At 60.5% G+C, this 109,532-nt stretch carries 116 protein-coding genes, 1 tRNA gene and 1 pseudogene (1 of these 118 only partly in view); 61 read left to right on the top strand and 57 right to left on the bottom strand.

The window, feature by feature from the left end:
* Positions 1 to 305: the final stretch of a transcriptional regulator NanR gene (gene nanR / locus ACS5RD_RS19660; protein ID WP_489928789.1), read on the top strand. The gene continues 400 nt to the left of window position 1, outside the view; 305 of the gene's 705 nt are visible here — the last part of the coding sequence; its start codon lies beyond the left edge, outside the window; its stop codon occupies positions 303 to 305.
* A 127-nt stretch (positions 306 to 432) separates the two neighbouring features.
* Here nanR and dhaL read toward each other — a convergent pair whose 3' ends face one another.
* From dhaL to ACS5RD_RS19685, 5 genes are all read right to left on the bottom strand, one after another.
* On the bottom strand, positions 433 to 1,032 hold the full coding sequence (gene dhaL / locus ACS5RD_RS19665) for a dihydroxyacetone kinase subunit DhaL (RefSeq protein WP_489928790.1): 600 nt from the start codon (positions 1,030 to 1,032) through the stop codon (positions 433 to 435).
* Between the two features lie 3 nt (positions 1,033 to 1,035).
* Complete coding sequence (locus ACS5RD_RS19670) at positions 1,036 to 2,034, bottom strand: dihydroxyacetone kinase subunit DhaK (RefSeq protein WP_489928791.1); 999 nt, start codon at positions 2,032 to 2,034, stop codon at positions 1,036 to 1,038.
* Positions 2,035 to 2,139: 105 nt separating this feature from the next.
* Positions 2,140 to 2,589: a D-erythrulose-4-phosphate isomerase gene (gene derI, locus ACS5RD_RS19675; protein WP_054007111.1), complete on the bottom strand. Its 450-nt coding sequence runs from the start codon at positions 2,587 to 2,589 to the stop codon at positions 2,140 to 2,142.
* An 11-nt stretch (positions 2,590 to 2,600) separates the two neighbouring features.
* Positions 2,601 to 3,356 (bottom strand): triose-phosphate isomerase, encoded by a 756-nt coding sequence (locus ACS5RD_RS19680; RefSeq protein WP_054007110.1) that lies wholly within the window; start codon positions 3,354 to 3,356, stop codon positions 2,601 to 2,603.
* A complete protein-coding gene (locus ACS5RD_RS19685; RefSeq protein ID WP_054007192.1) occupies positions 3,353 to 4,123 on the bottom strand; it encodes a DeoR/GlpR family DNA-binding transcription regulator in 771 nt (256 codons plus the stop codon). The genes ACS5RD_RS19680 and ACS5RD_RS19685 overlap by 4 nt, the downstream gene beginning before the upstream one ends.
* A gap of 152 nt (positions 4,124 to 4,275) precedes the next feature.
* Here ACS5RD_RS19685 and fsa point away from each other — a divergent pair, with 152 nt between their 5' ends.
* Positions 4,276 to 4,929 carry a fructose-6-phosphate aldolase gene (fsa, locus tag ACS5RD_RS19690; protein ID WP_489928792.1) on the top strand — a complete coding sequence of 218 codons (654 nt, stop codon included), beginning with the start codon at positions 4,276 to 4,278 and terminating at the stop codon, positions 4,927 to 4,929.
* 68 nt (positions 4,930 to 4,997) lie between these two features.
* Here fsa and ACS5RD_RS19695 read toward each other — a convergent pair whose 3' ends face one another.
* From ACS5RD_RS19695 to ACS5RD_RS19715, 5 genes are read right to left on the bottom strand one after another with little or no spacing between them, the layout of a single operon-like run.
* Positions 4,998 to 5,945 carry a sugar-binding transcriptional regulator gene (locus ACS5RD_RS19695; RefSeq protein WP_489928793.1) on the bottom strand — a complete coding sequence of 316 codons (948 nt, stop codon included), beginning with the start codon at positions 5,943 to 5,945 and terminating at the stop codon, positions 4,998 to 5,000.
* On the bottom strand, positions 5,942 to 7,063 hold the full coding sequence (locus ACS5RD_RS19700; RefSeq protein ID WP_489928794.1) for an iron-containing alcohol dehydrogenase: 1,122 nt from the start codon (positions 7,061 to 7,063) through the stop codon (positions 5,942 to 5,944). The genes ACS5RD_RS19695 and ACS5RD_RS19700 overlap by 4 nt, the downstream gene beginning before the upstream one ends.
* Before the next feature lie 10 nt (positions 7,064 to 7,073).
* On the bottom strand, positions 7,074 to 8,003 hold the full coding sequence (locus tag ACS5RD_RS19705) for a TIM barrel protein (RefSeq protein WP_489928795.1): 930 nt from the start codon (positions 8,001 to 8,003) through the stop codon (positions 7,074 to 7,076).
* 1 nt (position 8,004) lies between these two features.
* The gene (locus ACS5RD_RS19710) at positions 8,005 to 9,543 is read right to left on the bottom strand and encodes a glycerol-3-phosphate dehydrogenase (protein ID WP_489928796.1); all 1,539 of its coding nucleotides are present in this window, start codon (positions 9,541 to 9,543) and stop codon (positions 8,005 to 8,007) included.
* Entirely contained in the window at positions 9,540 to 11,108 is a 1,569-nt protein-coding gene (locus tag ACS5RD_RS19715) for an FGGY-family carbohydrate kinase (protein ID WP_489928797.1), read from the bottom strand. Before ACS5RD_RS19715 ends, ACS5RD_RS19710 begins: the two co-directional genes overlap by 4 nt.
* A 672-nt stretch (positions 11,109 to 11,780) precedes the next feature.
* Between ACS5RD_RS19715 and ACS5RD_RS19720 the strand changes: the two genes are divergently transcribed.
* From ACS5RD_RS19720 to ACS5RD_RS19780, 13 genes are all read left to right on the top strand, one after another.
* On the top strand, positions 11,781 to 12,428 hold the full coding sequence (locus tag ACS5RD_RS19720) for a DUF2291 family protein (RefSeq protein ID WP_489928798.1): 648 nt from the start codon (positions 11,781 to 11,783) through the stop codon (positions 12,426 to 12,428).
* Entirely contained in the window at positions 12,425 to 13,969 is a 1,545-nt protein-coding gene (locus ACS5RD_RS19725) for a sugar ABC transporter ATP-binding protein (RefSeq protein WP_489928799.1), read from the top strand. Before ACS5RD_RS19720 ends, ACS5RD_RS19725 begins: the two co-directional genes overlap by 4 nt.
* A 9-nt stretch (positions 13,970 to 13,978) precedes the next feature.
* Positions 13,979 to 15,028 carry an ABC transporter permease gene (locus ACS5RD_RS19730; protein ID WP_489928800.1) on the top strand — a complete coding sequence of 350 codons (1,050 nt, stop codon included), beginning with the start codon at positions 13,979 to 13,981 and terminating at the stop codon, positions 15,026 to 15,028.
* An 89-nt stretch (positions 15,029 to 15,117) separates the two neighbouring features.
* The gene (locus ACS5RD_RS19735; RefSeq protein WP_489928801.1) at positions 15,118 to 16,065 is read left to right on the top strand and encodes a D-ribose ABC transporter substrate-binding protein; all 948 of its coding nucleotides are present in this window, start codon (positions 15,118 to 15,120) and stop codon (positions 16,063 to 16,065) included.
* 84 nt (positions 16,066 to 16,149) lie between these two features.
* Positions 16,150 to 17,019: a DeoR/GlpR family DNA-binding transcription regulator gene (locus ACS5RD_RS19740; RefSeq protein ID WP_489928802.1), complete on the top strand. Its 870-nt coding sequence runs from the start codon at positions 16,150 to 16,152 to the stop codon at positions 17,017 to 17,019.
* A gap of 71 nt (positions 17,020 to 17,090) precedes the next feature.
* The gene (locus ACS5RD_RS19745) at positions 17,091 to 18,599 is read left to right on the top strand and encodes an FGGY-family carbohydrate kinase (protein ID WP_489928803.1); all 1,509 of its coding nucleotides are present in this window, start codon (positions 17,091 to 17,093) and stop codon (positions 18,597 to 18,599) included.
* On the top strand, positions 18,596 to 19,369 hold the full coding sequence (locus ACS5RD_RS19750; RefSeq protein WP_489928804.1) for a DeoR/GlpR family DNA-binding transcription regulator: 774 nt from the start codon (positions 18,596 to 18,598) through the stop codon (positions 19,367 to 19,369). The genes ACS5RD_RS19745 and ACS5RD_RS19750 overlap by 4 nt, the downstream gene beginning before the upstream one ends.
* Positions 19,366 to 21,057: a glycerol-3-phosphate dehydrogenase/oxidase gene (locus ACS5RD_RS19755; protein ID WP_489928805.1), complete on the top strand. Its 1,692-nt coding sequence runs from the start codon at positions 19,366 to 19,368 to the stop codon at positions 21,055 to 21,057. Before ACS5RD_RS19750 ends, ACS5RD_RS19755 begins: the two co-directional genes overlap by 4 nt.
* Before the next feature lie 39 nt (positions 21,058 to 21,096).
* A complete protein-coding gene (locus tag ACS5RD_RS19760; protein WP_489928806.1) occupies positions 21,097 to 21,456 on the top strand; it encodes a winged helix-turn-helix domain-containing protein in 360 nt (119 codons plus the stop codon).
* A 57-nt stretch (positions 21,457 to 21,513) separates the two neighbouring features.
* Positions 21,514 to 22,296 (top strand): molybdate ABC transporter substrate-binding protein, encoded by a 783-nt coding sequence (modA, locus tag ACS5RD_RS19765; RefSeq protein ID WP_489928807.1) that lies wholly within the window; start codon positions 21,514 to 21,516, stop codon positions 22,294 to 22,296.
* A gap of 6 nt (positions 22,297 to 22,302) precedes the next feature.
* Complete coding sequence (gene modB, locus ACS5RD_RS19770) at positions 22,303 to 23,019, top strand: molybdate ABC transporter permease subunit (protein ID WP_489928808.1); 717 nt, start codon at positions 22,303 to 22,305, stop codon at positions 23,017 to 23,019.
* Positions 23,016 to 24,113 (top strand): molybdenum ABC transporter ATP-binding protein, encoded by a 1,098-nt coding sequence (modC, locus tag ACS5RD_RS19775; RefSeq protein WP_489928809.1) that lies wholly within the window; start codon positions 23,016 to 23,018, stop codon positions 24,111 to 24,113. Before modB ends, modC begins: the two co-directional genes overlap by 4 nt.
* A gap of 12 nt (positions 24,114 to 24,125) precedes the next feature.
* Positions 24,126 to 25,016: a bestrophin family protein gene (locus tag ACS5RD_RS19780; RefSeq protein ID WP_054007093.1), complete on the top strand. Its 891-nt coding sequence runs from the start codon at positions 24,126 to 24,128 to the stop codon at positions 25,014 to 25,016.
* A 56-nt stretch (positions 25,017 to 25,072) separates the two neighbouring features.
* Here ACS5RD_RS19780 and ACS5RD_RS19785 read toward each other — a convergent pair whose 3' ends face one another.
* The 9 genes from ACS5RD_RS19785 to ACS5RD_RS19825 all read right to left on the bottom strand — a co-directional run bounded on the left by ACS5RD_RS19785 (position 25,073) and on the right by ACS5RD_RS19825 (position 33,470).
* Positions 25,073 to 25,765 carry a ribulose-phosphate 3-epimerase gene (locus ACS5RD_RS19785; RefSeq protein ID WP_489928810.1) on the bottom strand — a complete coding sequence of 231 codons (693 nt, stop codon included), beginning with the start codon at positions 25,763 to 25,765 and terminating at the stop codon, positions 25,073 to 25,075.
* Positions 25,746 to 26,564: an alpha/beta fold hydrolase gene (locus ACS5RD_RS19790; RefSeq protein ID WP_489928811.1), complete on the bottom strand. Its 819-nt coding sequence runs from the start codon at positions 26,562 to 26,564 to the stop codon at positions 25,746 to 25,748. Before ACS5RD_RS19790 ends, ACS5RD_RS19785 begins: the two co-directional genes overlap by 20 nt.
* A complete protein-coding gene (locus tag ACS5RD_RS19795) occupies positions 26,564 to 27,391 on the bottom strand; it encodes a sugar phosphate isomerase/epimerase family protein (protein WP_489928812.1) in 828 nt (275 codons plus the stop codon). The genes ACS5RD_RS19790 and ACS5RD_RS19795 overlap by 1 nt, the downstream gene beginning before the upstream one ends.
* Positions 27,391 to 28,467, bottom strand: a complete 1,077-nt coding sequence (locus tag ACS5RD_RS19800) for a Gfo/Idh/MocA family protein (RefSeq protein ID WP_489928813.1) — start codon at positions 28,465 to 28,467, stop codon at positions 27,391 to 27,393. Before ACS5RD_RS19800 ends, ACS5RD_RS19795 begins: the two co-directional genes overlap by 1 nt.
* 3 nt (positions 28,468 to 28,470) lie before the next feature.
* Positions 28,471 to 29,436 (bottom strand): sugar kinase, encoded by a 966-nt coding sequence (locus ACS5RD_RS19805; protein ID WP_489928814.1) that lies wholly within the window; start codon positions 29,434 to 29,436, stop codon positions 28,471 to 28,473.
* Between the two features lie 3 nt (positions 29,437 to 29,439).
* Positions 29,440 to 30,204, bottom strand: a complete 765-nt coding sequence (locus ACS5RD_RS19810) for an ATP-binding cassette domain-containing protein (RefSeq protein WP_489928815.1) — start codon at positions 30,202 to 30,204, stop codon at positions 29,440 to 29,442.
* A 1-nt stretch (position 30,205) separates the two neighbouring features.
* On the bottom strand, positions 30,206 to 31,258 hold the full coding sequence (locus ACS5RD_RS19815) for an ABC transporter permease subunit (RefSeq protein WP_489928816.1): 1,053 nt from the start codon (positions 31,256 to 31,258) through the stop codon (positions 30,206 to 30,208).
* A gap of 132 nt (positions 31,259 to 31,390) precedes the next feature.
* Positions 31,391 to 32,374, bottom strand: a complete 984-nt coding sequence (locus ACS5RD_RS19820) for an ABC transporter substrate-binding protein (protein ID WP_489928817.1) — start codon at positions 32,372 to 32,374, stop codon at positions 31,391 to 31,393.
* A 187-nt stretch (positions 32,375 to 32,561) separates the two neighbouring features.
* The gene (locus ACS5RD_RS19825) at positions 32,562 to 33,470 is read right to left on the bottom strand and encodes a sugar-binding transcriptional regulator (RefSeq protein WP_489928818.1); all 909 of its coding nucleotides are present in this window, start codon (positions 33,468 to 33,470) and stop codon (positions 32,562 to 32,564) included.
* A 165-nt stretch (positions 33,471 to 33,635) separates the two neighbouring features.
* On the opposite strand from ACS5RD_RS19825, the gene ACS5RD_RS19830 reads away from it, so the two are divergent.
* Both ACS5RD_RS19830 and ACS5RD_RS19835 read left to right on the top strand, forming a co-directional pair.
* Positions 33,636 to 34,547, top strand: a complete 912-nt coding sequence (locus tag ACS5RD_RS19830; protein ID WP_489928819.1) for a tagatose-bisphosphate aldolase — start codon at positions 33,636 to 33,638, stop codon at positions 34,545 to 34,547.
* Positions 34,548 to 34,549: 2 nt separating this feature from the next.
* Positions 34,550 to 35,941 carry an ROK family protein gene (locus ACS5RD_RS19835; RefSeq protein ID WP_489928820.1) on the top strand — a complete coding sequence of 464 codons (1,392 nt, stop codon included), beginning with the start codon at positions 34,550 to 34,552 and terminating at the stop codon, positions 35,939 to 35,941.
* A gap of 222 nt (positions 35,942 to 36,163) precedes the next feature.
* Here ACS5RD_RS19835 and ACS5RD_RS19840 read toward each other — a convergent pair whose 3' ends face one another.
* The 3 genes from ACS5RD_RS19840 to ACS5RD_RS19850 all read right to left on the bottom strand — a co-directional run bounded on the left by ACS5RD_RS19840 (position 36,164) and on the right by ACS5RD_RS19850 (position 40,430).
* Positions 36,164 to 38,665 carry a M10 family metallopeptidase C-terminal domain-containing protein gene (locus ACS5RD_RS19840; RefSeq protein WP_489928821.1) on the bottom strand — a complete coding sequence of 834 codons (2,502 nt, stop codon included), beginning with the start codon at positions 38,663 to 38,665 and terminating at the stop codon, positions 36,164 to 36,166.
* A 211-nt stretch (positions 38,666 to 38,876) separates the two neighbouring features.
* Entirely contained in the window at positions 38,877 to 39,347 is a 471-nt protein-coding gene (locus tag ACS5RD_RS19845; protein ID WP_489928822.1) for a hypothetical protein, read from the bottom strand.
* Between the two features lie 66 nt (positions 39,348 to 39,413).
* Positions 39,414 to 40,430 (bottom strand): LacI family DNA-binding transcriptional regulator, encoded by a 1,017-nt coding sequence (locus ACS5RD_RS19850; RefSeq protein WP_489928823.1) that lies wholly within the window; start codon positions 40,428 to 40,430, stop codon positions 39,414 to 39,416.
* Positions 40,431 to 40,601: 171 nt separating this feature from the next.
* Between ACS5RD_RS19850 and ACS5RD_RS19855 the strand changes: the two genes are divergently transcribed.
* From ACS5RD_RS19855 to ACS5RD_RS19915, 13 genes are all read left to right on the top strand, one after another.
* Positions 40,602 to 41,918 carry an ABC transporter substrate-binding protein gene (locus tag ACS5RD_RS19855; protein WP_489928824.1) on the top strand — a complete coding sequence of 439 codons (1,317 nt, stop codon included), beginning with the start codon at positions 40,602 to 40,604 and terminating at the stop codon, positions 41,916 to 41,918.
* Between the two features lie 96 nt (positions 41,919 to 42,014).
* Positions 42,015 to 42,959: a carbohydrate ABC transporter permease gene (locus tag ACS5RD_RS19860; protein WP_489928825.1), complete on the top strand. Its 945-nt coding sequence runs from the start codon at positions 42,015 to 42,017 to the stop codon at positions 42,957 to 42,959.
* A complete protein-coding gene (locus ACS5RD_RS19865) occupies positions 42,956 to 43,894 on the top strand; it encodes a carbohydrate ABC transporter permease (RefSeq protein ID WP_489928826.1) in 939 nt (312 codons plus the stop codon). Before ACS5RD_RS19860 ends, ACS5RD_RS19865 begins: the two co-directional genes overlap by 4 nt.
* A complete protein-coding gene (locus ACS5RD_RS19870; RefSeq protein ID WP_489928827.1) occupies positions 43,891 to 44,079 on the top strand; it encodes a hypothetical protein in 189 nt (62 codons plus the stop codon). The genes ACS5RD_RS19865 and ACS5RD_RS19870 overlap by 4 nt, the downstream gene beginning before the upstream one ends.
* Positions 44,080 to 44,082: 3 nt before the next feature.
* Positions 44,083 to 45,177: an ABC transporter ATP-binding protein gene (locus tag ACS5RD_RS19875; protein ID WP_489928828.1), complete on the top strand. Its 1,095-nt coding sequence runs from the start codon at positions 44,083 to 44,085 to the stop codon at positions 45,175 to 45,177.
* Complete coding sequence (locus tag ACS5RD_RS19880) at positions 45,170 to 46,162, top strand: ABC transporter ATP-binding protein (protein WP_489928829.1); 993 nt, start codon at positions 45,170 to 45,172, stop codon at positions 46,160 to 46,162. Before ACS5RD_RS19875 ends, ACS5RD_RS19880 begins: the two co-directional genes overlap by 8 nt.
* 10 nt (positions 46,163 to 46,172) lie before the next feature.
* Positions 46,173 to 47,795 carry a dihydroxyacetone kinase subunit DhaK gene (locus ACS5RD_RS19885; RefSeq protein ID WP_489928830.1) on the top strand — a complete coding sequence of 541 codons (1,623 nt, stop codon included), beginning with the start codon at positions 46,173 to 46,175 and terminating at the stop codon, positions 47,793 to 47,795.
* A gap of 87 nt (positions 47,796 to 47,882) precedes the next feature.
* A complete protein-coding gene (locus ACS5RD_RS19890; protein WP_489928831.1) occupies positions 47,883 to 48,302 on the top strand; it encodes a c-type cytochrome in 420 nt (139 codons plus the stop codon).
* A gap of 221 nt (positions 48,303 to 48,523) precedes the next feature.
* Positions 48,524 to 50,188, top strand: coding sequence for a 30S ribosomal protein S1 (gene rpsA / locus ACS5RD_RS19895; RefSeq protein WP_054007071.1), 1,665 nt, complete (start codon positions 48,524 to 48,526; stop codon positions 50,186 to 50,188).
* A 179-nt stretch (positions 50,189 to 50,367) separates the two neighbouring features.
* Entirely contained in the window at positions 50,368 to 50,649 is a 282-nt protein-coding gene (gene ihfB, locus ACS5RD_RS19900; RefSeq protein WP_054007070.1) for an integration host factor subunit beta, read from the top strand.
* Positions 50,650 to 50,712: 63 nt separating this feature from the next.
* Positions 50,713 to 51,072, top strand: coding sequence for a LapA family protein (locus tag ACS5RD_RS19905; RefSeq protein ID WP_054007069.1), 360 nt, complete (start codon positions 50,713 to 50,715; stop codon positions 51,070 to 51,072).
* Positions 51,073 to 51,088: 16 nt separating this feature from the next.
* Complete coding sequence (locus ACS5RD_RS19910) at positions 51,089 to 51,751, top strand: phosphoribosylanthranilate isomerase (RefSeq protein ID WP_489928832.1); 663 nt, start codon at positions 51,089 to 51,091, stop codon at positions 51,749 to 51,751.
* A gap of 204 nt (positions 51,752 to 51,955) precedes the next feature.
* A complete protein-coding gene (locus ACS5RD_RS19915) occupies positions 51,956 to 52,342 on the top strand; it encodes a VOC family protein (protein ID WP_489928833.1) in 387 nt (128 codons plus the stop codon).
* 81 nt (positions 52,343 to 52,423) lie between these two features.
* Here ACS5RD_RS19915 and ACS5RD_RS19920 read toward each other — a convergent pair whose 3' ends face one another.
* The 5 genes from ACS5RD_RS19920 to ACS5RD_RS19940 form a co-directional block, all read right to left on the bottom strand.
* Positions 52,424 to 52,660 (bottom strand): Lrp/AsnC family transcriptional regulator, encoded by a 237-nt coding sequence (locus ACS5RD_RS19920; protein ID WP_054007065.1) that lies wholly within the window; start codon positions 52,658 to 52,660, stop codon positions 52,424 to 52,426.
* Between the two features lie 47 nt (positions 52,661 to 52,707).
* A complete protein-coding gene (locus ACS5RD_RS19925; protein WP_489928834.1) occupies positions 52,708 to 54,246 on the bottom strand; it encodes an ATP-dependent DNA helicase in 1,539 nt (512 codons plus the stop codon).
* 244 nt (positions 54,247 to 54,490) lie between these two features.
* The gene (ccrA, locus tag ACS5RD_RS19930; RefSeq protein WP_054007063.1) at positions 54,491 to 55,783 is read right to left on the bottom strand and encodes a crotonyl-CoA carboxylase/reductase; all 1,293 of its coding nucleotides are present in this window, start codon (positions 55,781 to 55,783) and stop codon (positions 54,491 to 54,493) included.
* 135 nt (positions 55,784 to 55,918) lie between these two features.
* Positions 55,919 to 57,268, bottom strand: coding sequence for a 1-acyl-sn-glycerol-3-phosphate acyltransferase (locus ACS5RD_RS19935; RefSeq protein ID WP_489928835.1), 1,350 nt, complete (start codon positions 57,266 to 57,268; stop codon positions 55,919 to 55,921).
* 87 nt (positions 57,269 to 57,355) lie between these two features.
* Complete coding sequence (locus ACS5RD_RS19940; RefSeq protein WP_489928836.1) at positions 57,356 to 57,688, bottom strand: hypothetical protein; 333 nt, start codon at positions 57,686 to 57,688, stop codon at positions 57,356 to 57,358.
* A gap of 199 nt (positions 57,689 to 57,887) precedes the next feature.
* Here ACS5RD_RS19940 and ACS5RD_RS19945 point away from each other — a divergent pair, with 199 nt between their 5' ends.
* The 3 genes from ACS5RD_RS19945 (at position 57,888) to deoD (ending at position 61,047) form a co-directional block, all read left to right on the top strand.
* Positions 57,888 to 59,849 carry a methylmalonyl-CoA mutase family protein gene (locus ACS5RD_RS19945; protein WP_489928837.1) on the top strand — a complete coding sequence of 654 codons (1,962 nt, stop codon included), beginning with the start codon at positions 57,888 to 57,890 and terminating at the stop codon, positions 59,847 to 59,849.
* Between the two features lie 90 nt (positions 59,850 to 59,939).
* Positions 59,940 to 60,290, top strand: a complete 351-nt coding sequence (locus ACS5RD_RS19950; RefSeq protein ID WP_489928838.1) for a DUF6455 family protein — start codon at positions 59,940 to 59,942, stop codon at positions 60,288 to 60,290.
* A 52-nt stretch (positions 60,291 to 60,342) separates the two neighbouring features.
* On the top strand, positions 60,343 to 61,047 hold the full coding sequence (gene deoD / locus ACS5RD_RS19955; protein ID WP_489928839.1) for a purine-nucleoside phosphorylase: 705 nt from the start codon (positions 60,343 to 60,345) through the stop codon (positions 61,045 to 61,047).
* On the opposite strand, the gene ACS5RD_RS19960 is transcribed toward deoD, so the two are convergent.
* The gene (locus ACS5RD_RS19960) at positions 61,044 to 61,922 is read right to left on the bottom strand and encodes a LysR family transcriptional regulator (RefSeq protein ID WP_489928840.1); all 879 of its coding nucleotides are present in this window, start codon (positions 61,920 to 61,922) and stop codon (positions 61,044 to 61,046) included. The genes deoD and ACS5RD_RS19960 overlap by 4 nt on opposite strands.
* A gap of 120 nt (positions 61,923 to 62,042) precedes the next feature.
* Here ACS5RD_RS19960 and glyA point away from each other — a divergent pair, with 120 nt between their 5' ends.
* Both glyA and ACS5RD_RS19970 read left to right on the top strand, forming a co-directional pair.
* Positions 62,043 to 63,362 carry a serine hydroxymethyltransferase gene (gene glyA, locus ACS5RD_RS19965; protein ID WP_489928841.1) on the top strand — a complete coding sequence of 440 codons (1,320 nt, stop codon included), beginning with the start codon at positions 62,043 to 62,045 and terminating at the stop codon, positions 63,360 to 63,362.
* A 50-nt stretch (positions 63,363 to 63,412) separates the two neighbouring features.
* Positions 63,413 to 64,387 (top strand): aldo/keto reductase, encoded by a 975-nt coding sequence (locus ACS5RD_RS19970; RefSeq protein ID WP_489928842.1) that lies wholly within the window; start codon positions 63,413 to 63,415, stop codon positions 64,385 to 64,387.
* A gap of 35 nt (positions 64,388 to 64,422) precedes the next feature.
* Here the strand turns inward: ACS5RD_RS19970 and ACS5RD_RS19975 are convergent, their stop codons facing one another.
* The 4 genes from ACS5RD_RS19975 to ACS5RD_RS19990 form a co-directional block, all read right to left on the bottom strand.
* Positions 64,423 to 65,283 carry an urea carboxylase-associated family protein gene (locus ACS5RD_RS19975; RefSeq protein ID WP_489928843.1) on the bottom strand — a complete coding sequence of 287 codons (861 nt, stop codon included), beginning with the start codon at positions 65,281 to 65,283 and terminating at the stop codon, positions 64,423 to 64,425.
* A gap of 42 nt (positions 65,284 to 65,325) precedes the next feature.
* Positions 65,326 to 65,526, bottom strand: a complete 201-nt coding sequence (locus ACS5RD_RS19980) for a hypothetical protein (protein ID WP_489928844.1) — start codon at positions 65,524 to 65,526, stop codon at positions 65,326 to 65,328.
* 31 nt (positions 65,527 to 65,557) lie between these two features.
* Complete coding sequence (locus ACS5RD_RS19985) at positions 65,558 to 66,232, bottom strand: acyl-homoserine-lactone synthase (protein ID WP_054007052.1); 675 nt, start codon at positions 66,230 to 66,232, stop codon at positions 65,558 to 65,560.
* A 129-nt stretch (positions 66,233 to 66,361) separates the two neighbouring features.
* The gene (locus tag ACS5RD_RS19990; RefSeq protein WP_489928845.1) at positions 66,362 to 66,874 is read right to left on the bottom strand and encodes a helix-turn-helix transcriptional regulator; all 513 of its coding nucleotides are present in this window, start codon (positions 66,872 to 66,874) and stop codon (positions 66,362 to 66,364) included.
* Positions 66,875 to 67,090: 216 nt separating this feature from the next.
* Between ACS5RD_RS19990 and ACS5RD_RS19995 the strand changes: the two genes are divergently transcribed.
* Entirely contained in the window at positions 67,091 to 67,564 is a 474-nt protein-coding gene (locus ACS5RD_RS19995) for an autoinducer binding domain-containing protein (protein ID WP_489931410.1), read from the top strand.
* A 6-nt stretch (positions 67,565 to 67,570) separates the two neighbouring features.
* On the opposite strand, the gene ACS5RD_RS20000 is transcribed toward ACS5RD_RS19995, so the two are convergent.
* The 14 genes from ACS5RD_RS20000 to ACS5RD_RS20065 form a co-directional block, all read right to left on the bottom strand.
* Positions 67,571 to 68,122 (bottom strand): hypothetical protein, encoded by a 552-nt coding sequence (locus tag ACS5RD_RS20000; protein ID WP_054007050.1) that lies wholly within the window; start codon positions 68,120 to 68,122, stop codon positions 67,571 to 67,573.
* A gap of 41 nt (positions 68,123 to 68,163) precedes the next feature.
* The gene (locus ACS5RD_RS20005; RefSeq protein WP_054007049.1) at positions 68,164 to 68,940 is read right to left on the bottom strand and encodes a succinate dehydrogenase iron-sulfur subunit; all 777 of its coding nucleotides are present in this window, start codon (positions 68,938 to 68,940) and stop codon (positions 68,164 to 68,166) included.
* Between the two features lie 27 nt (positions 68,941 to 68,967).
* Positions 68,968 to 69,264, bottom strand: a complete 297-nt coding sequence (locus ACS5RD_RS20010) for a hypothetical protein (protein ID WP_054007048.1) — start codon at positions 69,262 to 69,264, stop codon at positions 68,968 to 68,970.
* 3 nt (positions 69,265 to 69,267) lie between these two features.
* Positions 69,268 to 69,600 (bottom strand): hypothetical protein, encoded by a 333-nt coding sequence (locus tag ACS5RD_RS20015; protein WP_054007047.1) that lies wholly within the window; start codon positions 69,598 to 69,600, stop codon positions 69,268 to 69,270.
* Positions 69,581 to 69,985 (bottom strand): hypothetical protein, encoded by a 405-nt coding sequence (locus ACS5RD_RS20020; RefSeq protein WP_489928846.1) that lies wholly within the window; start codon positions 69,983 to 69,985, stop codon positions 69,581 to 69,583. Before ACS5RD_RS20020 ends, ACS5RD_RS20015 begins: the two co-directional genes overlap by 20 nt.
* Positions 69,985 to 71,787 (bottom strand): succinate dehydrogenase flavoprotein subunit, encoded by a 1,803-nt coding sequence (sdhA, locus tag ACS5RD_RS20025; RefSeq protein WP_054007045.1) that lies wholly within the window; start codon positions 71,785 to 71,787, stop codon positions 69,985 to 69,987. Before sdhA ends, ACS5RD_RS20020 begins: the two co-directional genes overlap by 1 nt.
* 9 nt (positions 71,788 to 71,796) lie before the next feature.
* Positions 71,797 to 72,168: a succinate dehydrogenase, hydrophobic membrane anchor protein gene (sdhD, locus tag ACS5RD_RS20030; RefSeq protein WP_489928847.1), complete on the bottom strand. Its 372-nt coding sequence runs from the start codon at positions 72,166 to 72,168 to the stop codon at positions 71,797 to 71,799.
* Between the two features lie 10 nt (positions 72,169 to 72,178).
* Positions 72,179 to 72,571 (bottom strand): succinate dehydrogenase, cytochrome b556 subunit, encoded by a 393-nt coding sequence (sdhC, locus tag ACS5RD_RS20035; RefSeq protein ID WP_489928848.1) that lies wholly within the window; start codon positions 72,569 to 72,571, stop codon positions 72,179 to 72,181.
* A gap of 209 nt (positions 72,572 to 72,780) precedes the next feature.
* Complete coding sequence (locus tag ACS5RD_RS20040) at positions 72,781 to 73,542, bottom strand: DUF4344 domain-containing metallopeptidase (protein ID WP_489928849.1); 762 nt, start codon at positions 73,540 to 73,542, stop codon at positions 72,781 to 72,783.
* 66 nt (positions 73,543 to 73,608) lie between these two features.
* Positions 73,609 to 74,643, bottom strand: coding sequence for a MaoC family dehydratase (locus ACS5RD_RS20045; RefSeq protein WP_489928850.1), 1,035 nt, complete (start codon positions 74,641 to 74,643; stop codon positions 73,609 to 73,611).
* 35 nt (positions 74,644 to 74,678) lie between these two features.
* The gene (locus ACS5RD_RS20050) at positions 74,679 to 74,882 is read right to left on the bottom strand and encodes a DUF1737 domain-containing protein (RefSeq protein ID WP_054007040.1); all 204 of its coding nucleotides are present in this window, start codon (positions 74,880 to 74,882) and stop codon (positions 74,679 to 74,681) included.
* Positions 74,882 to 75,439 carry an NnrU family protein gene (locus tag ACS5RD_RS20055; RefSeq protein ID WP_489928851.1) on the bottom strand — a complete coding sequence of 186 codons (558 nt, stop codon included), beginning with the start codon at positions 75,437 to 75,439 and terminating at the stop codon, positions 74,882 to 74,884. The genes ACS5RD_RS20050 and ACS5RD_RS20055 overlap by 1 nt, the downstream gene beginning before the upstream one ends.
* Positions 75,440 to 75,448: 9 nt before the next feature.
* Positions 75,449 to 76,309 carry an HpcH/HpaI aldolase/citrate lyase family protein gene (locus tag ACS5RD_RS20060; RefSeq protein ID WP_489928852.1) on the bottom strand — a complete coding sequence of 287 codons (861 nt, stop codon included), beginning with the start codon at positions 76,307 to 76,309 and terminating at the stop codon, positions 75,449 to 75,451.
* 234 nt (positions 76,310 to 76,543) lie between these two features.
* Positions 76,544 to 77,296, bottom strand: coding sequence for a sulfite exporter TauE/SafE family protein (locus ACS5RD_RS20065; protein WP_489931411.1), 753 nt, complete (start codon positions 77,294 to 77,296; stop codon positions 76,544 to 76,546).
* Between the two features lie 224 nt (positions 77,297 to 77,520).
* Between ACS5RD_RS20065 and mdh the strand changes: the two genes are divergently transcribed.
* Entirely contained in the window at positions 77,521 to 78,483 is a 963-nt protein-coding gene (gene mdh / locus ACS5RD_RS20070; RefSeq protein ID WP_489928853.1) for a malate dehydrogenase, read from the top strand.
* Between the two features lie 168 nt (positions 78,484 to 78,651).
* Here mdh and ACS5RD_RS20075 read toward each other — a convergent pair whose 3' ends face one another.
* On the bottom strand, positions 78,652 to 79,104 hold the full coding sequence (locus tag ACS5RD_RS20075) for a hypothetical protein (RefSeq protein ID WP_489928854.1): 453 nt from the start codon (positions 79,102 to 79,104) through the stop codon (positions 78,652 to 78,654).
* Between the two features lie 127 nt (positions 79,105 to 79,231).
* Between ACS5RD_RS20075 and ACS5RD_RS20080 the strand changes: the two genes are divergently transcribed.
* Positions 79,232 to 79,989, top strand: a protein-coding gene (locus ACS5RD_RS20080) for an IS5 family transposase (protein WP_489927796.1) whose coding sequence is annotated in 2 segments (ribosomal slippage) — positions 79,232 to 79,550 and positions 79,550 to 79,989 — 759 coding nt in all. Because the reading frame shifts where the segments join, the coding sequence is not laid out codon by codon here.
* Positions 79,990 to 80,250: 261 nt separating this feature from the next.
* Entirely contained in the window at positions 80,251 to 81,369 is a 1,119-nt protein-coding gene (locus tag ACS5RD_RS20085) for an IS110 family RNA-guided transposase (protein ID WP_489928855.1), read from the top strand.
* 632 nt (positions 81,370 to 82,001) lie between these two features.
* On the opposite strand, the gene ACS5RD_RS20090 is transcribed toward ACS5RD_RS20085, so the two are convergent.
* Complete coding sequence (locus ACS5RD_RS20090) at positions 82,002 to 83,039, bottom strand: glycosyltransferase family protein (protein ID WP_489928856.1); 1,038 nt, start codon at positions 83,037 to 83,039, stop codon at positions 82,002 to 82,004.
* A 242-nt stretch (positions 83,040 to 83,281) separates the two neighbouring features.
* On the opposite strand from ACS5RD_RS20090, the gene pepT reads away from it, so the two are divergent.
* From pepT to ACS5RD_RS20105, 3 genes are all read left to right on the top strand, one after another.
* Complete coding sequence (gene pepT, locus ACS5RD_RS20095; RefSeq protein WP_489928857.1) at positions 83,282 to 84,523, top strand: peptidase T; 1,242 nt, start codon at positions 83,282 to 83,284, stop codon at positions 84,521 to 84,523.
* Positions 84,524 to 84,605: 82 nt separating this feature from the next.
* Positions 84,606 to 85,277, top strand: a complete 672-nt coding sequence (locus ACS5RD_RS20100) for a class I SAM-dependent methyltransferase (protein ID WP_489928858.1) — start codon at positions 84,606 to 84,608, stop codon at positions 85,275 to 85,277.
* A gap of 71 nt (positions 85,278 to 85,348) precedes the next feature.
* Positions 85,349 to 86,551: a hypothetical protein gene (locus tag ACS5RD_RS20105; RefSeq protein WP_489928859.1), complete on the top strand. Its 1,203-nt coding sequence runs from the start codon at positions 85,349 to 85,351 to the stop codon at positions 86,549 to 86,551.
* 1 nt (position 86,552) lies between these two features.
* Here ACS5RD_RS20105 and ACS5RD_RS20110 read toward each other — a convergent pair whose 3' ends face one another.
* Positions 86,553 to 87,548 carry a glycosyltransferase family protein gene (locus ACS5RD_RS20110; RefSeq protein WP_489928860.1) on the bottom strand — a complete coding sequence of 332 codons (996 nt, stop codon included), beginning with the start codon at positions 87,546 to 87,548 and terminating at the stop codon, positions 86,553 to 86,555.
* Between the two features lie 220 nt (positions 87,549 to 87,768).
* On the opposite strand from ACS5RD_RS20110, the gene sucC reads away from it, so the two are divergent.
* The 9 genes from sucC to lpdA all read left to right on the top strand — a co-directional run bounded on the left by sucC (position 87,769) and on the right by lpdA (position 97,761).
* Positions 87,769 to 88,962, top strand: coding sequence for an ADP-forming succinate--CoA ligase subunit beta (gene sucC, locus ACS5RD_RS20115; protein WP_054007030.1), 1,194 nt, complete (start codon positions 87,769 to 87,771; stop codon positions 88,960 to 88,962).
* 4 nt (positions 88,963 to 88,966) lie between these two features.
* Positions 88,967 to 89,851, top strand: a complete 885-nt coding sequence (sucD, locus tag ACS5RD_RS20120; protein ID WP_489928861.1) for a succinate--CoA ligase subunit alpha — start codon at positions 88,967 to 88,969, stop codon at positions 89,849 to 89,851.
* Between the two features lie 2 nt (positions 89,852 to 89,853).
* A complete protein-coding gene (locus tag ACS5RD_RS20125; RefSeq protein WP_489928862.1) occupies positions 89,854 to 90,360 on the top strand; it encodes a DUF805 domain-containing protein in 507 nt (168 codons plus the stop codon).
* Positions 90,357 to 93,308 carry a 2-oxoglutarate dehydrogenase E1 component gene (locus ACS5RD_RS20130; protein ID WP_489928863.1) on the top strand — a complete coding sequence of 984 codons (2,952 nt, stop codon included), beginning with the start codon at positions 90,357 to 90,359 and terminating at the stop codon, positions 93,306 to 93,308. The genes ACS5RD_RS20125 and ACS5RD_RS20130 overlap by 4 nt, the downstream gene beginning before the upstream one ends.
* A gap of 34 nt (positions 93,309 to 93,342) precedes the next feature.
* On the top strand, positions 93,343 to 94,584 hold the full coding sequence (odhB, locus tag ACS5RD_RS20135; RefSeq protein ID WP_489928864.1) for a 2-oxoglutarate dehydrogenase complex dihydrolipoyllysine-residue succinyltransferase: 1,242 nt from the start codon (positions 93,343 to 93,345) through the stop codon (positions 94,582 to 94,584).
* Between the two features lie 72 nt (positions 94,585 to 94,656).
* Positions 94,657 to 94,884, top strand: a complete 228-nt coding sequence (locus tag ACS5RD_RS20140; RefSeq protein WP_489928865.1) for an HTH-like domain-containing protein — start codon at positions 94,657 to 94,659, stop codon at positions 94,882 to 94,884.
* Positions 94,881 to 95,921 carry a glycosyltransferase family 2 protein gene (locus ACS5RD_RS20145; protein ID WP_489928866.1) on the top strand — a complete coding sequence of 347 codons (1,041 nt, stop codon included), beginning with the start codon at positions 94,881 to 94,883 and terminating at the stop codon, positions 95,919 to 95,921. Before ACS5RD_RS20140 ends, ACS5RD_RS20145 begins: the two co-directional genes overlap by 4 nt.
* A complete protein-coding gene (locus tag ACS5RD_RS20150; protein ID WP_489928867.1) occupies positions 95,918 to 96,313 on the top strand; it encodes an MAPEG family protein in 396 nt (131 codons plus the stop codon). The genes ACS5RD_RS20145 and ACS5RD_RS20150 overlap by 4 nt, the downstream gene beginning before the upstream one ends.
* A gap of 59 nt (positions 96,314 to 96,372) precedes the next feature.
* Positions 96,373 to 97,761, top strand: a complete 1,389-nt coding sequence (gene lpdA, locus ACS5RD_RS20155) for a dihydrolipoyl dehydrogenase (protein WP_489928868.1) — start codon at positions 96,373 to 96,375, stop codon at positions 97,759 to 97,761.
* Positions 97,762 to 97,833: 72 nt separating this feature from the next.
* Here lpdA and ACS5RD_RS20160 read toward each other — a convergent pair whose 3' ends face one another.
* From ACS5RD_RS20160 to ACS5RD_RS20170, 3 genes are read right to left on the bottom strand one after another with little or no spacing between them, the layout of a single operon-like run.
* On the bottom strand, positions 97,834 to 98,571 hold the full coding sequence (locus tag ACS5RD_RS20160; RefSeq protein ID WP_489928869.1) for an intradiol ring-cleavage dioxygenase: 738 nt from the start codon (positions 98,569 to 98,571) through the stop codon (positions 97,834 to 97,836).
* A gap of 54 nt (positions 98,572 to 98,625) precedes the next feature.
* Positions 98,626 to 99,288: a GntR family transcriptional regulator gene (locus ACS5RD_RS20165; protein WP_054007020.1), complete on the bottom strand. Its 663-nt coding sequence runs from the start codon at positions 99,286 to 99,288 to the stop codon at positions 98,626 to 98,628.
* 31 nt (positions 99,289 to 99,319) lie between these two features.
* Entirely contained in the window at positions 99,320 to 100,039 is a 720-nt protein-coding gene (locus tag ACS5RD_RS20170; RefSeq protein ID WP_407638439.1) for a M48 family metallopeptidase, read from the bottom strand.
* A 142-nt stretch (positions 100,040 to 100,181) separates the two neighbouring features.
* Here ACS5RD_RS20170 and ACS5RD_RS20175 point away from each other — a divergent pair, with 142 nt between their 5' ends.
* The 4 genes from ACS5RD_RS20175 (at position 100,182) to ACS5RD_RS20190 (ending at position 101,393) form a co-directional block, all read left to right on the top strand.
* Positions 100,182 to 100,520 carry a TIGR02300 family protein gene (locus tag ACS5RD_RS20175; protein ID WP_054007019.1) on the top strand — a complete coding sequence of 113 codons (339 nt, stop codon included), beginning with the start codon at positions 100,182 to 100,184 and terminating at the stop codon, positions 100,518 to 100,520.
* Between the two features lie 114 nt (positions 100,521 to 100,634).
* Positions 100,635 to 100,710, top strand: a tRNA-Ala gene (locus ACS5RD_RS20180).
* Between the two features lie 181 nt (positions 100,711 to 100,891).
* Positions 100,892 to 101,107 (top strand): hypothetical protein, encoded by a 216-nt coding sequence (locus ACS5RD_RS20185; RefSeq protein WP_489928870.1) that lies wholly within the window; start codon positions 100,892 to 100,894, stop codon positions 101,105 to 101,107.
* Positions 101,097 to 101,393 carry a type II toxin-antitoxin system RelE family toxin gene (locus tag ACS5RD_RS20190; RefSeq protein ID WP_489928871.1) on the top strand — a complete coding sequence of 99 codons (297 nt, stop codon included), beginning with the start codon at positions 101,097 to 101,099 and terminating at the stop codon, positions 101,391 to 101,393. Before ACS5RD_RS20185 ends, ACS5RD_RS20190 begins: the two co-directional genes overlap by 11 nt.
* A 192-nt stretch (positions 101,394 to 101,585) precedes the next feature.
* Here the strand turns inward: ACS5RD_RS20190 and ACS5RD_RS20195 are convergent, their stop codons facing one another.
* Positions 101,586 to 101,786: a hypothetical protein gene (locus ACS5RD_RS20195; RefSeq protein WP_489928872.1), complete on the bottom strand. Its 201-nt coding sequence runs from the start codon at positions 101,784 to 101,786 to the stop codon at positions 101,586 to 101,588.
* Between the two features lie 174 nt (positions 101,787 to 101,960).
* Positions 101,961 to 103,048, bottom strand: a protein-coding gene (locus tag ACS5RD_RS20200; RefSeq protein ID WP_489928006.1) for an IS3 family transposase whose coding sequence is annotated in 2 segments (ribosomal slippage) — positions 101,961 to 102,793 and positions 102,793 to 103,048 — 1,089 coding nt in all. Because the reading frame shifts where the segments join, the coding sequence is not laid out codon by codon here.
* Positions 103,049 to 103,051: 3 nt separating this feature from the next.
* On the opposite strand from ACS5RD_RS20200, the pseudogene ACS5RD_RS20205 reads away from it, so the two are divergent.
* Together ACS5RD_RS20205 and ACS5RD_RS20210 are read left to right on the top strand one after the other, a co-directional pair.
* Positions 103,052 to 103,621, top strand: a pseudogene (locus ACS5RD_RS20205) (IS3 family transposase); the annotation flags it as partial.
* Positions 103,622 to 103,697: 76 nt separating this feature from the next.
* Positions 103,698 to 104,333: a hypothetical protein gene (locus tag ACS5RD_RS20210; RefSeq protein WP_489928873.1), complete on the top strand. Its 636-nt coding sequence runs from the start codon at positions 103,698 to 103,700 to the stop codon at positions 104,331 to 104,333.
* A gap of 71 nt (positions 104,334 to 104,404) precedes the next feature.
* On the opposite strand, the gene ACS5RD_RS20215 is transcribed toward ACS5RD_RS20210, so the two are convergent.
* The 3 genes from ACS5RD_RS20215 to ACS5RD_RS20225 all read right to left on the bottom strand — a co-directional run bounded on the left by ACS5RD_RS20215 (position 104,405) and on the right by ACS5RD_RS20225 (position 106,298).
* Positions 104,405 to 105,162, bottom strand: a protein-coding gene (locus tag ACS5RD_RS20215; protein ID WP_489928874.1) for an IS5 family transposase whose coding sequence is annotated in 2 segments (ribosomal slippage) — positions 104,405 to 104,820 and positions 104,820 to 105,162 — 759 coding nt in all. Because the reading frame shifts where the segments join, the coding sequence is not laid out codon by codon here.
* Between the two features lie 52 nt (positions 105,163 to 105,214).
* Positions 105,215 to 105,715, bottom strand: coding sequence for a hypothetical protein (locus ACS5RD_RS20220; RefSeq protein WP_489928875.1), 501 nt, complete (start codon positions 105,713 to 105,715; stop codon positions 105,215 to 105,217).
* Positions 105,716 to 106,052: 337 nt separating this feature from the next.
* Positions 106,053 to 106,298, bottom strand: a complete 246-nt coding sequence (locus ACS5RD_RS20225; RefSeq protein WP_489928876.1) for an accessory factor UbiK family protein — start codon at positions 106,296 to 106,298, stop codon at positions 106,053 to 106,055.
* Positions 106,299 to 106,430: 132 nt separating this feature from the next.
* On the opposite strand from ACS5RD_RS20225, the gene lgt reads away from it, so the two are divergent.
* The 4 genes from lgt (at position 106,431) to ACS5RD_RS20245 (ending at position 109,411) form a co-directional block, all read left to right on the top strand.
* Positions 106,431 to 107,321, top strand: coding sequence for a prolipoprotein diacylglyceryl transferase (gene lgt, locus ACS5RD_RS20230; protein ID WP_489928877.1), 891 nt, complete (start codon positions 106,431 to 106,433; stop codon positions 107,319 to 107,321).
* Positions 107,318 to 108,367: a class I SAM-dependent methyltransferase gene (locus tag ACS5RD_RS20235; protein WP_489928878.1), complete on the top strand. Its 1,050-nt coding sequence runs from the start codon at positions 107,318 to 107,320 to the stop codon at positions 108,365 to 108,367. The genes lgt and ACS5RD_RS20235 overlap by 4 nt, the downstream gene beginning before the upstream one ends.
* Positions 108,367 to 109,116, top strand: a complete 750-nt coding sequence (gene pgeF / locus ACS5RD_RS20240) for a peptidoglycan editing factor PgeF (protein ID WP_489928879.1) — start codon at positions 108,367 to 108,369, stop codon at positions 109,114 to 109,116. The genes ACS5RD_RS20235 and pgeF overlap by 1 nt, the downstream gene beginning before the upstream one ends.
* Before the next feature lie 136 nt (positions 109,117 to 109,252).
* Positions 109,253 to 109,411: a hypothetical protein gene (locus ACS5RD_RS20245; protein ID WP_156317534.1), complete on the top strand. Its 159-nt coding sequence runs from the start codon at positions 109,253 to 109,255 to the stop codon at positions 109,409 to 109,411.
* The last annotated feature ends 121 nt before the right edge of the window (positions 109,412 to 109,532 follow it).

Genomic DNA, 109,532 nt, shown 5'->3' on the forward strand with positions numbered 1-109,532 from the left:
TTCTGGCGCATCAGCGCGACTGTCTCGGCGATGCGCAGGCGTTTGTCGCCGCCGATGTCGCCTTCCACACCCGGATTGCGGCGATGACCGGCAATCCGATCATGCTGGCGGTGTCCGAAGCGATGTTGAAATGGCTGTTCCATTATCATTCCGCCCTGCTGCATTGGTCGGGCAAAGAGGACGTGACCTTGCAAGAACATGCGCTGATCATCGCGCGCATCGCCGCCAATGATGTGCCGGGGGCGGTGGCGGCGATGCAGGCGCATATTGCGCGCTCGGCAGATGTGATTGGGCATCACGGCTAAGAGGGGCGCGACTCTCGTAATTGCTCTTTTTGAAATACTCCCGCCGGAGGCTGCTTTGGCCAATGTCGGATGCCTCCGGCGGGGATATTTTCGCCAAGATGAAAAATTTTAGATAAGTTTTAGCGAATTATCCTAGGGTCTTGGCGAATTCCTCAATGATCATGCCGGCGCTGACGGCTCCGGGATCTTTGTGGCCCAAGCTACGTGCGCCAAGCCGGGCGGCGCGGCCCAGAGTGGCTTGCATTTGCGCTGTGGCGTCTGCTCCGGCTTGGGCAGCAGCCACGATTTCGGGCCAAGTTGCACCAGATTTGGCGGCTTCGGCGGCAGGGTGCCAGGCGTCGATCATGGTCTTTTGACCGGGTTCAGCTTTCCCGCGATGGGCGATGCCTTCGGCCATGGCGGCGATCAGGCTGGGGGTTTCCGCGACGGGCATGGCGGCGCGGGAGCCAGCGGTTTTGGCGGCGCGCATCAAAGCGGTGGCGTAGAGCGGGCCAGAGGAGGCACCGACGGCGTTCAGGAAGGCTTTGGCTGCGGCGTTGAATTGGTCTTGTAGGGTGGACAAGTCGGGGACGGCTGCGGCTGCAGCCTGCATCCCCTGCTCCATCGCTATACCGTGATCGGCATCTCCGATCAGACCGTCGAGCGCGCAGAGGGCGTCACGCTCGGCAGTCATGCGGGCGGCAAGGGCTTGGAACAGTGCGGTGCAGGTTTCGGTTGTGAAATCCATCACTTAGCCCACCCGGAACATGGCGCAGTCGCAGGGGTGGTCGAGCATTTCGGTCAGTTCATCGTCAAGGTGCATGAGCGTGATCGACGCGCCGGCCATTTCCATTGAGGTGCAATAGGGGCCGACAAGGGCGGTGTGGACGCTGAGTTTGGCGAGACTAAGGCGTTCGGCGACGCGGGCGTAGAGGATGTAGAGCTCCATCAGCGGGGTGGAGCCGAGCGAATTGACCAGAACCGCAACTTTCGCGCCCGCAGGTACGGCCATCTCAGTGAGGATCGCGTCCATAATCTCATCTGCGACCTCATTGGCTGGCTTCAGAGGCCCGCGCCGGATACCGGGTTCGCCGTGGATGCCCATGCCGATTTCCATCTCACCCGCTGGCAGCTCGAAATTCAGACGGCGGGTTTGTGGCAGCGAGCAGGCGCTGAGGGCCACGCCCATCGTATAGGTGCGGGCGTTGGCGTGGCGGGCGATGCGTTCCACCTGATCCAAGGGCAGCATTAGATCGGCGGCAGCCCCGGCGCATTTGAAGATAAAGACGTTTCCGGCGACGCCCCGACGTTTCGAGCGGTCGGGTGACGACGCGATGTCATCGGTGGTCAGCACGGTGCGGGCCTCGATGCCCTCCATCTCCAGCAACTCGCTGGCCATGTCGAAATTCATCACATCACCGGCGTAGTTGCCATACATGAACAGCACCCCTGCCCCGCCGTGGGTGGCCATTGCGGCATCAACGGCGGGCTGCGGCGGCGGTGAGGCGAAGACATTACCGACCGCCGCGGCATCGGCCAAGCCCTTGCCGACAAATCCTAAAAACGTCGGCTCATGCCCCGAGCCGCCGCCGATCACCAGCGCGACTTTGCCGGGGCGTGGGCCATGTTTGGCCGTAATAGCACGGGGGGCGGCGAGGGTCAGATGGTTGGGATGGGCGGCGAGAACGCCCACCAGCATCTCATCCACCGCGCGGTTGCCATCGTTGATCAGTTTTTGTGTGGGTGCCATCTGCGCCTCCGGTTTGCGCCAGAATGGCGGCTCTGCGGGATTGAGACAAGCCCAGCTGAGGAGGTAGCCGGGCTTGTCAACCTGCGGCTAAAGCGCCGCCACAGGTTAGGAGTATTTCTGATCCAAAGCGTTGATCGCATCGACATTCGTGGCCGAGCGGCCTTGCGGATCGAAGGTTTCTTTCAGGAAAGCATCGGCAATCGCCTTCGCCAGTTCCGATCCGATCACCCGCGCGCCCATCGTGATGATTTGCGCGTTGTTCGACAGGGCCGCGCGCTCGGCGGAATAGGTGTCATGCGTCAAGGCCGCGCGGATGCCCGGCACTTTGTTGGCGGAAATGCAGACGCCAATGCCGGTGCCGCAGACCAGAATGGCGCGGTCGTATTTGCCAGCCAGCACTTCATTCGCCACCCGCTCGGACAGGTTGGCATAGAAGGCATCCGGCCCTGCCTCGGTGCGCGAAATCTCGGACACCTCATGCGTGGCTTTCAGATGGTCGGCGAGGATTTTGGCAAGGCCTTCGCCTGCACTGTCGCCAGCGATTGCAAGTTTCATCCTATTCTCCTTCACAAAGTTGCGGCGACGCGGGCGAGGATGTCGAGGTAGCCTGCGACATTCCAGGCCGAGCGGCCAATGAACAGCCCGTCAATATGCGGGCACGCGATGAGTTCGGCGGCATTGCCTGGGTTGACCGATCCGCCGTAAAGGCAGGGGATGCGGCGGTTCAGGATAGCTTCGGCGGTGGCGATGATTTCGGCTTGGCGGGCGTCGGCATAGTCCGAAGTCGCGGGGATGCCATTGGCGCCTATGGCCCAGACCGGTTCATAAGCCAGCAGGATCTGCGCCGATTTCTGGCTTTCCGACAACTTGCCCAAAGCGCCGGTGACTTGGGCGGCAAGGGTTTCGGTGGCGCGACCGGCCTCGCGTTCGGCGAGGGTTTCACCGATGCAAATCAATGGGATAAGGCCATGACGCACGGCGGCTTCGACCTTCAAACCTACGGTTTCGTCGGTTTCATGGAAGAATTCGCGGCGCTCGGAATGGCCCAGTTCGACGATATCCAGCCCGCAATCCTTCAGCATCAGCGGCGAGATTTCGCCCGTCCACGCGCCGTCATCCGCCCAGTGCATATTCTGCGCGCCGACCTTCACCGAGGTATTGGCGAGCATCGCCTTGACCTCTCGCACGGCGGTAAAGGGCGGGATCACGAAGCGCTGGATGCGCGGATCGCCCTCGGGCGGCAGGCCCTTGGCGAAGGCCTGCGCCTCGGCCAAAGTTTTGTTCATCTTCCAACTGGTGCCGACCCAGACGTGTTTGCTCATGCGCGGTCTCCTGCGATGCTTAGGCTGATCCCGGCCCGGTCCAGAGCCGCCCGGGCTTCGGGTTCTGGCTGGGCATCGGTGATGATTGTGTCGAATTCGGACAGATCGGCCAGCACATGCAAAGCTTGGCGGCCAAAGCGTTGGTGGTTGACCAGAAGACAGGTCTTTTCGGCGCTGGCGATCATCGCCCGCTTGGCGCGCACCGCGTTGTCATCCATGTGAAACGCGCGCGTGCCCTGCACGGCGGGGGCGGAAATAAAGGCCACATCGGCGTGCAGACGGGTGAGGGTTTCTTCAGTGACGACACCAAAGAAGCCATTGAATTTATAGGAGTAAACCCCACCCAGGGCGATCAGGGCGATGCCATGCTCGGCCCTAAGCGCATCCATGATCGCGGCATTGTTGGTGATCACCGTCAGCGGGCGTTTTTCCGGCAGCATCGCACCTAAGACCGCCGCCATCGAGCCGTCATTGATCATCAGCGTCATGCCGGGTTCGATCAGCTCCAGTGCTCCGCGGGCCATGCGGGCCTTGGCCGCACCCTCTTGGCGGGCGCGAAAGCGGAAGTCGGATTCGAACTGGGTGCCGGATTCAATCGTCGCCCCGCCGCGCATTTTGCGCAACAGACCCTCGGACTCCAGATCATCGAGATCGCGGTGGATGGTCATTTTAGACACCGCAAAGCGTTCGGCCAGATCATCCAGATCGACCGCGCGCTGCTCCACCAGCAAATCCATAATCGCCTGCTTGCGATCTTCGCGTTTCACCAGATTCCCCCCTGCTTTGGCAATTTTTAACATCAGGGGCCACCAATGGAAAGCGATTTATGTGATTTTGTGATTTTTACTTGTGATAATTGACGACTTCCTGTATCTGTTAGCGCAAGCATGTCCCATCGATTCCCGCAGAGGAGAGCGTGATGAAATTCTTCGTCGATACCGCCGAAATCAAAGATATTACCGAGCTGAACGATTATGGCTTGTTGGATGGCGTCACCACCAACCCCAGCCTGATCGCGAAATCTGGCCGTAATTTCAAAGAGGTGATCGCAGAAATCTGCGCTTTGGTCGAAGGCCCTGTCTCGGCCGAAGTCGCCTCGATGGACTACGATGGCATGGTGGCCGAGGGCGAGCATCTGGCGAAGATCGCGAAAAATGTGGTGATCAAGCTGCCGCTGACCCTGCCCGGTTTGAAGGCCTGCCGCTATTTTTCGCAAAAAGGTATCAAAACCAATGTGACATTGTGCTTCAGTGCCAATCAGGCGCTGTTGGCGGCGAAAGCCGGGGCGAGTTACATCTCGCCGTTCCTTGGCCGCTTGGACGATATCAACATCGACGGCATGGATCTGATCCGCGACATCCGCGAGATTTACGACAACTACGGCTTTGAGACGCAGATCTTGGCGGCCTCGATCCGCAGCGCCAACCATGTCAAGGAAGCAGCGCTTGCGGGCGCGGATGTGGCGACGATTCCGCCCAATGTTATCAAGAGCTTGGCCAATCATGTGCTGACCGACAAAGGCCTTGAGCAATTCGCCAAGGATTGGGCGGCCACTGGCCAAACGATCCTGTAGGGCGCCTTGAGGTAGCACCTCAAAGCGCTTGGCGATAGGCCGGGCGACCGTGGTGGGCCAGCCCGGCCTCATTTCCCCAAAACCAGCGCGCGCGCGGTGGCCTCATCGGTGATCAGGCCCTTCAGGCGGCGGCTAGACAACACCGCACGGATCGCCTGCACCTTGTCCGGCCCGCCCGCGATGGCGATGATTTGATCGCCCGCTTCGGCAAAACTGACCGCCAAAGTCCGCGCCGTCAGCTGGGTTTGCAGGATGCGTCCATCGGCGTTAAAGAAATGGCCCAGCAACTCGCCGACCCCGCCTGCCGCCTGTATCGCTTTGATTTCCTTCGGTTCGATCATGCCAGAGGCCACCAGCTGCGCGTCAGCCTCGACCGTGCCAATGCCGACCAGCTTCAGCCCCGCGCCTTGCGCCATCGCGAACACTTCGGCCACACCACGCTGTGCCAGCAAAACCTCACGATCTTCGGCGGTGTTGGCGAAAAACGGAACCGGCATGACGTAGGCGCGCGCGCCGGTTTTCTCGGCAATGCGGTGCATCACGTCATGCGGATTGGCCGCGTAATTTCGGGTAAGCCCGCCTAACAGCGAGACAAAATTCAGATCGGGGGCCTCGATGCGCGGCAAATGCTGCACCATCGCGGCCAAAGTGCGCCCATGGCCCAGCCCGATTACCGGGGTGGTGCCAAGCTCGATCTGGCGGCGCAGAAAGCCCGCCCCGGCCACACCTAAGGTGCGGATCGGCAGGCCAACCTCATCCAAATCTGGCGCAACTTCACAAAAGTCCAAGCCGTAGCGGGCGGCGAGTTCGGTCTCCAGCTCAACACATTCGACGATATCACCGTCGATGGTGACTTTCACAGCACCCTCGGCCACCGCGCGGGCGATCAAACGGTGGGCTTTGACGGAAGCGATCCCCAGCCGTTTCGCCACAGCGGCTTGGGTGAGACCGCCGACGTAGTGCAGCCACGCGGCGCGGATCGCCAACGATTGTTCGGGGTCAAGCGCGCGGCTCATGCGGTGGCCATCAGCATCGCCAGATCAGAGGCGGAAAGCCGCGCCGGGTTGGCCTGCATCGAAGAAGATGCGGCAGCGGCTTCGGCGGCCTGGTGCAAATGCTGCGGCGTAAAGCCCATCTGCGCAAGGCTCGACAGACCGTTTTGGCGCGACCATTTGGTGAGGGTTGGCAGGGCGTTTTCATAAGGGGTTTCAAAGGCTTCTGCGATCCAACCGATCACCTGTCGGATGCGCGTCGGATCTGCCGCGCGCGCCGCGTTCAGCGCCAACCCGTATGGTAACAGCGTGCCACAGATCGCGCCATGCGGCGCTGGCAGCAGCCCACCCAACGGCCCCGCAAGACCATGGATCACCCCAAGCCCCGCATTGGCGAGCGCGAGACCACCGCAGAGACTGACCCAAGCCATGTCATCGCGGGCTTGCGCATCCTCATTCACCATTAACCGCCGCAACGCGCGCAGCCCCTGCGGGATCGCATCGCGGCAAAGCGCATCGGTCAGGCGGTTGGCGCGGGTGCAGATATAGGGCTCGATCACTTGGGTGATGGCGTCGAGGCCCGAGGCGAGGGTGATGCTTTTCGGCGTATTATCCGTAAGCGCGGGGTCGATGAGGGCCAGCGCAGGCAGCATCCGCTTGTCGCGCAAGCTGACTTTGCGCTGATGTTCCGGCGCGCCGATCACCGCGTTGCGAGTGACTTCCGCGCCCGTGCCTGCGGTGGTGGGAATGGCGACGAAGGACAAAGGCGCGTGATCCAGCGGTAGGGATTTTCCAATGACTTCAAGGTGATCCATCAAAGGGCGCGTCGCGGAGACCATCGCAGCCACGGCTTTGCCCGCATCAATCACAGCGCCACCGCCAAGGCTGACGACCACCTGCGCGTCCTTCGCGGCTTGGGTCGCAGCCTCGATCATTGCGATGTCAGGCTCGCCCTTCACCACGAAACGCGTGATATCGCAGCCCTGCCCTGCCAGCGCTTCCGCCAGCCAATCGGCGCGCGCGGGGGTGCCGTGCAGCAGGAAAACCCTTGTGCCGAGGGCTTTGATCCGGCTCGCCGCTTGCCACCTCTGCCCACGTCCGAACAGAATTTCTGTGGCGGTCAGGAACGCGAATGCAGACATGGCAGCCTCCTCAGATGTGAAGATCGTTAACGCCGCTGTTAATATGTGGTGCCCAAAACGCAATGCTTTCAGCGATTTGGCCGATCACCTCGCGGTCGTTCGGGTCACGCTCTTTGAACGACAGTTCCAGACAGATTTCATTGTCCTCTGCGCCGCCTTCGGCAAAGGCTTTGAGCAACGGTTCAGGGTGTATCCGGCCTTTGGCATTGAAGGCGGCGGTGAAAGGACGATGGCCGCCCTTGTCCATAAGGCTTTGCTTGATATGGATAATTGGCGACACTTTTGGGGTCGCACGCGCCCAAGCGTAGGGGTCAACATCATTCGGGTTCGGGCTGGTCAGATCGCCGTGGTCAATGTCAGCCATCATCCACATCGGCACCGCCATATTGGCATTGGTGAGGCGTTTTTGTAAGGCAAGAGCACCCGAGATGGTTTCGCCAAACTCGCGACCGACGCTCATCGGTTCCCAGAACACGTATTTCAGGCCCGCGGATTTGGCGTGTTCGGCGACCTCGGCCCAACAGTCGATCGCGGTCTGGATCAGGGCTTCGCGGCGCTTGGGGTCGTCGAAATCCTGATAGGTGAAGATGGCAAACTGGGTTCCGACGCTCGTGCCACCCAGATCGGCGGTGATCTCGGCGAAGGTTTTGAACCAGTCGATATAATAGCGCCGCACGTCGCGGTCGGGGTGGCCGAAGTGGTTGAGACGGCCGTAGGGCCCGGTCATGCCCGAGGTGACGCGGACCCCGGTGCGTTGCATCGCGGCGTGCATTTGGCGAGTCAGGCGGCGGATCACCGGGGCGGGCCAGCTTGGGTTGATGAACTCATGCGTCAGTTGCAGATCGCGGATGCGCAGATCGCGGGCGACGGTATTTATCAGGTCATCCGGGTCGGCGAAGCGGTTGACGAGCGGGTTGGTGTTGAGTGAAAGCGTTAACATTTCAGGCCCCTTTCGCCATCCAAGTGGTGAAGGCCGCCTGCTGTTCCGAGGTCAAATGCAGGTTATGCTTAGTACGCCGGGTCAGAATATCTTCCGCGGTTTGCGCCCATTCGCGGGCAATCAGATAGCGCGCTTCGGCCTCATAAAGATCGCCACCGAAGTGCTGGCCCAAGCCGTCCAAACTGGTTGCCGTGCCTGCCAAATCACGGGTGCGCGCGCCGTAATGGCGGCCATAGTGGCGGATCAAGCTGCGCGGCATCCACGGATAGGCCATGCGCAAGTCATTGGCAAAGCTTTCATAATCGGCATTCGGCATCTCACCACCCGGCAGTTTGGCGGTAGCGGTCCAATCCGGCCCCATCTGCGGAAAGACTGCTTTCAAACGATGCAAGCCACGCTCGGCCAGTTCGCGGAAGGTAGTGATCTTGCCGCCAAACACGTTCAGCAAAGGCACACCGCCGGTCTCATCCAGATCAAACACATAGTCGCGAGTCACCGCAGAGGGGTTGCCTTTGCCATCGTCAAACAGCGGGCGCACGCCTGAAAAATGGTGCACCACATCCGAGCGCCGCAGCTTTTCCTTGAAATACCGGTTAACGGCGGCAATCAGATAGTCGATCTCGGCCTCGGTCGCCTGCACCTCCTCGGCACGCCCCTCATAGGCGACATCGGTGGTGCCAATCAGCGCCTTATCGCCCTCGTAGGGGTTGATGAAAATCACCCGTTTGTCGTGGTTTTGCACGAGGTAAGCATGATCGCCGGCCCAGAATTTCGGCACGATGATATGGCTGCCTTTGACCAGCCGCACATTGCGCGCCGAGTTCGACCCCGCCACCCGTGTGACGATATCCGTCACCCATGGCCCCGCCGCATTGACGATACAGCGCGCGCGAAACGCCCTCGTTTCGCCATTTTGATCGGTGGTCTCAACCGTCCAAGCGCCGTTCTCGCGCCGCGCCGAGGTGCAGGCGGTGCGGGTCAACACCAATGCGCCCTTTTCCGCCGCATCCAACGCGTTCAGCACCACCAGCCGCGCATCATCCACCCAGCAATCCGAATATTCAAAGCCGCGTTTATATTGGTCCATAATCGGCGCGCCCTGCGGATCGCGCATTAGATCCAGCGTGCGGGTGCCGGGGAGTTTCTTGCGCCCGCCAAGGTGGTCGTACAGGAACAGACCCAGCCGCACCAGCCAAGCAGGCCGATCGGTGGGCGAATGTGGCAGCACAAACCGCATCGGCCAGATGATATGCGGGGCTGCGTTTAGCAGCACCTCGCGTTCGATAAGTGCCTCACGCACAAGGCGAAATTCGTAATATTCCAGATAGCGCAGGCCGCCATGCACCAGCTTACCCGAACGCGACGAGGTGCCCTGCGCCAGATCGTCCTTCTCACAGAGCACCACCGAAAGCCCCCGCCCCGCCGCATCGCGTGCGATACCCGCGCCGTTGATGCCACCGCCAATGACGAACAGATCAACCAAATTTGGCTCAGAAAAACTATGGTTAGTTTTGCTATGGTCAGAATTACTAAGGCTCATTCGGCTGTCCTGTCTTTGGCTTGGCGGCTGTCCGCAAGATGCGACCATGCGGTGGTCAGCCCCTCGCGGGCGGATTTATAGGCGGGATAGATTTGGGCATAGGTGGCGGTCAGCGCCGGATCGGGGGCCTCTGTCGCGCCCAGCAAAGGCGTTACCCATTCGGAAATGCAGGCGTCCATCGAAGAATATGCGCCAATCGCCACCGCTGACATCATCGCGGCAGCAGCAGCGCCGGCCTCTTCACGCGCGGACACCCGCACCGGCGCACCCGTCGTCGCCGACAACACCCCGCGCAGGCCTTTTGATCGCGCGGCCCCGCCCGTCAGCCGCAATTCCAACGGCATAGCGCCCATTGCGGCATAGCAATCGCGGGTTGCCATGCCCAAACCTTCGACCACAGCGCGCAGCAAATCGGCGAAACGGTGGGTGAAATTCAGGCCGACAAAGCCCGCGCGGGCGTCGGCGTTGACAAAAGGCCCGCGCTCTCCGGCTTCCGAGATATAGGGGTGATAGAGCAACGCACCGGGTTTGCTGGCGGCCAACCAGCTTTCGATCAGCGGCACCAGATCGGCGTGTTTGGTGGGCCGCCCGAAATCTGACATCAAATCCGCCGCCATCCGCAGCAGCCAGTCGATGTTCAGCGTCGCCGCCATATTGGTTTGCACCTGCGTCACCATCCCCGGCACCGGCAGGCAGATCACATAGCCGGTGCCCTCGGCGTTCAGATGCACGCCGCCCACCGGGGTCGAGCGCATATGCACGCCCGTCGACCCAACCGTGGAGCACGCCGCCCCCGCCGCGCCGGTATGCACGCCCGCACCAAGCGCCGTCATCACCATATCGACGAAGCCAAGGCTCACCGGCGTGCCCGCACGCAGGCCAGTTTGGGCGGCAGCCTCGGGCGTAAGGGGATGCGTGATTTGGCTGCCGTCGATGATCTCGGGCATGAGGTTGCGACGATCACTCAGGCCCAAAGCCTCAATCACTTGATCGTCATAGCGCCGCGTGCGAAAGTTGCCGAAGGTAAAGCTGGCCTCAGACGGATCGGTCGCCCGCACGCCGGTGAGATTCAGATAAATCCAGTCTTTACAATGCAATACCACCTCAGCCGCATCCAGCAGTTCGGGGTGGAACCGATCCATATGCGCCATTTGCGTGCCTTGCTGGCAGGTGTTCAGCCCAGTGCCCGTCGCCTCAAACCGGGCGCGATTGGCGGGGCTTTCGGCGAGACGTTCGACGGTAGATGCCGCGCGGGCATCCAGCCACAGCCACGCGTCGCCGATGGGTGTGTTGCCCGGACCCGCCAGCCAAGTGCCATCTCCCTGCGCCGTAACCGACACCGCCGCCGTGCGCGCGGCCAAGTTCGGCACCTTTTCGGCAAGGCCACGCAAGGCTGTCGCACAATCGGCCCAGGTCTGCGCAAGGCTTTGCGTCGCCGCGCCATCGGTGCCCGTCATATAGGCGTTGGGCACCGCAAAGGCCGCGATTTGCGCGCCATTCAGGGTAAACGCCACCGCTTTGACCACCGAAGTGCCCGAATCAATGCCGATCAAAAGCTCTGCCATACCGCCTCCCCCTGAGCCCGCACATATTCCCAGCCCCTCCGACTGGCCTTGCCGCATTATCACAGAGAGATAACACAGTGAGTGAATTATTTTACGGACACCGCAATTTCTTTCAGATAAACTGCTCTGTGTCAACCAAAGTCCAAGGCAGATCGGCGCGATCGCAGCCCGCTTGAGGTGGGTGCCGCCGAGGGACCTCGCCCTTTGAGCGCCCGAAGCATTGAGAATTTCATATTATCTATATATTATAGTAACTTACGCTTAGTTTCTGCCAGACCTTTCACACGCTTTTGCCGCATCGCAGCACTTTTCGCAGATGCAGAAATCGCCTGCGACTCGGTCCACGCAGGCGAAAACCACGGGCAGAATGTTGAGAATACAGGCAGCACGCCCGAAAAAGACTCGATTGACAGATGCGATAACTTATAACATTGTACCAAGAGTTGATACCATAACTCTATCACGGTTATCGATGTGCGACAGGCCAGATCGGCGCGGCGGGAGGAAATCGCCCTGCGGATCGGCAGAAAGGGGGGGAGTCATGCTAAATTTGCAGCCGCATCACGGCTGGGCGGGCCGTTTGTGCTGGTCACGGGGTGCGTTTTTCCCATCCGCCCCGCGCAGCACATACGCCGATACATCTTCCGCCGTCACATCCAAGGTCGCAGCACTATGAGCCAACAGCCTGACACCGCGCCACATTCCGATCAGCCCCGCGCCAATCGATCGTTGCTGATCACCGCCGCCGTGGTCGTGGCGGTGCTGGGCGCGATGGCGCTGGATACCACGGTGGTGCGGATCGGCTCGGATGCCGACGTGCGCGCGGCGGTGTTTTCGCCCGAGGCGTTTGGGGCGGAAACCTTCCCGAAAGTGCAGGCCAATGTCACGGCGCGCGCGGTGGATGCGGTGGAGTTGGCCACCGCGATTGCGGTAGACCCAAAGGCGGCAGAGGCGAAATATTCTGTCGGTGGCGTCTATTCGGTGAAGCTGCAAGGCGTGGTGGGTGAGGGAAAATCCGGTATCTATTACATTGATGTTACGGGGCTTCCGGCGCCGTTGCGGTTGCGCGTCCAGACCGGCCCCGCGATCAACGGCACCGAATTGCGGGACGCCACAGGCGAGATCAGCTTCAGCCAGTTCACCAATCAGATCGAATATCAGGATGCTGGCTCGGCGCTGAACAAAGAGATGAAAAAGCTGGTGCTGGACGGCATAGATAACACGGCTTTGACGGGCAAGACCGTGGCTGTGGTGGGGGCGTTCAAACTGGTGAATCCGAAAAGCTGGATGATCACCCCGGTGTCTTTGGAGGTAAAATGAGCCTCGACACCTCCGCCAATCTTACACAAACAGAACCGGTGCTTTCGGCACGCAATATCGCCAAGACTTACGGCAATATTCACGCCCTGAAAGGGGTGAATTTCGACATTCATCGCGGGCAGGTCACCACGTTGTTCGGCGAGAATGGCGCGGGCAAATCGACACTGATGAAAATCTTATCGGGGGTGGTGAAGCCGACCTCAGGGCAGATCGTGCTCGATGGCGCACCTGTGACCTTTGCCAATTCTACCGATGCGCGCAATCGCGGGATTTCGATTATCCACCAAGAGCTTAGCCTCGCCACCAATATGAACGTGCGCGATAATATCTTCATGGGCCGCGAGATTATGACCCGCTCTGGCGTCGATTATGCCGAGGAAGAACGCCAGACCCGCGCCTTGATGGCAGAGCTCGAGGAAGATATCGACCCGCTGACCCCGGTGGAAGAGCTACGGTTAGGTCAGCAGCAAATCGTTGAAATCGCACGGGCTTTGTCGGTGAACAGCCGCATCCTGATCATGGATGAACCAACTTCGGCGCTGAGTGCCACCGAGGTTGAGGTTTTGTTCAAGGTGATCCGCGATCTGACCGCGCGCGGGGTGTCGATTGTCTATATCTCGCACCATCTTGAGGAAGCCTTGCAGATCACCAACCATGCCGTCGTGCTGCGCGATGGCGCGATGACCGCCTATGCCGAGCGGGCGCAGATTGATCTCGAATGGATCGTACGCAACATGGTTGGCGAGAATTTCGACCTTGGCGCGCCGCCCGAAGGCTATGTGATGGGTGACACCGCGCTCAGCATTGAAAACCTGTCGGTGCCGGATGCGGCAGGGGTGGGATTTTCGGTGGTGGACAGGCTTTCGCTTTCCGTCCGCGCCGGTGAAATCGTTTGTATCTATGGGCTTATGGGCGCGGGCCGCACAGAACTGTTGGAATGTGTGGCGGGGCGTCTGGCGCCTTCGGGGGGGCGTGTGATGCTGCAAGGCCGGGATGTATCGGGCCTGAGCATCGCGCAACGCATCACGCGTGGGCTGGTTTTGGTGCCGGAAGATCGCCAACGCGACGGCTTGGTGCAAACCATGTCTGTCGGTCAAAACCTATCGCTCGCCAGCATTGGCGCGTTTACCAAAGGGCTGTTTACCTCTCGGAAAGCCGAGGCGGCGGTGGTCAGCGATGCCATTCGCAAAGTGACGGTGAAGACCGATGCTTCGGGGACAGCGCCGATTGGATCATTGTCAGGCGGTAATCAGCAAAAGGTGGTGATCGGCAAGATGCTGGCGACCAATCCGAAGGTGATCGTGCTGGATGAACCCTCACGCGGCATCGACATTGGCGCCAAGGCCGAGGTGTTTCGGCTGCTGGCGGAAGGCGCGAAACAGGGGCTTGCCGTGGTTTATTCCACTTCGGAAGTCGGCGAATGTCTGTCAATCGCGCACCGGATCATCGTGATGCACCGGGGCCGGATTTCGGCCGAATTTGATCACAGAGTCAGTAAAGAAAAGATCATGGCCGCCTCTGGCGAAGCCGTGGTTCACTAGGAGCAAGCGATGTCATCCACCCCAAAACCTGCCGCGAAACAAGGGTTTGACCCGATTGCTTTGCTGCTGGAAGGCCGTGCCTTCTTCGCGCTGATTGCGATTATCGTGGTGTTCTCGCTGCTAAGCCCCCACTATTTCTCACTGGCGAATTTCCTGATCATGGCGAGCCATGTCGCGATCTATGGCATCCTTGCGATTGGGATGTTGCTGGTGATCCTGAACGGCGGCATTGACCTTTCAGTGGGCTCAACCCTTGGTCTTGCGGGCTGCGTCGCGGGCTTTCTGATGCAGGGCGTGCAGATCGACAGCTTTGGCGTGATTCTCTATCCCCCGGTCTGGGCTGTGGCGCTGTTGACCTGCGTTTTGGGCGCGTTTGTAGGGCTGGTGAACGGTGTTTTGATCGCTTGGTTCAAGGTTCCGGCCTTCGTCGCCTCGCTGGGGGTGCTCTATGTGGCGCGCGGCGTCGCCTTGCTGATGACAAATGGTTTAACGTTCAACAATCTCGGCGGAAAGCCGGAACTCGGCAACACCGGCTTCAACTGGCTGGGCTTCAACCGCCTCGGCTTTACCCGCGAATGGAGCGTGCCGATTGGCGTCGTGGTGCTGGCCACTCTCGCCATTCTCGCGGGCCTGATGCTGTCACGCACCGCTTTTGGCCGCTGGCTTTATGCCTCGGGCGGCAATGAGCGGGCGGCGGAGCTTTCCGGCGTGCCAGTGAAGCGGGTGCAGATCACGGTCTATGTGCTGTCGGGCATCTGCGCCGCCATCGCGGGTTTGGTGCTGTCATCGCAGTTAACCAGCGCTGGCCCGACCGCAGGCACCACCTATGAGCTGACCGCCATCGCCGCCGTCGTGATCGGCGGGGCGGCGCTGACGGGCGGCAGAGGCACCATTCGCGGCACCATGCTGGGCGCTTTCGTCATTGGCTTTCTGTCCGATGGCCTCGTGATCATCGGCGTGTCGTCCTACTGGCAGACCGTATTCACCGGAGCGGTGATCGTTCTGGCGGTGCTGCTGAACTCGATCCAATACAAGCCAAAGGCGAAAGCCAAGGCGTAACCAACTTCGCCGCAACGGCGCTATCCGTTGCGGAAAGACCCGCCAAACCATTGGCAACCAAAGACTAAATCAACCAAGGGAGAGAGACTATGTTCACCATGACCAAGCGCGCGCTGCTCGCCGCTGTTGCGATCAACGCCCTGCTCGCAGGCGCATCCTTCGCCGATGGCCTGATCACCATCATCGTTAACGACCCGGCGAACCCCTATTGGAAAACCGAAGGCGATGTTGCAGCTGCCACCGCTGAAAGCCTCGGCTACACCGCCAGCGTTTCGGCGCATAAAGGCGACACCAATGCGGAATCGACGATGATCGACACCGCGATCACCAACAAATCCGTCGCCATCATCCTTGACCCGGCAAATGCTGACGGCTCGGTTGGCGCTGTGCAAAAGGCGGTTGATGCTGGCATTCCGGTGTTCTTGGTGAATGCCGAGATCAACAAAGAAGGCCTCGCCAAAGCGCAGTTGGTGTCCAACAACGCGCAAGGTGCGGCTTTGGGCGCGCAACAGTGGGTGACCGCTGTGGGCGAGACCGGCAAATACGCCGAACTGTTCGGCAACCCGGCAGACAACAACGCCGCCACCCGCTCGAACGGCTATGAAACCGTGCTGACCCAATATCCCGATCTGGTGAAAGCTGCCAAGGAAGTCGCCGATTGGGATCGCACCAAGGGCCACGACAAGATGCAGTCGATCCTGCAAGCCAACCCCGACATCATCGGCGTGATCGCTGGCAATGACGAGATGGCTTTGGGCGCGATTGCGGCTTTGAAAGAAGCGGGCAAGCTCGATGGCGTGAAAGTCGGCGGCTTTGACGGCTCGCCGGATGCGGTCGCTGCGATCACCGCAGGCGAGATGCAATACACCGTGTTGCAGCCCGTCGCCGTGTTCTCGGCAGAGGCTGTGAAGCAAGCGGATAGCTTCATCAAAACCGGCGCTACCGGGGCTGCGACCGAAAAGCAACTGTTCGATTGCCTGCTGATCACCAAAGACAACGTGGACAAATACACCGGCCCGTTCACCCTGTCGCAATAATCTGACCTTGGGGGGCGCTGGCAACGGCGCCCCTTGCTTTTCAACATCGGCGCGGGCATCGCTACACGGGAGAGGGAGGCGAGAATGACCGATATGAAACCGCCCTCTGGCCTCACACCCGCGCAACTGCCCTCGGACAGCCGCCACGCCCGCCAACTCGCCCGCCGTCAGTTGATCACCGAGGCGGTGATGGCCGAAGGCTCAATGCGGATCGAGGATCTGACCGAGCGGTTCGGCATCTCGCTGATGACCGCCCACCGCGATCTGGATGAATTGGTCGCGCGCGGTCTTTTGCGCAAAGCCCGTGGGATTGTATCAGCCGCCCCGACCAGTCTGATTGAAGCCTCCGACGTTTACCGTTTCACCCGCCAATCGGCTGAGAAAAAGGCGATTGCCAGCGCTGCGATGCAGTTTGTCGAACCCGGTCAGGCGATCTTTTTCGACGATTCCACCACCGTGTTGCAGATGGTCACCCACCTGCCCGCCAAGGTGCCGCTGACCGCGATCACCAATTCGCTGATCCTGATGAACGAGCTGAACGGCATCCGCGATCTGACCCTGCTGGGCCTCGGCGGCCAGTTGCACAACTGGTGCAACGCGTTCATGGGTCGGATGACGATCAATGAAATCAAACGTTTGCGGGCGGATACGCTGTTCATGTCGATGTCGGCAATCACCGATGACATGGTGTTTCACCAATCCCCCGATATGGTCGAAACCAAGCGCGCGATGTTTGATAGCGCCCAGCGCCGCATCCTGCTGGCCGATCACACCAAGTTTGGCCGCCGCGCTTTGCACGCCTTTGCCGACCTCACCGAATTTGATGTGGTGATCGTCGATCAGGCCACCGATGCCGCCCATATCACCCGGATGCGCGCCAAAGGCATTAACGTTGTTGTCGCCGCTGAGGCTGCGCAGAGGGTCGAAGCTGACTCCGAGGTCGAAGCGTTGTAACGCATATTGCCGTTACAATCCCATCATGTCATGTTCAGTTCATCGGAGCAGCTCAAGCGATGGAGAGCCATATGACCAGCCTGTTGGGCATCGACAACGGATTGACCGTCACCAAAGCGGTGATCTTTGACGCTTCGGGCCAGCAACTCGCCGTCGCCCGCCGCCGCATTCCGCAGCTTTTGCCCCAGCCGCATCATGTCGAGCGCGATATGGAAGGCCTGTGGCACGCCACGGCCGAGGCGATTGCCGAAGCGATCCAGCTTTCGGGCCGCCCAGCCTCGGATATCGTCGCCGTCGCCGCAACCGCGCATGGCGACGGGTTGTATCTGCTCGACCGTGACAAGCGCCCGCTCGGCAACGGAATTTTGTCGCTGGATGGCCGCGCAGGCGCAATCTGCGAAAGCTGGGCCGACCGCGCCGATGCCGCCTTGAAACTGACAGGCCAAATTCCCCCCGCCTGCTCCCCCGCAGCTCTGCTCGCTTGGGTGCGGGATAATGAACCCGAGCGTTTCGCCCAAATTGGCACATTCCTCGCCTGCAAAGACTGGTTGCGGTTTTGTCTGACGGGCAGCCTTGGCACCGACCGCACCGAAGCGTCCACCGCCTTCACCGATGTGCAAACCCAAGACTATTCCCTTGATGCGCTTCAGCTTTTTGATCTGGAAAACGTCGCTCACGCCCTGCCTGACATCGCCGAATCCGCCGAGATTATCGGCCATATCACCGCCGAAGCTGCCCTCTTGACCGGACTTGTCGCAGGCACGCCGGTTGCCGCTGGCCTGCATGACGTGACGGCTTCTGCCTTGGGCATCGGCGGCCATGCCGAGGGCGTGGTGGCCATCGTCGCGGGCACTTATTCGATCAATGAAGTGGTCTCAAGCGCCCCGAACACCGACGCGCGCTGGCTCTGCCGCAACGCCATTCTGCCCGGCCAATGGAACAACATGGCGCTGTCGCCCGCCTCTGCGGCGAATTATGACTGGTTCATCGAGACCTTGTGTGAAGCGGAACTGGTAGAAGCTGATGTGTCGGGCGAGTCGATTCACGCGACACTTGCGCGCGAGATTGATGCCACACTTACTAAACCCAACACCTTGATATTCCACCCCTATCTCTACGGATCGCCCTTCGGCCCGCAGGCCAGCGCCAGCTTTATCGGCTTGCGCGGCTGGCATGTTCGCGGCGATATGCTGCGCGCGGTGCTGGAAGGCATCATCTTCAATCACCGCACCCACGTTGATGCCCTGCGCGCAAGCTTTCCGGTACGCGAGGCCCGCCTGACCGGCGGCGTCGCCCGCAACCCCACCTTCGCGCAGATGTTCGCCGATATTCTGGGGATGCCCGTCACCACCAGCCAAACCGAAGAAGCCGCCGCTTGGGGCGCGGCCCTCTGCGCAGGGGCTGCCGTCGGCCTCTACGCCTCGCCTCTTTCTGACCCGCGCGATATGTCGCTGTTGGGACAGACCTACACGCCAGATCCCACCCGCGCCGCCGCGTATGAAAAACGCTTTCAGCTTTACACTAAAATCACCGACGCCATCGCCCCGCTCTGGCCCGAAATCGAAGCCCTCGTGCCATGACCCCCGAAACCCGCCGCGAAGAAATCGCCGCTTACGTCCTGCAACAGGGTGAGGCCCGAATCGACGATCTGGTGCAGCGTTTTGGCGTCTCGCGCATGACCATCCACCGCCATATCGACCAACTCGCGCAAGCGGGCCTGCTGCGCAAACTGCATGGCGCTGTCAGCGCGCTGCCCTCTGGCGTCTATGAAAGCCTGTTCCGCTACCGTCAAACCGTGGCCAGCGCCGAGAAATCTGCCCTCGCCCGTGCCGCCCTGCGTTATATTGCGCCCGGCCAAGTGGTCATGCTGGACGACTCCAGCACCAGCCACGCCCTCGCCCCGTTGCTACCGCAAATCGCCCCGCTGACGATAATCACCAACAGCCTCGCCTCGATCCAGACCCTGACCGGGGCTGACGACATCACCCTGATCTGCCTTGGCGGCCAGTATCATGCCACCTACAACGCCTTCATCGGCCATCTTTGCGAAACCGCTTTGCCCAACTTGCGCGCCAATGTGCTGATCTGCTCGGCCTCGGCCGCGCAGAACGGCACGGCTTACATCCAAGACGCCCAAGTCACCCGCGCAAAGCAAGCGATGATGGCCGCCGCCAACGCCCGTATCCTGTTGTTGAACCACGAGAAATTCGGCCGCTCCGCCCTACACGCCTTGGCCCCCCTCACCGCCTTTGACGCCGTGCTGACGGGCGCCGCCCTGCCTGCCGCTGAAGCCTGCGCCCTGAAAGCCGCCGGCGTGCGGCTGCATCTGATCGAAACGGACACCCCATGACATACGACACCCGCCTGCAAGACCTGTCGGAAAACGGCACCGATGTGCTGATCCTCGGCGCAGGTATCAATGGGGCGGGCCTGTTTCGCGACCTCGCCGAACAAAGCCTGCGCGTGCTGGTCGTCGAGAAGGGTGATTTCGGCGGCGGCACCTCTGCGGCGCCTTCAAGGATGATCCACGGTGGTTTGAAATATCTGGAAACTGGAGAGTTCCGCCTCGTCGCGCAATCCACCCTAGAGCGCAATCTGCTGCTCAAAAACGCCCCCCACGCCGTCACCCCGCTGCCGACGCTGATCCCGATTTTCTCTTGGACCAAGGGGGTTTGGGCCGCCCTGCGCACCCTGTTCGGATCGACCACCGCCGCCCGCAGCCGGGGCGCGCTGCTGCTGAAAGTCGGCCTCACGATCTACGATTACTACGGCAGCCGCGCCAATGTCATGCCGCGCCACAAGATGAAATCCCGTGCCAAAACCCTCGCCGAATTTCCGCAAATGACCCCGCGCATCGTCGCCTCGGGTCTATATTACGACGCCAAAATCGCAGGTCCCGAGCGGCTGGTTTGGGAGCTTCTCGCCGATGGCATGCAAGCCAACCAAACTGCTTTAGCCCTGAACTATACCCAGATCAGCGCCCACAACGGCTCCGCGCTCACCTTCACCCGCGAGGATGGCGCCGCCTTCACCATCCGCCCGAAACTGGTGATCAATGCCGCAGGCCCGTGGATTGACCGCGTTAACGCCGCTTTGGGCGCGCAGACCAAGCTGATCGGCGGCACCAAAGGTTCGCATATCCTGCTCGACCACCCGCAGCTTCTGAAAATGCTGAACGGCCAGATGATCTATTTTGAGGCCGACGATGGCCGCATCCTTTTGGTCTATGATTACCTCGGCCGCGCGCTGGTGGGATCGACCGATATCAAAGCCGCCGACCCCGAAAACGTCCGCTGTGAGGATGACGAGATCGCCTATTTCCTCACCGCTCTGCGCGCTTTGCTGCCCGGTCTGCCGTTTGATCATGAGCATATCATCTACGCCTATTCCGGTATCCGGCCGCTGCCCGCCTCAGATGCAGCCACCCCCGGCTTGATCAGCCGCGACCATTCCGCACCGGCGCTGGAAGCTACCGCCGAGCGCCTCTACCCGATCATCTCGCTGGTCGGTGGCAAATGGACCACCTTCCGGGGCTTTGCCGAGGAGGTCGCCGACACCTGCCTGAACCGCCTGAACCACCCTCGCCGCATTTCCACCCGGGCGCTTGGCATCGGCGGCGGCAAAGCCTATCCCGCTGACAACGCAGCCAAATCCCGCCTGATCGCCAGCGCTGCCGCCACCGGGGGCCTTACCCTTGCCCGCGCCACAGAGCTATTCGCCCGCTACGGCACCAGCCTGACCAGCCTTGTCGCCCATAAATCGCCCTACGCCGACGCCACCCGACTGCCCCACGCAACCGCCTACAGCGCGGTCGAAATCGACTGGATCGCCCGCACTGAGTCCGTCGAGCACCTGTCAGATCTCGTGCTGCGCCGCACCACACTCGCCGTCACCGGCGCGCTGAACGCCGCCGACCTCGCCCACATCGCCGACATCATCGCCACCGCCAAAGCTTGGTCGCCGGAGCGGCGCAGCACGGAGATCGCCCAACTCACCGCCCAGCTTGCCCACGCCAACCGCCAGACCCTCACGCCATAGCCCCTTGCATTGCGCGCGGTTTGGCGGGAGTCTTCGCTGATGAAACCCACGCCCCACACCCTGCTGCGCTTCTACTTCGGCGGCACCAAACTCGGTCCCGGCAAGATTACGCTGCTGGAGCATATCCGCGACACCGGCTCCATCTCCGCCGCAGGCCGCGCGATGGAGATGAGCTACAAACGCGCTTGGATGCTGGTTGAGGAGATGAACGCCGCCTTCAGCGATCCACTGGTGACAAGCGCGCGGGGCGGGGCAAAGGGCGGCGGCGCGCAGGTCACAGCGACGGGGCTGGCGGTGATCAGCCATTACCGTGCGGCTGAGGCCGCCACAGCACTGGCCACCGCGCCGCACCTGCAAGACCTGCAGGGCCTGCTTCGCGATATTCCCGAGCAGAAATAACGCTTGCGCCTCCGCACCCCAGCGATATGTTCGTCGAAACATATCAGCGGAGGCTTCATGACCCTTTTCACTCGCCGCAGCGCCCTCACCGCCGCCCTCCTCGCCAGCCTTGCGTGGCCCGTCAGCGCCTCTGCCGAAGAAATCACCGTCTTTGCCGCAGCATCCCTGAAGAACGCCCTCGATACCATCGCCGCCGATTGGCAAAAACAAACCGGCAATACCGTGGTGATTTCCTATGAAAGCACCGCCAAGCTGGCGAAGCAGATTGAGCAAGGGGCGCCCGCTGATCTGTTCATCTCCGCCTCGAAAAAGTGGATGGATGCCCTGTCCGACGAAAACCTGATCAACAAAGACAGCCGCAAAGACATCTTTGGCAACACCCTCGTGCTGGTCGCCGCTGGCAAAGCCGCCCCGGTCGAAATCTCCAAAGACCTTGATCTGAAAGCACTTCTGGGCGACGGCAAGCTGTCGATGGCCACCGTCGCCTCCGTCCCCGCAGGCCAATACGGCAAGGAAGCCTTGCAAAGCCTTGGCCTGTGGTCCGCCGTCGAGGCCAATGTCGCACAATCCGACAACGTCCGCGCCGCCCTCGCACTGGTCGCCGCAGGCGAAGCCCCCTACGGCATCGTCTACGCCTCAGATGCCATCGCCGACGACGAATCCGGCGATAAGGTGACAGTTGTGGGCACCTTCCCTAGCGACAGCCACAAACCAATCGTCTACCCTGCCGCTACTCTCGCCTCTAGCACAAAGCCCGCAGCGCAAAGCTTTCTGGAGGCGTTATCCAGCGATGCAAGCGCCGCCGTGTTCACTGCCGAAGGCTTCACCGTTCTGAAATAAGGCCCGATGCCCGACTGGTTTACCCCCGCCGACTGGTTCACCCCCGATGAATGGCGCGCAGTGGCTTTGTCCCTGCGCGTTTCGGTATGGGCAACCGTGCTCAGCCTGCCGCTTGGCATCTTCACCGCCCACCTGCTGGCGCGGCGCCAATTTTGGGGCAAGCACATCCTGAACGGCCTCGTGCATCTGCCGTTGATCCTGCCCCCGGTCGTCACTGGCTACCTGCTGCTGCTGGCCTTCGGGCGCAAAGGCTTTATCGGCCAATACCTTGACCAATGGTTCGGCCTCGTGCTCGCCTTCAAATGGACAGGCGCGGTGCTGGCCGCTGCCGTCATGGCCTTCCCCCTGATGGTCCGCGCCATCCGTCTGGCGTTTGAGGCGGTGGACCCGAAACTGGAACAAGCCGCAGGCACGCTGGGCGCATCGCCGCTCTGGATTTTCCTGACCGTCACTTTGCCGCTGATCCTGCCCGGCATCATCGCAGGCGCGGTGCTGGCCTTCGCCAAAGCGATGGGAGAGTTCGGGGCCACCATCACCTTCGTGTCGAACATCCCCGGCCAGACCCAAACCCTGCCCTCAGCGATCTACACCTTCCTGCAAGTCCCAGGCGGCGACAGCCAAGCTTTTCGATTGGTGTTAATTTCCATCGCCGTCGCCATGCTCGCGCTGATCCTGTCCGAATTCCTCAGCCGCGCCGTCGCCCGCCGGATCAAAGGCACATGAGCCTCTCCGTCGCCCTCAGCCACCAGTTTCCCGGCTTTACGCTGGAGGTGAATTTCACCGCCCCGCCCGGCCTCACCGCTTTGTTCGGCAAGTCCGGCTCTGGAAAAACCAGCGTGATCAATGCGGTGGCAGGCCTCTTGCACCCCGATCAAGGCCGCATCACCGCCGATAACACCACCCTGCTCGACACCCGCGCGGCCATAAACCTGCCCCCCCACCGCCGCCGCCTCGGCTATGTCTTCCAAGACGCCCGCCTGTTCCCGCACCTGACTGTCCGGCAAAACCTTGCCTACGGTCGCTGGTTCGCCGGCAAAACCCGCAATCTGAAAAACGGCGGCCCCAATTTCGACGACATCATCGACCTCTTGGGCCTGAACGCCCTGCTCAACCGCCGCCCCACAGCCCTCTCTGGCGGTGAGAAATCTCGCGTGGCGATCGGGCGCGCGTTGCTGTCGAACCCCGCCCTGCTGTTGATGGACGAACCCTTCGCCGCCTTGGATGAGACCCGCAAAGCCGAACTGCTGCCCTATATCGAAGCCCTGCGCGACCACACCCAGATCCCGATCCTCTACGTCAGCCACGCCCTCGCCGAGGTCGCCCGCCTCGCCACCACCATTGTCGTGCTTGACAAAGGCCGCACCCTGCGTGCAGGCCCCGCCACCGATCTGCTGGCTGACCCCGACCTCGCCCCCAGCTTGGGCATCCGCGACGCTGGTGCCGTCCTCACCGCCACCATCACCGCGCAAAACCCCGACGGCCTGACACAATTGCACACCCATGGCGGGCCGATCTGGCTGCCCAAAATCGCCGCCGCCCCCGGCACCAAACTGCGCATCCGTATCGCCGCCCAAGACGTGATCCTGTCGCGCCAGCGCCCTGAGGGTCTCTCCGCCCTCAACATCCTGCAAGCCACGATCACCGAAATCCGCCTCTCCGACGACGGCGCGCTGATCCAACTTGGCCTTGGCCCCGAGCATCTGCTCACCCGCATCACCCGCCGCTCTGCCGAGGCGCTTGCGCTCTCCCCCGGCCAAACCGTGTTTGCGATTGTGAAATCCGTCGCGGCGGCTCAAACAGATGTGGGCACTCGATAAGGAAGGCTGCAAATGATCATCCGCGACAAACCCCGCGCTTGGGAGCTGGCCTTTGCGATGCGCGGCTCCGTGCTGCCGCATATCGCCCTACCTCTGCTCGGCGTGATCGCCCTCGCCGCCGTTATGGTGGTGCTCGACCACCAATTCGGCGTGCTGCCACATATCGAGGGCATCCCCTTCACCGTCTTCGGCATCGCGTTGTCGCTGTTCCTCAGCTTTCGCAACAACGCCGCCTATGATCGCTGGTGGGAGGCCCGTAAGCTCTGGGGTGGCCTTCTGGCTGATCTGCGCAGCCTTGCGCGTGAGTTGGAAGTCTTCCTGCCCGAGCAAACCCTGCGCCACCGTATCCTGCGGCAATCCTTGGCCTTTTTGCACCTGCACCGCGCGCAACTGCGCCGGTTGACGCATGATGCCGAAACCCAAGCCCGCTCGCCCGAATTGCTGGCCGACCCACATCCGCCCTGCTCGGCGCTGAACCTGATCAATGCCGATCTCGCGGCAGCCTATGCGAACAACCAAATCGACGGCTTCGGCGCGCGCACTCTGACCGCCCGTTTGGGCAGCATCGCGCTGCAACAAGCCGGCTGCGAGCGCATCGCCGGAACCCCACTGCCCTTCGTCTATTCGCTGCTGATCTACCGCACCACCTACCTGTTTTGCCTGCTGCTGCCGATGGCCCTCATCGGCACCTCCGGCTGGCTGACACCGTTGTTCGTCGGCATCGTCGCCTATGTTTTCCTAGGGCTGGCGGAAGTGACCGAGGAACTCAGCCATCCCTTCGGCACCACCCTCAACGCCCTGCCGCTGGATGCAATCTGCCGCGCTGCCGAGATCAGCCTCGCCCCGCATCTGGGCGAGCCTGCCCCGAAACCGCTACAGCCAACCGATTTCCATCTCAGCTAACGCATATCCAATTCCCCAAGCCGCCCCGGCCCTGCGCCGGGGCTTCGTGGTTTTCGTCACAGCCCATGCAGCCAGCGCATCCGCTCGGCCAAATCCGGCGCGCCAAACGCCAGCGAGCCCATCACCACCGTCTCCGCGCCCGCGCCGCGCAACAGCGGCACCGTGGTGTCCCTGATCCCGCCATCCGCCGCCAAAATCACCCGGCGACCCGCACCCGCAATCAATGCCGCAGCCTCCCCCAACCGCGCCCCCGCCGTCGGATCAAGCCCCTGCCCCTTCACTCCAATCGCAGTGCCCAAAAGCGTCAGCATATCCAAGCGGCTGATCCATTCCGCCGCTTTTGCCACCGGAGTTTCCACCCGCAAAACCATCCCCGCCTTCAGTCCATGCGCCGCGATCCGCTGCAAGCCGTCGCCCGCATTGGCATTTTCGACATGCACCGAGATCAGATCGGCCCCGGCTTCGGCAAACTGGTCAATCTGCGAAAGCAGCACCGCAGCATCCACCATCAGATGCACATGGATCGGGATCGCCGTGAGCGCGCGCAGCCCCGCCACAAGATCAGGAAAGAACAGCAAAGCCGGGGCAAAATGCCCATCCGCCACGTCGATATGCAAAATATCGGCGTGCGGCGTGATCCGCTCCAGATCATCCGCCAGCCGGATCAAATTGGCCGACCACATCGAATATTCCGCGAGCAATCGGCTACGTGGCAGCGCCGAAATCCAGTCAGGGTGCGGGCGGGGCATCATCAATCTCCTTCAAAAATTCTGTCATCGCATCGGCAAGCGCCGCCAGATGCGCTACTTTATCGCGTGCCTTCGCAGGCAGTTTCACCAGCCGCGCCTGCGGGATCAGATCAGCCAAAGCCTGCGCATGGGCCATCGGATGAATAGCGTCCTCGCTGCAGCCACAGACCAGAACCGGAATACGAAGGCCGCGCAGATCATCCGCCGTAATCCCCGGCCCATCGGCGGAAATCGTGGTCAACAGTCGCGCAGTTTCCACCTGCGGCCTACGACTGAAAAAGCCTTTCAACGACGCAAGGTTATCCGGTGCCTCGATCTCCAGCCGTCGCGCCGTCTCACCTTCGGCGAAAAACGCCCGCGCCTGATCCAGCGGCAACACCTCCAACAACATCCCGACCTCGGCGTTCGGCGCCATGTTTTCCGGCGCGTCCTCCACCACCCAAGCGGGTCGCACCAGCACCAAGGCCCGCACCAGATCAGGCCGCGTCACCGCCAACCGTGTGGCAATCGCCGCCCCCATTGAGATGCCACCCAAGACCACCGGACCCGACATGGATTCAATCATCGCCGCCACGTCATCGGCGAAACAGGCGATGGAAACCTCATCCCCCAGCGGCGACATCCCGTGCCCGCGACACTCCAACCCCTGCCAACGCTGCAAGCCAAGCCCCTGCATCGCCTCAGCAATCTGCCCGGACCCACCGCAGAGCCCATGCTGAAACACCAGCGCCGGGCCCGTCTCACCACCGCGATAAACTGCCAGTTCCAAGCCATCGCGCTGCAGTGCCGAAATCTGCATCACAGCCCCGCCAACACGCCGGAAAGATAGCGCGCCACGCCCGCCGCCTCATTCGCCGCCAAGCCATGCGTCACCAGATCGCCATTAAAACCCGCCGCTTTCAGCGCCCCAAGGAAATGCGGAAAATCCACCACGCCCTTGCCTGCCGTGGCAAAGCCGCCCGAAGCATCGCGGTCCTTGGCATGCGCCATCGCAATCCGATCCGCCAGCAAATCCACCGAACGGCTCAGCAGATCGCGTTGCTCGGCCAGCGTCGCCACCTCAAACAGGTTTGCCGGGTCCAGCACAATCGCCAAAGCCGGGCTTTGCAACGTATCCAACAACCCCCGTGCGCGCGGCGCGGTATCGACCACATTCGCCAGTTCCGGCTCGATGCCCAGCTTGATCCCCAAAGGTTCCGCCAAAGCACAAGCCTTGCCCATCTCCGCCACTAAATCCCGCCACGCCTCTGCCGAGCCATTGTCAGGATGATGCCGCCACTGATCCTCTGCATCGCGCGTGCCCGTACACAGCGTCACCATCCCGGTCCCCATCGCCGCCGCATGGCGCAACAAAACCTCCAACCGCGCCAAACCCTTAGCCCGTACAGCCGGATCAGGATGGATCATGTTATAGGTGCCAGAAACCGCCGCAATCGCCACGCCCGAGGCCTTACCCGCCGCAGAAACTGCCGCCACATCCTGCGCGCTCAACGCATCCGGCATCGCCGCCAAGCCCGAGCAGGCCATATTATACTGCACGCAAGCAAAGCCCGCTGTCTTTGAAGCGCCCAGCACCGTGCCCGGATCACTGCCCGCAAAGGTCTTGGCGAAAATCCCCAACCGCATCAAAGCGCTCCCGCCACATCCGCCAGTTTCACCGGACGCCGCGCGCGCGCCGATTGCGCAATCGCCACCATTGCGCGCACCGAGGCGATGCCGTCCTCAATATCCGCCCCCGATTGCGGCACCCCATTCAGGATCGTATCGGCAAACCCCTCCAACTGGCGGCGATAGAAATGCCCATCCGCGCCCAAAACCCTATGCGTCGCACCATCGGATTCCTTGAAAATATCCACCTCGGACGATTTATAATACCACGGGTTATAGGTCTTCCCCAGCACCGAGCCCTGCTCGCCGTAAATCTGAAACCCCTCGTGCCAATCCATCCGCACCGCCACCGTCAGATCCAGATGCCCCAGCACCCCGCTGGCGAATTCCACATCGACAAACCAGCAACGTATCCCCGCCCGGTTCAACAACCGCGCATCGACCGCAACGATCTCGCCCGCGAAATAGCGCGCCGTATCAACCAGATGGCTGCCATGCGCCAGCATGTAATAGCGGTCAAGATCGGCCTTCGGGTTCTCAGCAGGCTTGCGGGCGTTCTTCGAGGTCACCATCAACGGCTGCACCGCATCCGTCATCGCATAGCGGTGCGTGTTGTCGCAATACCACGCCTTCAACGCCACCAACTGCCCCATTTCACCGTCAATGAAGCCCTTCGCCGCCTGCAAACCGGCGTCGTAGCGCTTCATATGCCCGACCTGTAACGTAAGCCCCGAAGCCGCCACCGCAGAACGCAAACTCTCGGCTTCCTCAATGCTCACCGCCAAGGGCTTTTCGCATAAAACATGCTTGCCCGCCTGCAACGCCATCAAGGCCGCTGGCACATGGAACGCGTCCGAGGTCGCAATCACCACCGCCTCCAACGCGGGATCGGCCAGCATTGCCGCATAATCATTATAGCTGCGGGTCGGCGCATGGGTCGCCGCCATTCGATCTCGCAAATCATCCGCCACATCGCAAATCGCATAAAGCTCGGCATTGCGCGCCTTGGTGCAGCTCTCAAAATGCGCGGCTTGGGCAATCGGCCCACAGCCCAGCACACCCACCCGCAGCAACCGATCCTGTTTCGTGGGCATCGCTTATCCTTTCACAGCATCAATTTCAGCGAGGGAAGAATTCCCCTCCATCGGCCCCAGTTTCTGCACAGCCAGCGCCCCAGCCGCATTGGCACGCGTCAAAGCCCCCGGCAAATCCTGCCCAGCGGCCAGCAGAGTCACCAAGGTCGCACAAAAGCAATCACCTGCCCCGGTCGGATCGACCACCGTCACGGGGTGCGCAGGCAACGCAAAACTGCCCGCCGCATCGCGCCCAATACAGCCCTGATCGCCGCGTTTCAGCACCACGACCTTCGCAGCCCCGGCCAACAACCGCCCCGACCAGGTGTCAAAATCTTGCCCCGGATACAAAACCTCGGCATCGGCGTCCGAGGGCAACACATATTCCGCCATCGCAATGATCCGCTGCAAAGCCCCGATATATCCCGCATCCGAGATCAGTTCCGCCCGGATATTCGGATCAATCGAGATCGCAACCCCTTGATCCTCAAGCCTTTCACACAACGAAAGCCCCACCGCCCGCATCGCAGCATCCCCAAGCATCGAGCCCGAGATATGCAGCACCGAAATGCCTGCCGCCAAAAATCCCGCCGCAATCTCCTCCAACCCCGGCAAATGTGAAGCCGCCGAATGCGCGATGTTGAACACGAAATCCCGGCTGCCATCGGAGTTATAGCTGACAAAGGCCGAACCCGTCGGCACCCCCGGCACAACCCGGATCAGCCCCGGATCAACGCCATCCGCCATCAGCCGATCCAAGATCACCCACCCAAAGGCATCATCCCCCACCGCCCCGGCAAACACCGCCCGCCCGCCGAAAGCCGCCGCCACCTGCGCCGCTTGGTCAATGAAAATCCCCGGCGCCCCCGACGGAAACGGCCCGACATAGGGGGCGGCCACAAGGTTGCGGCCGTCCTTCTGCGTACACACAAATTCCACCAGCAACTCGCCGATGGACCCAATCACCACGGGCCGTCGCTGGGCAGCCATACCTCAGCCGCCAACCATCAGTTTGACGACCTCATCATGCGTGGTCTCGGAAATCTTGCGCTCCCCGGCCTGCACGCCACGGCGCAACACCACGATCCGATCCGCCACCGCGAAGATGTCTTGCAGGTTATGCGAGATGAAAATCACGCCCCTACCCTGCGCCTTCAGCTGGTGGATCAACTGGATCACCTTGCGCTGCTCTGGCACGCCCAAAGCCGCCGTCGGCTCGTCCATGATCAGGATTTGCGCGTTCCAATACACCGCGCGGCCAATCGCAACTGCCTGCCGCTGCCCGCCCGAGAAATTCGACACCGGGGCATCCAGACGGCTGACATGAAAGTCCAGCACAGCCATGGTGGACTTCGCCGCCTCGGCCATTTTCGCGCGGTCCAGCACTGGCAAGAAGCCAAACGCCTTGCGCATCGGCTCGCGGCCCAGAAAGATATTCGCGCCGATGGTCAGGTTATCAGCCAAAGCCAAATCCTGATAAATCGTCTCAATCCCGATATCGCGCGCCTCTTGCGGTGAGGCAAAACTGACAGGCTTGCCCTTCAGCAAAATCTCCCCAGACGAAGGCTGATACACCCCCGAAATCGCCTTGATCAACGTGGTTTTGCCCGCGCCATTGTCGCCAGCCAGCGCCACAACTTCGCCCGCCCGCACCATCATCGTCAGATCATTCAGCGCCTGCACCGGGCCGAAATTCTTCGACAGGTTGCGCACTTCCAGCAGCGGTTCGCCAATTTTGGTTTGCCCGATTGGGGTCATCTCACTCACTTTGCCGCCCTCCCGAGAACCGCCGTTGCGCTTGGTCAATCAGCACCGAAATGATGATCACCACGCCCACCGAAATAAACTGCCAGAACGGCGCCACATTGATGAACACCAGCCCATATTGAATAACCGCAATCACGAAGGCCCCGGCAACCGTGCCCAAAATCGTGCCCGATCCACCAAACAGGCTCGCCCCGCCGATCACCACGGCCGCCACCGAATCCAGCAACAGAGGCTCACCCGCTTGCGCAGCCCCAGCGCTGAACCGCGCCGCATACAAAACCCCAGCCAAGCCCGCGCACATTCCCGACAGGATATAGAGCCGCAGCAAGTGCCATTTGATGTTAATCCCCGCCCGCCGTGCGGCCTGCGCATTGGCCCCAATCGCATAGTTATGCTGGCCAAAACGCGTCTGCCCCAGCAAGTAATGCATCACCAGCACGAACACCGCTGTCACCAGAATGATATAGGGCACGCCGTAAATCTTGCCGTTGCCAAGCGCCGCGAACACCTCGTTCTTCACCGGAACCGTGGTGCCGCCCGCCAGCAAAAACGCCACGCCGCGCGCCACGCCGAACATCCCCAACGTGCCGATAAACGGCGGCACTTTCAGCAAGGCCACCAGCAAGCCATTGATAAACCCCGGAATAGCCGAGATCGCCACCGCCACCAAAGACCCCAGCAGCACCGCAGGCCAAAACCCCAAACTCGGCGTCAGCCAGTTGATCACATGCGCCGCGACCACCGCCGCCAGCCCCATGATAAAGCCCATCGACAGATCAATCCCGCCCGAGATGATCACAAACGTCTGCCCGGTCGCCAGCAACAACGGTGCCACCGCGAACACCGCAATCGACTGGATGTTAAACGGGTTGAACAGGAAGGTGCCGCCAAAATCCAGCCGCGACCACAGCTCAAAGCCCAAAATCAGAAAGGCCAGAAACAGCCAAGCCCGCAGATCGGCGACGCGCTGCAACACAGTGCGCGCCTTATCGGCATGGTCGGCTTGCGGGGCGACATGCGGTGCCGCAACAGGGGGGGATGTCATGTGAAATTCCTAAACTTGGGCAGGCCTATGGCGGCCCGCGCAACACCAAGGCACCCAGCTTGATGGGCCGTCTTGGGTCTGTAAACTTGGGCAGGTAAAATGGGGGAGGACGCTGCCCTCCCCCAAAATCGCTCACTCAGAGTAGATGTATTTCGCAACTTCCGGGTCGTCGATGTTCGACTTGTCCATGATGGTGAAACCAGTGCCAATCGACACCGGGATCGAATGGCCGGTCAGATGGGCATAGGCCGAAACCACGCCGTAATAGCCGATCTCTGCCGGATGCTGCGCAATCGCCACATCGACCAGACCCGACTTGATGTTGTCGACAATCGAGCCGGGTGCGTCGAACGCCACAACCTTAATAACGCCGGTCTGGCCCGCTTGCTGCACGCCAGTGCCTGCGCCCAAAGCCGAGAACAGGTTGGCGCCAAACACGCCCTTCAGATCCGGATCGCGCGCGAACACGCCTTGCAGCTGCGAAGCGGCTTTGTTGGCGTCATCCTCGTTAAACTGGGTTTCCAGCACGGTGACTTTTGGGAAATTCTCAGCCATTTCGGCCTTGAAGCCTTCTTCACGCTGATCGGTGGTGGAAATCCCCGGCTTGACGTTCGACACGAACACCTTGCCCTCGCCGCCGATTGCATTGGCCAAGGCTCGCGCCGCCATCCGGCCACCCAGCACGTTATCCGAAGCAATGTAAGACAGCGGGAAATCGCCATCGCCCGCCCCGGTCTGATAGATGCCGGTGCCGATGAACGTATCGACCGTGATCACCGGAATGCCCGCGTCATTGGCCTTTTTCAGCGGCTCAATCAGCTGCACCTTGTCGGTCGGCGCGATCAGAATCGCATCAGGGCCACGCGCAATCACCGCGTCCAGAACCGGAACCTGTGTGACCGGGTTGAAGTCTGGAGCACCCTGGAACACCAGCTCGACGCCCAAAGCATCCGCCGCCGCCTGCGCACCCTTTTGCATGGTGATATAGAACGCATCGGTGGTCAGACCCGGAACCAGCGCGATGGTGTATTTCTTATCTTCCGCAACCGCCGAGCTGGCGATCGAAAATGTCAGCGCCAATGCCGAAGCCGCGCCCAGAAAACTACGCCGTTTCATTCATATTCCTCCCTGAATACCCGCCGGGCCACCTCCTCAAGTGGCAGAGCAGTTGGCTGTTTCACGCAACACGAGCGCCGCCAATGCCCCGAATAACACGTCGTTCATCCGCCTTCGTCAAGAGAAATATTTTGCTGCAAGTATTTTCTTTGCTTTGCCGACTCCAGCCAAACCCAGAATCGCGGCCCTAATCTCGTCGCGCCAAAGCATCCAGAACCGCCTCCGCTGTCCGGGTATCGGTCAGCAAGCCCGAGATCAGCCCCGCCCGTGCCGCCCCAATGATAGAAGGCACTTTCGCCTCGCCCACAGCCACGCCAATCACCAAAGGCGCACGGCGCAACTGCGCACAAGACACCGCGATCATCGCACCCTCGCCGCGCCACTGAATGACATTGCCCTGCGCATCAAAATAATGCCGCACCACATCGCCCGCCGCCTCGGCCAGATCCGGGTCGCCCACATCGGTCGCCCCTTGCGTCGGTCGATCCAAGCCGTAAGGCAGACCAACCCCCACCACTGCCACGTCAATCCGGTCCCACAGCGCCACCGCAGTCTGCACAGCAGGCTCGGCGAGGAAAAAATCCAACGCCTCAGGCGCAGGCAAATACGGCGCATGGATGAAATGCGGCACGCCACCCGTCACTTCGGCAGCCCGGCGCGAAAACTCATTGCTCTGGAAATGCTGGGCGTGCTGGCTCATCCCCCCGGTCGACGGCACCACCGCCACCCCCGGCAAACTGGGCAACCCGCCGTCGATGAGCGCCGAGACCGTCCGCCCCCAGCCCACCATCAGGACAGATCCCTGCCCCAGCCCCTGCGCTCCCACCATCCGCGACAGCGGCCCCGCCAATGCCTGCACCCCTGCCGCAACTGGCGCATCCACCGCCACCACCGCCTTCAACCCCAACCGTTCCGAAAGCAGCCCGCCCAAAGCATCCGGCGCGTGAATATCGCGCACTTCAATGCGCACGATTCCCTCGGCCCGTGCCCGTTGCAATAGGCGCGAGATCGTGGCCGTCGACAGCCCCAACTGCTTGGCGATCTGCACTTGGCTCAGATCCCCCTCGTAATGCAGCTTGGCGACGGTGTGCAGCATGGCTCGGTTTTCACCGATGACGGCTCCGCTGGAAATTGACAGGTTGCAATTCCTTTCTGCAAGGTGTTACACGTTTCGCAGATCAAGCTTATCCCGCAATATCCGCGTTCAGGCAACTGGCATCTTCGTCACCGCCGCGCCGCGCCACATATCTGGAGACTCCCGATGGCTGCCCCGATGTCTAGCATGACAACCGCCGAACGCCGCGGCTATCAACAAATCTGCGGCGAGGATGGCGCGATGATGGTGATCGCCTGCGATCAACGCGGCGGCATGCGCACGCTTTTGGCGAAAACCGCCGAGGAACAGGCCGCGATTTCCAACGCTACCTTGGGTGAAACCAAGATGGACATCACCGCCTATCTTGCCCGCCAAGCTGGCTGCGTGCTGGTCGATCCGCTTTGCGCGGTGCCCGCAATGGTCGATGAAGGCGCCATCCACCGTTCGACAGGCCTCTTGATCGGCCTAGACGCGTCGGGGTTTGATCTCACCCCCGAGGGCTACCGGATCTCCAACATGGTCGAAGGCATCAATGCCCGCCGGGTCCGCGAATTCGGCGGCACCGGGGCGAAAATCATGATCTACCTGCGCTCGGATACCCCTGCGGCCAACACCGCGAACATGGCAACCCTGCGCGACTCCATCGCCGATTTCGCCGCCGAAGACCTGCTGTTGGTGGTCGAATTCCTGACCTATGCTTTGCCCGGCGAATCGCCCGAGGCTTACGCCGCCAAGATCCCCGAACTGATCGAAGGCGGCTCAAAGCTCTGCCTAGATGCAGGCTCGAAAGTGCTGAAAATCCCCTATCCGGGCACCCCCGAAGCCTGCGCCAAAATCACCAAAATGTGCGGCACTGTGCCGTGGGCCGTGCTGTCCGCAGGCGTCGATCACGCCACCTTCCTCGGCCAAGTCGAGATTTCGATGGCGAACGGAGCCTCTGGCGTGATCGCTGGCCGCTCGCTGTGGAAAGACTGCATTTCGCTGGACCGCGCCGTCACCAAGACCCGGTTGGAAACCATCGCCGTCCCCCGCCTGCGCGAAATCCAAGCGGTTATCGCGAAACATTTCAAGGCCTAAACATGACAACGGGAACCGCCATTGGCATCGACATTGGCGGCACCCGCCTCCGCGCCGCCCGTGTGACGGGCGGCGTGATCGAGGCCCGCGCCAGTGCCGACAGCGCCCGCGACCCGGCTGAAGTCACCGCCCGCGTACTCGAGTTGGTGGCCAAGGTGCGCAACGAGGCCGTCACCGCCATCGGCATCGGCGTCCCCGGTCAAGTCCACGCCGCCACTGGCCGCGTGCTGTCCGGCGGCTATGTCGACCTTTCGGGTTTCGACTTCGTGGGCCACATCGAATCCGCCACTGCCCTGCCCGTCGCGCTGGAAAACGATGCCACAATGGCCCTGCTCGGTGAGGCCGCCTATGGCGCGGCGCAAGGCCAGCAAAACGTCGTGATGCTGACCATCGGCACCGGCATCGGCGGTGCTATTCTCGACCAAGGCCAAGTTCTGCGCGGACGCGGCGCTGCGGGCCAACTCGGCCATATCGGCATTGATCCCCAAGGGCGCAAATGCGTCTGCGGCAAGATCGGCTGCGTGGAAACCACCAGTTCCGGAACCGCCTTCGGCGTGCATCTGGCCGAAGCAGGCTTGCCACCCGACACCCGCGCCGAAGATCTGCTCACCCGCTCCGACCCCAACGCCCGCGCCGTGATCCACGCTTGGGCCGCACCGCTGCGCGCCGCCATCGACACGCTCATCGCCACCCTCAACCCCGATTGCGTGTTGATCGGCGGCGGTGCCGGGACCCCCGCCCACGCCGCCCTCGCGCAATTCCCGGCGCGCGACTCATGGTTCAAAGCCGCCGTCCTCGCCGCCACCTTAGGCGACGATGCAGGCGTGATCGGCGCGGCCACCACCGCGCTCAAAAACCGCCCCCACAAACGCGCGGTCTTCGTCAACGGCGTTCCAGCTTCCGGTAAATCCGGCGTTGCCCGCGCTTTATCCGATGCCACAGGCTGGCCAATCCTGGCGCTAGACACCGTCAAGAACCCGTTCCTCACCATCCTGCCGCTCGGCGATCGCCTGTTCAACCGCACCCTGGGCCGTGCCTCTTACGCCGCCATCTTCGATCTGATCGCCGACGCCCCCGCCAACACCACCGTAATCATCGACGCGTGGTTCGGCTTCCAACCCATCGAGACTCTGCAAGCCCATATCCAACGCGCAGGCCTCACCGAGATCGCCGAGATCTGGTGCCACGCCCCGCCCGAGACCATCGGTGCGCGCTACGCCGCCCGTCTGGGCAGCCGCCCCGCAGGTCATCCCGGCGGCGATTATGTCCCCGAACTGGTCACACTCGCCCAAGGCGCCAAACCCACAGGCCTCGCCACCCGCATCGAGGTCGACACGACAAAGCCCATCGACGCCAAACCGCTCACGGACTGGCTCGGCAATCTCTGGCGTTGACCCAAAAGCCAGCGCGAGCCGACCGCGACATCTCTCCCAAATTGCTCTTTTCAAAATACTCCCTGCGGAGCATCCAGCAGCCGCCACCCGCGCCGCGCCAAAACATTAAGAAATCCTTAAACCCGCCTTCCAACCCACTGACAAAATTCAATAAAAAAATAGTCCCGCGTTGGGACCACCTAAAAAGGGCCGACCCCAAAGGCCAGCCCCTTCAAACCCCGATCAAATAATCGAAAACTCGCCCACCCCAAAGCCCAGCACATTCGCACCGACATTGGCAAACACCAACCCCACAGCGCCGCCAAATCCATCGGCATCATAAAACACATTCCCTGTATCGGTCTCATAAATGATCCGATCCGAAGCCCGCACTGCCAGCCCCGTCAGGTTCGCCGCGAAATTCACCGCCGCCAGCGCCCCCACCGACAGCACCCCAAACACCACATCATCCAACTCAATCCGATCCTGCGCCGAAACATAGCCGCTGATCGTATCCGAATTCGCAACCCCCGCGGCGGCACTAAAGATGAACGTGTCAAAATCCGCCCCGCCAATCAACAGATCCTTGCCCAACCCGCCGTTCAGCACATCATTGCCGGTGCCGCCGTTCAGCGTATCGGCCCCCTCCATCCCGTTCAGCGTGTCCTTGCCGCCCAGCCCGATCAGCTGGTTCGCCGCCTTATTGCCGATAATGGTCTGCGCCAAACCATTGCCGGTCAGATGGATCACCGTGGAAAGCGCCGCGTTGACCGTGCTGAGGATCTCGATGTCATCATCCGCTGCCAAGGCAAAGCTGGCCGAGGCCCAGACCCGGTCCGCCGTGCCCTGCCCTGCGACCTCAACGATGCTGTCTTGCTGGGTGTTGACAAAATACCAGTCGTTTCCGGCCCCCCCGCTCAGCGTATCATTGCCCGCACCACCGTCGAGATGATCGGCCCCATCAAGCCCGTTCAGATGATCATTTCCGCCCAAACCCGCCAGATTGTTGCCCCCCGCATTGCCGGTGATCGACTGCGCCAGATTATTGCCCGTCAGATGCAGCGCCTGCGTCCCCGCAGCGCTGGTGGTGCTGAGAAACTCGATATCATCGTCCAAAGCGAGGCTGAAACTGACCGAGGCCGTCACCCGATCGCCGGTGCCGCCACCGCCAATCTCGGTGATCTGGTCCAAAGCATTGTCGACAACATAGGTGTCGTTGGCGGCGCCACCCGTCATCGCATCCCGGCCCAGTCCACCGTTCAGCGTATCCGCCCCCGCACAGCCGTCCAACGTGTCATTGCCGCTGCCGCCGATCAGTATATCGCTGCCATTATTGCCGCGCAGCAGGTTGTTGCTGGCATTGCCCACAATCGCATCATTGCCGCTGCCACCAAACGCCCGCTCCACCACCGTGCCATAGGCGATGCCCATATTCAGCCGCCCGCCTAGCACATCTGACGAAGCGCCCTGCCGCAGATCAATCACCTGCGCGCCGGCGAATCCCGACATATCGACGGTATCGGTGCCACCATTGTCCAAGATGGTGAAGGCGACATAATTGTCATTCGCCGGATCATTCAAACTCACCGCCGCATCCAGCGCCGCATTGCCGGTGTTGGAATTATAGCCATAGGTGGTGTTGCCGGTGCGGGTGGTGGTGGACAGCCCATAAAGATTGCCGATCGCCAGAATATCCGCGATCATCGGCGTCAGCACCCAGCGGAACTGCGCGTTGACGAAGGTGTTGTAATCCACCGAATCGCGGGCAAACTCGTCATGGTCAGACTGCATGTAGGACATGATCGACAGATGTTGCGAGTCGTTCAGATAGTAATTGGAGGTGCCAAAGGTGGCCGAGCCATTGTAATTGCCGCCATGCCCCAAGCCCAGCGCGTGGCCCAATTCGTGAATGGTGGTCTCAAAGGCGTAACTGTCCAGCGTGGTGCCAAACTCGGTCAGCCAGCCGTTGGTGATCATCAAGGACGAGCTTGTTATCGTGCCATCCGCCAAGGTGATGTTGTTGTTGTAAGCGTTGATGCCTGCATCGCTGTCATCAAAGCTGATCTGCGCCGCACCGGCCGTCGCGGTAAAGGTGATGCCGCTGACATCCGACCACATTTGCAGCGCCTGCACCGCCATTGACGCACCGGCCGCCGTCACCTGAGTGACGTTATAGGTAATGGTGCGCCCGCCCGACAGATCATAGGCGGTGGCAGTGACGTTCTGTGACGCCCCCGCGCTGAAAAAGCGCTCGAAATTATTGGTCAGTTGCCACGCCACTTCATCCGCCGTCAGCACCATGCCTGCTGCCTCATGACGGACCGCAGAAATCAGGAAATCACCCGAATTGGTGCCAAAACCGCCGACATCAAGGTAATACGTCCCGGTCGTTGTCGCCGTAAAAGTCACCTGCGAGTTCAGCGACAAATCGCCCCCCGCATCGTCATTCGAAGCCAGCGATGTGCCCGACGCATTGCGCAGCGTCAAAAGCGTATCCGGCAGCGGCGTGCGCCCCACCCCGAACAGGCGGAAATCATAGCTTTGCCCGGCGACCAGCGTGACCGCAAACCAGTCATGGTCCCCCGAGGCATCCACGGTGCCATAGGTGCTGGTGCCAAGGGTGAGTCGCGCGGTTGTCGCACTGCTGCCCGCGATATCCACCAGCGGCAGAGGCAGCGCTTGGATTGACACATCTTCGGTCGTTAGATCTCTGATTGAAAAGTTTTGGGGGGCGGAGGCAGGCATATAAATCTCCTTTATTTCAACACAAAAATTGCCGCAAAATCTGCGGCCTTGAATAAAATTCAAGGTCAATCAGATTGGGTTGCAAGCAGCAGCATGGTCCCCAAACGGGATTTTCTTGGGCGTTCTCAAAATTTTAACATTCGGCAAACAGTCTGTCTATGCCGCCATCCGGCACAAACTCAGCCCAATGTTTCCTCAGCGCAGTGTTTCCTCAGCGCAGTGTTTCCAGCAGGCTGACCAGCGGATATACCAAAGCCGCCGCCGAGCTGGCCTGCAGCGGCGCATCCACGCTGCCCAACCGCATTTGCTGCGTCGCAAAGGCCACGAACTGCCCCTGCACCTGCCGCCCGACCGCCAGCGTCACCATGGCACGATGCGCATCGCGTGGCGCAACGGTGACAACCAGCACCTGCGCGCCCTCTGGGGCTGCGGCCTCGGGGCTGAGCGCCCGGCCAGACTGCCGGGCAAAATCCTCCCGCAGCCGCGCGCAAAACCCCGGCACTTCGAGGCGTTGAGCAGCCTCAAACTGACACTGCAGCCAGACGGGGACCTGTTGCTTCACCATGATAACCCCCTGCTCTCCACACTCCGGCACAGGTTCCGCTGTCGCCGCTCCAAACGCCAAGCCCCAAGCGACACTCAGCGCCAGCATCCCCCCGATCTGCAATACATGCTTAAGCATCAGACCCTCCACCCCGGACTCGGCTCCAGACAAAGCGCTCTTTAACGCCGCCTGCCAAGCCCCAGCTTACAGGTTCTCCTTAATGAAAATCTCAATCCTGATCTTTTCCTGCGAGGCTAAAATCTCGCGCCGATCACAGCGCGCCCGCAAAATCCGCATCGCCGAGCGCACCAGATGGCCGGGGTCTTGCGTGATCAGCGCATCGATTTCACCCGACAGCAGGGCAGCCTCGGTGAACGGCGTGCGCTCATGCGCGATAATGGTGGCGCGGGTTGGCTGCGCCGTCACAATCTCCAACGGCACCCGCGCTTCCGGCCCCAGCACATAGACCCCGGCAATCCCGGGATGGCTGACAAAACTGGCGCGGATGATCCGGGCCGAACGCTCGGGGTCGCCGTAGGTTTCCAACGACGGCAGCACGGTCAGATGCGGATAATCAGCATGGATCACCTCATCAAAGCCCAAGCGCCGCTCTAGGCTATCCCGCGCATGCATGGTTTCGGCCACCACCAGAATTTTTCCGGGAGCGCCGGGCGCAAACCGCCCCATCAGCCGCCCCGCAGTCGCCCCCGCCGCCCGGTTGTCGATGCCGACGAAATCTTCCGGTGCAGAACTGATCTGGCCCGAGATAAAACTGACCGTGGCAATGCCGCGCTCGGCCAGACGCGCCATCGCGTCGCGCACCTGCGGAAACTCGGGCGCCATGATCGCCACGCCATCGACTTGGTCGCCGTCGAGGCCGCCCAGCAGATTGGCAATCTGATGCGGATCGCTGTCATGGATGTGGCGGACCTCGGCCCGCATCATCTCGGGTGCGAAGGCCAGATTGGCCTCCTCGATTCGCGCCAAGACCTCGGACAAAAATTGATCCCCACCGCGCGGCAGCAGAAACAAAAACCGATAATCCTTGCCCCGCGCCAGATTGGCCGCAACCAGATTTCGAATAAACCCCAGTTTTTCAATGGCTTGATTGACACGCTCGACAGTATCTCTGCGCACGCCGGATCGGTCGTTCAGCACACGATCCACCGTGGCCAAACTGACCCCCGCGGCAATCGCCAGATCCTTCGTCGTCGGTCGCATCAGTTTAGCACCCCTCTCCTGCAATTCTTTTGTTCGATATTTCCGCAGCTTGCAATCAAATTGAGGTACGCACCTCAAAATTCACTTGCCATGAGGTACGCACCTCATCTAGCCTTCCCTCAGCAAAGAGTCGTGGCGAGGAGGCCGTGGCCTGCAACCGGGAGGAATAAAATGAACGCGAAGCTGCTGCTTTCCACGGCCACCGTCGCCATGATGGCGATGAGTGCCGCCAAAGCCGAAGACCTGACCTTATGCTGGGCCGCATGGGACCCCGCCAACGCCCTGATTGAGCTTTCCAAGGAATATGAGGCGCAATCCGGCAACACCATGCATTTCGAATTCGTGCCATGGACCAGCTTTGCCGATCGCATGCTGAACGAGCTCAACTCAGGCGGCAAACTCTGCGATCTGATGATCGGCGACAGCCAATGGATCGGCGGCGCGGCTGAAAACGGCCAATACATCAAGCTGAACGATTTCTTCGACGCCAATGGCATCAAAATGTCCGACTTCATCCCCGCCACGGTCACCGGCTACGCCGAATGGCCAAAAGGCACGCCGAATTACTGGGCTTTGCCCGCCTTCGGTGATGTCGTCGGCTGGACCTATCGCAAGGATTGGTTCGCCAAGCCCGAACTTCAGGCCGAATTTAAAGAGAAATACGGCCACGACCTCGCCCCGCCCGCCACCTTTGACGAGTTGAAGCAGATCGCCGAATTCTTCCAGAACCGCGAAGTTGACGGCAAAAAGGTTTACGGCGCCTCAATCTACACCGAGCGCGGGTCCGAAGGCATCACCATGGGCGTGATGGATGTGCTGTATTCCTTCGGCTTCAAATATGACAACCCGGAAAAACCCTATGATATGGAAGGCTTTGTGAATTCCGAAAGCGCTGTCAAAGGCCTTGAATTCTACAAATCGCTCTACGATTGCTGTGTGCCTCCGGGATCGTCCAACGGCTATATGGGCGAAGGCGTCGATGCCTATAAATCCGGCCAAGTCGCCCTGCAAATGAACTTCGCCTTCACGTGGCCCGGCTTTAACACCGATGCCAATGTCGGCGGCGACAAAACCGGCTATTTCGCCAACCCGGCTGGCCCGAACGGCGATAAATTCGCCCAACTTGGCGGCCAAGGCATCTCGGTGGTAGCGGCATCGGACAAACAAGACGCGGCGCTGACCTACATCAAATGGTTCGCCCAGCCCGAAGTTCAGGCGAAATGGTGGAAACTCGGCGGCTATTCAGCCCTGCGCGCCGTGGTCGAAGACCCCGGTTTCGCCACCAGCCAGCCCTATGCGCAGACCTTCCTTGATAGCATGGCGATCGTGAAGGATTTCTGGGCCGAACCCAGCTACGCCACCCTGATGCAATCGTCGCAAAAGTGGTTCCACGACTATGTGGTGGCAGGCAATGGCACCGCGAAAGAAGCGCTTGATGGTCTCGTCGCCGATTGGCACGCGACCTTCGAGGAAGAAGGCAAATACTAAGCCAACCCTGCTGAAAGGCAGGTCCGCGCGAGGCTCTTGAGGGCCAACAGAGCCTCGCGCATGATGCTTAAAGCGGTCCTCAGGAAAGCCAATCCCATGCCCGATCCCTTCCAGCGCGTCGCAGCCGCCACGCCGCAGAAACTTGCACACCAAATTCGCGGGCTATCCGACCGCACTATCGCGTGGCTGTTCGTAGCGCCGACGATTTTCCTGCTGCTCGCCGTCAACATCTTCCCTCTGATCTGGACCATCCGCCTCAGCCTCACCAACTTCCGCACCAACCGCCCGAACAACGCGGTGGAATGGGTCGGGATTGAGAACTACCGCAAAATCCTGACCAACCCCGACACCTGGGCCTCGCTGCAAGCCACCGCCCATTTCCTCGTGTGGACCATCACCCTGCAAGTCTTGATCGGCTTCACCCTAGCCTACCTGATCAACAAAAAGTTCCGCAGCAATGATCTGTGGACCACCCTGATCGTGCTGCCAATGATGCTCTCCCCCGCCGTGGTCGGCAATTTCTGGACCTTTCTCTATCAGCCGCAAATCGGATTGTTCAACTATTTCATCGCCTTCCTGACCGGAGCCGACCCCGCCAGCTTTTCCATGATCGGTGAAGTCGCCCTCGCCCCTTGGGCCATCATCATCGTCGATACTTGGATGTGGACCCCCTTCGTCATGCTGATCTGCCTCGCTGGCCTCCGCTCGATCCCACCGTCGATCTACGAGGCCGCCGAATGTGACCGCGCCAGCAAATGGCGGCAATTCTGGACCATCACCTTGCCGATGGCCCTGCCCTTCCTGATGCTCGCCGTCCTCTTTCGCGGTATTGAGAACTTCAAAATGTTCGACCTCGTCGTGCAACTGACAGGCGGCGGGCCGGGGGCGACAACCCAGCTAACCTCCATCGACCTCAAACGCGAAGCCTTTGAGAAATGGCGCACCGGATACGCCTCGGCCTATGCCGTGATCCTGTTTGTCACCGTCTTCGGCCTCGCCTCGATCTACGTCAAAGCGCTGAATAAGGTGAAAGACAGATGAGCTATTCCATAACCGAGCCTTCATCCCGCCAAAAGTGGATCGCCGGTGGCTTAGTCATAGCCTACGCCATCCTCACCCTGCTGCCCCTCGCATGGATCATCGCCACCGGCTTCAAAAACCCCGCCGACGCCATCGCCTACCCGCCCAAAGTCCTCTTTAGCCCCTCGCTGGAAGGCTACGTGAACCTGTTCACCTCGCGCTCGCGCGTCACCCCAGAAGACCTTGCCGCCCTCGGCCCACCGACCACATGGTATGACACAATCGTCCGCCAATATGGCATGGTGATCACCGGGGCCTCGCGCTACGGCGAGCGGTTCCTGAACTCGGTGATCATCGGGTTCGGATCGACCTTCCTGTCGGTTTTCCTAGGCACCATCGCGGCTTACGCGTTCAGCCGTTTCAAAGTGCCGCTGAAAGACGACCTGCTGTTCTTCATCCTCTCCACAAGAATGATGCCCCCCATCGCCGTCGCCATCCCGATTTTCCTGATGTATCGCCAGCTTGGCCTGTCTGACACCCACCTTGGCATGATCCTGCTGTATACGGCTGTGAACCTGTCGCTCTCAGTCTGGCTGCTGAAAGGTTTCATCGACGAAATCCCCATCGAATACGAAGAAGCCGCCCTCATCGACGGTTACACCCGCTTCCAGGCCTTCTACAAAGTGGTGCTGCCGCAAGCCGCGACTGGCATCGCCTCGACAGCGATTTTCTGCCTGATTTTCGCGTGGAACGAATACGCCTTCGCGGTCTTGCTCACCTCTGGCACTGCCCAAACCGCGCCGCCCTTCATCCCCACCATCATCGGCGCTGGCGGCAAAGATTGGCCCGCCGTCGCCGCAGGCGCGACCCTGTTCCTGCTGCCGATCATGGTCTTCACCATCCTTCTGCGCAAACACCTGCTGCGCGGCATCACCTTCGGAGCGGTGCGCAAATGAAAAACTTTCTCAACGGCATCCTGCACTTCCGCCGTGGCCCATGGGAGATGCTCGCCACCATCCTGATCGCCCTCGGCGTGTTCATGCTGATGCAGCCCTTCGCCCTGATTTTGTTCACCTATTCTTTCGTGGTGACGCTTGTCGGCACGGTGATGTTCATCATCACCAGCCATTTCCCGGAGTAACCGATGGCCCAGATCGTCATCAAAAGCCTGCGCAAAGAATTCGGCGCGTTCACGGCGGTGCAGTCCTCTAGTTTCACCATCGAGGACGGCGAGTTCTTCATGCTGCTGGGGCCGTCGGGCTGCGGCAAAACCACCACCCTGCGGATGATCGCCGGGTTAGAATTGCCGACCGCAGGCGAAATTTTCATCGACGGTGCCGAGGTTTCCCAAAAGCCCGCCAGCCGGCGCGACATCGCCTTCGTGTTCCAGATGTTCGCGCTCTATCCGCATATGAACGTGCGCAAAAACATCTCTTACCCCCTCGTCAGCCAAGGCATGAAGCGCGATCAAGTGCGGGCCAAGGTCAACGAGGTCGCTGAAATCCTCGGTATCACCGCAATCCTTGAAAAGCCCGTCGGTGGCCTTTCCGGCGGCGACCGCCAACGCGTCGCCCTTGGCCGCGCCATCGTCCGCGACCCGGCTTGCTTCCTGATGGACGAACCCTTGGGTGCCTTGGACGCCGAATTCCGCGAGCATATGGCCCTTGAACTCCGCGCCCTGCACGACCGCATGCGCGCCACCACCGTCTATGTCACCCATGACCAGTTGGAAGCCATGCAAATGGGCGACAAAATCGTGGTGATGAACCACGGCGTTGTCGAGCAATTCGGTCGCCCGCAAGAGATCTACGACTGGCCCGCCACCACCTTCGTCGCCCGCTTCATCGGCTCGCCCGCGATGAACCTGCTGAATTTCGACGGCATGGTCGGCAACGGCAGCGCGCAAGTCACGCTCTCCGACGCCGCCATAAAAATCCCGCCGATGATCAGCGGCGCCAGCGGCCCCCTCACCCTCGGCGTGCGCCCAGAACATATCCGCCTCGATGATGCCGCCCCATTCCGCGCCCGCATCATCGCCAGCGAATATCTTGGCACCACCCAGATCGTGACACTGGATACCGCCCACGGCCCGATCAAGGCCCGCACCCCCTCCAACCAAGCCGCCAGCATCGGCGCGACCACCGGCCTCGCCTTCGATCCGCGATCCATCACCCTGTTCGACCCCACAGGCCACGCGCTGATCTCTGAGGCTAATCAAAAGGTTCTGTCCCATGGCTGAGGTGATCCTGAACAACGTCTCAAAATCCTACGGCCCCCAGCCCGCCCTCAGCGGTGTCAGCATGACCATCCCCGACGGCGCATTCGTCGTCCTCCTCGGCCCAACCGGGGCAGGCAAAACCACCACCCTGCGCCTCGTCTCCGGCCTAGACACCCCGACCTCTGGCGACATCCTCATCAACGGCCAGACCATCAAAGGCCTCACCCCCGCCCAGCGCAATGTGGCGATGGTGTTCCAGCAATACTCGCTGTACCCGCACCTGACCGTGCGCGAAAACATGGAATTTCCGTTGAAATCCCCCCTGCTGCGCACCCCGCGCAGCGAGATCACCCGCAAAGTCGCCGAAGTCGCGGAGATCCTGCAAATCTCCCACAAACTTGACAATAAGGCGACAGCCCTGTCGGGCGGCGAAATGCAGCGCGTCTCGATCGGTCGCGCCTTGGTCCGCAACCCCGCCGTCTATCTGATGGATGAACCGCTCTCCTCCCTCGACGCCAAACTCCGCGCCGATCTGCGGGTCGAGCTCAAGAACATCCAAGCCAACCTCGGTGCCACCTTCCTCTATGTCACCCATGATCAGATCGAGGCGATGACCATGGCCACCCATGTTGGCGTGCTCGACCACGGAAAACTCGTGCAATTCGGCACCCCGCGCGAAATCTACGAACAACCCGTCAGCATCTACGCCGCAGGTCGCCTCGGCCAACCCCATATCAACATCCTGCCCGCCGATATCTTCGGCCCCGCCCCCGCCAACGCCACCCATATCGGCCTGCGCCCCGAGCACGTCCACCAAGGCGACGGCCAGGAGGCGCTGGTGAAACGCATCGAACACTTGGGCGATCAAACCCGCCTGCATCTGTCGTTCAAAAACCACGATCTGACCACCGTGACCGAGGCCCACACCCAACTGCGCAGCGGCGATATTCTCAAGATCCAACCCCTGCGCCCACTCTATTTCGACGCCAACGGCACCCGCATTTAAGGAACCCGCGATGACCCAATTCATGAACAAACGCGAAAACATCGTGACCGAGGCGATTGACGGCCTGCTGATGGCCTCGGGCGGGCGGCTTTTGCGGCTCGATGGCTACCCGCATATCCGCGTCGTGCTGCGCGCCGATTGGGACAAAACCCGCGTCGCCCTCGTCTCGGGTGGCGGCTCTGGGCATGAACCTGCACATGCGGGCTTCGTCGGCCCCGGTATGCTGACCGCCGCCGTTTGTGGCGATGTGTTCGCCAGCCCTTCCGTCGATGCCGTTCTCGCAGGCATCCTCGCCGTCACTGGCCCCGCAGGCTGCCTGCTGATCGTCAAGAACTACACCGGAGATCGCCTCAACTTCGGCCTCGCCGCCGAACGCGCCCGTGCCTTTGGCCTGAAGGTCAGCATGGTGATCGTCGATGATGACATCGCCCTCCCCAACCTGCCGCAGTCGCGCGGCCTTGCGGGCACCCTGTTCGTGCATAAAATCGCGGGGCACCTTGCCGAGCACGGACACGACCTGGCCGCCGTCACCGAGGCCGCGGAACGGGTGATCGCCGGGACAAAATCCATCGGCATGTCGCTGGATACCTGCACCGTCCCCGGCTCGCATAAGGAAAGCCGTATCGCCCCCGGTATGGCCGAGCTTGGTCTTGGCATCCACGGCGAGCCGGGCGTGGAACAGGTTGATTTCAACAGTGCCGCTCATGCGATGGCCGCGATGATTGACAAGCTGTCGATTGCGGCAGGCAGCGGCCCCTATGTCGCCCTGTTGAACAACCTCGGCGGCGCTTCGGTGTTGGAAATGTCTGTGCTGACCTACGAGCTTTTGCGCGCCCCGCTGGCCGCGCAGATCAAATACATCATCGGGCCTGCCGCGATGATGACCTCGCTGGATATGCGCGGGGTTTCGATCTCGCTTTGCCCGCTGACGCCCGAGGACGAAGCCGCACTGACCTGCCATGTGCCGCTCGCCGCCTGGCCCGGCTGTCACCCCTGCACAACCGTCAAAACCCGCGCTTTGCCGGACGGTCTAACCCCGATCCGCCCGATTCCATCGCACCATCAACCAACCAAGGATTTCCTGATCAAATGCTGCCAGATCATGATTTCGTTGGAATCTGACCTGAACGCGCTGGATGCCAAATCCGGCGACGGTGACACTGGATCGACCCTTGCCGGAGCCGCCCACGCCCTGATCGACGCCGTCGATCAGCTGCCGCTGTCCGATCACACCCAGCTTTACCGCGCCATCGGTCTGGAACTCAGCCAAACCATGGGCGGCTCCTCGGGCGTGCTGCTGGCGATCTTCTTCGCCGCTGCGGGCGATGCCGCGTCAAGTGGCCTTACCATGCGCGACGCCCTGCGTGCCGGGCTTGATCGGATGCAGCAAATCGGCGGCGCAAAACTTGGCGACCGCACGATGATTGACGCGCTGCAACCCGCGCTTGATGCGCTGGACGATGGCCTGCAAGCCGCCGCTGATGCCGCGCGCACCGGGGCCAACCACACCGCCACCATGCTGACCGCCAAAGCGGGCCGCGCCGCCTATATCAACGCGGGCAACCTCAGCGGCCACATCGACCCCGGCGCCGAGGCCGTGGCGCGGCTGTTTGAAGCACTCTGCAAAAGTTGATGTGAATCAGCGCCGCGCGCACTATGTTCTGGCAAGCGGGTGCAATCACCGCCCCCGCTTGCCAGCCCTATAAAGGAGCCCGCCCCGATGAAAGCCGCCGCACCAAAATCAGCCCTTCTCGCTCTCAGCCTGCTGGTCGCCACCCCCGCCCTCGCCGAAGGTGACGCGGGCAAAGGCGAAAAACTGTTCAACCGCTGCAAAGCCTGCCATTCAATCATCGCGGCGGACGGCACCAAGCTGCAAATGGGCGGCAAGACCGGCCCCAACCTGTTTGGCGTGATCGGCCGACCGATCGGCAGCTTCCCCGATTTCAAATACGGCACCGGCCTGCTGGCGCTGAACGCCAAAGGCGATGTCTGGGACGAAACCAAACTCGCCGCCTACATCACCAACCCGACCGCTTGGGTGAAAGAAGAATCCGGCGATGCTTCTTTGAGCGCCAAAATGGCCTTCAAAATGGCCAGCGGGGCCGAGGATATGGCGGCCTATCTGGCAACGATGAAGTAGGGCACCCCACCGCGCGCCAATCCGACGATTTATCGGCGGTCCAGCGCGCGCGCCGCCCTATAACGCTTGCAGAATCCCGCCATTCCGCCTAAAGACGCCAACGATTGCAGGGTCGGGCACACGCCACGGCCCTGTCCCCATTGCAGCCAAGACCGGCGGAGCCAACCGCATGGCCAGTGACATATCGAAAAAAGGACCCAAACTACATGAACTCCAAAGCTATGGACGAATTTGAAGCACTTTTGAAAGAAAGCTTCGAAATTGACACCCCCGAAGAGGGAACGGTTGTCAAAGGCAAGGTTATCGCTATCGAAGCGGGCCAGGCCATCATCGACGTCGGCTACAAGATGGAAGGCCGCATCGATCTGAAAGAATTCGCGAATCCCGGCGAAGCTCCGAATATCAACGTCGGCGACACCGTGGAAGTCTACCTCGACCGCGTGGAAAATGCCCGCGGCGAAGCCCAAATCTCGCGCGAGAAAGCCCGCCGCGAAGAAGCTTGGGATCGTCTGGAAAAAGCCTATGCGACCGAAACCCGCGTCGATGGCGCGATCTTTGGCCGTGTCAAAGGCGGCTTCACGGTGGATCTGGGCGGCGCTGTCGCCTTCCTGCCGGGCAGCCAAGTTGACGTGCGCCCCGTGCGCGATGCTGGCCCGCTGATGGGCATGAAGCAGCCGTTCCAGATCCTGAAAATGGATCGTCGCCGTGGCAATATCGTGGTGTCGCGTCGCGCCATCCTCGAAGAGTCGCGTGCAGAACAGCGTGCTGAAGTCATCGGCAACCTGACCGAAGGCCAAACCATTGACGGCGTTGTGAAAAACATCACCGAATACGGTGCGTTCGTCGATCTGGGCGGCGTTGACGGCCTGCTGCACGTCACCGATATGGCGTGGCGTCGCGTCAACCACCCGTCCGAGATTCTGGCGATTGGTGAGACGATCAAGGTGCAAGTCATCAAGATCAACAAAGACACCCACCGCATCAGCCTTGGCATGAAGCAACTGCAATCCGATCCGTGGGATGCCGTTGAGAAACTCTACGCCATCGGCACCGTGCACAAAGGCCGTGTCACCAACATCACCGATTACGGCGCCTTTGTGGAGCTGGAAGCCGGTGTTGAAGGCCTCGTCCATGTCTCGGAAATGTCCTGGACCAAGAAAAACGTCCACCCCGGCAAGATCGTTTCGACCTCGCAGGAAGTCGAAGTTATGGTTCTGGAAATCGACAGCACCAAACGCCGGGTGTCCTTGGGCCTCAAGCAGACCCAGCGCAACCCGTGGGAAGTGTTTGCCGAAACCCATCCGATCGGCACTAACATCGAAGGCGAAGTCAAGAACATCACCGAATTCGGTCTGTTCGTTGGCCTCGACAACGACATCGACGGTATGGTTCACCTCTCTGACCTGTCGTGGGATCAGCGCGGCGAAGACGCGATCCAGAACTACCGTAAAGGCGACACCGTCACCGCTTCGGTCACCGAAGTTGATGTCGAGAAAGAGCGTATCTCGCTCTCGATCAAAGCCTTGGGCGAAGACACCTTCACCGATGCGGTTGATGGCGTGAAACGTGGCGGTATCATCACCGTCGTCGTGACCGCGATTGAAGAAGGCGGCGTTGAGGTTGAATACAACGGCGCGAAATCCTTCATCCGCCGTTCGGACCTGTCGCGTGAGCGCGCCGACCAACGCCCAGAGCGTTTCAGCGTTGGCGACAAGATCGACGTGCGCGTCACCAACATTGATCCGAAGACCCGCCGCATGGGTCTGTCGATCAAAGCGCGTGAGATCGCTGAAGAGAAAGAAGCTGTCGAGCAGTATGGTTCGTCCGATTCGGGCGCCAGCTTGGGCGACATCCTCGGTGCCGCTCTGAAGGGCGACAAGAACTGATCTGACCTTACGGTTAGCGAAAAGGGGCCCCGCAGCAATGCGGGGTCCTTTGCTTTGGCACCTTTAGCTTGCAATTTTGTTTGTGCCTTTGGAAATTATGCCTATAGTCCAATGCGTAACAGGTTGGCACGGCCGAGAATCCCATCAAGGGGCGCGGCACCACTAGGGGGATATCGCGGATGATCCGGTCTGAACTGATCCAAAAAATCGCGGATGAAAATCCGCACCTGACGCAGCGTCATGTTGAGCGCATCGTCAACACGGTGTTTGAAGAAATCATCGAAGCCCTCGCCAAAGGTGATCGGGTCGAATTGCGCGGTTTTGGCGCGTTCTCGGTGAAGGCCCGCGATGCCCGCGTTGGCCGCAACCCCCGCACCGGTGAGGCTGTCAGCGTCGAGGATAAGAAGGTTCCGTTCTTCAAAACCGGCAAACTGCTGCGCGATCGGCTCAACGCCAAATAAGCCGCATTGCACCCCGGCGCTTCTGCCGCAATATAGCGGCAGAACCAGCGAAAAGGCGGTCCGATGTTTCGTTACCTGCGCTATCTGACTTTGGCGGCCGTTGGCTTGGCCCTGCTGATCGTGGCTTTGGCAAACCGCACCCCGGTTCTGCTCAAAGCCATGCCCGATGACTTTGCCGCCTTCCTTGGTCTGACATGGCAGATGGAACTGCCAGTGTTCGTGGTGCTGTTCGGCGGCATCGTCATCGGCGTGCTGGTCGGTTTCCTGTGGGAATGGGCGCGCGAACACAAACACCGCGCCACCGCCTCGACCAAAACCCGCGAAGTCAGCCGGCTCGAGCGTGAACTCGCCACCATGCGCGACGCCACCTCGCTGCCGCAAGACGACATCATCGCTCTGCTCGACCGCCCTAAGGCCAAGTAAATGCCCAAAGTCCACCATGCCTGACATTCGCGTCAAAATCTGCGGTCTGCGCACCCTAGACGACGTGGCCGCCGTGGCCGCGACCAAAGCCGCCTACGCAGGCTTTGTGTTCTTCCCCAAAAGCCCGCGCCACCTGACCATTCCGCAAGCCCGAGAACTCACCCTCGCCGCCCCCGTGGGTCTGGCCAAAGTCGCCCTTGTGGTCGATGCCGATGACGCCCTGCTCGATGCGATCACCGAGGCGATGCCCTTGGATATGCTGCAACTCCACGGCCATGAGTCCCCCGAACGTGTCGCCGAAATCCGCGCTCGCTACGGCCTGCCGGTGATGAAAGCCATTGGCGTTGCCGATGAGGGCGATCTCGCCGTCCTGCTGGAATACTCGCTCGCCGCCGACCAAATTCTGGTCGACGCCAAGCCACCCAAGAACTCCGCCCTCCCCGGCGGCAATGGCCTAAGTTTCGACTGGAGACTGGTCGCCCAACGCCGTTGGCTGAAACCCTGGATGCTGGCAGGTGGTCTCACCCCCGATAACGTCGCCGAGGCGATCCGGTTGACCAACGCCCGCCAAGTCGATGTCTCCTCAGGCGTGGAATCCAGCTACGGCATCAAAGACCCGACCAAGATCACCGCCTTCGTCCAAGCCGCTACTCAAGACGGCCCCCCGATCCTGCGCTAGCACCGTCTTCAAAAGGCGCGAGCCCAAAAGCATTTGCTCTTTCTGAAATACTCCCGCCGGAGGCTTCCGACAGCTCCACCCCTCGCAAAGCCAGTAATTTCACCTTGGCCTAAATACTCCCGCCCGGCGCGCTCCCCCGTCTCACCCACTCCCAACACCAGCAATTTCACATTGGCCCAAATATCCCCGCCGGAGGCTCCCCGCATGCCCGCCTACATCACGCTTGGCGCAAATGACCCCGCGCAATCGCACGCCTTCTACGACGCCGTCCTCAAGACCATCGGCTGGTCTGCCCATGCCGATTTCCCCGGCGGCTGGAAGTGCTATTCGGAGGGTGGCACTGGCGAAGGCTTCAAATTCTGGGTCTGTCCGCCGTTCAATGAGGAACCCGCCACCCCCGGCAACGGCCAAATGCTCTGCCTGCCCGCCCGCAACCGCGCCGAGGTCGATGCCTTCCACGCCGCAGCGATGGCCCTTGGCGCAAAAGACGAAGGCGCCCCCGGCATCCGCGAAATTTACAGCCCAACATGGTATGCAGCCTACCTGCGCGACCCCTCTGGCAACAAACTCGCGGTGATGTTTGAAGGTTAACGCCAGATGAACAAGGCTATGCTAAGCCTTTGATTTTGCTGAAACCGCACCCGTGTCCACGCGTGGACACACGGCTTCGGCCTAAAACGCCTTAAACGTCATCGTCGTCAAAGTCCGCACAATCCCCGGAATATCAAACAGCTTTTCCGACAGATAATGCCCGACATCGGCATCCTCCGGGATATAGATTTTCGCGATCAAATCATACTCGCCCGAGGTGGAATATAACTCAGAAACCACCTCGCGATCATAAATCGCGGTGGCGACCTCATAGGTCTTCCCGGGGGTGCAGCGAAATTGAACGAACACGCAGATCATGATGCCTCACAAGTTTCTCCCATCTTCCGCGAAAGCCCCGCCAGAGTCTAGTCATCCCCCTGCCCGGTCAGCGTCAGCGGCACCGAAGCAGGCCGCAAATCCTCGACCGTCAACCCCTGCAAAGGCCGCGCCAGCCGGGGCCGCACCACCCACATCAAGCGATGCTGCGCCCGCGTGATCGCGACGTAAGCCAGCCGTTTCCACAGCGGCACCCCCGCCTCCGATCGCCCCGCCGCCGCCGCCGCATACAAATCCGGCGCGAACACCTGCACCGTCTCCCACTGCGACCCCTGCGCTTTATGGATCGTCACCGCCGCGCCATGCAGGAACGCCGCGCCCATCGTGGCCGCCGAGGCGATAAACGGCTCATCCTCATCCGGGCGTTCTATCTTGATGATCGAGGCCGCCGAGACCTGCGGATCCTCTGCCCCTACCACATGAATCTTCGCAAATCCCGGCCGGTTCCCCGGCCCCAGGTAGATCACCTGCGCGCCCTTGATCAGCCCACGCGCCTCCAGATCAATCCGCTTCTTGCGGTGCTTCAACGGCAATTCAATGCCATCACAAATCAACGGCTCGCCCGGCAACAACTGATCATCCGGCGCGCCATGTGCGGCCCGAAACGCCGTAATCAGCCGGATTCGCGTCGCATTGCGCCAGACCAAAACCGGGCTGCGCGCCATCAGGTCGGCATCGACCCGTTCCGCCCAGACCACCCGCTCATCCTTCTTAGAGGCTGCCTCCACCATCCGCTCAAACTCATCGAACCCCAGATTTGGGTCGCCCAAAGCATGCGCCAAATCCAAAATCGGATTGTCCTGAGCCTGACGGTGGATGCGGCTCAGCACCAGCTTGCGGCCCTCGCCCAGGCGGTCAAACACCATCTCGCCCGACAGCCCCACCGGGGCCAACTGCGCCGGATCGCCGAACAGCACCAAAGTTGAGAAAATCTCGCGCAAATCGGCCAGCGCGCGTTCATCCAGCATCGAGGATTCATCGACGAAGCCGATGTCGAGTGGTTCCTCGCGCCGCTTCCAGCCCTTGATAAAATCCGACCCCCGCAACCCCGCCGCCGCCAGTGCCCCGGGAATCGAGGCAACATTCTGGTAGAACGCATGGGCGCGGTCGAGCGCCAGTTCGGTCAGCCCTTCGACAACGGGGCGCGGGCCCTGCCCGGTCAGCCATTCAGCGATTTTCTCATACTGCGGATCATAGACCGGCGTGTAGAGAATCCGGTGGATCGTCGTCGCAGGCACGCCGCGCATCCGCAACACCGACGCAGCCTTGTTGGTCGGCGCTAAAATCGCCAAGCTGCGGCGTTCTTTGCGCTTTTTCGGCTCGTAATCACCCGAGACCAGATCAACCCCCGCCGCCACCAAAGCCTTGTAAAGACTGGCGAGCAGCATGGTCTTGCCCGAGCCCGCCTTGCCGACCACCGCTAGAACGGAAGACTTATCCTCTGGCCGAGGCTCTAACCCACCATTGTCCAGATCAATGCCCATGCTGAACAATTCCGCCGAAACGCGGTCATAGGCTTCGGCCTGATCGTCGGAAAAGGTCAGCTTCACGGGGGCAAGTTCGGTCATGGCGCGACCATAAGCGAGGTTGCGAGCAAGGGCCAGACCTGAACCCAAGGGCCGTTTCGCGGGGCATCGAGCCCCTTAAAACAGCGCTGCCGGGGAGGGGCTTTGCAAACGAGCGCGACCGGAGATCGCGAGGGAGGCCAGCCCCCCAGCTGACGCTCCCCCCGGAATATTTAGGCCAATGTGAAATTGTCAGAGGTTCGCATTGGCTCAAATATCCTCGGGGGTGATGCGGCGGAAAGCCCTTTCAGCGATTCAGGCTGGCGTCTAGCGTGTCTTCAAAGGTCCGCAGTCCCGTGCGCGGCGCTTGCACCAGCACCGCCATATTGCCGGGTTTGTGCTTGTTGGTGCGCATCAGCATATGCGCCGCCGGGATTTCTGCCCAAGGGAAAACCTCGGACATGCAGGGGTCAAGCCGCCGCTCAATCATCAGCTTGTTCGCCGCCGCCGCCTGTTTCAGATGCGCAAAATGGCTGCCTTGCAGGCGCTTTTGGTGCATCCACATATAGCGGACATCAAAGGTGCAGTTGAAACCCGAGGTTCCGGCGCAGATCACCACCATGCCGCCCTTTTTGCACACCAAGGAGCTGACCGGGAAGGTCGCCTCACCCGGATGTTCAAACACCATATCGACGCTGACGCCTTTGCCGGTGATGTCCCAGATCGCCTTGCCAAAACGCCGGGCTTCCTTCAGCCAGTCGTTATATTCCGGCGTATTGACCGTTGGCAGTTGCCCCCAGCATTTGAAATCCTTGCGGTTGATCACGCCTTTCGCGCCCAACCCCATGACAAACGCGCGCTTGTCTTCTTCCGAGATCACCCCGATCGCATTCGCGCCCGCCGTGTTGATCAGTTGGATCGCGTAAGAGCCAAGCCCGCCCGAAGCCCCCCAGACCAGCACATTCTGCCCCGGTTTCAGATCATGCGGTTCATGCCCGAACAACATCCGGTAGGCGGTCGCCAAAGTCAGGGTGTAGCAGGCCGATTCCTCCCAAGTCAGATGCTTGGGGCGCGGCATCAACTGCTGCGCTTGTACCCGGGTGAATTGCGCAAAACTCCCATCCGGCGTCTCATAACCCCAGATGCGCTGGCTGGGCGAGAACATCGGATCGCCGCCGTTGCATTCCTCGTCATCGCCATCGTCTTGGTTGCAATGCACCACAACTTCATCGCCGACCTTCCAGCGTTTCACCTTATCGCCCACTGCCCAAACGATGCCCGAGGCATCCGAGCCTGCGATATGGAACGGCTGTTTGTGGCCATCAAACGGGCTGATCGGCACGCCCAATGCCGCCCAGACGCCGTTGTAATTCACCCCCGCCGCCATCACCAAGACCAGCACGTCTTGGCTGTCGAGCTTCCAAGTGTCGACCACCTCAACCTGCATCGCGGTATCCGGCTCGCCATGCCGCGCCTGCCGGATCGACCAGGCATACATTTTCGCCGGAACATGACCCAAAGGGGGCATTTCACCAATCTCATAGAGATCCTTGACCGGAGCCTCATAGGGGGTGATTGCCGTGCTGATATCCAACGCCATGCTTGCCTCCAACAAATGCCGCGCCGCAGAATCGGGGCGGGTCGCGGCATTGATAGCGGGCCATTGCGCAACTTTGCAATAGTCTTGATAGATATTTTGTAATTTTATGTCCGCCGCGTTGCGGCAATTCTACGATTAGGCCTCCAATCGCTGCACCACCGGGGCGGCGTAAAAGGCGATCAGCGCGCCGGAACCTTGGGTGATTTGCAGATTGGCGTCGATCAAACCCCGGTTGATCAGCGGCATGAGGCCCTCGTTCAAGCTGGCCTCCAGCCCCTGCGGCGGCAGCTTTTGCACAGCCCCTCGCGCTGAGAGCCGCGCCTGCAACGCGGTCACTGCGGCGCTCAATGCCGCCCGATCTGTAGGTTTTCCCAACAGTGCCGCCGCCACCAAAGGCACCGGCAGCACCGGCACCACCTTGGTGATTTCCGACATCAGGTAGGCCCCCAACTCCTCGGTCGGCCGATTCGGTGCCTCGGCCAGAAAGGCGCGCAGAGACACGGGCGGGCCAAAGCCAGCCGCTGTGGTGCCGAACCCCTTGAAGCGACCGCGGAACTTGCGCCACAGATTGTGCAGCAAAAACCCGATGATCGCCAAGGGCTTGCCGCGAAACCTGCGTGTGCCTGTCTCCGCCGCACTGGTCAAAATCCGATCCTCAAGCACCCGGTCATAGGCCAGTCCCACCGGCACAAACACCACGTCACGCCCGCCGGGCTCATAGGCCGAGACAATGTAGGACAAAAGCCCCATCTTCGCCGCCCCCACCCGACCGTCCAAACTCAACCCGCCCTCCGGGAAAATCGCCTGCGTCGTGCCCTCTGCCGTCGCCATCTGCACATAACGCGCGAGCACCCTGCGATAGAGCGTGTTGCGGCTGCCGCGCCGGATGAAATACGCCCCCATCGAGCGGATCAGCGCGCTCAGCGGCCATATCCGCGCCCATTCCCCCACCGCATAAGAAATCGCCGAGCGGTTCGCCACCAGCCAGGTGATCAGCACATAATCCATGTTAGAGCGATGATTCATCACGAAAATCACCGTGGCCTTCGGGTCGATATGCGCCAAAGCCGCATCGACTTTGCCAATCCGCACCCGATACGCCAACCGCGACAGCCAACGCGCCAGCCGGATCGCCACTCCGAAATACAGCGTCGCCGAAAACCCCGGCACGATTTCGCGCGCATAGCGGCGCGATTCCTCGAACGCCACCGACCCCGGCACTCCGGTTTCCGCCGCATGATCGGCCACAGCCTCTAGCACACGCGGATCATAGGACAATCGCACGATCATGTCCTGCCTGCGCGCCAGTTTGAACAACTCAATCGGGCGATCCAAGCGGCGGTTCAGCCGTGACAGCGCCTTTTCGGCGCGTTTGCGGAAAAACCAGCGCACCGAGGGGAACAGGAAATGCGAGGCAAAAGTGATCGCCGCGAAAGCAAGGATCAGCAGCAGCAGCCAAAAAGGCACGGCGACGGGTTCTGTCATGCCGCAATACTGGCAGCCCGTCGCCGTCTTGAAAAGCGCCGTCTTTCAAAGTCAAATTTGGCTCAAATGCCGCCAGATCGGGTAAATTCATTCGGTGTAATAGTAATCCCCGGTCTCGCAGACATTGACGCGGGCCTTTTGCAGCACGGTGCCATCGGCAAACACCGCCTTGAAATCAAACTCGCAATAGCCCTGCGCATTGTCGAAATGCAGCTTCATCGAGGCCCCGTTCGCCAGCGTCGCAGACCCCATCACATCGCTGCCCCAACGCGATGCCCCCGAATTGGTCGATTGGAAGCGCACCAGCGTCAGCCCGGTGTCATTGTGAATCCGCACCGTCCTGTCATAGGCGGCGGCTTGCAAGGTGGTTGCGGCCAAGGCGAGGGCAGCAAGGCTTAGGCGCAGGGAGGTGTTCAGCATGGTATCCTCTGGGTTCAGGTTGGCTGGGCTTAGATGTGCCGGAACTGCGGGACGTTTTCCAATGACAAGGGCTGTCATGTTCGCGGCCAACGAAAATCCTGCAGATTTCGCCGCAACGCAGCGAATTGACACTTGCGTGAAATTGCGCTTAGTGCTGCACTGACGCAAGAATATTGCCGATGCGATTCAGGAGGCCGAGATGGCGCGCAAAGAAACCCCGTGGTTGTTCCGCACCTATGCTGGCCATTCCACCGCCGCCGCCTCGAACGCGCTCTATCGCAGCAATCTCGCCAAGGGGCAGACCGGGCTTTCGGTGGCCTTCGATCTGCCGACGCAAACCGGCTACGATTCCGATCATGAACTCAGCAAGGGTGAGGTCGGCAAGGTTGGCGTTCCGGTCAACCATCTGGGCGACATGCGCGCCTTGTTCAAAGATATCCCCTTGGAACAAATGAATACTTCGATGACGATCAACGCCACAGCCCCTTGGCTGCTGGCGCTTTATATCGCCGTGGCTGAAGAACAGGGTGCCGATGTGGCCGCCCTGCAAGGCACGGTGCAGAACGACATCATCAAAGAATACCTCTCGCGCGGCACCTATATTGCGCCGCCGAAACCCAGCCTGCGGATGATCACCGATGTCGCGGCCTACACCCAAAAACACCTGCCAAAGTGGAACCCGATGAACATCTGTTCCTACCATTTGCAGGAAGCGGGTGCTACGCCGGAACAGGAACTGGCCTTTGCGCTGGCCACGGCCTGTGCCGTGCTGGATGATCTGAAAGGTAAAGTTTCAGACCAAGATTTCCCAAATATGGTCGGCAGAATATCGTTTTTTGTCAATGCCGGCATCCGCTTCGTCACCGAGCTGTGCAAGATGCGCGCCTTTGTCGACCTCTGGGATGAGATTTGCCTGACCCGCTACGGCATCACTGAGGTGAAATACCGCCGCTTCCGCTACGGCGTTCAGGTCAACTCTCTGGGCCTAACCGAGCAGCAACCTGAAAACAACGTCTACCGCATCCTGATCGAAATGCTGGCGGTGACTCTGTCGAAAAACGCCCGCGCCCGCGCCGTGCAACTGCCTGCCTGGAACGAGGCTTTGGGCCTGCCGCGCCCGTGGGATCAGCAATGGTCTTTGCGGATGCAGCAAATCCTCGCCTATGAAACCGACCTACTGGAATATGATGATCTGTTCGACGGCAACCCGGCGATTGACCGCAAGGTCACGGCTTTGAAGGAAGGCGCGCGGGCCGAACTGGCGCAGATTGACGCGATGGGCGGCGCGGTCGCTGCCATCGACTATATGAAGGGCCGCTTGGTCGAGGCGAATGCCGAACGCATTGCCAAGATTGAATCGAAAGAAACCACGGTGGTTGGTGTCAACGCTTGGGTGGAAACCACGCCCAGCCCGCTGACCGCTGGCGACGGCTCGATCATGGTGTCTGACCCGAAAGCCGAGGCCGATCAGATCGAACGGCTCACGGCATGGCGTGCCAATCGCGACGAAGCTGCCGTGCAAGCCGCCCTCACCGCGCTGCGCGCCGCCGCCGCATCGGGGACCAACATCATGCCGGCCTCCATCGCCGCCGCAAAAGCTGGTGCCACCACTGGCGAATGGGGCCTGATGGTGCGCTCCGCCTTTGGCGAATACCGCGCGCCTACCGGAGTTTCCCGCAACCCCTCCAACCGCACCGAAGGGCTGGAGCCGATCCGCGAGGCTGTGCAAATTCTCTCCGCCAAACTTGGGCGCCCGTTGAAGTTTCTGGTGGGAAAACCGGGGCTTGACGGCCATTCCAACGGCGCCGAACAAATCGCCGCCCGCGCCCGCGATTGCGGCATGGACATCCATTACGAAGGCATCCGCCTGACCCCCGCCGAGATCGTCGCCGCCGCCGTCGATCAAAACGCCCATGTCATCGGTCTGTCGATCCTGTCCGGCAGCCACCTGCCCTTGATCCGCGACACCCTGTTGAAAATGCACGAAGCAGGCCTCTCGGACATCCCGCTCGTCGTCGGCGGCATCATCCCCGAGGACGACGCGAAAGCGCTGCGGGCGATGGGCGTCGCCGCCGTCTACACGCCGAAAGACTTCGAGTTGAACCGGATCATGCTCGATATCGTCGGTCTGGTCGACAAAACTACGCTGGCGGCCGAATGACGAAACTTCGTCAATCCGCGCACGCTTTGCGCTAGATCAAATCTGCCCGCGGCAATTCATGGCACCCCTCGGACAGCAGAGGAGACACACATGTTTGACCGGATCAAGGCCCTAAAACACCGCTGGCAAGACCTGAAAGAGATCGCACAGCTGAGCCAACGCGACTTGGACGATCTGGGTATGACTCGCGATCAGGTGGAAGCCTTCGCGCGTATGCCGCAAGATGTGCCCGATCGCGTGATCGCCATGGCGCAGATTTTCGGGCTGACCGAAGCGCAGGTCCGCGCCGACCACGATCGCTACCATGAACTGCTTTACACCTGTGGCCAGTGCAAAGACCGCAAAAACTGCGGCAAGGTGCTGGACCGCGGCGTGCTCGCCAAACCCTCGGATGCCGAGTTTTGCCTGAACAAAACCAGCTTTGCGGCGGGTCTGCTCTAAGGCTTCCCCTGCCCCGCAAAACGTCATAGCTTCGCCGAAAACGGAGAATGCGATGACCTTCCATATCGGGGCCAAGCCCGGCGAGATTGCCGAAACCGTGCTGCTGCCGGGCGACCCCTACCGCGCCCGCTGGGCCGCGCAGAAATACCTTGAAAACCCGGTTTTGGTGAACGAGGTGCGCGGCATGTTGGGCTATACTGGCACATGGCGCGGCCACCGGGTCACCATCCATGGCTCCGGGATGGGGATGCCGTCGCTGTCGATCTATGCCAATGAATTGATGAAAGATTATGGCGCACAAACCCTGATCCGCATCGGCTCGGCGGGGGCTTTGCAGACTCATGTCAACGTCCGCGATGTGGTTTTGGCGCAGACCGCTAGCACCTGCGGCAATCCGTCGCAAAGCCTGTTTCGTGAGTTGAACTTCGCCCCCTGCGCCGATTTTTCCCTGCTGTCAGCCGCCCATAAAGCCGCGCTGAAAATCGGCGTTCCGGTGCATGTTGGCGGGATTTTCTCGTCCGATACCTTCTATGACGAACGCCCCGACCTGTCGGATCAGTTGCAACGCCACGGCACGCTTTGCGTTGAGATGGAGGCCGCTGAACTTTACATGCTTGCCGCCCGCTACAACCGCCGCGCCCTCGCCGTGCTGACGATTTCCGACCATATCCTGACCCACGAAGCCCTGCCCGCCGACCAGCGCGAAACCAGCTTCGGCGCGATGGTCGAAGTGGCCTTGGAGGCCGCTTTCGCCTAAACCCGCGCGCCTGCCACCTGCAAAAACCGCGCGGCGCGCTGCACCGCAGAACCCGGCCGCATCGGCCGGGCCGACCACAATCGCAAGCCACCCGGCAGCGTCACCCGCGGTTGAAATGGGGCCACCAACACCCCTGCCGCCAGATGCGAAGCGACCAAAGCCTGATGCGCCATCAGCACCCCCGCGCCGCCCGCAGCCTCCTCCACCGCCAGCGCATAAAGCGAAAATATCGGTCCACGCGGGGTGAAATTCGCCCCCGGCATTGCGGCATCGGCCCAGATTTGCCAATCCTGCGCCCAACTGGCGTCGGTCAGGCAGGTCACTAGTGCCAAATCCTCGGGCCGCTGCAACTTTGCCGCAAGTGACGGGGAACACACAGGAAAAATTACATCCGGCGCGATAATCTCATCGCCCTCGCCGTAAAACAGGCTCAGATCATAGGGCAATCGCTTCAGGTTCGGCGGAGCCTCCATCGCGGTGATCGAGATTTCAATCTCGGGGGCCGCAGCGCGCAAGGCAGGCAGACGCGGTGACAGCCAAAGCTGCGCAATCGACGGCAAAGTCGCGATATGCACCACGCGGGGTGCTGCTTCGGCGCGCAAAACCTGCACCGCCGCCCCCAGTGCATCGAAGGCCAAAGTGAACTCGGGCAAAGCCCGCGCCCCAGCCGCCGTCAGCACCACGCCGCGCCCAGCACGGGCAAACAGCGGCGATCCCAGCGCGGCCTCCAGCGCTTTGACATGCGCCGTCACCGCCCCCGCCGTCACTCCCAGCTCGGCCGCAGCCAGCGCAAAACTGCCCAGCCGCGCCGCCGCCTCAAAGGCACGCAACGCCGACAGCGGCAGATCTTTCGGGCGGGGTGGTGCAACAGCCATATTACCTCAATTTTTCTAAGCTTAGTTTTTCACACCATAATTTTTCTAACCCTAGTTTTCCGCAATTCTGATTTGCCCGCAAGCCCCCCCTCTGGTCTGCTGCTATAAAAGGAGATCACCATGCCCCATCTTTCTCGCCGCCCTTGGGTTCCTGATGCTTGCGAAGCCCTGATCCAACGCCTTGCCAGTGACGCCACCGCGCCATCAGCACAGGTCGCAAACCGGATTGAAGCGCTGATCCAAGCCAATGCCCAAATCCATGATCAGGATTGCTTCAACCTCAACCCCGCCACCAACATCATGAATCCCCGCGCCGAAGCCGCCCTGTCGCGCGGCCTCGGCAGCCGTCCCTCCTTGGGCTATCCGGGCGATAAATATGAAATGGGACTGGAGGCGATTGAGGAAATTGAGGTTATCGCCGCCGAACTCGCCGCCGAGATTTTCCAAGCGAAATACGCCGAAATCCGCGTCGGCTCTGGTGCTTTGGCCAACTTATATGGCTTCATGGCGCTGACCAAACCCGGCGATGTGATCATCGCCCCACCCGCGACCATCGGCGGCCATGTTACCCATCATGCCGCCGGATGTGCCGGGCTTTACGGGCTGATCACCCATCCCGCCCCGGTCAATGCCGACGGCTATACCATTGATCTGCAACAGCTTCGCGCTCTCGCCCATCAGGTTAAACCCAAGCTGATCACCGTGGGCGGCAGCCTCAATCTGTTCCCGCATCCGGTCGCTGAAATCCGCGCCATTGCCGATGAGGTGGGCGCGAAAGTGCTGTTCGACGCCGCCCATCAATGCGGCATCATCGCGGGCGGACTTTGGGCCAACCCGCTGAGCCAAGGCGCGCATCTGATGACGATGAGCACCTATAAATCGCTTGGCGGTCCGGCAGGCGGGCTGATCGTCACCAATGATGCCGCGATTGCCGAGCGCCTCGATCACATCGCCTATCCCGGCATGACCGCGAATTTTGACGCCGCCAAATCCGCAGCCCTCGCGCTGTCGCTGCTGGATTGGCGCGACTTTGGCGCGGCCTATGCGCAGGCGATGGTCGATCTGGCGCAGGCCTTGGCGCAAGAACTCAGCGCGCTCGGCCTGCCGATCTTTGCCGCAGACAAAGGCGGCACCCAAAGCCACCAATTCGCAATTGAGGCGGCAGGCTTTGGCGGCGGTCAAACCGCCTCGAAAACCCTGCGCAAAGCCGGTTTCCTCGCCTGCGGTATCGGTCTGCCCATCGCGGAGGTTCCTAATGATCTCAACGGCTTGCGCATTGGTACGCCCGAATTGGTGCGCCGCGGAGTCACCCCGAACCACGCCCCTGCCCTCGCCGCGTTGATCGCTGAAGGCCTGCGCTCGAACGCGCCCGAAACACTCGCCCCCCGTACCGCTGCGCTGCGGCAAAACTTCCAAGGCCTGCACTACATGCACCCTTGACCTAACCGATTCGTGGGCGTCTATTGCGATCCCCTCAGCAGGAGACGCCCATGAAAACCCGCAAACTCGGCCAAAACGGCCCAAATGTATCCGCCATTGGCCTGGGTGCTATGTCCTTCGGCGGCATCTTTGGCGATACGAATGAGGCCGAAAGCCTGCGCTGTCTGGATGCGATGCTAGACCAAGGTATTGATTTTATTGACACCGCCAATATCTACGGCATGGGGATTTCGGAAACCATCATCGGCAAATGGCTCACCACCCGCCGCCCGAATGTCACCATCGCCACCAAAGCCAGCTTTGTCTCCGGCCCGCCGCGCCGCATCGACAATTCGGAACACCATCTGCGCGCCGAGTTGGAGGCCTCGCTGAAGCGGCTGAATCGCGACCATGTCGAGCTGTTCTACATTCACCGCCGCGAGCGCAGCCGCCCCTTGGCCGAGGTGGTAGGCTCCCTGTCACGCCTGATCGAGGAGGGCAAAATCGGCGGCTACGGCATGTCAGAAATCGCCCCCGACACATTGCGCGCCGCCCATAAAATCCGCCCCTGCATGGCGGTGCAAAACGAGTATTCGCTGTGGAGCCGCCAGCCCGAACTGGGCATGATCCAAGCCTGCAAAGCGCTTGGCGTGGCCTTCATCCCGTTCTCGCCGCTGGCACGCGGCATGTTGGGCGAAGTGGCGCTGGCTAAGCCAACCGACGGGTTTCGCGCGCAGAACCCTCGCTTCACGGAACCAAACTTCAGCGAAAACACCCAATCAATCAATGCGTTCCGGGCGTTTTGTGCAGCGCGCGGTTGGTCCACGCCAGCCACCGCTTTGGCGTGGGTTCTGGCGAAAGGCGATCACCTGATCCCGATCCCCGGCACCCGCAGGGCGGAAAACCTCAAGCAATGGGCGCAGGCCACCGAGATCGTCTTCACCCCTGACGATCACGCCGAAATTGACCGCATCCTACCCCCCGGTTTCGCTGCTGGCGACCGTTACGGTGATCATCAACTGCTGGCGATTGAGCGGTACTGCTAGGTATCGAAATGGCGCTCTGCCGGGTTGTAGAGCGCCTAAACTCCGTGACTGCGGTCATAGCCGTTTGCCACCGCCGGATGCCATCCTGCGGGCAAAGACGACGGCTTAAACACCTCAACCAACAGAGGATAACAGGCCGCCTGATCCGAGGAATGCTCTGACGAGCAATCGCCACCGGGACAGGCAGACAGGCCGCCGATCAGGTCCATCGCAGTGAAAAACTCGATGTAATCACCGGGCCGCACCGGGCTGGATTTCATGAAATACTGCCCGGTGTCGCGAGTAAATCCCGTGCACATGAACACGTTCAGCACGTCATGCACATGTGCTTCAGCCTGCCACAGCGGCAGACCCATGCGCGCGGCTAGCGCCCGCGTCAGGTTGGAATGGCAGCAATGATGATACTGCCCGCCCGACAGCAGATTGCTGGTGTAGGGATCACAACGCGTGCCGATCACGTCATGTACGCTGCCGCCAAACGCATCGAACCCGTACCAGTCCAGCGTATCCTCGGTGATCAGAGCCATCTCGCGCAGATAAGGCAGCGCCGACCACATCCGATCGCCCGCTGACACATGCGTGCCGTGCAACGCACGGGTTTTGCCCGAGAAAAACCGCTCATTCAGGTCTGCTGCGTTCCACAGATTGAGATCGCCCACCTGCGGCCCCTCAACGCTGGTGATGCGAAAGAAATGCCCGCTAGGCACATCAAAACACCGCGCCTCGCGCGCCGGCACCAGCACTTCGGCCACCCTGCTCAACCCGGCCCGTGCCGCCAGATAGGGTGCCAGATCCGGCCGCGGCAGGCCCGAGACCGGATAACAGATCACCGGTTTTACAGCTTTGCGCGCCTCTGCGTCAGCAGGGGCGGCATGAGTTGGCTGGTCTGGTTTCATGGCTTTCTCCCAAATTGTGACAGCACGCCCAATCCCTCCCCCTCAAGCCGCGCGCAAACATTGCCTTGGCGCGCGGCCCGCTCCCGGATCACAGACCGCGCCACAGGCGGTGCAGTGATAGCTGCTGGGTCCCGCGCGACGATCCAACCGCCAGCGGCAGTCGCGCGTCAGGGTGGAGTTGCGGCGTGCCAGCCAAGCATAGACAAACACCGACACCAGCAGAACCAGCAATAACAACGGCATAGGGCTTCCTTTTCATCGTCCCCAGCATGGCCTAAGCCGTCGCCCCCTGCAAGAAGCTCGGCTCTGCCCGCAGCCGATGGGCCGGGAACGGGATCGGGGCGACCCGCAACTGCCGCGCACGCGAGAATTCGGCCGGCATCCGCAGCACCGCATATTGCCGCCCGTCTTCATCATTGCGGTAAGTGTCCCCCAGCCGCGACACTTCATAGCCGATCTGGCGCAAAGCCCGCATCAGGGTCAGTGACGAGAGACAAATCAACTCCTCACCGCCCTGCGCGCGGGTGATTTCGACCAAACCGTCCACAATCAGGGTCAGACATTCGCTGCGCTCTGCCGCCGTCGTCAGCGCATCCGAGATCACCAACCGCGTACATTCCCAGACATGCGGCGTGGCGATTTCGACCGACATCACATGAGACGGAATATGCGGCAACTTGCCGGAATAGGCATCGCGCAGCATATAGGTATGCTCTCCCCAGGTTGCGGTCGTGGCCATGGCGCGCGCGCCGCCTACAACCTGGCCGTGTCTTAAAACCAACGAGTAATGCGCCACTGGCGTGTCATATTGGTCCATTTCGACCTTGGCGTTATGCGGCACATCCCAGCCGAGTTGGTCGACAAACACCTGCTTGCGCAAAGCCAAAAAGTCGTAAAATGCCGAACCGTAACGATGGAAATCGGAAAAATCGAAGCGGATATTGTCCATAGGATACTCCTAAACATGCTGAATCGTTTCTGATACAGCGACAATACCCCGGAAGTTGTATTTGCCGACAGTCCGCAAATTTAGCGCGACTGTCGCAATAGTTAAAATTTGCTGGATTATCAGCGGCGCTTAAAGAATCCGCCGCGCAGCAGCGATCGAAGCCGCTTGGGATTGTGTCCGCGCGCCCAATTTACGCTTGACGTTGTTAAGCCGGGCTTTCACAGCACTTTCCGAAATTCCAAGCCGCGCGGCAATTTGTTTCAGCCGCAAGCCCTCAGATTGCAGTTTCAGCGCCTCAACCTCGGCATTTGTGAGGCTTTTCTCATCCTCCGGGCCCGCATGCAGCTGCTGCATGATTCGCAGCAGCCTCTCCATCTCGGCATCTTCAAAGTCGCGGTCATCGCGGAAAAACAGCCCGTAGCTGCGTCGACCCTTGTCCCGTGGCGTCATCACCGACACCGCAGCGCCATGGCCCAAGCCGAACACCGCGGCATGGGCGCGCACCTGATGCGGATCGGTCGCGGCCATTTCCGAGAACCGGATGCCACCGACATTGCCATACACCCAGCGCATCGCCGGATCCTGCACAACTAAGCCATGGGTTGTGTAAAACTCCACCCATATGTCAGGCAGATTGTTCATCTCCTCCTCAGGAAATGAGAACCCAACCCGCAAAGCGACATAAGAACCCGCCGGGGCTATATGTTCGATCTGATTTTTCATCGCCTGCAGAAGTGTCATATGCTCAAAACAGTTGCCGAGGGCTCTACCACGTCATAGCCTCGTCTCGTAGATATTGCCCGGATAAAGTGTAATTCGCAACCTCTAGCATCCAAAGGGTGAGTGATCGTGAAGGATATGACGAAAGTGGCTGCAGTTGCAGAACGCTTAGCCCGGCTGCGGGCACTCTGCGACAGTGGCTTTGCTCTGGCGATCCACATCCGCTACACGCGCCCTTCGATCTTGTACAGAACCTATGATCAGGCGTGGATTGAGCACTACAGCGAGCGCGGGTTCATGCTCAGCGACCCGGTCGTGCATTGGGGGCTGACGCATACAGGTGCTGTCAACTGGGCGGACCTCGCCGATCAAGACCCGCAAGGCGTCATCCGTGATGCGCTGGCGCATGGGCTGCACAACGGCTGTACTTATGCGGTGGGGCCGCAAACCTCGCGCACCATCGCGGGCGTGACCAAAACTGGGCCGGATTTCACCGCCGCCGAGCGCGCCGAGATTGCCCAGATTGTCGATGATCTGCACGATCTGACCGAAGGGCTTGAAAGCTTTTCGCTGGAAACCCAAGCGGCTTTGCTGGCGCTGACTGACAGTTAAACCTGCCTAGTCGCCAAAGCGAATCCGCGCCGCCAAGCCCACCCCAGCTTCGGGTGGCAGGTAAAGATTAACCTGCCGATAGGGGGCCCGTCCCGAAATCAGCATCCGACGGTTCGCCAGCGCCTCGGCCAGTTGCTTTTGCAGTGCAACTGGCCAATAGCCGCCACAAACAGCCAGCAAGCTGCGCAGGTCTTGATTCTCTTTTTCAGTCAGCACCGTCACCGCCCGCCAACCACCGCCCCAATCCATATCTGGCGTGCCAGTCTTGCGTCGCGCGGGCGGAATGACCGGCGCGCGTTGATCCAGCGCCACGATGGCATAGGTGCAATCAAAGCCGTTCAGATTGCTCTGCACCACGCCTTCCGAGAACCGTCGGCTGGCCAAGGGCGCCGCAATCGGCGTCAGATCCGCGAAGAAATCCTGCGCATAGGCCCCCGTGTCGTGGCACTGCCCCGGCGTCCAGATGCAGGGGAAGGCGCGCGCGAGTTCGCGCAGCAACGGCAGGCCAATGATCAGGCCCAAACCGCAGGCCAGCACCATCGCAAAAAGGCGCGCCATCCGGGCACGCCTTTTGTAATTTTCAAGCGCTGACAAAGCCGTTACACCACCCGCTCGACCATCATCTTCTTGATCTCGGCAATCGCTTTGGCCGGGTTCAGCCCCTTCGGGCAGGTCTTGGTGCAGTTCATAATGGTATGGCAGCGATAGAGCTTGAACGGGTCTTCCAGATCATCAAGCCGCGCACCCGTCGCCTCATCCCGGCTGTCGATGATCCAGCGGTAAGCGTGCAGCAAAGCCGCTGGCCCCAGGTATTTATCGCCATTCCACCAATATGACGGGCAAGACGTGCTGCAACAGGCGCACATCACGCATTCATACAGCCCATCGAGTTTAGAGCGATCCTCAATCGACTGCCGCCATTCTTTCGCAGGCTTGTTGGTCTTGGTCTCCAACCACGGCATGATGCTGGCGTGCTGGGCGTAGAAATGCGTGAGGTCGGGGATCAAATCCTTCACCACCGGCATATGCGGCAGCGGATAGATTTTCACATCGCCCTTCACCTCATCCAAACCGTAGATACAGGCCAGGGTGTTGATGCCGTCGATGTTCATCGCACAGGATCCACAAATCCCTTCCCGGCAAGAGCGGCGGAAGGTCAGCGTCGGGTCGATCTCATTCTTGATCTTGATCAGCGCGTCCAAAATCATCGGGCCGCAGCTGTCCATATCAACGAAATAGGTGTCCACCCGTGGGTTTTCGCCGTCATCCGGGGTCCAGCGGTAAATCTGGAACTTGCGCACATTCGCGCCCGCAGGCTTCGGCCAGGTCTTGCCAGTGCGGATTTTCGAGTTTTTCGGCAGGGTGAACTGAACCATGTCTCAGACCTTTTGTTCTTTTCCGCGTCAGTATCGCTTGGCGGGAATGCTGCTATAGGGACGCGTCGGCATCTCACCCGAGCGGTGATAGACGCAATTTTGGTAAACTTGGTCAGGGTCTTTGCCCTGAAGATAATCCGAGCTGAAGGTGATCTCGCCAAACGTGGTTTTACGCCCGTTCGAGCCGATGCCAACCCCAACCTCGCCGCGTGGATGCTCGGCCAGACGGGCGCGCTCAAAGCACTCGCGCTCGGCCTGCGCGCGCGGGATCGGCCCACAGGCGATCAGCGGCAACAACGCAAGCAAGGCAAGGGTTGGACGCATCGGCTACCCTTTCAACGGCGGCACGCCATTGCGTGCAAAGCAGGCCGTGGCACTGGGCCTTGTGGCAAGGTTGCGGATATTCTGCACCGTCAAAGTGCCCGCCTCAACGCCGACATCCCGCGCCAAGGCCCGGATTTCATCAGACCCTGCCGCATCCAGCACGCATTGCGTCGCAGCCTCGGCGACATTGCCTGGCAGTTCGCGCGCCAAAACCGGACGCACCACGGTTTCCGCCGTCCGCCGCATCGCTTTATCCGCGAGAACCTGCGGATCACAAGCGGCAAGCAGGCCAAACGCCACCAGCGCGCTCAGCGCCCTAAATCGGCAAACAGGCATAGCCATCTCCTCCGGTAAACGTATTGCGGCAGGCTTGGCGGACGGGCCGCGCAGGCGGGGCCGCAGGTTTCGGCGCAGATGCGCCCGAGGTGTAGGTTTCAACGGTCATCGCGCCGCTGCTACCTTGGGTTTCCACGACCGTCCTTCGGCCCGCCATACTTGGAGCCATCAAGGCTTTCGCTTTCACGCAAGCATTGATCGCCGCCAGTTCCTTGGGCGTGCCGGGAATGTCGCCCTGCACCCCGGATGCATGCGCCGCCGCCGCCCGCGCGGTAAATCCTGACTCAGCGCTGCATTGCTCAACCACCGTCACCGAAGGTTGCGAGGCCGCGCCACTGTCGACGCAGGCCGTCAACGCCAGCAGCAGCAGGGCGACGCCACGCATCAGAACTTCCTTTCAGCCGGTGCGATCTTCTTCAGTGAAATCCCGCCATCGGCTTCCGAGGTCAGGGGTGCTGTATGCACAGGGCGATAGTCCAGCTTGACCGAGTTTCCGTCAACCCAAGCCAGCGTGTGCTTGCGCCAATCGGCGTCATTGCGCGTGGCGTAATCTTCATGCGCATGCGCACCCCGGCTTTCGGTGCGGGCATGAGCGCCCACAATCGTCGCCAGCGCGTTCGGCATAAGGTTCTGAAGTTCCAGCGTTTCCATCAGATCCGAGTTCCACACCAAGGACCGATCCGTCACCTTGATGTCACCCATCTTGCCTGCAATCGCGGTCATCTTGGTGACACCTTCGCCAAGGGTCTTGTCGGTGCGGAACACCGCCGCATCGGCCTGCATGGTCTTTTGCATCTCCAGCCGCAGATCGGCGGTCGGGATTGCGCCATTGGCTTGCCGCGTCGCATCAAACCGCCCCAAAGCCTTGTCGACTTCCGCCCGGTTCACATCCGCAGCCCGCTCCTTCGGGTTCACAATTTCCCCCGCCCGGATCGCCGCCGCCCGGCCAAACACCACCAAATCAATCAGGCTATTGGACCCCAAACGGTTCGCACCATGTACCGAAGCACAGCCCGCCTCGCCCACCGCCATCAGCCCCGGCACGGTGGCATCTGGGTTCGCATGCGTCGGGTTCAGCACCTCGCCGAAGTAGTTGGTTGGAATCCCGCCCATGTTGTAATGCACCGTCGGCAGCACCGGGATCGGCTCTTTGTGCAGATCAACCCCCGCAAATATCCGCGCACTTTCCGAAATCCCCGGCAACCGCAACGCCAAAGTCTCGGGCGGCAAATGGTTCAGGTGCAAATGGATGTGGTCCTTGTTCGGCCCCACCCCACGCCCCTCACGAATTTCAATCGTCATGCAACGGCTGACATAGTCCCGTGGCGCGAGGTCCTTATAGTGCGGCGCATACCGCTCCATAAACCGCTCCCCGTTGGAGTTGGTCAGGTATCCACCTTCCCCCCGCGCGCCTTCGGTGATCAAACAGCCCGAGCCGTAAATCCCGGTCGGGTGAAACTGCACGAACTCCATATCCTGCAACGGCAACCCTGCGCGCGCCACCATACCGCCACCATCGCCAGTGCAAGTATGCGCCGAAGTCGCGCTGAAATAGGCTCGCCCGTAACCGCCCGTCGCCAGCACGGTCATCTTGGCGTTGAACACATGGATCGTGCCATCGTCGAGCTTCCACGCCACCACACCGGTGCAGCGGCCATCGGTCATGATCAGGTCAATCGCGAAGTATTCGATAAAGAACTCGGCATTATTCTTCAGGCTCTGCCCATACAGAGTATGCAAAATCGCATGCCCCGTGCGGTCCGCCGCAGCACAAGTCCGCTGCACTGGCGGGCCTTCGCCATATTCGGTGGTATGGCCGCCAAACGGGCGCTGATAGATCTTGCCCTCTTCGGTGCGCGAAAACGGCACGCCGTAATGCTCCAGCTCATAGACCGCTTTCGGAGCCTCCCGCGCCAGATATTCCATCGCGTCGGTGTCGCCCAGCCAATCCGAGCCCTTCACCGTGTCATACATATGCCACTGCCAAGAATCCGGCCCCATATTGCCCAAAGACGCGGCAATCCCACCCTGTGCGGCCACAGTATGCGAGCGTGTCGGGAACACCTTGGTCACGCAAGCCGTGCGCAAACCCTGTTCCGCCATGCCCAAAGTCGCGCGCAAACCAGCACCGCCAGCACCCACCACGACCACATCATAGTCATGCACTTCATACGGATAAGCAGTCATATCAGCCCCTTAAAGCGCAATGCGCACAAGGGCATAGAGCCCCGTGGCCGCAATCACGGTGGAAAGCGAGATCACAAACATGATCGACAGTTTGCGCGCCGTGCCATGCACGTAATCTTCGATCATCATCGTGGCCCCCATCGCGAAATGCCGCATCCCGATCACCAGCACCAAAGCAGTCAGGATTGAGGTGAAGGGGCGCGCAAAGGTCGCCCGTACCGCCTCATAATCCTGTCCCAAAGCGTGGCCGACGATGTAAACCCAAGTCGGCACCATGAAGGCCAGCGCCACAGCCGACAAAGTCATCGACCAGTGATGCGCCGTGCCGGTATGCGAGGCACCCTTGCCCTCAGCCCGTTTGCGCGCGGTAAGATAACGCATATTCAGCCCCTTACACGATCAGAATGGTGAGAATGGTGAAGATAAACGACCCCGCGATGATGCCCCAGCCCAGCTTTTCGGCAGTGGCAATCTCCAGCCCATGGCCCGCATCGAAATAAAGATGCCGCAGCCCCGACAGATAGTGATACCACACCGCCCAGGCCGAACATGTGAACACCAGATCGCCGAACCAGCTTGTCGCCACCGCATTGGCCACCGCGAAATATTCGGGCGACACCGCCGCCGCAAACAACCACCACACCGCCAGCATCACGCCGACAATCAGCCCGTTGCCGGTGATCCGGGTCAGGATCGAGGTCACCGAGGTCAGTTGCACCCGGTAATACGGGCCGATCATAAACGGCGAAAGTGGGCGTTCGACTACCCGTTTGTTCTCGGCCATATCGGTTCCCTTCCTCTTGATCTTACATTCGATCCACGTCGGGGCCATACAGGGCAAATCGCCTGGCGGCTGCGCGGCTTTGTTCTTCAATAGCGCTTATATCACGCATGTCACCCCAAACCACGCCGCAACTGCACAATGTTTTCGCTATCAGGTGCAGTTTTTCCGCTTTGTGATCACGCAAAAAATCCATGTGATCACAAAATCCTTCAATCTGGCGAGGCTTCCCAGATCGCTTGCAGGTTCTGGGCATATTCGTTGCAAATCGTAATAGTTTGTTGACTGGGGCTGTAATAGGCGTTCGCCTCGCCGCAATCGGCCACCACAACGCTGATCAGTTCGGGCAAGCCGAAGCGTTCGTTGATACTCTTGACCTCGTCCGCGATCAGATCGGCAAGCGGTTGGCCGTCCTGCCCCGGCACCATCTCCAACCCGACATTTTCACCGCCCGGCGTCGCGTCTGCCAGCACCGCCGCCCAAGCCCCCGAAGCGGACTCCCACTCCGACGGGCAACGCTCTGCCCGCTCCGCTGGCAGGCCCAGATCATCGGCAAGCGCTTGCCGCGCCTCGGGGTTTGCCCCGTAGAACAGGCAAACCACGGTATAATAGCGTTGCATATCAAGGCTATGCTCGTCGGAATAGGAAGGCTCCTGACCGCCTGCCTCGCGCTGAGCGGCAAGCAGAGCATAGGCCGTGGCATCGCTGGCAAGGATGTTCGCCGCCGCTTCTTCTTCCCAGATGTCATTCATCAAGATCACCGACAGATGATCCGCCGCGTCTTCTTCCTTGCCCAAAACCGGCAGGTGCAGCGCGTCGATCATAGCGTGGCCCAACTCGTGATAGAAGGTCGCGATCACCTCATTGGCGATGAAAGCGGATTCTTCCTCATCCTCGGGAAACTCAAACACCGTCTGGGCCGCCGCACCCGTCGCCATCGCGCCCCAAAGCGCCAGCCATAGAAATTGCCGCATGATCCCCCCAAGTTTTGGCCAACCTGCCACGGCGAGCCAAACCAGACAACGCTTAGCGCGCAAATGTTAAACCGGCATCAACGCCCAAACATCCAGATCGAGCAGCACCTCGGGCAGATATTTGCCATCCGCCGCCCGTAGCGCCCCCGCAGCGCCGCGAGTCGCCACCAACCGCAGCCGGATCGCACCCACACCGTTGGCATCCGTCTCGACCATATCCAGCACTTCCGACCACGCCCGCACCGTATCCCCCGCAAAGCACGGATTCGCATGGGCGCCTGCGTTCAGCGCCACCAGCATTTGCGCATTGGCCAGACCGTTAAAGCTCAAAGCCCGCGCCAGCGAGATCACATGCCCACCGTAAATCAGCCGCTTGCCATCCTGCCTTTGCGTGGCATCAAAATGCACCTTGGCGGTGTTCTGCCACAGCCGGGTCGCCAGCATATGCTCGGCTTCCTCAATGGTCACACCATCGACATGGTCAATCACCTCACCCACCGCATAATCCCGCATCCGGTGCGGCTCGCCGGCCAGTGCGAAGTTATACCCCGAAAAATCAAGCCCCAGCGGGATCACCAGCGCGGAAGGCTCCACCACCTTAGCCAGTTCCGGCACCACCGCCACCGGGGCGGCCGCGCCAAAATCGCGCTTCTTCACCATCACCCAACGGACATACTCCAGCACCGCTTCCTCATGCTGGTTCAGCCCAACCGTGCGGACATAAACCACGCCCGACTGCCCGTTCGAATTTTCCTTAACCCCGATCACCGTGCTTTCAGACCGCAGAGTATCGCCCGGCCACACAGGCCGCAGCCAGCGCCCCTCGCCATAGCCCAAATTCGCCACCGCGTTCAGCGACACGTCCGGCACGGTCTTGCCGAACACCACATGAAAGGCTGCCAGATCATCGAAAGGGCTGAACGGCAGCCCGCAATCTTGGGCAAACACATCGCTGGAATACAACGCATGACGCGCCGGATACAGCGCATGATACAGCGCGCGTTCCCCGCCCGAAACCGTGCGCGGCACCGCATGGGTGATCACCTCACCCACCCGGTAATCCTCAAAAAACCGCCCCGCATTGGTCTTGACCGCTGCCATCTCACCCTCCGTAGGGTGGGTGAAACCCACCACTGCTATGCCTCGCCCAGCTTCATCTCGGGGTCATATGTCCCCGGCACATCCTTCACCACCGCCTGCCCGCAGCGCATCACGCCGCGCGCCGCATCAAAGCCATAGGTCGGCCCGCCATGCAGCACCCAGCCCTTGCTCAGTGCCAAACTCACCTTGTGGCAAAACGCAGACGTGTCGTCGTCCGACAAAAACCGGTACAGCTGCATCAGGAATACGTCCCCAAAAACACCGGATGCCCCAGCCATGCGTGGATCATCGCGATAATCCCCAGCAGCACCACAGTGCCCACAAGGTTCATCGCATCGCCCTTGATGCCGCGCCCATTGGTCGGGGCCACCCAAACCGCAGCCCGGTTGATCAGCAGCATCTCGACCAAGGCCCAAATCCCGATACCGCCAAACAGCACCAAAGACGCCTGATCGCCATTCACCAGCAAATGCGCCACCGCCCAGACCACAGCACCCCACAGCATTGGATGCCGCATCTTCGGATACAAAGTGCCCTTGGTGCCGCCCACCCCGAACAGGAATAAAGACACCAACATCAAGGTGTTATTCAGATGCCCCATCCCCGGAAGCGGCGTGTAAACCGAAACCCAGTCCGCCGCGCGATAGCCCACCACCATCAGCACCACCGCCAACAGCAAGAGCCCTGTCACCACCAGCTTGCCCTTGTCGCCCATGCCAGCCCGCATATTCGGTGCCACACGTTTGAAGAAATGCGCGCCCACCCATAGTGCCAGTCCCAAAATCAGCCAGATCATCGCAAAATCCTATGCAGACAGCGCGGCTATCATCTGGGCCTTCCCTAGAACCGCCTGTGCGGTGACGATATGCAGGTTTTCGACGATCTTTCCATCCACAACCGCCACGCCCTGCCCCGCCGCCTGTGCTTGGTTGAAAGCCGCGATCTGACGGCGGGCGAGGTCTAACTCCGCCACCGACGGCGCAAAGGCCGCATTGGCGATCTCCAGCTGTGCCGGATGGATCAAGGTTTTGCCGTCAAACCCCATGTCGCGGCCCTGCACACATTCCGCCAGCAGCCCCGCATCATCCTTGAACGCGTTATAGACGCCATCGACGATTACCCGGCCATAGGCCTTAGCCGCCAGCAGACACAAGCCCAACCCCGCCTGCAGCGGCAACCGATCCGCCCGGTGCCGAGCGCCCAATTCCTTGCCCAGATCATTGGTGCCCATCACCATGCCTTGCAGGCTGGGATGCGCGGCAATTTCCACCGCGTTCAACATGCCCAGCGCGGTTTCCATCATCGCCCACAAGGGTTTAGCCGACACAGCCGCCACCGCATCCAGATCCGCAGCCCGGTTTACCTTGGGGATCAGCACAGCCTCCACCCCCGGATGCGCCCCAAACACCGCCAGATCTTCGGCCCCCCATGGGCTATCCAACCCGTTGATCCGCACAATCCGCGCCCGATGACCAAAGCCGTCCTCAGCCAAAGCCTGCGCCAAAACCTCGCGCGCTGCCGCCTTTTCCTCAGGGGCCACCGCATCCTCCAGATCGAAGATGATCGCATCCGCCCCAAGGCTGCGCGCCTTCTCCAGCGCCCGCTCTTTCGAGCCCGGAATATACAGCACAGAACGGAAGGGGCGGCCCGACGAGATAGAGGTCATGATTCTCTCCAGCAACAATATTGCGCCAACCGACCCCATTTTGCCACTTTCGGCAAGCCTAGAAATGCCGCAGCGCAGAAAAACCGTGCGCGGCCTTAACACTTTCCTCGCATCTTCCGCGCAGCCTCAGCTCAAACCCCAACCGGAGACTGCAATGGAAAAGACCTTCTTCGCTTTGTCACTCGGCTTCGCAGGCCTGATCCTCGCCGTTCACGCAGCCGAAGCCGCCCCCGTTCAGATCGCCTTATACCCATCCCACATCAGCTTGATCGACACCAACAGCAGCGCCCAAGTCACCAGCTGAAAGAACAGCTTCTCTGGCAGCCATTTCACCAGCCGCACCCCCAGAAACACCGAGGCTGCGGCAATCGGCATCAGCACCAAGACCTTCTCAAGGCTGGCCAAATTGATCTGCCCCAGCAGGTAATACGGGATCAGCTTCACCGCATTGATATAGGCAAAGGCAATCGTCGAGGTGCCCGCAAACACCGCTTTGCTCAGCCCCAAAGGCATGGTGTAGACCTGATAAGGTGGCCCGCCAGAATGGCTGACAAAACTTGTAAACCCCGTCACCGCCCCCCAGAACACCCCCGGTGCCACTTCAGCCTGCTTTGGCTCTACCACCACCCGCCGCTTGATCAACAGGTTCAGCGCGAACACCACACCGATCACCCCGATCAGCACCGTCACCCAAGCCTCTGACACCAGAGTCGCGGTGAAATAGCCAATCGCAATTCCCAAAGTCGCCGCTGGCAGCAAGATCGCCAACACCCGACGGTCAAACTCCCGCCGATAGGCGTAGAGCCCGAACATGTCCGACACCACATACAGCGGCAAAAGCAGCCCCGCCGCCGTCACCGCATGGATCCCCGGCACCAGTGCCAACACCGGCACCCCCAGCATCCCCACCACCGGCAAACCGCCCTTGCCCATGCCGACAAACACCGAGGCCAGCACCGCCAGCGCCCAAAACGCGAATCCATCCATCATGGCTCTTTCCCCTGCCTGCGGAATCACCCATGATCACCGCGTTGCCGATCCCGGCGGCCCCTGAATCGCAAGCTTATCGCCGAAGCCCAAAGCTGCCAGCGCCCGTTTAGCGCAAACAGTCCAAGCAGGCCAGCAGCTTACCCTGCCGCAGTGCAGCGACTTGCGTTCAGAGGCCAAACGGGTTTAGCATACCACAGTATACAAACCCTTCGGAGACTCAAATGGCACGCCCAAAAATCGCGCTGATCGGCGCAGGTCAGATTGGTGGCACGCTCGCCCATCTCGCCGCCATCAAAGAACTTGGCGACATCATTCTGTTTGATATTGCCGAGGGCACCCCGCAGGGCAAAGCGCTGGATATCGCGCAATCCGGCCCCTCCGCTGGCTTTGACGCCTCGCTAAAAGGCGCCAACTCCTACGCCGATATCGCCGGTGCTGATGTCTGCATCGTCACCGCAGGCGTGCCCCGCAAACCGGGGATGAGCCGCGATGACCTGCTGGGCATCAACCTGAAAGTGATGAAAGCGGTAGGCGAAGGCCTGAAGGCCCATGCCCCGAACGCTTTCGTGATCTGCATCACCAACCCGCTCGATGCGATGGTTTGGGCGCTGCGCGAATTCTCCGGCCTGCCGCACCACATGGTCGTCGGCATGGCAGGCGTACTGGATTCTGCCCGCTTCCGCCACTTCCTCAGCGTTGAGTTCAACGTCTCGATGCGCGATGTGACCGCCTTCGTTCTGGGCGGCCACGGCGACACCATGGTGCCCTTGGCGCGCTATTCCACCGTTGGCGGCATCCCGCTGCCCGATCTGGTCGCGATGGGCTGGACCACGCAAGAGAAACTTGACGGCATCATCCAGCGCACCCGCGATGGCGGTGCCGAGATCGTCGGCCTGTTGAAAACAGGCTCGGCCTTCTACGCCCCGGCGCAATCGGCGATCGAAATGGCCGAGGCTTACCTGAAAGACCAAAAACGCCTGCTGCCGTGTGCGGCTTACGTTGACGGCGCGCTTGGCCTCAAAGGCATGTATGTCGGCGTCCCCACCGTGATCGGCGCGGGCGGCATTGAGCGTATCGTGGACATCAAGATGACCGCAGACGAGCAAGCCATGTTCGACAAATCCGTCGACGCCGTGAAGGGCCTTGTCGCGGCTTGCAAGGCGATTGATCCGTCGCTGGGGTAAGCCGTAATCGGCAACCGGGTAGGGTGCGTGATTTTACGCACCAACCTTAAAATGCGCGCCTCAAAATGGCGCGCATTTTGCGATTTGCTGGGTAGAATTTGGATAGGGTGGCGTAGGGTGGCTGAAACCAAACTTCCCAATGATGCACAAAACGGGCCAACAAAAATATTATTTCTGAAATTTTACCGCGTGCTTGCTCCATCTCTGACAAAACGCGCGAACCTTTTCTTTCATTGCCTCACTTGCATTCACGATAAAGAAGGTGCGACAGCTATAGGCATTGGCGCGAACCGCGACTGTCCCTTCGCCAAGCTGTTCTATCCAATGCTGAACCTCTGCCGAATGGCCCCCGGCTCTGCGTGTGTTGTGATGATAGAACACAGCCGTTCTGTTCACGGCCAGCGCCCTAGCTTCGCCCAGCGGCATCTGCTTGCCAAAGTTTTTTTGAGATCGCCGCTTTAAACTTTCATCAATCAGCCCGTTGTCAGGATCAGCAAACACCAAATCTGATTCCGCGAGTTTGTTTTGAAGCCTTTCAAACCAATTCTTCCGCCATTCTGATCGTTGCCCGTGTGGCAAATTCGCAGTTAGCAACCGCTCATTGAAAAAAGTCCCCTGCAAAAAAGCAGCTCGTTCGATTCCTTCGACTGTCCGTCCAAGGGTAGCATCATACGCCGTAGCGCTTAGGGTCAGGACCTATTGATTTTGCAACGCAGCCGTGATTCAGGCTCCGCAAGGAGACTGAGCAATGAGCAACCTTTACTGGCTGACGGACGAGCAGATGGCTCGACTTAAACCCTTCTTTCCCAAGAGCCACGGGGTGCCGCGTGTCGATGATCGTCGGGTCTTGAGCGGCATTATCTTCATCAATCGCAATGGCTTGCGTTGGTCTGACGCGCCGAAGGAATACGGCCCGGCGAAGACGCTTTACAACCGTTGGAAGCGATGGGGCGACATGGGCGTCTTTGCCCGGATGATGGAAGGGTTGGCCTCCGAGGCGGCGGTCCCGAAGACGGTGATGATCGACGCGACCTATCTCAAGGCGCACCGCACGGCTTCAAGCCTTGGGGTGAAAAAGGGGGGCGCGGTCGTCTGATTGGCCGGACCAAAGGTGGCATGAATACCAAACTGCATGCCGTCACTGACGAAAACGGCCGACCGATCCGCTTCTTCATGACCGCAGGTCAGGTCAGCGATTACACCGGCGCTGCGGCCTTACTGGGCAGCTTACCCAAAGCGACGTGGCTGCTGGCTGACCGGGGTTATGACGCCGACTGGTTCCGAGACGCCCTGAAAAACAAGGGGATCACGCCTTGCATCCCCGGCCGGAAGTCACGCGCGAAGCCTGTCAAATACGATAAACGCCGATACAAACGCCGCAATCGGATTGAGATCATGTTTGGCCGTCTCAAAGACTGGCGGCGGGTGGCAACACGTTACGACAGATGCCCAAAAGTCTTCCTCTCCGCCGTCGCTCTCGCCGCAACCGTCTTGTTCTGGCTTTGACGATCAATGAGTCTGGACCCTAGGGCATCAAAAAGCTCTGAGTCTAAGTGTCTCCATTTTTGATGGTCTCTGAGATAATGCGTATGCCGTCCGTCAGAATTGTGTCCCTCATCCGGGTATAGATACCAAGCCACTCCCAGCTTTTTGCCTTCCCCAAGAGATGCCGTAACGGAGCCTGCGTCGCGACCCGCCCGTTACCGTTGCAGAATCGCGGGCAAGCTGGCGCCATTCCCGTATCGGATCCACAGGGAGGAGTGCGGGATGAAGCTGTTTGTCAGACTGGATGTGTCGCTGGAGAAGACCGCGATCTGCGTGATCAGCGAGCATGGGAAGATCGTGAAGGAGGCGCAGGTGGCGAGCGAACCCGAGGCGCTGTTGCGTTGGATCAACGATCAGGACGGCGCAATCGCTGCCGTCGGGCTCGAGGCTGGCCCCTTGTCGCAGTGGTTGCATCGCGGGTTGTCCGAGGCTGGGCAGCCTGTCGTGCTCATGGAAACCCGGCAAGTGAAGGGCGCCCTTAAGGCTATGCCGATCAAGACGGACCGCCGTGATGCCGAAGGTATCGCGCGTCTTCTGCACCTCGGCTGGTTCCGGCCTGTTCACTGCAAATCGGTGTCCGCACAAGAGGTTCGGGCGGTGCTCACTGCTCGAAAGGCCGTGCAACAGGGGTTCATCACGCTGGAAATGTCTTTGCGCGGTCTGCTTCGGAACTTCGGACTTAAGGTCGGCACCATATCGCGAGGCCGGTTCGAACAGCGTATCCGCGAGCTGGCGGCCGGTAATCCGATGCTGGAAGCGGCAACCGAACCCATGCTCAGCGCGCGGTTGCCGCTGCGGCGAGAGTTGGCGGGCCTTGAACGCCATGTCCGTCAACTCGCGCAGGAAGATCCGGTCTGCCGCCGGTTGATGTCGATGCCCCCTCTCGGCAGATTTGCTTCGCAAATCGCCTGCCGGGCAATGGGGATCGGCGCTGTTGTGGCACTGACCTATCGATCTGCGGTCGATGATCCAGACCGGTTCACTTCCTCGAAGAGGGTCGGGCCGTGGGTCGGCCTGACTCCCTCGCGAAACCAGTCGGGCGAGCGAGACATCTCGGGTGGGATCACCAAGGCGGGCGACGTCAACCTTCGACGCGCGCTGTGTCAGGCTGCCACGGTCATGATGTATGAGGAGGGTCAGAAAACAGTCCGGTGGACTGTTTTCCCGACGATTGGTGGGCGGGCGAGCTGGCTGCGAACCTGGGCCGCAAAACTTGCGCGCCGTCGTGGTGCCAAGCGCGCGATGGTTGCGCTGGCGCGGCGTATCGCCGTAATCCTACACCGCATGTGGAAGGATGACATCGACTTCCGCTTCGATACTCCGGTGATCCATGCCGGCTGAAGACACAAGCTCCAGACTGCTGCCCGCCTGATCGCGGGCCTTCGAGGTCCCGACGGGACACGGTTGCGATGATGCCGTGCTCAGGACTGACGCCGATCACACAGAGCACGCCAATGAGATGGGCATATCGGAATTGCATTGAACCAGCATCATGTTGGCGGCCATCGCGCTGACCACGGACCGAAGCATGCACCCGGGTCGACCTCAGGCGAAGGCTGCCGAGAAGGGAAGCAGACTAAGCTCTCAAAGCACAAAACCGCAGTTCGGCGGCGCATCCCGCATGCGCAAAACCGCTTGACTGGGACGACCCCGTTACCGAAGGGTCAGCAAAGCAAACTTTGCAAAGTCTCCAACGTCACCGGCGTAGCGATCTTGCAAAACAGCCCCCATTCAGTGCCAACCAAGATCGCCAACCCATCATAACACCCAAGTTTGGGTCAACCTCAATTCACTTCCCCCGCTTTCATCTTGGCTCAAGTATCCAACGGGGGAGGCTCTTGGCCCTTCGCCAAGAGCCTGGGGGTGTGAAACCCCCACCTTCTCTGTCTCAAATCCCTAACAAACCCCTAACGCCACTCCCCAACCCCTTGACCAAAAACACATTTCAAAAGTCCCAATCCGGGACCTTCCCCCTAAACCCCGCGCCGCAGCCGCCTGATCCGCCGCCGCAGCCCCGCGCCAATCCGCCCCAACCAGCCCTCAGCCCGCCGCGCCACATAGCTGACTGCCTGGCCGTCATACTCCGCCACGCTCAGATCCACCGCCAGCCCCGGAAACACCCGCGCCAGATCGCCGCGCAAATCCAAATCCCCCGACGTGATCAAATCCAGCGCCCGCAAAGCCGCCGCCCGCTCCGGGCTCAACTGCTTGATCGACAGATACAGCGCCTCAAGCCCGTCCGGTGTCGCATCCGCCGCCGCAGTCGCCGCCAGCTGCGCCCGCCGGGCTGGGGCAAAAGCCTGCCACCCCGGCTGCTGCGCCAGCGTCCGCTGTTTCTTGCTGATCCAGCTTTGCATCGTCAACCCGTCGAAATGAAACAGCCGCCAGCCCTGTAAGGTGCCGACCTCTGCCACGCTGACATTGCGCGCCGAATGCACATCCGCCTGCAAGCCCCGCCCGGTGCGAAAGAACGCCTTGCTCGACGGATAGCTGGTCATGCCCTGCCGCAGAAACTGCGCCACAGCACCGTCAATCGCATCCACCTGCGCCTGTAGCCGTGGCGGGTTGGGCCGCCGAAACACCCCGTCAAAGATATTCTCCGGGTCGGGTGCCGCCAGATACACCCGCTCCGCAACCGCCACCTGCGCCACCAGACAACTGGCAGGCAAAGCCGCCAATGCCAAAGCGACATCGCCGCTGGCCGACAAAAACTCGTCGCTGTCGATATGCAGCAGCCAACCCACCGCACTCGCATCGTAGGCGCGCTGCAAATTATAGCGCTGCCGATCCGACGGCGCCCAAGGCCGCCCCTCCGGGGCTGCGCGCCAATAGGCCGCGTCGCAGCGGATCAGCACACAACCCGGCACCCGCGCTAATACGGCCTCTAGCGCTGGCTGCGGCGTGTCGAGATAAAGATGTACCTCTGCCGCACCCCGCGCAAAACTGGCCGCGACAAAGCTGATGATTAGCGGCGCAGGCTCACTGACTGTGGCAACAACACTCCATCGCAACCGGCCCGAGCCTCCCTCTAGTCCGCCGGGCAAGCTTAGGCGGGTATCCCGATCCTGTCCACTCCGCGCCGCCAGCCCCCCGCTGCAATCCTAAACAAATCCTTAAAATCACCACCCCAACCCATTGATTCTAAACACACTAAAATGGTCCCGAGTTGGGACCACCCCAATTCCTCCCCGCATCCCCCCTTGACACCCCCCTCTACCTCCGCCCAACTCCGCCCAAACCTCCGGAGGCCAAGATGACCAATTTCCACGCCGAGCTTGAAACCCGCCTGATCCGCTACGCCAGCATTGACAGCCAATCCAACGACAGCTCCGCCACCTCGCCCTCCACCGAAATCCAGCTGAACATCCTGCGCCTGCTGGAGACCGAACTGAAAGACATCGGCGCGTCAGACGTCCAACTCACCCCCTACGGCACGGTCCTCGCCACCATCCCCGGCACCGCACCCGGCCCGACTGTCGGCCTGCTCGCCCATATCGACACCGCCCCGCAATTCAACGCCGCGGGCGTCAAACCCCGGGTGATCCGGGGCTACAACGGCGGCGCGATCAGCTTTCCCGACAACCCCACCCTGACCCTTACGCCCGAGCACAACCCCTACCTCGGCACCAAACAAGGCCACGACATCATCACCGCCTCCGGCACGACCCTGCTCGGGGCCGACGATAAAGCCGGCGTCGCGATCCTGATGACCGCCGCCCGCCATCTGCTGACCAACCCCGGGATCCTGCATCCCACCCTGCGCCTCGCCTTCACCCCGGATGAGGAAATCGGTCGCGGCGTCCATTCCAACCTGCCTGCGGACCTGAAAGCCGATTTCGCCTACACCTTTGACGGCGGTGCTGTCGGCGAAATCGAATACGAAAGCTTCTCAGCCGACAGCGCCGTCGTCACCATCAAAGGCGTCTCGATCCACCCCGGTTTGGCCAAGGATAAACTCGTCAACGCCATCCACCTCGCCGCCAAGATCATCCAAACCCTGCCGCAAGCCACGCTCACTCCGGAAACCACGTCCGACCGCGACGGCTTCATCCACGCCACCGATATGACCGGCGGCTCCTCGGAAATGATCCTCAAATTCATCCTGCGCGACTTTGAACGCGATGGCCTTGCCCAAAAAGGCGCGCTGCTGCAACAGATCTGCGCCGCCGTCGCCGCCACCGAACCGCGCGCTGAAATCACCTGCGTGATCAAGCCGCAATACCGCAACATGCGCTATTGGCTGGAAAAAGACATGACCCCTGTCGGCCTTGCCCGCGACGCCGCCCGCTCCCTTGGGATTGAACCTGTCTCTGTCCCGATCCGCGGCGGCACCGATGGCTCGCGGCTGACCGAGATGGGTATCCCCTGCCCCAATCTGTTTACCGGGATGCAGGATATTCATGGCCCGCTGGAGTGGATTTCGGTGCAGGATATGGGCCAAGCTACCGCGTTCTGTCTTGCACTCGTCCAAGAAGCGGCAAAGCCTAAAACTTAGTTCAAATTTTCATCCTCTGCGCCGAAGTCTCCCACGGGGGTCCGGGGGTGGGAAACCCCCGGCGTTTGTGGCAAGAAACCACATGGCCCAGCACATCTCGCCCTATCATGCTCCGAATTTCTACGCTGATGCCCTCGCAAAAGGCCGTCACCGTGACATCGTTGGCGGGCGCTGGGACGAGACAGGCCGCATCCAAATGGAGATTTTGCTGGGGGCTGGCCTTGACCCCGGCCATCGGTTGCTCGACATTGGCGCGGGATCGCTGCGCCTAGGCTGCAAGGCGGTGCAATACCTGACCCCCGGCCACTATTGGGCGACCGATCTGTCCGGCGCGCTGCTCAAATGCGGCTACGAGACGGAAATCGCGGATAAATCCCGCCTCTCGCCCGCGCAGCTGATTGAGGATGCTAATTTCAACTTCCCCGGCGTGCCCGACAATATCACCCATGCCATCGCCTTTGCGGTGTTCACTCATTTGCCCACCAATCATCTACGCCGGGCGCTGATCCAGATCCGCGCCCGCTTTCCGGCCTTGCAAAAGCTGATGTTCACCGCCTTTCTTGCCCCCGATGCCAGCGCCAGCCTGCTTCCGGTCAAACAACCCGACGGCGTGGTCACCCACGATACCCGCGCGCCCTATCACATGCTGGCAGAAGACGTTCTGCAGCTGACCCGCGCTTCGGGTTTTGCAGTGGATCAACACCAAACCCGCCTACCGCGCGGGCAGGTGTTGTTCGTGGCCACCCCAGCCTAGGGTCTGGAATCCCACAGTTGCCATCGCAGACCGCCTGGCGCACCCTACGCCAAATCCCAGTGGAGATTGCCATGCGCCTGCTGCCCGCCCTTTTGCCGCTTCTGTGCCTTGCAGCGCCCTTGCAAGCCGAAACCCTTAGCGCCGAGATTGGCAGTAGGGGGCTGGCTGCAACCGAAACGCGGTTGGCCGCCCTGCCCGCGCCGACTGACGCTGAACGATTTGCTTTGGGGGGTGTGCGGTTTCTGGGATCTGTCGAGACGGCTTTGCAACTGCGCTATAGCGCCGGGATGACGGACCAGACAGGGATGCTGCCGTTCCTGCGCCTGCCTTTGCCGTACAATTTCGCCCCCAAGCCATTCCAGCCCGCGATGATCGCTGATCTGTTTCGTAGCATCGACGCCAAGTTGGGACTGGCCCGCGAACCGCTGGCCGGAATCCCAGATGTCTCTGATTTCAAGTTAGAGATCAACTTTGCAGATCTGTGGTTTGACATCAATGCCAACAAGACCCGCGACCAAGGCGAGGATGCGATGGCGGTATTGGGACCGATGCTATTGGGTTGGCAATGGGCCAGCCGTGACCCTGCCACCCCCGCCCCGGTTGTGACATTCGATGCAGCCGATGCGGCTTGGCTTTCGGCCTACACCCATCTGTTGCAAGGCGTGTCCGATGTCGTGCTGGCCTACGACCCGACTGAACCAATTGACCGAATTCTACAGACCCGAGCCGCGATGCAACGCCTCGGCGGTGTCAGCCCGAGCTTTTTCACGGGTGCAGGAAGCGATGGGCTGGACGAGTTGGACGTGATCGCCATCGCGATTGCCGCTTTGCAACAAACACCCGATGCAACCCGAATGACCAGTGCGCAAATACATTTCCTGAGCATGATCGCCGACAATCGCCGGTTCTGGGCAACCGTCGCGCAGGAAACGGACAATGCCGCCGAATGGTTGCCGAATGACAAACAGCAATCGGCTTTGGGGGTCACTCTGCCACCGGGCACCGGGGCGGTGTGGCTTTCGGTGCTGGACGATGCCGAGGGACTGCTGAAAGGTACCAAACTCGCGCCCTATTGGCGGCAGCAGGGGGCGGCCGGGGTGAACATTGCCAAGATCTTCACCGATCCGCGCCCCGCCGATCTGGCAGGCTGGATCCAAGGCTGGGCCGCCGTGCCCTATCTGGAAAAAGGCACGCTTGTCAGCGACCAGAACTGGAGCGCGTTTGAGCAGATGATGGGCGGTGAGGCGGTGATGCTGTCGTTTTATCTGAACTAACTCAGGCCAAATCCGGCGCGTGTTTCTGCAAAAATTCAGCATAGCGCAGGCGCAAACTGGCATCAAACGCCGCCTCTGACAGATCCGGCGCAAGGCCCGCTGCGGCCAAAACCGGGCGTGGATCAAAGCCTGTCTCGTCCACAGCACCAAAGCGCCGCAACTGCCTAATCTGATCAGGCTCCACCTCTTTCAGCACTGCCACCAACGCCGCGCGCATCTCTGGCTCTGCCATCGCCTCGCACATCGACAAAAACTGCGTGGTGCGCGCCTCGCCGTGGCGGTTGCTGGCGTGGCTCGGCGGCTCATTGGCCCGGCGCAGCAATTTCAGGGTGAAATGCAACCGCGTCAGCCCATCAAAATGCAACATCCGCGTGGTCAAAATCGGCCGATGCGCCGGCTTGCCTGTCGGCGCGTGCAGCCCCATTTCCATGCCAGCCCCCACCCGTACCAGCGCTTTCCCCGCCTTGTGCCCGGTCAAGCCAAAGTGGAAAAAATCCCGCATCTCGCCATAAACCTTAGCACCATTGCGGCTATATTCCGGCAGCTCATGGCGAAAAATCCCCGAAAAAATCGTCTCCCCCACAGCGCCCTTGGGATAGACCCGCTCTGCCACCAGCAGGCGCATATACATCGCCCGCGCCGGGGCCGTCGCAAGTTCCGCGCGCAAAGCATTGCCATCGCGAATAAATTCGTCACCGTCGCAATGCAGCAGCCAATCGGCATCGCAGGCCGCATAAACCCGCCGCGCATTCTGCACCTGCCGATTGGTGTGCTGCCCCGGACGCGCGCCCCGCTTGGACGTGGCCCAATACGCCGCATCACAAACCGTCACCTCACAGCCCGGCAGCTTTGCCAGCATCTCTTGGGCCTCTGGGTCGGGCTTATCCAGGAACAGATGCACTTTACTGGCCCCCTGAGCGAGATGATGCGCAGCGAAAGCCGCCGCCAGCGGGCTAGGCTCATCCAGGGTTGCAACCACTGCCCAAGTTGGTTTCATTGAACTGTTGCCATCCCGTTTTACACCTGTGCGTGAACAATGCCGGGCGTTAGCGCCAACGGCAAGCCCTGAAAAACTTAAGGAAACCCTTCATGTGATCACATTTTTTTTGCGTGTGATCACAAATGTCGGTTTTCCGCCGATGCCTCCTAATTCGAGTTTTCCTATTGCCCAAATTTATGCCACACCGCCTTCAAATCCAAGCTGATGGGACAAATCCATGAACATCCATGAATACCAGGCTAAGGCTCTGCTGCGCAGCTACGGCATCCCGGTGTCCGATGGCCGCGCCGTGACCAAGGCTGAAGAGGCCAAGACTGCGGCGGGCGAACTCGATGGCCCGCTCTGGGTGGTCAAGGCACAGATCCACGCAGGTGGTCGCGGCAAGGGCCATTTTGTGGAGCCTGAGGCGGGCGAAAAAGGTGGCGTGCGGCTGGCGCGTTCGGTCGGTGAGGCGGCAGAATTTGCCCGTCAAATGCTGGGCCGCACCTTGGTGACGGTGCAGACCGGCCCGGCTGGCAAGCAAGTCAACCGGATCTATATCGAAGACGGCAGCGATATTGAGCGCGAGTTGTATCTCGCTTTGCTGATTGATCGCCAAACCAGCCGCATCTCGATCGTATGCTCCACCGAAGGCGGTATGTCGATTGAAGACGTCGCCCACGACACGCCCGAAAAGATCCTGTCGTTCAGCGTCGATCCGGCCACCGGCTATTCCGATTTCCACGGCCGTCGCGTCGCGTTCTCACTGGGTCTGACCGGAAATCAGGTCAAGCAATGCGTCGGCATCGTGAAGAACCTGTACAAATTGTTCGTCGAAAAAGACATGGATATGCTGGAAATCAACCCGCTTGTGGTGATGACCGACGGCAACATGAAGTTGCTCGACGCGAAGATGAGCTTTGACGGCAACGCGATGTATCGTCACCCCGATATTGCCGCCCTGCGCGATGAGACGGAAGAAGACCCGAAGGAACTCGCCGCGTCGAAGTTCGATCTGAACTACATCGCCTTGGATGGCGAAATCGGCTGTATGGTCAATGGTGCGGGCCTTGCGATGGCGACGATGGATATCATCAAGCTGTACGGGGCCGAGCCTGCCAACTTTTTGGACGTCGGCGGCGGGGCTACCAAAGAAAAGGTCACCGAGGCGTTCAAGATCATCACCTCTGACCCGCAGGTCAAAGGCATTCTGGTCAACATCTTCGGCGGCATCATGCGCTGCGACATCATCGCCGAGGGCGTGATCGCGGCGGTGAAAGAAGTTGGGCTGAAAGTGCCGCTGGTGGTGCGCCTTGAAGGCACCAATGTGGAACTCGGCAAAGACATCATCCGCAATTCCGGCCTGAACGTGATCGCCGCTGACAACCTGTCAGACGCCGCACAGAAGATCGTCAAAGCGGTGAAGGGATAATATCATGGCTGTTCTTGTAAACTCTAACACCCGCGTCATCTGCCAAGGCTTCACTGGCAGCCAAGGCACGTTCCATTCGGAACAGGCCATTGCTTACGGCACGAAAATGGTCGGCGGCGTCACTCCCGGCAAGGGTGGCTCCAGCCACCTGAACCTGCCGGTGTTTGACAGCGTTCACGAAGCCCGCGCGGTCACCGGGGCCAATGCATCGGTGATCTACGTGCCGCCGCCGTTTGCGGCTGACTCTATCCTTGAGGCGATTGATGCCGAGATGGAGTTGATTGTCTGCATCACCGAGGGCATCCCGGTGCTGGATATGATGAAGGTCAAGCGCGCGCTGATCAATTCAAAGTCCCGCCTGATTGGGCCGAACTGCCCGGGCGTGATGACCCCCGGCGAATGCAAGATCGGCATCATGCCGGGCAGCATTTTCTCGAAGGGTTCAGTGGGCGTGGTCAGCCGTTCCGGCACGCTGACCTATGAGGCCGTGAAGCAAACCACCGACGTGGGCCTTGGCCAAACCTCGGCTGTCGGCATCGGCGGCGATCCGATCAAAGGCAGCGAACACATTGATATCCTTGAGATGTTCCTTGCCGACCCAGACACCCATTCGATCATCATGATCGGTGAAATCGGCGGCGCTGCAGAAGAGGAAGCCGCGCAGTTCTTGGCCGATGAGAAGAAACGTGGCCGCTGGAAACCAACCGCAGGCTTCATCGCCGGCCGCACTGCCCCCGCAGGCCGCCGTATGGGCCACGCGGGTGCCATCGTGGCAGGCGGCAAAGGCGACGCGGAAAGCAAGATCGAGGCGATGAAAATGGCCGGGATCGTAGTGGCCGACAGCCCGGCGACTTTGGGCGAGGCTGTGCTGAAAGCGATCAAGGGCTGATCATGGGACCGGCGCAGGCCATCAGGACTGGTTTTGCCAAGTCCTTCCAGTTCTCGGGGCGGGCTTCCCGCGCCGAGTTCTGGTGGTTTGCGCCCGTGCCGGTTATTGTGGTCTTGACGACTTTTGCACTTGCCGACGTTAGTTCAATATTCGAAAAGCCCGCCGTGTTGTACTCGCTATTGTTCGCAGTATTTCCTGTTCTAAGCCTCGCCATGATTTCCGCAGGGGCTCGCCGTCTCGCAGACACCGGTTCACGGCTTAAATGGCCATTTCAAGCAACAATGCTGACAGCCCTGACTGCATACACTGTCTCCGGCACCGTAGTCGTCACTTTGGAACAGCTCCAGATATATAGCACCGAATACCTGTCTGGCATCGGCTTCATCACTGTGTTTTTGGGCTTACCCTTTTTGCTGGTGACTTTGCTTTGCTTTGCAATTCCCCTGTCCCGGCCATCTCAACCCAACTCCAATCCCTACGGTCCCAACCCCTTCGAGGTAACCCCATGACCGAACAATCCCCCAACGGCCAATTCCACGCCTCTAGCTTCCTGCAAGGCGCGAATGCGGATTATATTGACCAGCTGGCTGCAAACTATGCCGCTGATCCGGCTTCGGTCGATGCGCAATGGGCCGATTTCTTCCGCTCCTTGGCGGAGCCCGAGATGGATGCCAAGCGGCAGGCCACCGGGCCGTCATGGGGCCGTGCCGACTGGCCGCCCACGCCTTCGGATGACATCACCGGGGCGATGACGGGCGAATGGCCTGCTGCGGCGGAGCCGAAGGGCGCTAGCAAGAAGATCGCCGAAAAGGCCGTTGAAAAGGGCGTGTCCCTTACCGATGCGCAGGTTCAACGCGCGGTGCTCGATAGCATCCGCGCCATCATGATTATCCGCGCCTACCGGATCCGGGGCCATCTGGCCGCCGATCTCGACCCGCTGGGCATGACTGATCGCGGCAATCACCCTGAGTTGGAACCGGTTTCTTATGGCTTTGAAGAAGCCGATATGGATCGCCCGATCTTCATCGACAACGTTTTGGGGCTGGAAATGGCCTCGATGCGGCAGATCATCGACATTGTGAAGCGCACCTATTGCGGCACTTTCGCGCTGCAATTCATGCATATTTCCGACCCGGCGCAGGCGGCTTGGCTGAAAGAGCGGATTGAGGGCTATGGCAAAGAAATCGCCTTCACCCGTGAGGGCCGCAAGGCGATCCTGAACAAGCTGGTTGAGGCTGAGGGCTACGAAAAATTCCTCCATGTCAAATACATGGGCACCAAGCGCTTTGGTCTGGACGGCGCCGAGGCGCTGATCCCGGCGATGGAGGCGATCATCAAACGCGGCGGCGCTATGGGCGTGCGCGAGGTGATCTTTGGGATGCCGCACCGCGGTCGTCTGAACGTGCTCTCGAACGTACTGCAAAAGCCCTACCGCGCGATTTTCAACGAATTTCAGGGCGGCAGCTATAAGCCGGAAGATGTCGATGGCTCGGGCGATGTGAAATATCATCTTGGCGCCTCGTCGGACCGCACCTTTGACGGCAACACGGTTCACCTGTCGCTTACCGCGAACCCCTCACACCTAGAGGCAGTAAACCCTGTCGTTCTGGGCAAGGTCCGCGCCAAGCAGGATCAGTTTGGCGATACCGAACGCAGTCAGGTGCTGCCCGTGCTGCTACACGGCGATGCGGCTTTTGCGGGTCAGGGCGTGGTTGCTGAATGTTTTGGCCTGTCCGGTCTGAAGGGCCACCGCACGGGCGGCACCATTCATATCATCGTCAACAACCAGATCGGTTTCACCACCGCACCAGCCTACAGCCGCTCTAGCCCCTACCCCACTGACATCGCGCTAATGGTGGAAGCGCCGATTTTCCACGTCAATGGCGATGACCCGGAAGCCGTTGTTCATGCAGCGAAAGTTGCCACCGAATTCCGCCAGACCTTCCACAAGGATGTGGTGCTGGACATCTTCTGCTATCGCCGCTTTGGTCACAACGAAGGCGACGAGCCGATGTTCACCAACCCGGCGATGTACACCACCATCCGCAAGCAAAAGACCACCTTGCAGCTGTATACCGACCGTCTGGTTGCCGATGGCTTGATCCCGGAAGGCGAGATTGAGGATATGAAGGCGGCGTTCCAAGCCAAGCTGAATGAGGAGTTTGAGGTCGGCAAAGATTTCAAACCCAACAAGGCCGATTGGCTGGATGGTCGCTGGAAGTCGATGAAAACCAAAGACCTGGACAACTACCAGCGCGGCGACACTTGGATCAAGCCCGAGACAATGGCCGAAGTCGGCGCGGCTTTGACCCGCATCCCCGAAGGTTTTGACATCCACAAAACCGTCGCACGTCAGCTGGAAGCCAAGAAGAAAATGTTTGAAACTGGCAGCGGTTTCGATTGGTCGACGGCAGAGGCTTTGGCTTTTGGCTCCTTGCAAGTCGAAGGCTTCCCGGTGCGTTTGTCGGGGCAAGATTGCACCCGTGGCACCTTCAGCCAGCGTCATTCGGCCTTCGTCGATCAGACCACCGAAGAACGCCACTACCCGCTGAACCACATCCGCGCCGGGCAAGCGCGCTATGAAGTCATCGACTCGATGCTGTCGGAATATGCGGTGCTGGGTTTTGAATACGGTTACTCGCTGTCCGAACCCAACGCGCTGACGATGTGGGAAGCGCAGTTTGGCGATTTCGCCAATGGCGCGCAGATCATGTTCGACCAGTTCATCAACTCGGGTGAGAGCAAATGGCTGCGGATGTCGGGCCTGGTCTGTCTGTTGCCGCATGGCTATGAAGGACAGGGGCCGGAACACTCTTCGGCGCGGCTGGAACGCTTCTTGCAGATGTCAGCGCATGACAACTGGATCGTGGCAAACTGCACCACGCCCTCGAACTACTTCCACATTCTGCGCCGCCAGATGCACCGCGATTTCCGCAAGCCGTTGATTTTGATGACACCAAAATCACTGTTGCGTCACCCGATGGCAATCTCGGATGCGTCTGACTTCACCGAAGCCAGCTATTTCCACCGCGTGCTGTGGGATGATGCGCAGAAGGGTCATTCGGAGACCAAACTGAACGCCGATGATCAGATCAAGCGCGTCGTGCTGTGCTCGGGCAAGGTCTACTATGATCTTTTGGCCGAACGCGATGCGCGCGGGCTGACCGACACCTATCTGCTCAGGGTTGAACAGTTGTATCCGGTGCCAAAACAATCGCTGACGGCTGAGTTGTCGCGCTTCAAGGGTGCCGAATGGGTCTGGTGCCAAGAGGAACCCAAGAACATGGGCGCTTGGTCGCATATCGAGCCGGAACTGGAATCGCTGCTGACCAATATCGGCGCAACCAACACCCGGCCCCGCTATGCGGGCCGCGCGGCCTCGGCTTCGCCTGCCACGGGCTTGGCCTCCAAACATAAATACGAACAGCAAACCCTGGTCAACGAAGCGCTCGGCTGACCGATAGAAACGCGCCGACGCGCAGGAGATTGAAATGACAGATGTAATGGTACCCTCCTTGGGCGAAAGCGTCTCGGAAGCCACCGTATCGACTTGGTTCAAGAAGCCCGGCGATGTGGTCAAGCAAGATGAGATGCTGTGCGAGTTGGAAACCGATAAGGTCTCGGTCGAAGTGCCCAGCCCGGTGTCGGGCGTGCTGACCGAGATCATCGCGCCGGAAGGCACCACCGTCGCCGCCAACGCGCGGCTGGCGATTGTGACCGAAGGGGCTGCTGGTGCCAAAACCGCCGCGCCGATCCCGTTGAAAGCCGAAGAGCCGAAATCGGTTGCCGCTGCCGCAACGGTCGGCTCGCCCGGTGCCGGCCCAGAAGTGCTGACCCCGCGCGACGTCGAAAACGCGCCTTCCGCCAAGAAGGCGATGGCTGAGGCTGGCCTGTCGGCCGACCAAGTCCAAGGCACTGGCCGCGATGGCCGGGTGATGAAGGAAGACGTGGCGCGTGCCGCAACCGCGGCCCCGCTCGCCGCCGCCCCAGCCGTAGCCGCCATTCCGCGCGCTCCGGTTCCGGCTGACGATGCCGCCCGCGAGGAACGCGTCAAGATGACCCGCCTGCGCGCCACCATCGCGCGCCGTTTGAAAGATGCGCAAAACACCGCCGCCATGCTGACCACCTATAATGAGGTGGACATGTCCGGCATCATGTCTTTGCGCAATGAATACAAAGACATCTTTGAGAAAAAGCACGGCGTCAAACTGGGCTTCATGTCGTTTTTCGTCAAAGCCTGCACCCACGCTTTGAAAGAAATCCCGGAAGTGAACGCCGAGATTGACGGCCAAGACGTGGTCTACAAAAACTACGTCCATATGGGCGTCGCCGTCGGTACTCCGAACGGTTTGGTGGTTCCGGTTGTGCGCGATGCAGACCAGATGGGCTTTGCCGCGATTGAGAAGAAAATCTCGGAACTCGGCCTGCGCGCCCGCGATGGCAAGCTGTCGATGGCTGAGATGCAGGGTGGTTCGTTCACCATCTCGAACGGCGGCGTTTACGGCTCGCTGATGTCCTCGCCGATACTGAACCCGCCGCAATCGGGCATTTTGGGGATGCACAAAATCCAAGATCGCCCGGTCGTGGTCGCAGGCCAAATCGTGATCCGTCCGATGATGTATCTGGCTTTGTCCTACGATCACCGGGTTGTGGACGGCAAAGGGGCGGTGACGTTCCTCGTGCGGGTGAAGGAAGCGTTGGAAGATCCGCGTCGGTTGTTGATGGATTTGTAATCGACTGGCGGGGTGGTGAACCCCGCCCTACGGGGCAACTTGTAGGGCGAGGTTCACCCCGCCAATGGAGGTGTGGTTTTGCAAACTAATTCACTCGCGGCAATCTTAAAAAAACGATACGACTCTGCTGCCTTTGGTGGTCAAGTTGTAGCTATTTATTTGTTCGGAATTGAGTTTGCAGATGCCTTAGAAGGCAAGCCCCTCAAAGAAGTATGTAGCGAAGCGGGGATTTCGCCAACTTACGCGACCGAACTGGCAAAGGCCCGAAGGTTGGCGCCGTTTGTAGTATTGAGAAAATGACCCCCGAATTCACCTCACTCGCGGGCCCGCCGCCCGCCCCCTCTCCCCGCACCAAGCGCGTCGTTGTGGTGTGTATGCGCAACGAGGCGGTGTTTGTGCTGGAATGGATGGCCTATCATCTGAGCATCGGTTTTGATCGCATCTTCCTTGTCACCAATAACTGCCAAGACGGCACGGATTTGATGGCGGATCGGTTGGCGGAACTGGAACCCGTCATCCACATCCGCAATGAAGTCGCCCCCGGCGAGGCACCGCAGGTCGTAGGCCTTGCCCGCGCCATGGCGCATCCGGCGATGGCAGATGTGGAATGGCTGCTGCACATCGACGCGGATGAGTTTCTCAATATCACCACCGGAGCGGGTATGGTGGGCGACCTGCTGCAAGCCGTAGGCCCCTGTGACACGGTTGCCATCGCGTGGCGCTTTATCGCCAGCGGGGGGCGGCAGGTCTGGCAGGGCGGCAGCTTGCTGGCCGAGCAAACCCAGTGCTCCGCCCAGATCGAGGAACAGCATGTCCTTCACAAATCGCTGTTTCGCCCCAACCGATTTGCCCGAGCCACTGACCACATGCCGAAAGATCCGCTTATTTCCGAAGTCATCGCTGTAAACACCAGAGGCGACCGCATTCCCACTCGTGGCCTGACGCACCCAACTTCTCCAAAATATCGCGGCATCGACGATACTGCGCTGACGTGGCAGAACGCCGATATTCATCATTATTGTGTGCGTTCTGAAGATTTGTTTCTATTGAAGAACATTCGCGGCGATGGCATGGCGCTCGTGCATACAAATTACACGCTCGGCTCAAAACTGTGGACCATTGCCGAACGCGCCACCGGAGAAGACCGCTCGATCCAGCGCCATCTTCCCAGCGTCAACGCGCGTCTGGCCGCCTATGACGCCGATCTGCAGTTGCACGGTTTGCACAAAACTGCGCTGGCTTGGCTGGCACAGCAGCGCGACAGCTACCTGACCGCCGAGAACCGCAAGCTGTGGGATCAACGTCGCAAACGTGCAAAGAAAGTGGCCGCAGAATGACCCCCGAACTCACCGCCCTCGCGCTCGCAGGCCTGCTGCAAGTCGGACAATACGCGCTGTTCGCCATCCCGGCCAATCTGCAACTGGGCACCGGCTATACCTCTAGCCCGCGCGACCGCCCACCTTCGCGGCAGTTGTCGCTGCGCACCGCGCGGCTGCAACGCGCCCTTACCAATCATTTTGAGGCGCTGGTCCTGTTCACCCTCGCCGTCGTCGTGGTGACCTTGGGCAACCAATCCAGCGCGGTCACCCAGTACGCCGCTTATATCTACATCGCCGCCCGCGTGCTTTACGTCCCGGCCTATGCCTTTGGGCTGCGGCCATGGCGCTCGGCCATCTGGGCGGTGGGCTTTTTCGCCAGCCTCACCATGATCGTGGCGGCTTTGATCTGACACACGCGTCTGTACACAGTCTGTACAGGCTCACACGCCAACCCTACGAAGGAAAACCCATGGCAAGTTTTGACGCAATCATCATCGGTGCTGGCCCCGGCGGCTATGTTTGCGCCATCCGGGCCGCGCAACTGGGCCTGAACGTGGCCGTGGTCGAGGGGCGCGAGACTTTGGGCGGCACCTGCCTGAATATCGGCTGCATCCCGTCGAAAGCCCTGCTGCATGCGACGCATAGCTTGCATGAAGTGCATGAAAACTTTGAGAAAATGGGGCTTATGGGTGGCGCGCCGACGGTCGATTGGCTGAAAATGCAGTCCTACAAAACCGATGTTGTGAATGGCAACACCAAGGGCATCGAGTTTCTGTTCAAGAAGAACAAGATCACCTGGCTGAAAGGCTGGGCCACTATCCCCGCGCCGGGCAAAGTACAGATCGGCGACGAGGTGCATGAGGCGAAAAACATCGTGATTGCAACGGGGTCCGAGCCTTCCAGCCTGCCGGGCGTGACGGTGGATGAGACGATTGTGGTGACCTCGACCGGGGCATTGGCGCTGCCGTCGATCCCGAAAACCATGGTGGTGATTGGTGCGGGCGTGATTGGGCTGGAGATGGGCTCGGTCTACGCGCGGCTTGGCACCGCAGTCACTGTGGTGGAATATCTTGACGCGATCACCCCCGGCATGGACGCCGAAGTGGCGAAATCCTTCCAACGCATTCTGACGAAGCAGGGCTTTAAGTTTGTTCTGGGTGCCGCCGTGCAAGGCGTGGAAACCAAGGATGGCATGGCCAAGGTCAGCTACAAACTGCGCAAAAACGACGCCGAAGCCAGTCTGGAAGCCGAGGTGGTTCTGGTGGCCACGGGGCGAAAACCCTACATCAAAGGCTTGGGGCTGGAGGCGTTGGGGGTTGAGATACTGCCGCGCGGCCAAGTCAAGACCGATGCACATTTCGCCACCAATATCAGCGGCTTGTATGCGATTGGTGATGCGATTGTCGGCCCAATGCTGGCGCATAAAGCCGAAGACGAGGGCATGGCTTTGGCCGAGATCATGGCCGGCAAAGCGGGCCATGTGAATTATGGCGTCATCCCCGGCGTGGTTTACACCTCGCCAGAAGTGGCATCGGTGGGGGCCACCGAAGAACAGCTGAAAGAACAGGGCCGCGCTTACAAGGTCGGCAAATTCCCGTTCATGGGCAATGCGCGCGCCAAAGCGGTGTTTCAGGCCGAGGGTTTCGTGAAAATGCTCGCCGATGCCACCACCGACCGCATCTTGGGCTGCCATATCATCGGCCCGGGCGCAGGCGATCTGATCCACGAGGTCTGCGTGGCGATGGAATTTGGCGCGTCAGCACAAGATCTGGCGATGACTTGCCACGCCCACCCCACCTATAGCGAAGCGGTGCGCGAAGCGGCGCTGGCTTGTGGCGACGGTGCGATTCACGCCTAAGCACGCTCCTCCGCCCTTACAGGCGTCTTCGCTTATGCGAAGATCGCCCGTAAGGCAGGGACGAGTGCCGTCTCAGGCCTTTTTCCATAGCCAATCCAGCAGCCCGGCAGAGCCATCGTCCGGGCTGATCCCCACCACCAAAGCCGCCTCCATCGCGCCATCCGGCTCGGTCATTTTGACCCGCGCATAAGCGCCATCCCCGGCATCGGCGGCAATGCGGTCGTCGGCGTTCAGCATGTCGCGCTGACCTTGCCGCGCATAGGCGGGATGCTCGGCATAAATTTCGGCATTGACTGCCTCATCAAAGAAAATCTGGCTGGTCAGCACGGTTTGTGCATCCAGAAACACCTTATAATGCACATGCGTCGTGCGCCCGCGATACCAGCCGGGGAACACGGTTTGAAATGTCACAATGCCAGCATTATCCGTCTGTTGCGTGCCACGCAGAAAAGTTTGGCCACTGGTATCACCGCCGTCCCCCATATTCTGCACGCCAGCATACACCCCCAAAGCATCGCAATGCCACACATCCACCCGCGCGCCCACCACGGGCACGCAATCCGCCGTCACCACCTGCAACCGCAACTGCATCGGCAGGCCCGGTTTGCCCTCGGTGATGTCGGAGCGCAGCAGTTTGGGGTCGATGTAGAACGGCCCCTCCGTCACTTCTTGTTGCAACTGGCAGACATCGGTGGAGATCAACTCGGCAGTTTCAGCCCGCGCCGCCAGACCGCCGGGCAGCATCGCCAATGGAGCGAGTGAGAGCGCCTTCAAGATGGTGCGGCGGTCGATGGTGGAAAGCGGGCGCATAGCAACTCCTGTGTAAGTCACAGTTGAAACGCCACAGGCCAGCGATTCCGTCGCCTAGGACGCCAAATGTCGCAGCCCCTGCGTGACATCCGTGCGCACCGCCAAGCGCAGCCCCGGCTCATCGCCTGCCCGCAAGGCCGCGAGGATCATCCGGTGGTGTTGCGGCATGTCCCGCCTACGCAACTTCTGGTAAAGCGCGCGCATTGTCGGCCCCAGTTGCAGCCAGACCGTCTCGCACAGGGCCAGCATCGCCGGGGTCTGGGCGCGCAGATAAAGCGTGCGGTGAAACTCCAGATTGGTGCGCACATAGCCCACCGCATCTTGGTTCATCACCGCCTCTTGGTTCAGCGCATTGATCGCAGCCAAACGATCGATCAACGCGAAATGCGCTCGCGGCAGCGCCCGCGACGCCATCTCCGGCTCCAGCATAGCGCGGATCGCGGCCAGTTCCTCAATGCGTTCCGGGGTAAGTTCCGGTGTTGAAATCCGCCCTGACGAAGACATCGTAAACGCCCCCTCAGCCACCAACCGCCGCGCCGCCTCGCGCGCCGGGGTCATCGAGACGCCAAATTGTTCCGCAATACCGCGCAGGGTCATCGCCTGACCGGGCGCGAGCTCGCCATGCAACACCTGCTGGCGCAGGCTGCGATACACCCGCTCATGGGCGGCAGCATTGGGGTCGGCCAATCGCGGCGGGATGGGATAGGGTGAAATCATGGCCTAGCCAAGCACCCAGAGCTTGCTGCGGTCAAGCGCCATCAAGATCGCCGCCATCAAACCGGATCGCCTGTAGCGCCCCGCCTTCCCGCTTTAACCACCCGCGTTCTGCCTGCCAGCCCGGAAACAAGTGCTGCACCACAGCCCAGAACCGATCCGAATGGTTCATCTCCAGCATATGCGCCACCTCATGGGCCGCGACATAGTCCAGCACCCGAGGCGGCGCCATGATCAGCCGCCACGAATACATCAGCGACCCATCCGAGGTGCAAGATCCCCACCGTGAGCGGGTGTCGCGCAGCGTTACTTGACTAACCTTACGCCCGATCAGCCCGGCGTAGTGATCCGATGCCGCCACCAACCGATTGCGTGCCTGCACCCGCAGAAAAGCTGACACCCGCGCCGCTGCACGTTCAGGATCGCCCGGCACGACCAGCGAATCGCCCTCCACCCGCACCGACCGCCCTGCGCCGTTCTCCAGCCGCAAGGCCCGCCCTTCAAACGGCAGCACCGAACCGATACCAACCCCGACCACCTGCGGCATCCGCGCTACCGCCGCACGGATCCAAGGTTCCTGCGCGCGAGCAAAGGCCATCGCCTCGGCCTCCCGCGCCCGCGTCGGCAACGACAGTGTCACCGCGCCATTGGTCTGCGATACGCGCAAGGAAAACCGCCGCGCGCGGGCATTGCGACGCAGAGTGATCTCTATTGGGGGTGGGCCGGGAAGCAGCAAAATCGCACCTCTGGACATGGGACCGCAGCATACCTATCTGCATCGCAGCCGCAACTGCGGTAACACTGACAAAAGCCTTTGACAGTCGCTCAAGCCTGTGGCAAGCGGCTACATTCCGAATTGACAGCCCGCAAGGGCCAGCCTGAACAAAGGGAAAACCATGCCATTGGCAGAATGGGGCACCAAGCGCGTATGCCCGACCACCGGCAAGCGCTTTTACGACCTGAACCGCAGCCCGATCGTCAGCCCGTACACGGGTGAGGTCGTGGACATCGAATCGGCACGCCGCAAAATGGCTGCCGCCGTGATCGCGCGTGTGCAGCCTGAAAAAGACGATGATGCGGTGCTGGTTGATGATCTGGAGGCAGATGATGATCTGCTGGTCGCAGGCGTCGCCGATGATGCCGAACTCGACGATGAGCTCTTGGAAGATGACGCCGACGACACCGTGTCGCTGGATGATCTGACCGACGTGGCCGGCGACGAGGAAGACGTTTAAGCTGATCAAGCCGGGCGTGGGGAGGCTTGCATTTTCCTCTTGCACCCCCCCGCGCCCTCGCCTAAACACCGCCCACCAAGACGATCACGACGCGCCCAACGTCGTGCCAAAGATGGGGTCATAGCTCAGATGGGAGAGCGCTTGAATGGCATTCAAGAGGTCGGGAGTTCGATCCTCCCTGGCTCCACCAAACAAATCAAAGACTTAGATGAAAGAAAGCCTCGCAAACGCGAGGCTCTTTTCATTCTGGGTAACGTTTGGGGTAACATTTGTATGGAGAAACGCACTGCTGCGAAAATAACGCTTGTCGCTCTCAGCGATATTGATTTTGGACTTAAGCAGATATACTTTCTACTTACAGAGGAAGAACCATGACAACTTTAGCTAAGATACACACTGCACAGAAAGTGCAGCGCACGTCCGGTATGTATGCTGCACGTTCATACATGAGCGGGCGCTTTACGGCGAAGCATGTCGTCGTCACTGCCGACGCACTAGATGAATCTTTTGAAGACGCTCAGTTGAATGCGATTGCCGACGAAAGGGCCAAGGGTCCGTTCGTAAAGGTAACGCTGGATGACCTATAGCCTAGAATTTCATGAAAATGCGCTAAAGGAATTTCGCGCGCTTGACGCTGAAGTTCGTGATCGATTCAAAAGAAAGCTTCACGAACGGATGCAAAATCCGCGTGTAGAAATGGATCGACTTAGTGGCAAGTCGAATCGCTACAAGATCAAATTCAAGCATCCCGGCGTTCGGCTCGTCTATGAAGTAGTAGAAGATCGTCTGATCGTCTTCGTTCTGGCGGTCGGCAAACGCGAACGTAGCGCAGCATATGAAAAGGCATCTGGCAGATTTTTCATCAGGAGATGACCTTTACCTGATCTCGCGTTGCAAGATGGCCGGGACCATCCCGGCCCCGGCCCCTGTCTCTCCCAGCGTCCCGCGTGACAGAGCCTTCCTGACGCACTGCCCCCGAAAGGAAAGGCCGCGCCTTGGCGGGGTTATGGCACTCACCGCCCAATCCGGTTGCTTTGCGCTGGGTCGACGCAGGTGCAACCCACCCTATCCCTTAACTTTGAACAGCCAGCCTTTTGCCTTGCTGATTTCGTAAGTCAGCAGCACACGCCCCGGATCCAGATCGGCCAAATCGCAAACCTCTGCAAAGTCGCGCGACCAAGGCCAGAACGGATCCTTGCCCTCTGCTGCATCGCGCAGGCCGTCGAGCAGCACGCTTAACCAAAGCCGCCGTTCGCCCCCGTGCATCAGTTTGCACAGCGTCGGACCACAAGCGACTGCACCCGGTCAGCCATGATCTGATCGCAGGCGTTCATCGCTGCAAACATCCATTGTGACCAAGCAAGGTGTTCCGCCTCGCTCACACACGCCTTGAGCCGCTGGGGTAATCCCCCCATTTTTAACGGGGTGCATCCGTAGAACTTACGCGGCCATTTTCAGTTTCTGGGCGGGTGTGATGCCGCCGATGCCCATGTTCGGGCGGTCGTTGTTGTATGTCCATAGCCATTGTGTGGCGTGATCCTGTGCCTCCTCGATGGTTTCGATGATGTATTGGTCGAGCCATTCATGCCGGACGGTGCGGTTGTATCGCTCGATGTAGGCGTTCTGCTGCGGCTGGCCGGGTTGGATGTGCTGGATCGTGATGCCCTGTCTCTCAGCCCAGATCAGCAGCTTGCCACTGATGTATTCCGGGCCGTTGTCGACCCTTATGGTGCCGGGTTTGCCGCGCCATTCGATGATCCGGTCCAGGCTCCGGATGACCCTTTCGGCGGGTAGCGAGAAGTCAACCTCGATACCCAGCCCCTCGCGGTTGAAGTCATCCAGCACGTTCAGCAGCCGAAACGCACGGCCATCACCGAGGCGATCTGCCATGAAGTCCATGGACCAGGTCATGTTGGGTGCCTCGGGCACAGCAAGCACATCAGGTTTGTCCCGCTTCAGCCGCTTGCGGGGCTTGATCCGCAGGTTCAGTTCCAAGGCGCAATAGATCCGATAGACGCGTTTGTGGTTCCACGGATGGCCCTTCACGTTGCGCAGATGCAGAAAGCACAGCCCAAAGCCCCAGGTCTTGCGGGCGTCGGTCAGACCCACCAGAAGGTCGGCGATCTCTTCGTTCTCGGCTTTTAACTTCGGGCCATAGCGATAGCAGGTCTCGCTGACCCCGAAGGCCCGGCAGGCCAGCGCAATGCTGACCTTGTGTCGCGCCACCGCTTTCTCGGCCATCTCGCGGCGTTGAGATGGCCGCGTCATTTTTTTCCGAGAGCCTCTTTCAGCAGGTCGGCTTGCATGCTCAGGTCCGCATACATCCGCTTCAGCCGGCGGTTCTCGTCCTCGATGGCCTTCATCTGGCTGATCAGCGACGCATCCATGCCGCCATACTTCGCCCGCCACTTGTAGAACGACGCATTGCTCATGCCATGCTCGCGGCACAGCTCTGCCACCGGCACACCGCCTTCGGCCTGACGCAGGATCGCAAGAATCTGCGCCTCAGTGTATCTGCTTGTCTTCATTCAGAATCTCCTCGTTCATCTTGGCGAGAAAATTCTACTTATGCAGCCCCTTACTTTCGGGGGGGATTACCCAACCAAGTCTGGTGCGCCGACATCACTTACCTGCCCATGCGCAAAGGCTTCCTCTATCTGGTGGCCATCATGGACTGGTTCACCCGCAAGGTGCTGGCCTGGCGCATCTCCAACACGCTGGAGGCCGACTTCTGCCTGGAGGCTTTGAACGACGCCATCCACAAGTTCGGCCCGCCCGAAATCATGAATACTGACCAGGGCAGCCAGTTCACCTCCTTCGACTGGACCGACCGCTTGAAGCGGGCAAAGACCAAAATCTCGATGGACGGCAAAGCCCGCTACCTCGACAACATCTTCATTGAACGTCTCTGGCGTTCCCTGAAGTATGAATGCGTCTACCTGCACGCCTGGGAAACCGGGTCACAGGCCAAAGCCGGCGTCGGGCGCTGGATCACCTTCTACAACCACCTGCGGCCCCACGCCGCCCATGGCGGACAACCGCCCGCCGTGGTCTACTTCAACGCAATCGAAACCGATCAGCAGAGGCAGGCAGTAGCTTAACTCACCCGGAAATCTGTCCAAGAGTTGGGGAGTAGCTCAGATTGCCAACTTTTACTTGATCGACTTCGACGCCAAGATGAACCGTTTTGCGCTTGAGCGCGGCGGTCGCTATATGCGTTACTCAGACGACATTTTGCTAATCGTTCCGGGTGGTGAAGCTGAAGCAACCGCCGCGACAAACTTTGCGACAAACGAGATAAAAAACCACGGTGAAGCTCTTGAGATCAAAGAAGCAAAGACGTGCGTTGTCAAATTTACCAAGTCTGGCGACGAACTGAGCTTTGAGCACTTAACTGGTCCAAAAGGAAAAAATGGGTTAGAGTACTTAGGTTTTCGATACGACGGCAAGAAAGTTTACGTTAGAGAAAGCACAATATCGCGGCTCTATCGCAAAGTGTCGGTTGCTGCAAAACGTGATGGAACGATGCATGTGCTTGCAAATCCTACCGCTAGCCCAGCGAGCCTTATTGGTAGCTTCAATTATTCACTCTTTAGTCAGAAGTTCAGCCGCGTGAAAAAGGGAGAGTTGACTGACGACTATAAGAGTTGGACTTTCTACAGCTACTTGAAACGGGCAGCACATACATTTGGGTCTAAGGGTGATCGCATCCTACCCCAAGCACGAAACTTTAAGGAGCAAATGAAGGAACGCGTCACTAAAGCAATCATTCGTGCCCACGCACGTCAGACGGCACAACCAGCACTCCCATAGCCGTTCCCCGAAGGCGACGCCGCAGAAACTAAGGCGAGCAAAGGCGCGCATCATCTAGGGACCGTGGACATTTAGCGCAGCGCAATGATTGTTGCGGCGATGCTCCACGTTGCGCGGTAGCTTGTGTCGGTTTTGTCGTACCTTGTGTTTACGCCTCTGAACTCCTTGATCTTGCTGAAGTAGTTTTCGATGAGGTGTCGCCATTTGTAGGCTTCGGCGTCGTGGGGAATGTGCAGGATGCGGTTGCGTTTGGCGGGGATGACGGCTTCTGCTTGCCTGCGGTCCAACTCGGCGCGCAGGTGGTTTGCGTCAAACGCTTTTTCGGCCATCAGGGCGTTGAAGCTCAGCCCCTCGATCAGGTCCGGCACCCCGGTAATTTCGCTGCGCTGACCCGGCAGAAGCACAAAGCGCACCAGATTGCCAAGCGCGTCTGTCAGCGCCAGAACCTTCGTCGTCAGCCCGCCTTTCGAGCGCCCAATCGCTTGATTTCGAGTCCCCCTTTTGCGCCGCTCGCCTTCTGATGCGCGCTGATGATGGTGCCATCAACGAGGACGTATTCAAAGTCAGGCTCCCCCGATATGGCGTCGAAAATACGTTGAAATACATCGGCTTGCGCCCAGCGGCGAAACCGCCGGAACACAGAGTTCCAAGCGCCAAAACCCGGCGGCAGGTCACGCCATGGACCGCCAACCCTGACCTTCCAAAGGACGGCTTCAAGAAACAGCCGATTGTTCTTCGCCGTCACCCCGCGCGTCCGCAACGAGCCCGGCAAAAGCGGCTCGAGAAGCCGCCAACTCCGGTCAGAAATGACAAAACGTTCAGCCCGCATTCATACCTCCTCAAAAGGAAGCTTGAATCACGATATCCACCCAATGGGAATCCTAAATGTCCACAGCCCCTAGGTTTGCAGCATTAATCAGGCAATTCCTTACTTCTTCCAATGTGATATCAATCGCTTTTGTTGCACGACTAAGTTTGTTGTATTTTTCAACTAGCTCATTGTACTCGCCAAGCAGCTTGTCATTGGCCTGCACACTTTTAGTCACGTTGGATTTGCAGGTGAAGCCCTCATAGTTGCACTGATAGCTATCAAAGCAGGCTGCATCTTTCCCCACACACATGCCACTGCTGGAACAAATTGTATCGCCATAGTTTAGGCAAGCTGCGCTAGTGCCAATGCGACATGAAAAGTTCTCGCTAAACGCCGGAGCCGCCAAGCTGATCCAGAGCACGGCTGCCAAACATGCGACACCCTGACAGATCGCGATAGTGGCCAAGGTGTCAGACAAACTCTTTAGCAAGGTGCGATAAGAAAGCTCTGTGTGCTTATTGGCCTTGTAAGCGGTGGTCATGCCAGAAACGAAGTCCAAAATAATGTGCATAAGTTCCCCGCCTGTTTGGGTGAGGTTAGCGGTCATGAATGCTTGGGGGAAGAGGTTATGCTCAATGAGTGGCGGGCTTGAGTTTTAGCGTTGCATTATGGCCTTGAACACCGCCTTGGTGTGACACTATGGTGTGACACACGTTCAACATGCATCTGTTTAGTGTTGTTGCTCAAAGGCTTAGATTTCCGTGGTGGAGTTCCTCCCTGGCTCCACCAAATCCTCCGGCTAGTAAATCTGGGGAAACTTCCAAAGCAAAATGGCCCGTCTTTTGGTGGGCCATTTGCTTTTGTGATTGCAGAAAAAGGCAGGAAGTGGGGCTGGTCTCCCCAATGCCCTAGCCCTGCTTTGCCTCAAGCGCTGCAATACGGGCCGCCAAGACCGTGTTTTCTTCGCGGGCCTTTTGTGCCATCGTGCGCACGGCGTCGAACTCTTCGCGGGTGACGAAATCGCGGTCGGCAAGCCAGCGGTCGACGAATCCCTTCATCGCGGTTTCCGCCTCGGATTTGGCACCTTGGGCCACCCCCATCGCGTTGGTCATCAGCTTTGACATGTCGTCGAAGAATTTGTTTCCGGCCGTCATCTGGGGCCTCCTTTCGCTTAAGCCTTATATGAGCCGCCAAAGCCCCATGCACAAGATGGCGATCTGCCGCGATCCCACGTTGACATCGCCCCGCCGCTTGCCGACAACGCGGGGAAAATCGCAGGAAGCCCAATGTCCTATATCCCCTTCCCGAACCTCTCGCCCGATATCTTCTCGATCCCGCTGGGGCCGATGACGCTGACCCTGCGCTGGTATGCTTTGGCCTATATCGTCGGCCTGCTTGCGGGCTGGAAGCTGATCGTTTGGATGATCAACACGCCGCGGCTGTGGTCGGGGCCGCCGCCACTCACCCCCGAAGCGATCGAGCGCCTGCTGACTTGGGTGATCTTCGGCGTCATCCTCGGCGGGCGCCTGGGCTATGTGATCTTCTACCAACCTGACCATTTCCTGCAAAACCCGCTGCAAATCCTGCGGGTGTGGGAGGGCGGGATGTCGTTCCACGGTGGTTTCGCGGGCGTGGCTATCGCGGGTATCTGGTTTTGCAAGCGCGAGAAAATTCGAATGCTGCCGCTGGCCGATCTGATGGCCGCCGTCGCCCCGATCGGCCTGCTGCTGGGGCGCTTGGCCAATTTTGTCAATGCAGAGCTTTGGGGCCGCCCCACTGATCTGCCCTGGGGTGTCGCCTTTCCCGGGGAAGCCGCGCAGACTTGTGAAGGTGTTCTGACCATTTGCGCCCGCCACCCCAGCCAGCTTTATGAGGCGGCACTTGAAGGTCTGCTGCTGCTGGTCGTCCTCAGCTATCTGATCTGGCGGCGAAGCTGGCTGAAAACCCCCGGCAAGATCGCCGGCCTGTTCTTCGCAGGCTACGGCATTGCCCGGTTTTTGGTCGAATTCGTCCGCCAACCCGATGCGCAATTCGTCTCGGACGGCAATCCCTTGGGCTTGGCGTTGCACGTCGCAGGCTATGGCCTGACCATGGGCCAAATCCTAACGATCCCGATGATCGCCGCTGGCGTCTGGTTCATCGCCAAAGCCAAACCCGCCCCAGCAAACCCCAAATGACTCCCCTCGCCGAACTGCTGATCCAGCGTATTCAGGCGACAGGCCCGATCACCCTCGCCGACTATATGGCCGAATGTCTGCTGCATCCCCAGTACGGCTATTATTCCACCCGCGACCCCTTCGGCGCTGCTGGCGATTTCACCACCGCGCCCGAGATCAGCCAGATGTTCGGCGAGCTGCTGGGCCTCTGCCTTGCGCAGACTTGGCTCGACCAAGGCGCGCCTGCGCGGTTCACGCTTGCCGAACTCGGCCCCGGTCGCGGCACCTTGATGGCCGATGTTCTGCGCGCCACCAAACGTGTTCCGGGCTTCCACGTCGCAGCGCAGGTGCTGCTGGTGGAAGCCTCCGCCACCCTGCGCAAACGCCAGCGCATCACCTTAGCCGACCACCCCGCGCAATGGGCCGACCACCTCGCCCCCGGAGAAACCCCGCTCTACCTGCTCGCCAATGAATTCTTCGACGCCCTACCGATCCGGCAATTCACCAGGGCTCCCCAAGGCTGGGAAGAAACCCTGATCGGCGTCGGCAACGGCCAGCTGACGATGGGAAAATCCGCGCCAGCCGCAATTTCTCAGCTGGACCATCGTCTTACCGACACCAAACCCGGCGACATCGTCGAAATCTGCCCAGCCGCCGCCCCGATCATGCAGACCATTGCCGCCCAAATTGAGACCCATGGCGGTGCCGCCCTGATCCTCGACTACGGCGATTGGACCTCGCACGACGATACATTCCAAGCGCTGAAAGCCCACAGCTTTACCGATCCCCTCGTGGAACCCGGCGAAGCCGATCTGACCGCCCATGTCGATTTTGCCGCCCTCGCCGCGGCCTGCACATCTCATGCCTACACCACGCAAGGCCAGCTTCTGACCGCGCTTGGCATCCGCAAGCGCGCCGTCCAACTGGGGTTAAAACTGACCGGAGATGCCCTCGTCCAGCACAATGCCGCCACGCACCGCTTGACCGCGCCCGAGGAAATGGGAAGGTTGTTCAAAGCCCTCGCCATCACACCCTCCCACGCCCCCAAGCCCCCCGGATTCACCTGATGCTGGAAATCATCACCTCCGACGCTCTTGCCCCCCGCCACGGGTTTTTTACCCGTAAGGGTGGAGCCTCTTCAGGGATTTTTGCCGGGCTGAACTGCGGCACGGGCTCCACCGACCAAGCCGAAGCGGTGGCGATCAACCGCGCCCGCGTCGCCGAAGCGCTGGATCTTGCCCCCGATCATCTCGTCTCGGTCCACCAAGTCCATTCCCCCGATGCTTTGCACGTCACAACGCCGCTGCGGGTGCGCCCGCAAGCCGATGCGATGGTCACCGCCACCCCCGGCCTTGGCCTTGCCATCCTAACCGCCGATTGCCAGCCCGTGCTGTTCGCCGATGCGAAGGCGGGGGTGATCGGTGCCGCCCATGCTGGCTGGCGCGGCGCGAAAGACGGTGTTCTGGAAGCAACCCTTGTGGCGATGGAGGCTTTGGGCGCCTCTCGCGCCAACATCGCCGCCGTAATCGGCCCCTGCATCAGCCAGTCCGCCTATGAGGTTGGCCCCGAGTTCTTTGAAGCCTTCACCGACGACGACTCCGAAACCCGCCGCTTCTTCGCCCAAGGCCAAGGTGATCGGATGTTGTTCGACCTGCCCGGCTATGGGTTGTGGCGGCTGCGCGCGGCTGACGTCGGTCATGCCGAATGGACGCGGCACTGCACCTTTTCGGATGCCTCGCGATTCTACTCCTACCGCCGCACCACCCATGCGCATGAGGCCGACTATGGCCGCCTGTTGTCAGTGATCCGTCTGTAAAGCCGTCGGCTCTGCCACAATTCACCACAATGCCGCACAAAGTTACCTCAATCGCTACTGTTTCCAGCCCAAACCCTGCCGCAAAGATCCGTCAGATTGTCTCCAACGCATGAACAAACCTGCAAGGGACAAGGCCATGAAGAAACAACCCCGCTGGATGAAATCCGCCATCGCCGCAAGCGCGGAGCCGCAAGTCGCCCTGCCGTGGGCTCGCGGCCAACGCCGCCGCCCCGAGGCAATGGCTCTGGCACTGAAAGCCGCCGCCGCCAAGCCGCGCGCGCAGGCTGCTCACTGATCAATCGCCCCAACTCGGGCCCGATTCGCAAAAAAGGCCGGGACAACCCCGGCTTTTTTTCATTTTCAGCGCACAATCGTCGCATTACATCCCCAGCGTGAACAATAACGGCAACAACATG

It is taken from the genome of Cypionkella sp. PAMC25878 (assembly GCF_058135695.1).

Bases quoted from the DNA above. Each gene is read 5' to 3' on its own strand.
- dhaL (WP_489928790.1), bottom strand. From the start codon at position 1,032: ATGGATTTCACAACCGAAACCTGCACCGCACTGTTCCAAGCCCTTGCC.
- ACS5RD_RS19670 (WP_489928791.1), bottom strand. From the start codon at position 2,034: ATGGCACCCACACAAAAACTGATCAACGATGGCAACCGCGCGGTGGAT.
- derI (WP_054007111.1), bottom strand. From the start codon at position 2,589: ATGAAACTTGCAATCGCTGGCGACAGTGCAGGCGAAGGCCTTGCCAAA.
- ACS5RD_RS19680 (WP_054007110.1), bottom strand. From the start codon at position 3,356: ATGAGCAAACACGTCTGGGTCGGCACCAGTTGGAAGATGAACAAAACT.
- fsa (WP_489928792.1), top strand. From the start codon at position 4,276: ATGAAATTCTTCGTCGATACCGCCGAAATCAAAGATATTACCGAGCTG.
- ACS5RD_RS19695 (WP_489928793.1), bottom strand. From the start codon at position 5,945: ATGAGCCGCGCGCTTGACCCCGAACAATCGTTGGCGATCCGCGCCGCG.
- ACS5RD_RS19700 (WP_489928794.1), bottom strand. From the start codon at position 7,063: ATGTCTGCATTCGCGTTCCTGACCGCCACAGAAATTCTGTTCGGACGT.
- ACS5RD_RS19705 (WP_489928795.1), bottom strand. From the start codon at position 8,003: ATGTTAACGCTTTCACTCAACACCAACCCGCTCGTCAACCGCTTCGCC.
- ACS5RD_RS19710 (WP_489928796.1), bottom strand. From the start codon at position 9,543: ATGAGCCTTAGTAATTCTGACCATAGCAAAACTAACCATAGTTTTTCT.
- ACS5RD_RS19715 (WP_489928797.1), bottom strand. From the start codon at position 11,108: ATGGCAGAGCTTTTGATCGGCATTGATTCGGGCACTTCGGTGGTCAAA.
- ACS5RD_RS19720 (WP_489928798.1), top strand. From the start codon at position 11,781: ATGAGCCAACAGCCTGACACCGCGCCACATTCCGATCAGCCCCGCGCC.
- ACS5RD_RS19725 (WP_489928799.1), top strand. From the start codon at position 12,425: ATGAGCCTCGACACCTCCGCCAATCTTACACAAACAGAACCGGTGCTT.
- ACS5RD_RS19730 (WP_489928800.1), top strand. From the start codon at position 13,979: ATGTCATCCACCCCAAAACCTGCCGCGAAACAAGGGTTTGACCCGATT.
- ACS5RD_RS19735 (WP_489928801.1), top strand. From the start codon at position 15,118: ATGTTCACCATGACCAAGCGCGCGCTGCTCGCCGCTGTTGCGATCAAC.
- ACS5RD_RS19740 (WP_489928802.1), top strand. From the start codon at position 16,150: ATGACCGATATGAAACCGCCCTCTGGCCTCACACCCGCGCAACTGCCC.
- ACS5RD_RS19745 (WP_489928803.1), top strand. From the start codon at position 17,091: ATGACCAGCCTGTTGGGCATCGACAACGGATTGACCGTCACCAAAGCG.
- ACS5RD_RS19750 (WP_489928804.1), top strand. From the start codon at position 18,596: ATGACCCCCGAAACCCGCCGCGAAGAAATCGCCGCTTACGTCCTGCAA.
- ACS5RD_RS19755 (WP_489928805.1), top strand. From the start codon at position 19,366: ATGACATACGACACCCGCCTGCAAGACCTGTCGGAAAACGGCACCGAT.
- ACS5RD_RS19760 (WP_489928806.1), top strand. From the start codon at position 21,097: ATGAAACCCACGCCCCACACCCTGCTGCGCTTCTACTTCGGCGGCACC.
- modA (WP_489928807.1), top strand. From the start codon at position 21,514: ATGACCCTTTTCACTCGCCGCAGCGCCCTCACCGCCGCCCTCCTCGCC.
- modB (WP_489928808.1), top strand. From the start codon at position 22,303: ATGCCCGACTGGTTTACCCCCGCCGACTGGTTCACCCCCGATGAATGG.
- modC (WP_489928809.1), top strand. From the start codon at position 23,016: ATGAGCCTCTCCGTCGCCCTCAGCCACCAGTTTCCCGGCTTTACGCTG.
- ACS5RD_RS19780 (WP_054007093.1), top strand. From the start codon at position 24,126: ATGATCATCCGCGACAAACCCCGCGCTTGGGAGCTGGCCTTTGCGATG.
- ACS5RD_RS19785 (WP_489928810.1), bottom strand. From the start codon at position 25,765: ATGCCCCGCCCGCACCCTGACTGGATTTCGGCGCTGCCACGTAGCCGA.
- ACS5RD_RS19790 (WP_489928811.1), bottom strand. From the start codon at position 26,564: ATGCAGATTTCGGCACTGCAGCGCGATGGCTTGGAACTGGCAGTTTAT.
- ACS5RD_RS19795 (WP_489928812.1), bottom strand. From the start codon at position 27,391: ATGCGGTTGGGGATTTTCGCCAAGACCTTTGCGGGCAGTGATCCGGGC.
- ACS5RD_RS19800 (WP_489928813.1), bottom strand. From the start codon at position 28,467: ATGCCCACGAAACAGGATCGGTTGCTGCGGGTGGGTGTGCTGGGCTGT.
- ACS5RD_RS19805 (WP_489928814.1), bottom strand. From the start codon at position 29,436: ATGGCTGCCCAGCGACGGCCCGTGGTGATTGGGTCCATCGGCGAGTTG.
- ACS5RD_RS19810 (WP_489928815.1), bottom strand. From the start codon at position 30,204: ATGACCCCAATCGGGCAAACCAAAATTGGCGAACCGCTGCTGGAAGTG.
- ACS5RD_RS19815 (WP_489928816.1), bottom strand. From the start codon at position 31,258: ATGACATCCCCCCCTGTTGCGGCACCGCATGTCGCCCCGCAAGCCGAC.
- ACS5RD_RS19820 (WP_489928817.1), bottom strand. From the start codon at position 32,374: ATGAAACGGCGTAGTTTTCTGGGCGCGGCTTCGGCATTGGCGCTGACA.
- ACS5RD_RS19825 (WP_489928818.1), bottom strand. From the start codon at position 33,470: ATGCTGCACACCGTCGCCAAGCTGCATTACGAGGGGGATCTGAGCCAA.
- ACS5RD_RS19830 (WP_489928819.1), top strand. From the start codon at position 33,636: ATGGCTGCCCCGATGTCTAGCATGACAACCGCCGAACGCCGCGGCTAT.
- ACS5RD_RS19835 (WP_489928820.1), top strand. From the start codon at position 34,550: ATGACAACGGGAACCGCCATTGGCATCGACATTGGCGGCACCCGCCTC.
- ACS5RD_RS19840 (WP_489928821.1), bottom strand. From the start codon at position 38,665: ATGCCTGCCTCCGCCCCCCAAAACTTTTCAATCAGAGATCTAACGACC.
- ACS5RD_RS19845 (WP_489928822.1), bottom strand. From the start codon at position 39,347: ATGCTTAAGCATGTATTGCAGATCGGGGGGATGCTGGCGCTGAGTGTC.
- ACS5RD_RS19850 (WP_489928823.1), bottom strand. From the start codon at position 40,430: ATGCGACCGACGACGAAGGATCTGGCGATTGCCGCGGGGGTCAGTTTG.
- ACS5RD_RS19855 (WP_489928824.1), top strand. From the start codon at position 40,602: ATGAACGCGAAGCTGCTGCTTTCCACGGCCACCGTCGCCATGATGGCG.
- ACS5RD_RS19860 (WP_489928825.1), top strand. From the start codon at position 42,015: ATGCCCGATCCCTTCCAGCGCGTCGCAGCCGCCACGCCGCAGAAACTT.
- ACS5RD_RS19865 (WP_489928826.1), top strand. From the start codon at position 42,956: ATGAGCTATTCCATAACCGAGCCTTCATCCCGCCAAAAGTGGATCGCC.
- ACS5RD_RS19870 (WP_489928827.1), top strand. From the start codon at position 43,891: ATGAAAAACTTTCTCAACGGCATCCTGCACTTCCGCCGTGGCCCATGG.
- ACS5RD_RS19875 (WP_489928828.1), top strand. From the start codon at position 44,083: ATGGCCCAGATCGTCATCAAAAGCCTGCGCAAAGAATTCGGCGCGTTC.
- ACS5RD_RS19880 (WP_489928829.1), top strand. From the start codon at position 45,170: ATGGCTGAGGTGATCCTGAACAACGTCTCAAAATCCTACGGCCCCCAG.
- ACS5RD_RS19885 (WP_489928830.1), top strand. From the start codon at position 46,173: ATGACCCAATTCATGAACAAACGCGAAAACATCGTGACCGAGGCGATT.
- ACS5RD_RS19890 (WP_489928831.1), top strand. From the start codon at position 47,883: ATGAAAGCCGCCGCACCAAAATCAGCCCTTCTCGCTCTCAGCCTGCTG.
- rpsA (WP_054007071.1), top strand. From the start codon at position 48,524: ATGGACGAATTTGAAGCACTTTTGAAAGAAAGCTTCGAAATTGACACC.
- ihfB (WP_054007070.1), top strand. From the start codon at position 50,368: ATGATCCGGTCTGAACTGATCCAAAAAATCGCGGATGAAAATCCGCAC.
- ACS5RD_RS19905 (WP_054007069.1), top strand. From the start codon at position 50,713: ATGTTTCGTTACCTGCGCTATCTGACTTTGGCGGCCGTTGGCTTGGCC.
- ACS5RD_RS19910 (WP_489928832.1), top strand. From the start codon at position 51,089: ATGCCTGACATTCGCGTCAAAATCTGCGGTCTGCGCACCCTAGACGAC.
- ACS5RD_RS19915 (WP_489928833.1), top strand. From the start codon at position 51,956: ATGCCCGCCTACATCACGCTTGGCGCAAATGACCCCGCGCAATCGCAC.
- ACS5RD_RS19920 (WP_054007065.1), bottom strand. From the start codon at position 52,660: ATGATCTGCGTGTTCGTTCAATTTCGCTGCACCCCCGGGAAGACCTAT.
- ACS5RD_RS19925 (WP_489928834.1), bottom strand. From the start codon at position 54,246: ATGACCGAACTTGCCCCCGTGAAGCTGACCTTTTCCGACGATCAGGCC.
- ccrA (WP_054007063.1), bottom strand. From the start codon at position 55,783: ATGGCGTTGGATATCAGCACGGCAATCACCCCCTATGAGGCTCCGGTC.
- ACS5RD_RS19935 (WP_489928835.1), bottom strand. From the start codon at position 57,268: ATGACAGAACCCGTCGCCGTGCCTTTTTGGCTGCTGCTGCTGATCCTT.
- ACS5RD_RS19940 (WP_489928836.1), bottom strand. From the start codon at position 57,688: ATGCTGAACACCTCCCTGCGCCTAAGCCTTGCTGCCCTCGCCTTGGCC.
- ACS5RD_RS19945 (WP_489928837.1), top strand. From the start codon at position 57,888: ATGGCGCGCAAAGAAACCCCGTGGTTGTTCCGCACCTATGCTGGCCAT.
- ACS5RD_RS19950 (WP_489928838.1), top strand. From the start codon at position 59,940: ATGTTTGACCGGATCAAGGCCCTAAAACACCGCTGGCAAGACCTGAAA.
- deoD (WP_489928839.1), top strand. From the start codon at position 60,343: ATGACCTTCCATATCGGGGCCAAGCCCGGCGAGATTGCCGAAACCGTG.
- ACS5RD_RS19960 (WP_489928840.1), bottom strand. From the start codon at position 61,922: ATGGCTGTTGCACCACCCCGCCCGAAAGATCTGCCGCTGTCGGCGTTG.
- glyA (WP_489928841.1), top strand. From the start codon at position 62,043: ATGCCCCATCTTTCTCGCCGCCCTTGGGTTCCTGATGCTTGCGAAGCC.
- ACS5RD_RS19970 (WP_489928842.1), top strand. From the start codon at position 63,413: ATGAAAACCCGCAAACTCGGCCAAAACGGCCCAAATGTATCCGCCATT.
- ACS5RD_RS19975 (WP_489928843.1), bottom strand. From the start codon at position 65,283: ATGAAACCAGACCAGCCAACTCATGCCGCCCCTGCTGACGCAGAGGCG.
- ACS5RD_RS19980 (WP_489928844.1), bottom strand. From the start codon at position 65,526: ATGCCGTTGTTATTGCTGGTTCTGCTGGTGTCGGTGTTTGTCTATGCT.
- ACS5RD_RS19985 (WP_054007052.1), bottom strand. From the start codon at position 66,232: ATGGACAATATCCGCTTCGATTTTTCCGATTTCCATCGTTACGGTTCG.
- ACS5RD_RS19990 (WP_489928845.1), bottom strand. From the start codon at position 66,874: ATGAACAATCTGCCTGACATATGGGTGGAGTTTTACACAACCCATGGC.
- ACS5RD_RS19995 (WP_489931410.1), top strand. From the start codon at position 67,091: ATGACGAAAGTGGCTGCAGTTGCAGAACGCTTAGCCCGGCTGCGGGCA.
- ACS5RD_RS20000 (WP_054007050.1), bottom strand. From the start codon at position 68,122: ATGGCGCGCCTTTTTGCGATGGTGCTGGCCTGCGGTTTGGGCCTGATC.
- ACS5RD_RS20005 (WP_054007049.1), bottom strand. From the start codon at position 68,940: ATGGTTCAGTTCACCCTGCCGAAAAACTCGAAAATCCGCACTGGCAAG.
- ACS5RD_RS20010 (WP_054007048.1), bottom strand. From the start codon at position 69,264: ATGCGTCCAACCCTTGCCTTGCTTGCGTTGTTGCCGCTGATCGCCTGT.
- ACS5RD_RS20015 (WP_054007047.1), bottom strand. From the start codon at position 69,600: ATGCCTGTTTGCCGATTTAGGGCGCTGAGCGCGCTGGTGGCGTTTGGC.
- ACS5RD_RS20020 (WP_489928846.1), bottom strand. From the start codon at position 69,985: ATGCGTGGCGTCGCCCTGCTGCTGCTGGCGTTGACGGCCTGCGTCGAC.
- sdhA (WP_054007045.1), bottom strand. From the start codon at position 71,787: ATGACTGCTTATCCGTATGAAGTGCATGACTATGATGTGGTCGTGGTG.
- sdhD (WP_489928847.1), bottom strand. From the start codon at position 72,168: ATGCGTTATCTTACCGCGCGCAAACGGGCTGAGGGCAAGGGTGCCTCG.
- sdhC (WP_489928848.1), bottom strand. From the start codon at position 72,571: ATGGCCGAGAACAAACGGGTAGTCGAACGCCCACTTTCGCCGTTTATG.
- ACS5RD_RS20040 (WP_489928849.1), bottom strand. From the start codon at position 73,542: ATGCGGCAATTTCTATGGCTGGCGCTTTGGGGCGCGATGGCGACGGGT.
- ACS5RD_RS20045 (WP_489928850.1), bottom strand. From the start codon at position 74,643: ATGGCAGCGGTCAAGACCAATGCGGGGCGGTTTTTTGAGGATTACCGG.
- ACS5RD_RS20050 (WP_054007040.1), bottom strand. From the start codon at position 74,882: ATGCAGCTGTACCGGTTTTTGTCGGACGACGACACGTCTGCGTTTTGC.
- ACS5RD_RS20055 (WP_489928851.1), bottom strand. From the start codon at position 75,439: ATGATCTGGCTGATTTTGGGACTGGCACTATGGGTGGGCGCGCATTTC.
- ACS5RD_RS20060 (WP_489928852.1), bottom strand. From the start codon at position 76,309: ATGACCTCTATCTCGTCGGGCCGCCCCTTCCGTTCTGTGCTGTATATT.
- ACS5RD_RS20065 (WP_489931411.1), bottom strand. From the start codon at position 77,296: ATGGATGGATTCGCGTTTTGGGCGCTGGCGGTGCTGGCCTCGGTGTTT.
- mdh (WP_489928853.1), top strand. From the start codon at position 77,521: ATGGCACGCCCAAAAATCGCGCTGATCGGCGCAGGTCAGATTGGTGGC.
- ACS5RD_RS20085 (WP_489928855.1), top strand. From the start codon at position 80,251: ATGAAGCTGTTTGTCAGACTGGATGTGTCGCTGGAGAAGACCGCGATC.
- pepT (WP_489928857.1), top strand. From the start codon at position 83,282: ATGACCAATTTCCACGCCGAGCTTGAAACCCGCCTGATCCGCTACGCC.
- ACS5RD_RS20100 (WP_489928858.1), top strand. From the start codon at position 84,606: ATGGCCCAGCACATCTCGCCCTATCATGCTCCGAATTTCTACGCTGAT.
- ACS5RD_RS20105 (WP_489928859.1), top strand. From the start codon at position 85,349: ATGCGCCTGCTGCCCGCCCTTTTGCCGCTTCTGTGCCTTGCAGCGCCC.
- ACS5RD_RS20110 (WP_489928860.1), bottom strand. From the start codon at position 87,548: ATGAAACCAACTTGGGCAGTGGTTGCAACCCTGGATGAGCCTAGCCCG.
- sucC (WP_054007030.1), top strand. From the start codon at position 87,769: ATGAACATCCATGAATACCAGGCTAAGGCTCTGCTGCGCAGCTACGGC.
- sucD (WP_489928861.1), top strand. From the start codon at position 88,967: ATGGCTGTTCTTGTAAACTCTAACACCCGCGTCATCTGCCAAGGCTTC.
- ACS5RD_RS20125 (WP_489928862.1), top strand. From the start codon at position 89,854: ATGGGACCGGCGCAGGCCATCAGGACTGGTTTTGCCAAGTCCTTCCAG.
- ACS5RD_RS20130 (WP_489928863.1), top strand. From the start codon at position 90,357: ATGACCGAACAATCCCCCAACGGCCAATTCCACGCCTCTAGCTTCCTG.
- odhB (WP_489928864.1), top strand. From the start codon at position 93,343: ATGACAGATGTAATGGTACCCTCCTTGGGCGAAAGCGTCTCGGAAGCC.
- ACS5RD_RS20145 (WP_489928866.1), top strand. From the start codon at position 94,881: ATGACCCCCGAATTCACCTCACTCGCGGGCCCGCCGCCCGCCCCCTCT.
- ACS5RD_RS20150 (WP_489928867.1), top strand. From the start codon at position 95,918: ATGACCCCCGAACTCACCGCCCTCGCGCTCGCAGGCCTGCTGCAAGTC.
- lpdA (WP_489928868.1), top strand. From the start codon at position 96,373: ATGGCAAGTTTTGACGCAATCATCATCGGTGCTGGCCCCGGCGGCTAT.
- ACS5RD_RS20160 (WP_489928869.1), bottom strand. From the start codon at position 98,571: ATGCGCCCGCTTTCCACCATCGACCGCCGCACCATCTTGAAGGCGCTC.
- ACS5RD_RS20165 (WP_054007020.1), bottom strand. From the start codon at position 99,288: ATGATTTCACCCTATCCCATCCCGCCGCGATTGGCCGACCCCAATGCT.
- ACS5RD_RS20170 (WP_407638439.1), bottom strand. From the start codon at position 100,039: ATGTCCAGAGGTGCGATTTTGCTGCTTCCCGGCCCACCCCCAATAGAG.
- ACS5RD_RS20175 (WP_054007019.1), top strand. From the start codon at position 100,182: ATGCCATTGGCAGAATGGGGCACCAAGCGCGTATGCCCGACCACCGGC.
- ACS5RD_RS20185 (WP_489928870.1), top strand. From the start codon at position 100,892: ATGACAACTTTAGCTAAGATACACACTGCACAGAAAGTGCAGCGCACG.
- ACS5RD_RS20190 (WP_489928871.1), top strand. From the start codon at position 101,097: ATGACCTATAGCCTAGAATTTCATGAAAATGCGCTAAAGGAATTTCGC.
- ACS5RD_RS20195 (WP_489928872.1), bottom strand. From the start codon at position 101,786: ATGCACGGGGGCGAACGGCGGCTTTGGTTAAGCGTGCTGCTCGACGGC.
- ACS5RD_RS20210 (WP_489928873.1), top strand. From the start codon at position 103,698: ATGAACCGTTTTGCGCTTGAGCGCGGCGGTCGCTATATGCGTTACTCA.
- ACS5RD_RS20220 (WP_489928875.1), bottom strand. From the start codon at position 105,715: ATGCACATTATTTTGGACTTCGTTTCTGGCATGACCACCGCTTACAAG.
- ACS5RD_RS20225 (WP_489928876.1), bottom strand. From the start codon at position 106,298: ATGACGGCCGGAAACAAATTCTTCGACGACATGTCAAAGCTGATGACC.
- lgt (WP_489928877.1), top strand. From the start codon at position 106,431: ATGTCCTATATCCCCTTCCCGAACCTCTCGCCCGATATCTTCTCGATC.
- ACS5RD_RS20235 (WP_489928878.1), top strand. From the start codon at position 107,318: ATGACTCCCCTCGCCGAACTGCTGATCCAGCGTATTCAGGCGACAGGC.
- pgeF (WP_489928879.1), top strand. From the start codon at position 108,367: ATGCTGGAAATCATCACCTCCGACGCTCTTGCCCCCCGCCACGGGTTT.
- ACS5RD_RS20245 (WP_156317534.1), top strand. From the start codon at position 109,253: ATGAAGAAACAACCCCGCTGGATGAAATCCGCCATCGCCGCAAGCGCG.